The following is a 97,466-nucleotide window of genomic DNA, read 5'->3' on the forward strand; positions in this document are numbered from 1 at the left end:
GACCGGGACATCCGGCCAAAAACCCCGTGGGGACGGGGGTGCGGCGGACGGCAGCGATTGTCCGGTCAGCTGGGGAGCTGACCGGACATCGCGCTGTCCGGGCCCGTTCGCGACGAGCCGGCGACCGCACCGGCCACGGCATGTGCACTGCCGCGACCCTCTCCCCGCCCCTGCCCCCGGGCGACGCGCGTACGCTCATCGGCGGGCCCGGTGCGGACCGGCCGCCCGCACCTGTTCGCCACCGGGGGAGACCGTGACCACCGCAGTCGTACGCGCGCTGGGCGCCCTCGCCCACCGGGCCGCCCACGCCCACCCCGATGACCCTTGCGCCTGCCCGCCCCCGACGGTGCTCGCGGACCGTGCGGACGGCACGGTGGTCCGCAGCGGGGCCGTCGTCGCCAAGGCCCACGCCTCCGGCACGGACACCCCCGGCCTGCTCACCCGGCTCACCCTGGCGGACGACCCGCGCCTCACCGGCATCCTGCTCGCCCCCCTGGTGCCCCACCCCGCCGCACCGTCCGCCGCTCTCGACGGCCGCCCCGTCACCCTCTGGCCGCACGGCCGCCCCGTCGACCCCGGCGACCCCGACGCCGCCCCCTGGGAAGAGGCCGCCGCACTGTTGGCCGGGCTCCACCGGACACCGGCGCCGCCCTCCCTCGTGCTCCCGCCCATGCGGGGCCCCGCGAAGGCCGCGCTCGCCGTCGCCCGGATGCGCGCGGCCCGACCGGCCGACCCGGCCACCGCCCCCGTGCTCGAAGCCTGGCGCCGCCTGCCGGCCTGGGCCCGCGACGAGGCCGCAGCTCCCGCGCGCCGTTCGCGCTTCCTCTGTCACGGCGATCTGCACCTCGGCCAGCTCGTCCGCCACCCCGCCCCGCACGGGCCCTGGCTGCTCATCGACGTCGACGACGCCGGTCTTGGCGACCCCGCCTGGGACCTGGCCCGCCCCGCCGCCTGGTACGCGGCCGGGATCCTGCCCCCCGAGGTCTGGCTCCGCTTCCTGGAGGCCTACCGGGCGGCGGGCGGCCCCGCCGTACGCGCCGAGGGCGATCCCTGGCCGGAGCTGGATGTGCCGGCCCGCGCACTGACCGTCCAGACCGCGGCGCTGGCGTTCGCCAAGTCCGCGACGGAGGAACGGACTCCGGACGAGGTGGAGCTGGCGATGATCGACGCCTGTGCGCGAATCGCATCCCTCCCGCCCGAGTTGGGTGCCCGAAACCCGTCGTAGGCTGAACCGACCGTCGGCGGGCATGAATTCCGGCGACGGCGACCCGACGGCGAGGAGTGAGCCGAACCATGCAGTGTCCCAAGTGCCACGCACAGATGCACACGTACAACCGCAACGGCATACAGATCGAGCAGTGCAGCGGCTGCCGGGGAATCTTCCTCGACTACGGCGAGCTGGAGTCCCTCACCCGTATCGAGGCGCAGTGGACACAGCAGGCCCCGCCCGCACCGCCGGCCCCGCAGGCCTACCCGGCCGCCCCGGCACCCGCCTGGGGTGCCCCGCAGCACCACGGCGGTCACTACCGGCACAAGAGCTTCGGCCGCATGCTCTTCTCGTCCTGAACGGACCGACCGGCCCTGAGCGGGCCGACTCCGGCGAGCCACTGACCGCGGGCCCGGACGCCTTCCGTCCGGGCCCGCGGTGTGTCCGTACCGGGGCCCGTGCTCAGGAGCACGACAGAGCCCCGGTCGTCGGAACGACCGGGGCTCTGGCTGGTGCGCGATACTGGGATTGAACCAGTGACCTCTTCCGTGTCAGGGAAGCGCTCTCCCGCTGAGCTAATCGCGCAGGGTGAACCTGCGTGTACTGCGTGCGCGATACTGGGATTGAACCAGTGACCTCTTCCGTGTCAGGGAAGCGCTCTCCCGCTGAGCTAATCGCGCGGGGATCCTTGCGGATCAGTGGACGATACTGGGATTGAACCAGTGACCTCTTCCGTGTCAGGGAAGCGCTCTCCCGCTGAGCTAATCGTCCTTGGAGGTGGAGACGGGATTTGAACCCGTGTAGACGGCTTTGCAGGCCGTTGCCTCGCCTCTCGGCCACTCCACCACGAGCGAGGGTTCGGGAAGATCCCCCACCTTGTGCGAGCGGACGACCAGGTTCGAACTGGCGACCTCAACCTTGGCAAGGTTGCGCTCTACCAACTGAGCTACGTCCGCTTGTCTTTCCCGGTCCGCTTGCGCGTCCCGGCGACGTGTTGAACTCTAGCGGATTCCCGGGCCAGTACAAAAACGCGTTTGTGCAGCGTGCTGAGGTGCGCTCGCACCGGCGCGGGCCATCGCGCGCCGTCACTAGACTCAACGACGTGCACGACCTAGCTCCAATGGCCCGCTTCGGCGGCCTCGTCGCGTCCGATCTGCAGGACGTGACCAGTGATCCTGCCGCCCTCGAGTCGACCGGCTTCTGGGCCGTGTCCGCCGATTTCGAGGGCCGCCTCGTCTGCGCGCGCTTCGGCTCCGTACGTACGGGGGCGGTGCCCGCCCCCGTACCGGGCGCCTGGCGCGGGCCCGCGGCCGGTGACTGGACCTCGTCGCTGGACCGCGCCGCGTACGTCGCGGGCGTACGGCGGATCCGCGCGTACATCGCGGCGGGCGAGGTCTACCAGGCCAACCTCTGCCGGGTGCTGACCGCGCCACTGCCCGACCCGGGCGCCGCGGACGTGGACGCGCTGACCGCGCTGCTCGCCCGCGGTAACCCCGCCCCGTACGCAGGAACGATTCGGCTGCCCGGGCACGGCGTGGAGATCGCCACCGCCTCCCCCGAGCTCTTCCTGAAGCGGGACGGCCGGACCGTCGAGTCGGGACCGATCAAGGGCACCGGCCGCACCGAGGCCGACCTGCTGGAGAAGGACCACGCCGAGAACGTGATGATCGTCGACCTGGTCCGCAACGACCTGGGCCGGGTCTGCGCCACCGGATCGGTCACCGTCCCCGGCCTCTGCGTGGTCGAGAAGCACCCCGGCCTGGTCCATCTCGTCTCCACCGTGCGCGGGGAGCTCGCCGGGGACGCCGGCTGGCCCGAACTCCTCGACGCGACGTTTCCGCCCGGCTCCGTCACCGGGGCACCCAAGTCCAGCGCTCTGCGGATCATCGAGGAGCTGGAGACCGCACCGCGCGGTCCCTACTGCGGAGGCATCGGCTGGGTCGATGCCGACCGCCGCACCGCATCGCTCGCCGTCGGCATACGTACCTTCTGGATCGACCGCACCGGCACCGCCCCGGTTCTCCGCTTCGGTACCGGGGCCGGCATCACCTGGGGCTCGGACCCGGAACGCGAGTGGGACGAGACCGAACTCAAGGCGTCCCGGCTGCTCGCTGTAGCGTCGGGCGTTCACGAAGCAATGGGAAGGACCGCGTGATGAGGATCTGGGTCAACGGCGAACTGCGCGATGCCGAAGACGCCATGGTGTCCGTGCTGGACCACGGACTCACTGTCGGGGACGGCATCTTCGAGACGGTCAGGACCGTCGACGGCAGGCCCTTCGCCCTCACCCGCCACCTCGGCCGGCTGACCCGCTCGGCCCGCGGCCTCGGACTCCCCGACCCCGACCTCGACGAGGTCCGCCGCGCCTGCGCCGATGTCATCGACGCCAACCCGATGGCGCTCGGCAGGCTGCGCATCACCTACACCGGAGGGCTCTCCCCCCTCGGCTCCGACCGCGGCAAAGCCGGCCCCGGCCTCGTCGTCGCCCTCGGCGAGGCGGCCCGCCGTCCCGACACCACCGCCGTGATCACCGTTCCCTGGACGCGCAACGAACGCAGTGCGCTGGCCGGGCTCAAGACCACTTCGTACGCCGAGAACGTCGTCGCCCTGGCCCGCGCCCATGAGCACGGCGCCTCGGAGGCGCTCTTCGCCAACACGGCCGGGCAGCTCTGCGAGGGCACCGGCTCCAATGTCTTCGTCGTCCTCGACGGGCAGCTGCACACCCCGCCGGTCGCCTCCGGGTGCCTCGCCGGGATCACCCGCGCGCTGGCCGTGGAGTGGACGGGCGCGCAGGAGACCGAGCTGCCGTTCGACGTCCTGGAGCGGGCCGAGGAGATCTTCCTCACCTCCACCCTGCGCGACGTGCAGGCCGTGCACCGGGTGGACGGCCGGGAGCTGCCCGGCGGGCCCGGACCTGTGACCGCCAAGGCCATGCGGATCTTCGACGAGCGGGCGGGCGACGACCTCGACCCGTAAACCCGGGTGACGGACCGGGCCGCAGCGGATAGAACATCTGCGATGACCACTACCCTCCGGCCGACCGGGCCGATCCAGGAAGGCGCCGACGGCGCGAAGAGCCGCACGTACGACGTGTGCGACAACGGGCGGCCCATCGGCACCGTCGAGATCGGCACCGACGCCGCGTTCGGCAGTGCCACCGGCGCACTGCGCTCCCTGAGCATCGAGGAACCGAGCCGGCGCCGGGGCCGCGGCACCGTGGCCGGGCTCGCAGCCGAGGAGGTGCTGCGCGGGTGGGGCTGCGGTCTGGTGCGCCTGTCGGTCCCGGAGGGCAACGAGGGGGCCGGACGCCTGGCGGCCGCCCTCGGCTACACCGAACGCAGCCGCAACATGCTCAAGCACCTCGACCCGGCGGCACCCGCGCTCCCGGACGGAGTCGCGACCCGGGAGATGAGTGCCGAGGAGTTCACGGCCTGGCAGCGCACCAGCGTCGACACGTATGCCCGGTCCTGGATCGACCAGGGTGTTCCGGCCGAACAGGCCATGCGCAAGTCCCGCTCCGACCACGCCCGCAACCTGCCGGACGGACTGGCCACCCGGGGAATGTACTTCCACGTCCTCGTCGCCGGGGGCACGGTCGTCGGCCATGTGTGGGTCTCGGTGCGCGAGGGCGACGACGGCGAGACGACCGGGTTCGTCTTCGACGTCGAGGTGGACGAGGAGTACCGGGGCCGCGGCCACGGGCGTGCCCTGATGGCGCAGGCCGAGCACATCACGCTGGCCGCGGGCCCCCGGCGCCTCGGACTGCACGTGTTCGCCGCCAACACGCCCGCCCTGCGGCTGTACGAGTCGCTCGGGTACCGGACGACCCGGTACAACCTGGCCAAGGACCTCTGAGGACCGGGCCGCTCAGCCTCGCCCGGCGAGCAGCCGGTCGGCGATCTCCTCGATCCGTTCGCGCAGCCCGTCCTGGCTCCTGCCGCCGTCCAGCCGCTCGCCGCCGATCACATACGTCGGGGTGCCGGTGACCCCGATCGCCTTGCCCTCGGCCTGGTCGGCGTCGACGATCAGCATGTGGCGTCCGTCGATCAGCGCGGTGTCCATCTCCTCGGTGTCCAGGCCGAGTTCCCGCGCCACCTCGACGAGCAGCGGCTCGCCGGTGCGGGCGAGATCGGCGGTACGGGCGAGCACCGCCTCGATGTACGGCCAGTCCTTGCCCTGGGCGGCGGCCTCCTCGGCGGCCTGCGCGGCTGCGTAGGCGTGCTTGTGCTTCTCCAGCGGGAAGTGGCGCAGCCGCACATCCAGCCGGTCGCCGTACTTGGCCCGCAGGGCGTGCACATCGGTGAGGGCCTGGTGACAGTCGGGGCACTGGAGCTCGCACCAGACGTCGAGGACGAGGGGGGCCGCAGGGGTGGAATCGCTCATGCGGCCAGTCTCCCAGGGCCCGCGCGAGCCTCCCAATCGGCACCCGTCGCGACACCGCCCCGTACGGCCGGCGCACCGCCGATCGGCACCTGGGGAGGATCCCGGCCCTGAAATGTCCCTGATGCGGTCCCGGATCGTGGCCACCGGGCCGGTCACCGGTGCAGGATGGAAGGGACGTTTCCCCTGCGCCTGGAGGCACCGATGCTTGCCGAGACCATCTGCTCCGCGGTGTCCGCGGCGGGCCTGGGCATCGCCGCCGTCACCGCCTGGCGAAAGCGCTTCCTGGCCGCGACCCGGATCGCCGCCTACTCCCTGGTCCCGGTCGCGCTGGTGCTGACCGGAATCGTGGACTGGGTCGCCGGCATCGCTTTCAAGCCCAGTGTCTGGCTCGGATTCGGGCTGCTCGCGGTGGCCTGGGTGCTGTTCATGACCACCCGGGCGGTCGAGCGCCGCGGTGGTGGCACCCGCAAGGAGCGCAGGGCCGCCGCACGGGCGGCGCGGGGCGACGCGGTCGCCCCCGCGGCCTCGGCGCCCTCGCTGGGGGCAGGAGTCCCGCAGGCCCAGGCGCGTCCGAAGGGGAAGTCCCGGGAGCAGTCCGCCGTACCGGGCGAGGACTTCAGTGACATCGAGGCCATCCTGAAGAAGCACGGCATCTGATCCCCGTTCCCGCCCCGGCCCGCAGGGCCGTCCCCGGGCGCCCTCCGTACGATGGGGACACGTCGCGGACCGGTGCGGCCGAAGCCATCAGTGGGGCAGGGCAAGTGGGGCGTGTGGCAGGGATCAAGGATGTGGCCCGGCAGGCCGGAGTCTCCGTGGGCACCGTGTCCAACGTGATCAACCGGCCGGAGGCGGTGCTGCCGGAGACCCGCGCCCGGGTGCTCGCCGCCATCGAGGAACTCGGCTACGTGCGCAGTGAGTCGGCACGCCAGCTGAGGGCGGGACGCAGCCGGATCATGGCCCTGCTCGTCCTCGACATGGGCAACCCCTTCTTCGTGGACGTGGCCCGTGGCGCCGAACGCGCCGCCCGGGAGGCCGGCCTCGGCGTCATGGTCTGCAACAGCGACCAGAGCCCGGCGGAGGAGGCCGAGTACCTCGGGCTCTTCGCGGAGCAGCGGGTCTGCGGCGTCCTGGTCACTCCGGCCGACGCGACCGGCCGGAACCTGGAGGTGTTCAGCCGTCACCGGATCCCCTTCGTGCTGGTGGACCGGGTGGCGCCCTCGGCGGGGACCTGCGCGGTGTCCGTCGACGACGTCCGCGGCGGCGCTCTCGCCGTGGGGCATCTGGTCTCGGCGGGGCACCGCTCGGTGGCGTACGTCAGCGGCCCGGGAGACCTCCATCAGATCCGGGACCGGCGCGAGGGCGCCCTGTCGGCCCTCGCCGACGCCGGGCTCCCGCCCGAGGCGCTCGTCGAACTCCCCTCCGACCGTCTGGACGTGGCGGCGGGCCGCGATGCCGGGGCCCGGCTGCTCGGCCTCGTGCCCTGGCCGACCGCGGTGTTCTGCGCCAACGACCTGCTGGCCCTGGGGGTGCTCCAGGCGCTGTACGCAGCGGGTGTCCGGGTGCCGCACGACATCGCCATCGTCGGCTACGACGACATCGAGTTCGCCGCCGCCGCTGCCGTACCGCTCACCTCGGTCCGCCAGCCCGCGGTCGTGATGGGCAGGATGGCCGCGGAGCTCCTGCTGGAGGAGTCGGACGACGACGGCACCCATGAGCACCGCAGTGTGGTGCTCCAGCCGGAGCTCGTGGTGCGGGCCTCCAGCTCGACACCGCGCTGACGCCGCGGGGGCCGTACCGAATGTATGGCGGCCGATCGGACGCCGGAGCGAATTCCGGCGGTCCGGGGTGGGTGAACTCCCGGCACAAAAAGGCATGTTGATCGCCAACAGGGCCTGGAGTGCGTCATGATCGTCCCGAGATGGTGGACACCTCCCGGGGCGATGCCCCCGCACCCCCTGCCGAAGAGCCGCGCGGCTGCCTCTTCGCGCTTTCCCAGCCCCCTTTGATGATCTTCCTCGCAGTGGTCGGCAGTCTGCTGCTGATGGCCGCGTTGCATGATCTCTTCATGCTGTGAACGGTCAGCCGGCCGCTTCCTTGCGGCGTGCCCGGTACGCGGCCACGTGCAGACGATTGCCGCAGGTGCGGCTGGAGCAGTAGCGGCGGGAGCGGTTCCGGGACAGGTCGACGAAGGCGCGCCGGCAGTCCGGCGCCTCGCACCGCCGCAGCCGTTCCAGCTCGCCCGCCACCACGATGAAGGCCAGCGCCATGCCGCAGTCGGCCGCGAGGTGGTCGGCGATCGATGCGTCGGGTGCGAAGTAGTGCACATGCCAGTCGTAGCCGTCGTGATCGCTGAGCTGCGGCGTCGTGCCGGCGGCGGCGACGAGCGCGTTGACGAGCGGGGCGGCGGTGCGGGTGTCGTCCGTCGCGAAGATCTCGGCGAAGCGCGTCCGTACGTCCTGCACGGCCCGCAGGTCCTTGTCGTGGAGTTCGCCCACGCCGCTGATGCGATGGCGCCGCGCGAAGTCGTACAGCGCTCCGATGCCGGCGAGGCCGTCGCTCCGTTCGCCTTCCGGCTGCCCGCTCGCCGGCGGCTCGCTCTCCGGTGCGGTGTTCAACAGGTCGACCACCGTGTCGAGGGCGATCCGGGTGTCGTGGGGGATCAGCACGCTTTCGCTCCCTGCCTCCGGCGGGCGGGTCTCCGCCGATGCGGGCTGACTCTACTGGCTCGGCCGCGGCGCACAGCGGGCCGAGAGGGCCCCTGGGGGGTGCGGAGAGCGGATACCGGCCACGGGCGGCTATCTGTTGTCCGGCAGGCATCTGTCCGGGGCGTGAGGGCGGCGTCACGGGCACCGGGGGGCGCGCCGACGCCGTCACCACGGTGGATTCCGTGATGACGGCGTCGGCGTCACCGTATGAGGTTGTCCGCGCGGCGCCGTCTCCCCGAGTCGGACGGCGCCGTGCAGCTCTCGGCCTGGCTCAGCTCTCGGCCAGGATGTGTGAGAGCTCCGTATCGAGGTCGAAGTGGCGATGCTCGGTGCCCGGAGGCACCGCGGCGTCGGTCCGCTTCAGGAACGACTCCAGGGCCCTCGCCGGGGCTTCGAGCAGGGCCTCGCCCTCTGGGGAGCTCAGCGCGATGCAGACGACGCCCTGGCCATGACTACGTGATGGCCAGACGCGGACGTCTCCGGTGCCGGTGGGCCGGTGCAGCCCTTCGGCAAGGAGGTCGCGGGCGAATACCCATTCGACCGTCTCCTCCGCTCCGGTGTGGAAGGTGGCGTGCACGGCATACGGATCGGCCGTGTCATACCGCAGGCCCGCGGGTACAGGCAGTGATGACTCGCTCGACACAACGAGGCGCAGGTGCAGCTCGCAGCTGACCGTGGTGTTCATAAGCGCCAGGGCCTTTCGCTCAGTGTGCGCTCGGGGATTCGCACGTCGGCGAAATCGACATGCCACCTACGGTGGCGTTGTAAACCCCTCTGACCTTTTTGTGTTCCTTCGGGTCGCTCGTACGGTGGTGTGTAACTTTCGGTTATGCGGCCATTCCGGTGATGAAGGCCGTTCCGGTAGGTTGGCTCCATGAAAGCGGAGCGTGACCTGCGGGACGGGGACGCCGCACAGGCGAAACCGGCGCCCGACGCGGGGGACAGGACGGACGGCGTGACGGGCGAAGTCACCGAGGGCGTGACCAAGGAGCGGGATCTGGGCTCCAGGGCGCCCGGATTCATCAAGGCGTCCAGGGCGCTGCACCTGAGCTGGCAGGTCGGCGTCTTCGTGGTCGGCTTCGCCGTGGTCGTCGCGGGCATCATCATGCTGCCGCTTCCCGGGCCCGGCTGGCTGGTGATCTTCGGTGGCATGGCGATCTGGGCGACCGAGTTCGTCTGGGCGCAGCTGGTGCTCCGCTGGACCAGGCGGAAGGTCACCGAGGCCGCCCAGCGGGCGCTCGACCCCAAGGTCCGGCGGCGCAACATCATCCTCACGTCGACCGGCCTGGTGATCGTCGCGGTGCTGGTGGGGATCTACGTCTGGAAGTTCGGCATCACCATGCCGTGGAAGATCCACGAGTGACCCGGGAGTGGTCATGGGGTGCCGCTGACATGGGGTAATGTTTGGCCTGCGCCCGGGCGATTAGCTCAGTGGGAGAGCGCTTCGTTCACACCGAAGAGGTCACTGGTTCGAACCCAGTATCGCCCACCCGGGACAGAGGGCCCGTGAGACCGCAGAGTCTCACGGGCCCTCTGCGTTTTCGGCATCGGGTCGGCTCTCCGGGGCCCGGTCGGACACTTCGCGGATTCACAAGCGCTTTCGTGAACGATTCGGTCCGGGTCGCCGCCGGCGGATGGGATCCGCCAATCGAGCAGAGGTATCCGGATATCGTGGCCCGGCGGACTTCGACGACCACGGGAATTCCCGCAACGGGCACGGTCTCCGGTATCCGTGAGCAATTGCTGCGAGGATTCGCGAACTCCCGCCGGGAAATGCCGTGGGAGCGGCCGTCGGTGCGAACTGCTCGATTTCTCGGGCGAGTTCACCGAGGCCGCTCCCGGGCCGGCCGTACGACGCGCCGTCAGCGCATCCGGCCCACCGTCTCCCTCAGCCGCCGTGCGTCGCGCAGCCGTTGCTCGTACGTCGCACCGACCACCAGCAGCAGCACCCCGGCCAGCGCCGGCGGCAGCCAGCGGGGGAGGGCGCCGACGACCTGGACCACGTACGGCGCCAGTTCGTGCACGGCGTCCATGGCCAGCACCGCGCCACCGAGCAGCAGCAGTGCCTGGAGCCGGAGCCGGGCGCCCGCCAGTGTGATCACCAGGGCCGCCAAGCCGAGCAGCAGCGGGCGGGGCCAGTGCGGATCGAACCAGGCCGCGCAGAGGCTCGGGACCAGCGTCGCCGCGAGACCCGCCCCGTACGCCGTCCACGACGACGCCGCCGGGTCGCGGCGCCGGCGCAGTGCGCCGACCGCCAGGGCGGGCACCGTCACCGGCAGGGTGTACGCCTCCGGGGCCGACACGTCCGAGGCCGAGAGCCGCACCCACGTCGCCAGGACGAAGAGTGCCATCGCCAGATACCCGGCGGCCGGACGGCGCTCGGCACGTACCGCCGTGCCCGCCGCCAGCACCCCGCCGAGCGCCAGGACCAGCGCCAGGAACGGCAGGTCAGGCACCGCCATGACCACCGCCACCGCAGCTGCCGCGGCCCCCGTCAGCTCGACCGGAAGAGCCGCCGGGCGGCTCCGCAGCCGGGCCCCGAGCAGCACCGTCAGCCCGGGGACGAGCAGCATGACCGGCGCCGCGCGGTACCCGTCGAGCCCCAGCGACGCCCCGGCCGCACGGGCCAGCACCGCCCCGCACACCACGGCCCCGCACGCCGGCACCGCCTGCGCGACCCGCAGCGCCCGGACCGCACGCCCGGCCCCGGGGTCCGGCAGCGCCCGCGCGGCCTGTGCCGCGGCGCCGTCGAGCAGCACCGCGACCGTCCCGAGCACCACCAGCAGCACCGCGAACACTGCATACGTCGCGGCCTGCGCCGCGAGCGAGAGCAGGCCCGCACTCACCGCGCCGACCAGCCCGCACACCAGCGTGGTCGTCCCCACGGCGCGCGCCCCGTGCCGCAGCGCCCGTACCGCCACCGCGAACGCCGCGGCCACCAGCACCGACTGCATCGACACGGCCGCCGGGTACGACAGCCCCAGCACTGCGGGCAAGGCGGTGAACCCCGCCCAGCCGAGGGCCGAAGCGGCGGCTCCCGCCGCACTCCGCCAGGACGTACCCGCCGGCAGCACCGGCCCCGCCGCCCGCACCAGTCGGTCCCACGAGCGGTGCGCGAGACCCAGCAGGACGGCCACCATCAGCAGCACCACCGGGGCCGCGGCCGGCCGGGACCATGCGAACTCCTCCGCATCCAGAGCACCCCGGACACCGTCGGGAGCACCGGACCACACGTGGGCCAGCTGCGACACCGTACCCATCAGCGACATGCCGACCGTCGGCACCGCCGACAGCACCGCGGCCGCGCTCACCGCCGACGAGGCCCACACCACGCCCTGCCCGACCGGGCGGGGCAGCGGTGCGCGCAGCGCGGTCAACAGCGCCACACCGCACGGCAGATACACCGGCACCGACCAGCCCCGGTCCATCCCGGCACGCAGCACACCACCCACCGCGGCCACCGTGCACAACCCGGCCAGCACGCCGCCCGCCACCGCGAGACCCGTGGGCGCACGCCACGCCCCGGACAGCGCGAGCGCCGCACCCGCGAGCAGCAGCGCGGCCGGTGCCAGCGCGCCCGGTGCCGAACCGGCGGACACCGACTGCGTCAGGGCCACCAGCAGGCCCAGCAGTCCCGTCGTCCAGCAGCCGACACAGGCCGTCACCCGTACCGCGAGGCCAGGGCCCCACAACGCGATCGCGCAGTCCAGCGCCGCAGTCAGCAGCAGCGCCCAGCCGAACACCGTGGCGCCCGCCTCCGCCGACCAGGCCCACAGCAGCAGCGGCAGCTGAGCGCTCACCACCGCAAGGGGCAGCGGCAGCCGCAGCCGGCCGAGCAGCAGCCCGTACCCGCCCCACAGCACCGCCAGCACCGCCGAGGCGGCCGCGGCGAAACCGGCGCCGCCGGCCTCCGGCACCGCCACCCGGTGCAGCGCGTAGGCGTCGAGGGTCATCAGCACGGATGCCAGGGCGCCGAGCGACTCGGCTGTCGCGCAGAGCCCGCGCCGCAGCAGCAGGGCGGGAGCGGCGAGCGCCGCGAGCGTCACCACGGCGAGCACCGCCGAGCGTCCGGAGATCCCCATGTGACCCCAGCTGACCAGGGTGAACGCGATCGCCGCGATCGTCAGCAGCAGACCGCCCAGAGTGAGCAGCACATTCTGCGCACTGCGTGGTCCGGCCTGCGCCGCGGGAGGCCCGAAGGGAGCCGCGAACGGAGCCGGCGGCGCGAACGGGGCGGCCGGCTGCGGTACTGGCGGCGCTGCCGGAGGCCCGGCGGGCGGCGTCAGCACACTCAGCAGCCAGGCACGGCGGACCAGCAACTGGGAGCGGCGGGCGTCCAGCCGGGCCAGTTCTCGATCGAGGAGCGCCAATTCCTCGGCGGGTGGCGGCACATGTTCCATGGACGTGAGTGTGGTGCGAGCCACAGTCTCGGACATGCGCTCGGATACTCAGTTCCCCGGCTGAGTACGCGCAGACTGAGGCCATGGACTGGAGCCACTACCGATTCGTGAGTATCTGGGACCTTCCTGCCCCGCCCGGCACCGTGTACGAGATCCTCGAACGCGCCGATGACTATCCGCAGTGGTGGCCGCAGGTCCGCGAGGTCACCTCGGCGGACGGGACCAGCGGCACCACCCGCATCCGCTCCTTCCTCCCGTTCGACCTCGTCCTGACCGTCCGCGAACGCCGTCGCGACCCCCGGGCCGGGGTGATCGAGGCGACGCTCAGCGGCGACCTCGACGGCTGGGTCCGCTGGACGGTCACCCCGCACGGAGGCGGCAGCCGGGCCGTCTACGAGCAGGAGGTCGACGTGCGCAGGCGGCTGATGCGGCTCCTGGCGGTGCCCGGACGCCCGGTGTTCCGGGCCAACCACGCCCTGATGATGCGCGCCGGACGGCGGGGTCTGGTGGCCAGGCTGGAAGCAGTTTGAACCGGACCCGCCGAGCCCTGTATGGTTCAACCCGTTCCCGGGCGATTAGCTCAGTGGGAGAGCGCTTCGTTCACACCGAAGAGGTCACTGGTTCGAACCCAGTATCGCCCACCCGGAAGAGGTCGGTCCGTCAGCAGAATCGACGGACCGGCCTCTGCATGTCCGGACCTGGTGAGGTCCGGCACACACAAGCGGCAACGGGCTCCTGGCGTCCGGTCACGCCGCGGCGGGAAGGTCCGGGCGCAGCGGCCAGGCCGGATCCACCATCTCCGCCGTGCCGTTCTTCGTGAACCACGCCTGGAGTCCACGCGCCTGCGCCGCATGCCACACGGCCTGCAGGGTGTGCAGTTCCGGCGGGGTCAGCCGTTCCAGGCGGGACGAGAACCGCCGCCCCACGGCCCGTACCAATTCCAGCGAGGCCGTCGCATCCGCCGCCGCGTCATGGGCGCCGTCGAGCACCACGCCGTACAGCTCGCACAGATCGGTGAGGGTGCGCCGCCCCTTGCGATAGCGGTCCAGATGCTTGTCGAGCACGCGCGGATCCAGCACGCACAGCGGGGAGTTCTGCAGATACGCCCCGAGCGACGAAGCGCGATGGCGCTTCAGCTCCCGGTCCAGCAGCGTCAGGTCGAACGGCGCGTTCATCACCACCAGCGGCCGTCCGGCCGCGCACTGCTCGGCCAGCGCACGGCCTATCTCCTCCACCACCGGCGCGGGCCAGCGTCCGTTGCGCTGGAGGTGATCGTCGGTCAGGCCGTGGATCTCGGTCGCCCCCACGGGCACCGGCACCCCCGGATTCACCAGCCAGCGGGTGACGTGCGTCCGCCCGCCCGCCGCGTCCTGGACGACCAGGGCGGCCGACACGATCCGGTCCCCCTCGACGTCGACTCCTGTTGTCTCGGTGTCAAAAGCGGCCAGTGGCCCCTCGTACCAGTGCGTCATCCCCGAACTCCTCGTGCCCGAACGGCAGATGGTGTGTTTCCCCTGCCCGGTTCGGTGATACCCCCGCGCTTTGCCCGGTACGCCGTTTGCGGGGCGTCGGGTGCGGTGACAACACAGGTGGGGAAAGCGGGAGTTGTCCGTCACCCCGCACCGGAGAAACGATCGGCACAGCCCGGAAGGCACACGCAGCCATGGCGCTCGCGCAGCCCGAACCGAGCGGGCTGCTGTTCCAGCGGACCGAACCGCTGCGCGGCACACTCGCAACCACCGCCTGCATGGAGACGCTCCAGGTGGGCTACCTGCACGCGGTCGCGGCCGCGGCGGGGTGCTCCCTGTCGCAGCCCTTCCCCGACAACGGAATCGACTGGCACGTCAGCCACGGCGCCCCCGGCCACGCCGTGGACGACGAAGTGACCATAAAGGTGCAGCTCAAATGCACCTACCAGATCCCGCCGCACCCGCCGGGGCCGACGTTCGCCTTCACCCTCGACAACGCCCACCTCGTGAAGCTCGCCCGGACTCCCGTTTCGGTGCACAAGATCCTCGTCGTGATGATCGTGCCGCGCAGCCAGGACGACTGGCTGCGCGCCGGACACGACCGGCTCGACCTGCGGCACTGCTGTTACTGGACCAATCTGGCCGGCCACGCGGTGACAGGCCGGCACCGGACCACCGTGCGGATCCCGACGTCGCGCATCTTCGACGATCGGGCGCTCTGCGAGATCATGACCCGCGTAGGGGCGGGAGGGAGGCCCTGATGCACCGGCCGATGGACCAGTACGCCGACGGAGCGATCCCGTCGGCCACCGGCCCGCACCCCGCGGAATCCGCGGGACCGCGGCCCGACGCCTTCCGGGCGCCCGGAGGCCTCGCCGACCCGGCCCGCGTCGACCCCGCCGTCCTCGCCGCCCTGCTGGGCCGGCACGGCTGGCAGCGCCGCGGCGGGTCGGCCGGGCGCTACAGCCGCTGGACCCCACCGGGACCACCGGCTGCGCCCGGGGGCGGGACGAGCCTCCTGGTTCCCGACACCACCGCCTTCCCCGACAGCGGGGACCTCCTCGGCGAGGCGCTGACCGCGCTCGCCCGCAGCGCCGCCCCCTCGGCCCGCGAGATCCTGGTCTCCCTCGCCGTGCCCAGCGACGAGATCCGCTGGTGGCGGGAGGTACCCGAACCGTTCGCGGGAGCGGCGGGCGCGGCCGGCTGGACAGGGGCCGAGCGGCTGCACACCGCCGCCCGGCAGACGCTGCTCGCCGGCGCCCTCGCCGTACGGGCGAACACCGGCTACCACGGCTCGCGCCACCGCCGCAGGGCCCGGGCCGCGCTCGACGGCATCCTCGTCGGACCGGCTCCCGGCGGCCGTGAGCTCGCCGCGTTCGTGCCGGTCGAACCGGGTCGCGCCGTCGCCGTACGCCTCTGCCAGGCCCTGCACGCCACCCGCGAGGCGGTGGACCACCAGCGGGCCACCGGCCGCTTCGAAGCCTTCGACACGGCCGTCGAGGCGGGCGTCAGCCGGGAACTGACCGAGGCGGTCGTCGCGCTGGTCCGGGGCTCGGAGGGGGCGGGGATCGCCCTGGAGTGGGCGCCCGCCGCCGGAATCCCCGAGGGCTGCCCGGCCCGCCCCGGGCCGGTGGAGTTCTCCCCGGGCGATCTGCCCGCCCTGCGCCTGGCGGGCGCCCGCTACCTGCGGGACGAGCCCGCCGTGACGGTACGGATCACCGGCGCCGTCGTCCGTATGCGCCGCTCGGCACCACGCGGTGCCGGGATCGTGCGGCTGCGCGTGCTGGCGGGCGCCGAGGTGCCGCACGTACGGCTGGAGCTGGACGAGGAGGCGTACCGGATCGCCGGCCACGCCCACCTGGTGGGGCTGCCGATCCGGGTGGAGGGCAGGCTGGAGAGCCGCGGCGGCTTCCGGCGGCTGACCCGGATCTCGCACGTCGTGCCCGTGCAGGTCGACGAGTCGGAGCGCGACCGGCTGATGAAGTCCCTCCAGGAGAACGTGGACCTGTTCGAGGAGGCGTGCACCGGCGAATAGGGCCGTGGGGGAGGGTCCCGCGGGGGAGCGGGCCGACTTCGTGTTCGGCCGTTTCGCAGAGGGGGCCCGCGGCTCGGTACGATTCGTATCGCACGCGCACCACGAACGCGTGCGTACCCCCTGAGTCAGGAGAGACCGGTGTCAGACGTCCGTGTGATCATCCAACGCGATTCCGAGCGGGAAGAGCGCGTGGTGACGACGGGCACTACGGCAGCCGAGCTCTTCCCCGGCGAGCGCACCGTTGTCGCCGCCCGGGTCGCCGGCGAGCTGAAGGACCTCGCGTACGTCGTCGCCGACGGCGAGGTCGTCGAGCCCGTCGAGATCTCCTCCGAGGACGGCCTGAACATCCTGCGGCACTCCACCGCGCACGTGATGGCGCAGGCCGTGCAGCAGCTCTTCCCCGAGGCCAAGCTGGGCATCGGCCCGCCGGTCAAGGACGGCTTCTACTACGACTTCGACGTCGAGAAGCCGTTCACGCCCGAGGACCTCAAGGCCATCGAGAAGAAGATGCAGGAGATCCAGAAGCGGGGTCAGAAGTTCTCCCGCCGGGTCGTGACGGACGAGGCCGCCCGTGAGGAGCTGTCCGACGAGCCGTACAAGCTGGAGCTCATCGGTATCAAGGGCTCCGCATCCTCCGACGACGGCGCGGACGTCGAGGTGGGCGGCGGCGAGCTGACCATCTACGACAACCTCGACCCGAAGACCGGCGATCTGTGCTGGAAGGACCTCTGCCGGGGTCCGCACCTGCCGACCACCCGGTTCATCCCGGCGTTCAAGCTGATGCGCAACGCCGCGGCGTACTGGCGGGGCAGCGAGAAGAACCCGATGCTCCAGCGCATCTACGGCACCGCGTGGCCCACCAAGGACGAGCTGAAGGCGCACCTGGAGTTCCTGGAGGAGGCTGCCAAGCGCGACCACCGCAAGCTCGGCAACGAGCTGGACCTCTTCTCCTTCCCGGACGAGATCGGCCCCGGTCTCGCGGTCTTCCACCCCAAGGGCGGCATCATCCGCCGCGCCATGGAGGACTACTCGCGCCGGCGCCACGAGGAGGAGGGCTACGAGTTCGTCTACTCCCCGCACGCCACCAAGGGCAAGCTTTTCGAGAAGTCCGGCCACCTGGACTGGTACGCCGACGGCATGTACCCGCCCATGCAGCTCGACGACGGGGTGGACTACTACCTCAAGCCGATGAACTGCCCGATGCACAACCTGATCTTCGACGCGCGCGGCCGCTCCTACCGTGAACTGCCGCTGCGCCTCTTCGAGTTCGGCACGGTGTACCGGTACGAGAAGTCCGGCGTGGTGCACGGCCTGACCCGCTCGCGCGGCTTCACGCAGGACGACGCACACATCTACTGCACCAAGGAGCAGATGGCGGAGGAGCTCGACCGTACGCTCACCTTCGTCCTGAACCTGCTGCGCGACTACGGTCTGACCGACTTCTACCTGGAGCTCTCCACCAAGGACCCGGAGAAGTTCGTCGGCTCCGACGAGATCTGGGAAGAGGCCACCGAGACGCTGCGCCAGGTCGCCGAGAAGCAGGGCCTGCCGCTGGTCCCGGACCCGGGCGGCGCCGCGTTCTACGGCCCGAAGATCTCGGTGCAGTGCAAGGACGCCATCGGCCGTACCTGGCAGATGTCGACCGTGCAGCTCGACTTCAACCTCCCGGAGCGCTTCGACCTGGAGTACACCGGCCCGGACGGCACCAAGCAGCGCCCGGTCATGATCCACCGTGCGCTGTTCGGCTCCATCGAGCGTTTCTTCGCGGTGCTTCTGGAGCACTACGCGGGTGCGTTCCCGGTGTGGCTGGCCCCGGTCCAGGCGGTCGGCATCCCGATCGGAGACGCGCACGTCCCGTACCTCCAGGAGTTCGCGGCCAAGGCCCGGAAGGCGGGGCTGCGGGTCGAGGTGGACGCCTCCTCCGACCGGATGCAGAAGAAGATCCGCAACCAGCAGAAGGCCAAGGTGCCCTTCATGGTCATCGCGGGTGATGAGGACATGGCCAACGGCGCCGTCTCCTTCCGCTACCGCGACGGATCGCAGGAGAACGGCATCCCGGTCGACGACGCCATCGCCAAGATCCAGAAGGCCGTCGAGGACCGCGCCCAGGTCTGACCGGCACGTCGCAGGAGGCCCCCCGGAGCGCTACTCGCGCTCCGGGGGCCTCTTCTCGTCCTCCCGGGTGAAGACCTGCACAAGCCACGACGAGAACGAGCCCGTCACCGCTCCCAGCAGCGCCAGCCCGCAGGCCATCAGGCCGGACGCCACGACCCGGCCGCCCGCCGTGACCGGCACCGTGTCCCCGTACCCCACGGTCGTCAGCGTCTCGCACGCCCACCACGCCGCGTCGCCGAAGGTACGGATCGAAGCGCCGGGCGCCTGGTGCTCCTGGTCGTAGACGGCGAGCGCGGCGGAGAAGCCGAGCAGCAGGGCGGTCGCCCCGGCGTAGGCGATCACGCGGGCGTACAGGCTCAGCCGCGGCTGCTCCCGTCGGCGCTGGACCGCGGTGTAGACGCGGATCAGGCGCAGTGGCCGCAGCAACGGAAGCAGCAGCACCACCGTGTCCAGCCAGTGCACCCGCACGAAGCGGAGACCGAGACCGCTGAGCCGGAGCCGTACGGCGTAGTCCGCCGCGAAGACCAGCCAGGTGGCGCCGACCAGTCCGAGGGCGATGTCCCGCCAGGGTTCGGTGTCCTCGGGTACGAGCACGCGGACCGCGTAGCCGAGCAGGAAGAGCAGCGAGGCGCCGAAGAGCGGCACTTCCGTGCGTTGCTCCCAGCGCCGGAAGCGAAGAGGAGTGGAGTCGGCGGACCGGTCGCTCATCACCTCAGCATCGCCGCACGCCCAGGGGCGCGGCCCCGGCGACACGCACCCGGGGAGCGAAGCAATATGCTGATCGCCATGACGAGTGAGCCGGAGCAGCAGATCGGAGTGGGAACGCCCGATGCGTTCCAGCGCCTGTGGACGCCCCACCGGATGGCGTACATCCAGGGTGAGAACAAGCCGACCGGTCCGGAGGCCGGCGACGGCTGCCCGTTCTGCGGCATCCCGTCGAATTCGGACGAGGACGGGCTCGTCGTCGCGCGCGGCAAGCATGTCTACGCCGTGCTGAATCTGTACCCGTACAACGGCGGGCATCTGATGGTGGTGCCGTACCGGCACGTCGCCGACTACACGGAGCTCGACGGTCCGGAGACGATGGAGCTGGCCGATTTCACCAAGCGGGCGATGACGGCTCTGCGGACGGCCTCGGGGGCGCACGGATTCAACATCGGTATGAACCAGGGCTCGGTGGCCGGGGCCGGCATCGCGGCCCATCTGCACCAGCATCTGGTACCGCGCTGGGGCGGTGACACCAACTTCATGCCGGTGGTCGGGCACACGAAGGTGCTGCCGCAGCTGCTCGCCGACACCCGCAAGATGCTGGCCGACGCCTGGCCCGTCGACTGAGCCCGGCTGCCGCTTTCCGACGCGGCCGCCCCGGCTGCTGCTTCCTGCCGGGGCGGTCTTCGCCGTCCGGGCGGCCGGCTACGCGTCGTAGACGTCGGCCTTGCGCGGGGACGGGTCCTGGACCAGGCCGCTGAGCACCATCGAGCGGTTGTCGAAGCGCTCGGTGTCCACGCCGTTCTCCGCCAGGACACGCAGGGCGGCGCTGTGGACGGCGCGCAGGACGGGCGTGGCGGCGCGCATCGCGTCGTCCGCCATGAAGCGGTGGCGCCACGGCTTCTCGGCCCAGGCATGGCGCAGACCGAACGGCTCGGGCAGGGCGATCTTTCCGCCCAGGTAGTCCAGCAGCGGCGGGTACCAGGTGAACGGGGCGCGCAGGGCGAGGCGGACGACCTCGCTGGATTCGACCAGCGGGAGCGTGATGTCGCGGGTCTCCCAGAACCGGACGGTCTTGTTGACCGTCTTGGTCTTGGCAGCGGGCTTGCTGGTGAAGAGCGAGTGGACCGGGCCGAGCGCATGTCCGGTGACCTCGATGCGCAGGGTTTCGTGGAGCACCGTGACCGTGATCATCATCGTGATGATCAACTGGCCTTCCCAGAGGGTGAACTGGACGCCCAGATAGTGCCGGTCACCGCTGCCGAACTGCTGGTGGTTGCAGATCCGCTGTATCTCGTGCGGCTTGACCTGGAAGGTGGCGACGTCCTCGCCGTCGGGGCGGGAGACCGAATCGGCGTTCTCCCCGACGGGGGACACGATCCAGTGGGTGACCGACGGGGTGGGGAAGCCGCCGGTGTTCAGCGGGCCGCGCTCCAGCACCTTGAGCTGGTCGTGGATGGCCCGCACCAGGTCCCAGCTGCGGAACTGGTGGAACTCCTTGCCGGGCTCCTTGGGGACCAGCTCCTCGGCGAGCTGCCAGCTGCCCCAGCGGGTTCCCATGCCGAGGATCCCCTTGGGGCCCGCGTAGAAGACGGAGTTGGACTGCTGCTCGGCGGAGAGCTTCTCCAGGCCCTGGCGGAGCGCCTCGCGGGAGGTCTCGTTGGGGTTCTTCGGTACGGCCTCGGGGATCTTGGCGACGACCCCGCCGCCGGAGAGCAGCCCTTCCCAGCGCGCGCGCATGTCCTTGGCGGAGGATTCGGCGATTCGTCTGGCGATGAACCAGCCGATGACGGGGGCGATGATCATCGCGCGGACGTAGAGCGCCAGGAATCCGTTGAGTGGCAGGCCGACCAGGAAGATCAGCGCCACAATGCCGATGACCGGAAGCAGGACGGCGCCCAGCCCGGAGAGTGCCTTGTCCTTGGTCTTGCCGAGTATGTCGCGCAGGCGGAACGCGAGGACCCACAGGATCATGCCCGGCAGGAAGAGGAAGCCGAACAGGGCGGTGACGGCGGTGAGTTTGGTGTCACGGCTCTTGCGGAGGCGGGTCGCCGACAGGCAGTGCTCGACGACGGTCTGCGGGTCCGTCCCGAAGGACTGGATGAGGGCCTTGCGGGCGCCGCCCAGCATGCGTTCCTGGACGGCGCGGGAGAACGCCTCACCGAGATTGGGCTTGAAGTAGTCGGACTTGAAGAGCTTGGAACGGCCCACCTTGACTTCGGACTTGTGCCATTCGCTGTTGGCCTCAAGGATCTTCTCCACCGGGCTGTCGCGGTACGCGGCGGAGGCGAGGGCGTTCGTCGCCACCGCCTGTCCGCCCGAGCCCTGGAGCGGGATCTGCGCTCCGGGAGAGAAATCGAATCCGTCGCTGGCCACTGTCGCCCCCACTCGCTGCCGAGGAACTGCTCCTGCGGCTGTTTCCCAACTGCCGTGCCCGGCACACCTTCTGAGCTGGGACCAAAGCGTATCGTCCGGATCGCTGCGCCGCCCGCCCCTGTGGACAAAGACGGGCGGCATGGCTGGTCACGAGTCGTTCGGGTTGTTCTCCTGCTGCTCCCGGATGCGCTCGGCGAGCTGCGGGGGCATGGCTTCGTGCCGGGCGTACGCCCGGTCGAAGCGGCCGGCGCCATGGGAGAGGGAGCGCAGGTCGACCGCATACCTGCCGATCTCCAGTTCGGGCACCTCGGCCCGTACGAGAGTGCGGCCGGGGCCGGACTGCTCGGTCCCGATCACTCTGCCGCGCCGCCCGGACAGATCGCTCATCACCGGTCCGACATAGTCGTCCGGGATCAGGACCTGGAGCTCGGCGACGGGTTCGAGGAGCTGGATGCGGGTGTCCGCGGCGGCTTCGCGCAGGGCCAGCGCGCCCGCGGTCTGGAAGGCCGCGTCCGAGGAGTCCACCGAGTGGGACTTGCCGTCCCGCAGCGTGATGCGCACGTCGACGAGCGGGTGTCCGGCCGCGACCCCGCGGGCGGCCTGCGCACGCACGCCCTTCTCGACGGACGGGATGAACTGGCGGGGCACCGCTCCGCCGACCACCTTGTCGACGAATTCGATGCCCGAGCCCGGGGGCAGCGGCTCCACGTCGATCTCGCAGATGGCGTACTGCCCGTGGCCGCCGGACTGCTTCACGTGTCGGCCACGCCCGGTGGACGGGGCGGCGAAGGTTTCGCGGAGCGACACCTTGTGCGGTACGGCGTCGACCTGGACGCCGTAGCGGCTGCGCAGCCGGTCCAGTGCCACGTCCTGGTGGGCCTCGCCCAGGCACCACAGGACCACCTGGTGGGTGTCCTGATTCTGTTCGAGGCGCATGGTCGGGTCCTCGGCCACCAGCCGGGCGAGCCCTTGGGAGAGCTTGTCCTCGTCCGCCTTGCTGTGCGCCTCGATGGCGAGCGGCAGCAGCGGGTCCGGAGAGATCCAGGGGTCCATCAGCAGTGGCAGGTCCTTGTCGGACAGGGTGTCCCCGGTCTCGGCGCTGCCGAGTTTGGCGACGCATGCCAGATCCCCGGCGACGCACTCGGTGAGGGGACGCTGCTGCTTGCCGAAGGGCGAGGAGAGCGCGCCGACGCGTACCTCGGCCTCGTGGAAGGGGCGGGTCTCGTGGCCGGGCTCGGTGAGGCCGTGGCCGAACACATGGACGCTCTCGTCGGGACGCAGGGTGCCGGAGAAGACACGTACCAGCGAAACCCGGCCCACGTACGGGTCGGAAGCCGTCTTGACCACCTCGGCGACGAGCGGGCCGTCCGGGTCGCAGGTCAGGACCGGCCGCGACGCACCGTGGAGGGGGGTGACGTCGGGGAGCGGGCGCTCCAGCGGGGTCGGGAAGCCGCCGGTGATCAGGTCCAGGAGTTCGACGGTGCCGATGCCCTGGCGGGCGTCCGCGGCGGCGGGGGCCGCGGTGAGGACGGGGTGGAAGGTGCCCCGGGCGACGGCGCGTTCCAGATCGTCGACGAGTGTCCTGATATCGACCTCGGCACCGCCGAGATAGCGGTCCATCAAGGTCTCGTCCTCGCTCTCGGCGATGATCCCCTCGATGAGCCGGTCGCGGGCCTGCTGGAGCGTCGTCCGCTCGGCCGGGGCGGGCGGCTTCTCCTGCCGCTCGCCGGAGGAGTAGTCGAAGATCCGCCGGGTGAGGAGCCCGGTGAGCCCGGTGAGCGGGGCGTGCCCGTCGGCGCCCTCGGGGCCGAGGACGGGCAGGTGGAGCGGGAGCACGGCGTCGGGGTCCTCACCGCCGAAGATCTCCCCGCAGATCCGGGTCATCTCCTCGAACGGGGTGCGTGCCGTGTCGAGGTGGGTGACGACGATGGCGCGCGGCATGCCGACGGCCGCGCACTCCTCCCACACGGCACGGGTGGCGCCCGCCACCGCCTCGGGTTCCTGGGCCGCGGAGACGACGAACAGGGCCGCGTCCGCCGCCCGCAGACCGGCCCTGAGCTCCCCGACGAAGTCGGCGTAACCGGGGGTGTCCAGCAGATTGATCCGGTACCCGCCCCACTCGACGGGGACCACGGAGAGCTGTACGGAGCGCTGCTGGCGATGCTCGATCCCGTCGTAGTCGGAGACGGTGGTGCCGTCCTCGACCCGGCCGGCCCGGTTGACCGCGCCCGCGGTCTGTGCCAGGGCCTCGACGAGGGTGGTCTTTCCGGAGCCGCTGTGGCCGACCAGCACCACATTCCGTACGGATGAGGGCCGGCCGGCCGTCGCTGCCCTGCCGGCGGCCCCGGTGTGCGCGTTTGTCCTGTCGCCCATGATGCGTGCCTCCCTGGTGGTGGTGCGAAGCGGAGGGGAATACCGACGCGATGTGGGGAGATGTGCACGGGCACGGGGAGCCGCCTCGGCGGCTGCGGCGACGCCCGCGGTAATTCGAGCTTTCCACTCGGGCCAGGTCGCGTCCATACAAGGCACGGCGCCGCGCGAGGCCGGGTGCCCGGACGGTGGAGTCCGGCGGGCGTGACTACGATGGGCCAGCCGGTGGCCGTAGGGGCCGCTCGGCCCACCGACCCTCGGGAAGGCCATGCTGAACAAGTACGCGCGTGCATTTTTTACGCGTGTCCTCACACCGTTCGCCGCTCTGTTGCTCCGTCTCGGTGTGAGCCCTGACGCGGTCACCCTGATCGGTACGGCCGGGGTGGTGGCAGGTGCGCTGGTCTTCTTCCCGATGGGGGAGTTTTTCTGGGGCACGATCGTCATCACGATCTTCGTCTTCTCCGACCTCGTCGACGGCAACATGGCCCGGCAGGCCGGTATCTCCAGCCGCTGGGGCGCGTTCCTGGACTCGACCCTGGACCGGGTCGCCGACGGGGCGATCTTCGGCGGATTCGCGCTCTGGTACGCGGGCAGCGGCGACGACAACGTGCTCTGCGCCGTCGCGATCTTCTGCCTGGCCAGCGGCCAGGTGGTCTCGTACACCAAGGCGCGCGGCGAGTCGATCGGGCTGCCGGTCGCGGTGAACGGTCTCGTGGAGCGTGCCGAGCGGCTGGTGATCTCACTGGTCGCGGCCGGTTTCGCGGGCCTGCACAAGTTCGGTGTCCCCGGCATCCAGGTTGTGCTGCCGATCGCGCTGTGGATCGTCGCCGTTGGCAGCCTGATCACGCTGGTGCAGCGGGTCGTGACCGTGCGCCGCGAGTCCGCGGAGGCCGACGCGGCGGAGGCTGCCGCCGCCGGCCCGGGGAGCGGGACCGCACAGTGAGCGACGCCCCCGGACAGACGCCCACCGGCCTGCGGGACCGGCTGACCGACGGGCTGTACGGGCTCGGCTGGAGCGCAGTCAAGAAGCTCCCCGAACCGGTCGCCCGGACGCTCTTCCGTACCATCGCCGACCAGGTCTGGAAGCGGCGCGGCAAGAGCGTGCTGCGGCTGGAGTCCAATCTGGCACGGGTCGTACCCGAAGCGTCACCGGCCCAGCTGGCCGAGCTCTCCAGGGCCGGGATGCGCTCGTACATGCGCTACTGGATGGAGTCGTTCCGGCTGCCCACCTGGAACCCGGACCGGATCAAGGCATCCATAGAGGTGACCGACGCGCACCGACTGACCGAGGGCCTCGACACCGGCCGCGGCGTCATCCTCGCCCTGCCGCACCTGGCCAACTGGGACCTGGCGGGAGCCTGGGTCACCACCGATCTCGAGGTGCCCTTCACCACGGTCGCCGAGCGGCTCAGGCCCGAGACGCTGTACGACCGGTTCGTGGCCTACCGCGAGGGGCTCGGGATGGAGGTCCTGCCGCACAGCGGCGGCGCCGCCTTCGGCACCCTGGCACGGCGGCTGCGGGCAGGCGGGCTGGTCTGCCTGGTCGCCGACCGTGATCTGTCCGCCTCCGGCGTCGAGGTGAAGTTCTTCGGCGACACCGCGCGGATGCCGGCCGGGCCCGCGCTGCTGGCCCAGCAGACCGGTGCGCTGCTGCTGCCCGTGACGCTCGGCTACGACGACACGCCCGTGATGAAGGCGCGCATCCATCCGCCGGTCGAGACGCCCGAGTCGGGCAGCCGCACGGAGAAGACGTCCTCGATGACACAGGCGCTGGCCGATGCCTTCGCCGTCGGAATCGCCGACCATCCGGAGGACTGGCACATGCTGCAACGGCTCTGGCTCGCCGATCTGGAGCCCCGGGAGGAGACGACGTGAAGATCGGCATCGTCTGCCCGTACTCCTGGGACGTACCGGGCGGTGTGCAGTTCCACATCCGCGACCTGGCCGAGCATCTGATCCGCCTGGGGCACCAGGTGTCGGTGCTGGCGCCCGCCGACGACGAGACGCCGCTGCCGCCGTACGTGGTGTCGGCGGGCCGGGCCGTGCCCGTCCCGTACAACGGCTCCGTCGCCCGGCTGAACTTCGGCTTCCTCTCGGCCGCCCGGGTGCGCCGCTGGCTGCACGACGGCACCTTCGACGTGATCCACATCCACGAGCCGACCTCGCCCTCGCTGGGGCTGCTCGCCTGCTGGGCGGCTCAGGGGCCGATCGTCGCCACGTTCCACACGTCCAACCCGCGCTCCCGGGCCATGCTCGCGGCGTACCCGATCCTCCAGCCGGCGCTGGAGAAGATCAGCGCGCGGATCGCGGTGAGCGAGTACGCGCGCCGCACCCTGGTCGAGCACCTGGGCGGCGACGCGGTCGTCATCCCGAACGGGGTCGACGTCGGTTTCTTCGCCGCCGCCGAGCCCAGAGCCGAGTGGCAATCAGGAGACGCGCGAAGCGAGGGCGGGACGATCGGCTTCATCGGACGCATCGACGAGCCCCGCAAGGGCCTGCCCGTCCTGATGAGAGCGCTGCCCGCGATCCTCGCCGCACGCCCGGAGACCAGACTGCTGGTCGCCGGCCGGGGCGACGAGGAGGAGGCCGTCGCCTCGCTGCCCGAGGCGATGCGCGAACGGGTCGAATTCCTGGGCATGGTGAGTGACGCGGACAAGGCGCGGCTGCTGCGCAGCGTCGATCTGTACGTCGCTCCCAACACGGGCGGCGAGAGCTTCGGCATCATCCTGGTCGAGGCCATGTCGGCCGGCGCTCCGGTCCTCGCCAGCGATCTGGACGCCTTCGCCCAGGTGCTCGACCTCGGCGCGGCGGGCGAACTCTTCGCCAACGAGGACGCGGACGCGCTGGCCGGGGCGGCGATCCGGCTGCTCGGCGACCCGCAGCGGCGCAGGGAGCTGAGCGAGCGGGGCACCGCGCATGTGCGGCGGTTCGACTGGTCGACGGTCGGAGCGGACATCCTCGCGGTGTACGAGACGGTGACGGACGGCGCGGCCTCGGTGGCCGCCGACGAACGCACGGGCCTGCGGGCGCGGCTCGGCCTGGCGCGGGAGTAGCGGACCGGGGCCGCGGTCCGGGCCCGCACCCGGACCGCCACGCCGTCCGCGCCCCGACGGTAGCCTTGCCGCCCGTGATCGAAACCCTCATCTGGATCGCTGTCGCGGTCGTCGCGATCGGCATGTACCTCAGCTGGACCGCCGGGCGGCTCGACCGGCTGCACACCCGCATCGACGCCGCACGGGCCGCCCTCGACGCACAACTGCTGCGCCGTGCGTCCGTCACCCAGGAACTGGCCACCTCCGGCGTCCTCGACCCGGCCGCGTCCATCGTCCTGTACGAGGCCGCGCACGCCGCCCGTCAGGCGGAGGAGGAGCAGCGCGAGGTCGCCGAGAGCGAGCTGAGCGCCGCGCTGCGGGCGGTCTTCGGCGAGCCGGAACAGGTGGAGGCCGTGAAGGAGATCCCCGGTGGTGAGGACGCGGCGTCCGAACTCGCCGCCGCCGTGCGCCGCGTCCCGATGGCCCGGCGGTTCCACAACGACGCGGTGCGCGCGGCGCGTGCGCTGCGCCGGCACCGGAAGGTGCGGTGGTTCCGGCTGGCCGGGCACGCCCCGTTCCCGCTGGCCTTCGAGATGGACGACGAACCCCCGGTGGCCCTCGCGGACCGCCCCGTCAGCTGACCGGACGGCCGTATTCGCGAGTGACAGGGGCCACATCCCGCCCCGTACGCGTCCAAAACGATCCACCGGCCTTCCATTGGCCCTTGCAGTGGACTGTTCCCGGAGAGTTTGCTCAGCACTGCACCAGCCAGCGCTTTTCAGCAACTTTTTCTCCGAGTGAGGTCGATCCATGTCCACGCTGCCCACCACCCCGCAGTCCGCAGACTCCCCGGCCACGGGCACCGCGCGCGTCAAGCGCGGCATGGCCGAGCAGCTCAAGGGCGGCGTGATCATGGACGTCGTCAACGCCGAGCAGGCGAAGATCGCCGAGGACGCGGGCGCCGTGGCCGTCATGGCCCTGGAGCGGGTGCCGGCCGACATCCGCAAGGACGGCGGCGTGGCCCGGATGTCGGACCCGAACATGATCGAGGAGATCATCGAGGCCGTCTCCATCCCCGTGATGGCGAAGTCCCGTATCGGCCACTTCGTCGAGGCCCAGGTCCTCCAGTCCCTCGGAGTGGACTACATCGACGAGTCCGAGGTCCTCACCCCGGCCGACGAGGTCAACCACAGCGACAAGTTCGCCTTCACCACCCCGTTCGTCTGCGGTGCCACCAACCTGGGCGAGGCCCTGCGCCGGATCGCCGAGGGCGCCGCCATGATCCGCTCGAAGGGCGAGGCCGGCACCGGCAACGTCGTCGAGGCCGTCCGCCACCTGCGCCAGATCAAGAACGAGATCGCCCGCCTGCGCGGCTACGACAACAACGAGCTGTACGCCGCCGCCAAGGAGCTCCGCGCCCCGTACGAGCTGGTCAAGGAGGTCGCGGAGCTCGGCAAGCTGCCCGTCGTGCTGTTCTCCGCGGGCGGTGTCGCCACCCCCGCCGACGCCGCACTGATGCGCCAGCTCGGTGCCGAGGGCGTCTTCGTCGGCTCCGGAATCTTCAAGTCCGGCGACCCGGCCAAGCGCGCCGCCGCGATCGTGAAGGCCACCACCTTCTACGACGACCCGAAGATCATCGCGGACGCTTCCCGGAACCTCGGCGAGGCCATGGTCGGCATCAACTGCGACACCCTGCCCGAGGCCGAGCGCTACGCCAACCGTGGCTGGTAATGACTGATGAGCGACACCCCTGTGATCGGAGTCCTGGCCCTCCAGGGCGACGTACGGGAACACCTGATCGCCCTGGCCTCGGCTGACGCCCTGGCCAGGCCGGTCCGGCGTTCCGAGGAACTCGCCGAGGTCGACGGCCTGGTCATTCCCGGTGGCGAGTCCACCACGATGTCCAAGCTGGCTTCCCTCTTCGGCATGCTGGAACCGCTGCGCGAGCGGGTGCGCAACGGGATGCCGGTCTACGGCACCTGCGCGGGAATGATTCTGCTCGCGGACAAGATCCTCGACCCGCGCTCGGGTCAGGAGACGGTCGGCGGAATCGACATGATCGTGCGCCGCAATGCCTTCGGGCGGCAGAACGAGTCCTTCGAGGCGGCCGTCGAGGTCGCCGGCATCGAGGGCGGACCCGTGGAGGGAGTCTTCATCCGCGCACCCTGGGTGGAGTCGGTCGGCGCGCAGGCCGAGGTGGTGGCGGAGCACGGTGGCCACATCGTCGCCGTACGTCAGGGAAACGCCCTGGCGACGTCATTCCACCCGGAATTGACCGGAGACCACCGTGTTCACGCACTGTTCGTCGACATGGTGCGCGCAGTCGGGTGACTCGATCCCGGTAGGATCTCTCGGGTTCGAATCGTTTTTGGTGACGCGAAGGAGAAGGCAGATGTCCGGCCACTCTAAATGGGCTACGACGAAGCACAAGAAGGCCGTGATTGACGCCAAGCGCGGCAAGCTCTTCGCGAAGCTGATCAAGAACATCGAGGTCGCGGCCCGTACCGGCGGTGTGGACCCCGATGGAAATCCGACCCTCGTGGACGCGATCCAGAAGGCGAAGAAGAGCTCCGTACCGAACAAGAACATCGACTCCGCGGTCAAGCGCGGGGGCGGTCTCGAAGCGGGCGGCGTCGACTATCAGACGATCATGTACGAGGGTTACGGCCCGAACGGCGTCGCGGTGCTCATCGAGTGCCTCACCGACAACCGCAACCGTGCCGCGTCCGACGTGCGTGTCGCGATGACCCGCAACGGCGGCTCGATGGCCGACCCGGGTTCGGTCTCGTACCTCTTCAACCGCAAGGGCGTCGTGATCGTACCCAAGGGCGAGCTGACCGAGGACGACGTCCTGGGCGCCGTGCTCGACGCGGGTGCCGAGGAGGTCAACGACCTCGGTGACACCTACGAGGTCGTCAGCGAGGCCACCGACATGGTCGCGGTCCGTACCGCGCTCCAGCAGGCCGGCATCGACTACGACTCCGCCGAGGCCAACTTCCTGCCGACCATGCAGGTCGAGCTGGACGAGGAGGGCGCGCGCAAGATCTTCAAGCTGATCGACGCGCTGGAGGACAGCGACGACGTGCAGAACGTCTTCGCCAACTTCGACGTCTCGGACGAGGTCATGGAGAAGGTGGACGCCTGAGCCGGGCTCAGCGCAGCCTTCACGGACGGGCCGACGGGGACACACCCCGTCGGCCCGTCGCATTGTCAGTGCGAGCCGATAGCCTGCGGGAACAGTTGACCGATCGGTACGGAGGGGGCGTCCCATGCGGGTGCTGGGCGTGGACCCGGGGCTGACCCGGTGCGGTGTCGGCGTCGTCGAAGGCGTCGCAGGCCGCCCCCTGACGATGCTCGGCGTGGGCGTCGTCCGCACCCCGACCGATGCGGAGCTCGGCCACCGGCTGGTCGCCGTCGAGCGCGGCATCGAGGAATGGCTCGACGAACACCGGCCCGAATTCGTCGCAGTGGAACGGGTGTTCAGCCAGCACAACGTCCGTACGGTCATGGGCACCGCCCAGGCCAGCGCCGTCGCCATGCTCTGCGCCTCGCGCCGCGGCATACCCGTCGCCCTGCACACCCCGAGCGAGGTCAAGGCAGCCGTCACGGGCAGCGGCCGCGCCGACAAGGCGCAGGTCGGCGCCATGGTCACCCGGCTGCTGCGGCTCGACGCGCCGCCGAAGCCGGCCGACGCGGCCGACGCCCTCGCCCTCGCCATCTGCCACATCTGGCGTGCCCCCGCCGTCAACCGCCTCCAGCAGGCACACGCGGCAGCCGCCGCGGCCGGCACCCGGCGCGTTCCCCGTACACCCGCAGTTCCCGTCCGGAAGGTCCCCCGATGATCGCCTTCGTCAGCGGCCCCGTGGCCGCACTCGCCCCGACCACGGCCGTGATCGAGGTCGGCGGCATCGGCATGGCCGTCCAGTGCACGCCGAACACCCTCGCCGACCTCCGGATCGGCAAGGAGGCCAGGCTCGCCACCTCTCTTGTCGTACGGGAGGACTCCCTCACGCTCTACGGCTTCGCCGACGACGACGAGCGGCAGGTCTTCGAGCTGCTCCAGACCGCCAGCGGGGTCGGGCCCCGGCTCGCCCAGGCCATGCTCGCCACCCACAGCCCCGACGCCCTGCGCACCGCGGTCGCCACCGGCGACGAGAAGGCGCTCACCGCCGTCTCCGGCATCGGCAAGAAGGGCGCGCAGAAACTCCTCCTCGAACTGAAGGACAGACTCGGCGAGCCCGTCGGCGCCCACATCGGCCGTCAGGGCATCGGCACCTCCGTCTCCTCCTCCTGGCGCGATCAGCTCCAGGCCGCCCTGATCGGCCTCGGCTACGCCACCCGCGAGGCCGACGAAGCGGTCACCGCCGTCGCCCCCCAGGCCGAGGCGGCCATCGCCGACGGCGGGCAGGCGCCCGTGCCGCAGCTGCTGCGCGCCGCACTGCAGACCCTCAACCGCGCGCGCTGACCGGAGCGCGACACCCCGGGGAACACCCCGACGCCGGGCCGCGCACCGCACGGCACCCAAACACCCGAGGCGGGACAGACTGAATGAACTGGGACGAGACCGGACCCGACACCGACGAGCGGCTCGACGAGCGCCTCGTCCAGGCCGACGCGGACGGCGAGGACACCGCGGTCGAGGCTGCGCTGCGCCCGAAGGACCTCGACGAATTCGTCGGCCAGGAGAAGGTGCGCGAACAGCTCGATCTGGTCCTCAAGGCGGCCCGGGCCCGCGGCGCCACCGCCGACCACGTCCTGCTCTCCGGTGCCCCCGGCCTCGGCAAGACCACCCTTTCCATGATCATCGCGGCCGAGATGGGCGCGCCGATCCGGATCACCTCCGGCCCCGCCATCCAGCACGCGGGTGATCTCGCCGCAATCCTCTCCTCCCTCCAGGAGGGCGAGGTCCTCTTCCTCGACGAGATCCACCGCATGTCGCGGCCGGCCGAGGAGATGCTCTACATGGCGATGGAGGACTTCCGGGTCGACGTCATCGTCGGCAAGGGCCCCGGGGCCACCGCCATCCCGCTGGAACTGCCGCCCTTCACCCTGGTCGGCGCGACCACCAGGGCCGGACTGCTGCCGCCGCCGCTGCGCGACCGCTTCGGCTTCACCGGCCACATGGAGTTCTACGCACCCACCGAGCTGGAGCGCGTCGTCCACCGCTCCGCCCGCCTCCTCGACGTGGAGATAGACGCGGACGGAGCCGCCGAGATCGCCGGCCGTTCCCGCGGCACCCCCCGCATCGCCAACCGGCTGCTGCGCCGCGTCCGGGACTACGCCCAGGTCAAGGCCGACGGGCGGATCGACCGCCCGGTCGCCGCCGCGGCCCTGGGGGTCTACGAGGTCGACGCCCGCGGCCTCGACCGGCTCGACCGCGCGGTGCTCGGCGCCCTGCTGAAGCTCTTCGGCGGCGGACCGGTCGGGTTGTCCACCCTCGCGGTCGCCGTGGGGGAGGAGCGCGAAACCGTCGAGGAGGTCGCGGAGCCCTTCCTGGTCCGGGAAGGACTGCTGGCCAGGACGCCGCGGGGCCGGGTCGCGACGCCCGCGGCCTGGGCCCACCTCGGTCTCGTACCTCCGCAGCAAGGTGGAAAGGGACAACAGGGCCTGTTCGGGGCGTGATGTGTCACAGGTTGACCGGAGCAGGAACCACGACGCGTCTTCGGGCGTTGTTCCATCGATGCGGACTCGCTTAGACTCCGCCGATGCCGCCCTTACAGGTCGGTGTACCCACCCCCGTAGATACAGGCCGCCCTCCAGCGCGGTCGTGCGAAGGAAACTCGTCCCGTGAATCCCGTGACTCTCCTCCCCTTCATCGTGCTCATCGGGGCCATGTTCCTGATGACGCGGTCCGCCAAGAAGAAGCAGGCGGCCGCCGTCCAGATGCGCAACGAGATGCAGCCCGGTACCGGCGTCCGGACGATCGGGGGCATGTACGCCACCGTCAAGGAACTGCACGACGACACGGTTCTCCTCGAGATCGCGCCTGGCGTCCACGCCATCTACGCGAAGAACGCCGTTGGCGCCGTCCTCGACGACGCGGAGTACAACCGCATCGTCCACGGCGACGGCGAGGACGACCTCGACCTCGACGGCGCCGTCGTGCCGGACGACGCCTCCTCGCTGACCGAGGCGAGCGACGACGAGGACACCTCGGACGACGCCAAGATCGACCTGGGCAAGAAGGCCGAGGCCGACGATGCCGAGCCGACGGACGCCGGGTCCGACAAGTCCGACAAGAAGTCCGAGGGCAAGACCGACGGCGAGGCCGACGCGAAGTAACCCACGCCCCGGGGAGTGTCGTGAGCCCATTGGCGCCCGGCGCTCCCCGGTCCGTGCGATCTTCTGCGGGGGCGGGTCCCCACTACACTTCGTGGCCGCTTGGGCGCGTACCCGGCGCGGGGCGGTTGGACAGGGAGAAACGAGAAGGTGGCAGCACCGAAGAAGAGCCGAGGGCCGGCCGGCGGTCAGGGCAGGCCGGGGCGTTCCCTGGCTCTGATCCTGATCGCCATGGTCGCGCTCACCGGCGGGATGTTCCTGGCCGATCAGCCGACCCCACGGCTCGGCATCGACCTGGCGGGCGGCACGTCCATCACGCTTGAGGCGAAGAGCGAGCCGGGCCAGGAATCGGCAATCAACAAGACCAACATGGACACGGCGGTCCAGATCATGGAGCGCCGTGTCAATGGTCTTGGTGTCTCCGAGGCCGAGGTCCAGACGCAGGGCGATCGCAACATCATCGTCAACATCCCCAAGGGCACGAACTCCGCCCAGGCCCGGGAGCAGGTCGGCACCACGGCCAAGCTGTACTTCCGGCCGGTGCTGACCGTCGCCCAGGGCACGCCCACCCCGGAGCCCAGCGCCTCGTCGTCCGGCAAGCCCACTCCGTCCGGCAGCCCCAGCGCTCCCACCGCGGACAAGGGGAAGGCCTCGGCGACACCCAGCGGGAGCGCCACCACCCAGGGCCGCGCGGTCACCGGCGCACTCAAGGCCGACTCCACGCCCACCCCCAAGGCGAGCACCACGCCCAAGGCCGACACCACGCCGTCGGCATCCGCCGCCGACGAGGCTGCTGCCGCCAAGCTGCAGAAGCAGTTCGCGGCGCTCGACTGCTCCAGCAAGGCGTCCCGCGCCGCGGCCGCACGGGGGGCCAAGCCCACCGACACGGTCGTCGCATGCAGCTCGGAGGGCGACGCGAAGTACGTCCTCGGTCCGTCCGAGGTGTCCGGCACCGAGGTCGACAACGCCAAGGCCGGCTTCGACCAGCAGCGTGGCATGTGGGTCGTCAACATGGAGTTCACCAAGCAGGGCTCCAAGCAGTTCCAGACGATCACCAAGAAGCTCTCCGCGCAGCAGTCCCCGCAGAACCAGTTCGCCATCTCCCTGGACGGCGAGGTCGTCTCCGCGCCCCAGGTGAACACCACGCTCAGCGGCAGCGCCGAGATCTCCGGCAGCTTCACCCAGCAGTCCGCCGAGGACCTGGCCAACGTGCTCTCCTACGGTGCGCTCCCGCTCTCGTTCAAGGAGCAGAGCGTCACCACGGTCACCGCCGCGCTCGGTGGCGAGCAGCTCCAGGCCGGTCTGATCGCCGGTGCCATCGGTCTGGCCCTGGTGGTCGTCTACCTGGTGGCCTACTACCGGGGACTCGCGCTCATCGCGCTCCTGAGCCTCCTGGTCTCCGGCATCCTGACCTACACGATCATGTCGCTGCTCGGCCCGGCCATCGGCTTCGCGCTGAACCTCCCGGCTGTCTGCGGCGCCATCGTGGCCATCGGTATCACCGCGGACTCCTTCATCGTGTACTTCGAACGGGTCCGCGACGAGATCCGTGAGGGCCGCACGCTCCGCCCGGCCGTCGAACGGGCCTGGCCGCGCGCCCGGCGCACCATCCTGGTCTCCGACTTCGTGTCGTTCCTCGCCGCCGCGGTGCTCTTCGTCGTCACCGTCGGCAAGGTCCAGGGCTTCGCGTTCACGCTGGGTCTCACCACTCTGCTCGACGTGGTCGTGGTGTTCTTCTTCACCAAGCCCGTCATGACGCTGATGGCCCGTACGAAGTTCTTCGCAAGCGGTCACCCGTGGTCCGGTCTGGACCCGAAGCGGCTCGGCGCCAAACCTCCGCTGCGCCGCTCGCGCCGTGTCAACGCCCCCACTGAACCGAAGGAGGCGTGAGATGTCGCGACTCGGCACCCTCGGCGCCCGTCTCTACCGAGGCGAGGTCGGCTACGACTTCATCGGCAAGCGCAAGATCTGGTACGGGATCTCGATCCTGATCACCATCACGGCCATCGTCGGCCTGGCGGTCAGCGGCCTGAACATGGGCATCGAGTTCAAGGGCGGCGCGGTCTTCACCACCCCGAAGACCAGCGTCACCGTCGCCGAGGCGGAGGACCTGGCCACGGAGGCCTCCGGCCACCAGGCGATCGTCCAGAAGCTCGGCAACGGCGGTCTGCGCATCCAGATCACCGAGGTCGACACTGCGAAGTCCGACGAGATCAAGGGCAAGCTCTCCAAGGATCTCGACGTCCCGGCGGAGAAGATCGCCGCCGACCTGGTCGGCCCCAGCTGGGGTGAGCAGATCGCCAACAAGGCCTGGACCGGCCTCGGCATCTTCATGGTCCTCGTGGTGATCTACCTGGCCATCGCCTTCGAGTGGCGCATGGCGATCGCGGCCCTGGTCGCACTGATCCACGACATCACCATCACGGTCGGCATCTACGCCCTGGTCGGTTTCGAGGTCACCCCGGGCACCGTGATCGGTCTGCTGACGATCCTCGGATACTCCCTCTACGACACGGTCGTCGTCTTCGACAGCCTCAGGGAGAGCACGAACGACATCACCAAGCAGACCCGCTGGACATACAGCGAGATCGCCAACCGCTCGATCAACGGCACACTGGTCCGCTCCATCAACACCACCGTCGTGGCCCTGCTCCCCGTCGCCGGTCTGCTCTTCATCGGCGGCGGTGTCCTCGGCGCCGGCATGCTGAACGACATCTCGCTGTCGCTGTTCGTCGGCCTCGCGGCCGGTGCGTATTCCTCGATCTTCATCGCCACCCCGCTCGTCGCCGACCTCAAGGAACGCGACCCGCAGATGAAGGCCCTGAAGAAGCGGGTCCTCGCCAAGCGCGCCGCAGCCGCCGCCAAGGGCGAGTCCGGCGAGGACGACCCGTCGGACGACGGCTACCCCCAGGACGCCGCACCCGCCGCCGCTGTCGTCGGCCAGCGCCAGCAGCCCCCCAGGGGCCAAGGCCGGACCCAGGGGAAGCGTCGATGACCAGTACCACCGACAGCACCCGCGCGCTCCTGCTCAGCCGGATCCGCGACGTGCCGGACTACCCGAAGCAGGGCGTGCTGTTCAAGGACATCACGCCGCTGCTCGCGGACCCCACGGCGTTCGCGGCCCTCACCGACACCCTCGCGGAGCTGTGCGTACGGCACGGCGCCACGAAGGTCGTCGGCCTGGAAGCACGCGGCTTCATCCTGGCCGCCCCGGTCGCGGTCCGGGCCGGGCTCGGCTTCGTGCCCGTCCGCAAGGCGGGCAAGCTGCCCGGAGCCACGCTCGGCCAGGCGTACGACCTGGAGTACGGCACCGCCGAGATCGAGATCCACGCGGAGGACCTGTCTGGCGACGACCGGATCATGGTCATCGACGACGTCCTCGCCACCGGTGGCACCGCCGAGGCCTCGCTGGAGCTGATCCGGCGGGCCGGTGCCGAGGTCGCGGGCGTCGCGGTCCTCATGGAGCTCGGCTTCCTGCCCGGACGGGCCCGTCTGGAGCAGGGCCTGCGCGGCGCGCCGCTGGAGGTGCTGCTCACGGTCTGAGCAGCACCGGCCGTACGCGGCAGCCGATCATGTGCATACGGACGGGCACCCGGGAACAATCGGGTGCCCGTCCGGCGTTGTCAGGAGTCTCACGGTCCCCGAGGGAGGACCGGCCGCAGGGTCGATACGATGGCCTCTCCGGGTACCCGGATCCGCACGAGGAGCGCTCTTGCCAGACGAGGCCCAGCCAGTCGCCGCCCCGCAGCCCGACAAGCCCGCGGCGGCCCCAGCCACGCCCGGGAAGAAGCAGCCTGCGGACAAGCAGAAGCCCCCGGCCCCCGAGCCCGGCAGGGGCCCGCACCGGACGGGCACCGCGGCCCCCGGAGGAGCGCCCGCCTCCCCCGTACAGCCGGCCGCACCCGCCTCCCCGGCCGCGTCCGCCCCGAAGCCTCCCGCGAAGCCCGCGGCCAGGCCGGTGCCGCCGAGCGCCCCCACTACCCGCTCCGGCGGTTCTTCCAACCGGGTGAGGGCCAGGCTGGCCCGCCTCGGCGTCCAGCGCTCCAGCCCGTACAACCCGGTGCTCGAACCGCTGCTGCGCATCGTCCGCAGCAACGACCCCAAGATCGAGACGGCCACGCTGCGCCAGGTCGAGCGCGCGTACCAGGTCGCCGAGCGCTGGCACCGGGGACAGAAGCGCAAAAGCGGCGATCCGTACATCACGCATCCGCTCGCCGTCACGACCATCCTCGCCGAGCTGGGCATGGACCCGGCCACGCTGATGGCCGGGCTGCTGCACGACACGGTGGAGGACACCGAGTACGGCCTGGACACCCTGCGCCGTGACTTCGGCGACCAGGTCGCCCTGCTCGTCGACGGCGTCACCAAACTGGACAAGGTCAAGTTCGGCGAGGCCGCCCAGGCCGAGACGGTACGCAAGATGGTCGTCGCCATGGCCAAGGACCCCCGGGTCCTGGTCATCAAGCTCGCCGACCGGCTGCACAACATGCGCACCATGCGCTACCTCAAGCGGGAGAAGCAGGAGAAGAAGGCCCGCGAGACGCTGGAGATCTATGCCCCGCTGGCGCACCGCCTGGGCATGAACACCATCAAGTGGGAGCTGGAGGACCTCGCCTTCGCGATCCTCTACCCCAAGATGTACGACGAGATCGTGCGCCTGGTCGCCGAGCGGGCGCCCAAGCGCGACGAATACCTCGCCATAGTGACCGACGAGGTCCAGGCCGACCTGCGCGCCGCCCGGATCAAGGCCACCGTCACGGGACGGCCGAAGCACTACTACAGCGTCTACCAGAAGATGATCGTGCGGGGCCGGGACTTCGCCGAGATCTACGACCTGGTGGGCATCAGGGTCCTCGTCGACACCGTCCGCGACTGCTACGCGGCGCTCGGCACCGTCCACGCGCGATGGAATCCGGTCCCCGGCCGGTTCAAGGACTACATCGCGATGCCCAAGTTCAACATGTACCAGTCGCTGCACACGACGGTGATCGGTCCCAGCGGCAAGCCCGTCGAGCTGCAGATCCGCACTTTTGACATGCACCGCCGTGCCGAGTACGGCATCGCCGCGCACTGGAAGTACAAGCAGGAGGCCGTCGCGGGCGCCTCCAAGGTGCGCACCGACGTGCCCAAGAGCCCCGGCAAGGGCGCGCGCCAGGACACCGTCAACGACATGGCGTGGCTGCGCCAGCTCCTGGACTGGCAGAAGGAGACCGAGGACCCCAGCGAGTTCCTGGAGTCGCTGCGCTTCGACCTCTCCCGCAACGAGGTCTTCGTCTTCACGCCCAAGGGCGACGTCATAGCGCTGCCCGCGGGCGCGACCCCGGTCGACTTCGCGTACGCGGTGCACACGGAGGTCGGCCACCGGACGATAGGAGCACGGGTCAACGGGCGGCTCGTACCGCTCGAATCCACGCTCGACAACGGCGATCTGGTGGAGGTCTTCACCTCCAAGGCGGCCGGCGCCGGACCCTCCCGGGACTGGCTGGGCTTCGTCAAGTCCCCCCGCGCCCGCAACAAGATCCGTGCCTGGTTCTCCAAGGAGCGCCGCGACGAGGCGATCGAGCAGGGCAAGGACGCCATCGCGCGCGCCATGCGCAAGCAGAACCTGCCGATCCAGCGCATCCTCACCGGTGACTCCCTGGTCACCCTCGCCCACGAGATGCGCTACCCCGACATCTCGTCCCTGTACGCGGCGATCGGCGAGGGCCATGTCGCGGCCGCCGGAGTCGTGCAGAAGCTGGTCCAGGCGCTCGGCGGCGAGGACGAGGCCAACGAGGACATCGCCGAGAGCTCGCCGCCCTCGCGCAGCCGCAACAAGCGCCGCTCCAGCGCCGATCCGGGCGTGGTCGTCAAGGGCGTCGAGGACGTCTGGGTCAAACTGGCCCGCTGCTGCACGCCCGTCCCCGGCGACCCGATCATCGGCTTCGTCACCCGGGGCAGCGGTGTCTCCGTGCACCGCGCCGACTGTGTCAACGTCGACTCGTTGTCGCAGCAGCCGGAGCGGATCCTGGATGTGGAGTGGGCGCCGACCCAGTCCTCGGTCTTCCTGGTCGCCATCCAGGTCGAGGCCCTCGACCGGTCCAGGCTGCTCTCGGACGTCACCCGCGTCCTGTCCGACCAGCACGTCAACATCCTGTCGGCGGCCGTCCAGACCTCCCGGGACCGGGTGGCCACCTCGCGCTTCACCTTCGAGATGGGCGACCCGAAGCACCTCGGCCACGTACTGAAGGCGGTACGGGGCGTGGAGGGCGTCTACGACGTCTATCGGGTGACCTCGGCCCGCAGGCCGTGACACACATGCGAAAGGGGCCCCCGTACGCCATGTACGGGAGCCCCTTCCTCGTGGTGCCCGGTCTCAGCCGCCGAACTCCTCAAGGCCCTTGAGCGCCTGGTCCAGGAGTGCCTGCCGGCCCTCCAGCTCCTTGGCCAGCTTGTCGGCGCGGGCGTTGTTGCCCGAGGCACGGGCCGTGTCGATCTGCGTACGCAGCTTGTCCACGGCGGCCTGGAGCTGACCGGTCAGACCCGCGGCGCGCGCACGCGCCTCGGGGTTCGTCCGCCGCCACTCCGACTCCTCGGCCTCCTGGAGCGCCCGCTCCACCGCGTGCATCCGCCCCTCGACCTTCGGGCGGGCGTCACGCGGTACGTGGCCGATGGCCTCCCAGCGCTCGTTGATGGCCCGGAACGCGGCCCTGGCCGCCTTCAGGTCCTTCACCGGCACCAGCCGCTCGGCCTCGACCGCGAGCTCCTCCTTGAGCTTGAGGTTCTCGCCCTGCTCCGCGTCCCGCTCGGCGAAGACCTCGCTGCGGGCGGCGAAGAAGATGTCCTGGGCACCGCGGAAGCGGTTCCAGAGGTCGTCCTCGGCCTCGCGCTGGGCGCGGCCCGCCGCCTTCCACTCCGTCATCAGGTCGCGGTAGCGGGCGGCCGTGGCCCCCCAGTCCGTGGAACCGGAGAGCGACTCCGCCTCGACGACCAGCTTTTCCTTGGCCTTGCGGGCCTCCTCGCGCTGGGCGTCCAGCGATGCGAAGTGGGCCTTGCGGCGCTTGGAGAACGCCGAGCGGGCGTGCGAGAAGCGGTGCCACAGCTCGTCGTCGGACTTGCGGTCGAGCCGCGGCAGGCTCTTCCACGTGTCGACGAGCGCACGGAGTCGCTCGCCCGCGGAGCGCCACTGCTCGCTCTGCGCCAGCTCCTCGGCCTCGGTGACCAGGGCCTCCTTGGCGTGCTTCGCCTCGTCGGTCTGCTTCGCCTTCTGGGCCTTGCGCTCCTCGCGCCGCGAGTCGACCGTCGCGACGAGCGCGTCGAGCCGCTTGCGCAGCGCGTCGAGGTCACCGACGGCGTGATGCTCGTCCACCTGCAGACGCAGATGCTCGATGGCGGTCGTCGCGTCCTTCGCCGACAGGTCTGTGGTCTTCACCCGCCGTTCGAGGAGGCCGATCTCGACCACAATGCCCTCGTACTTGCGCTCGAAGTAGGCCAGAGCCTCCTCGGGGGAACCCGCCTGCCACGATCCGACGACCTGCTCGCCGTCGGCTGTCCGCACGTACACGGTGCCGGTCTCATCGACACGGCCCCACGGGTCGCTGCTCACAGCGCCTCCTCCACCTGATGCCCGCGAGGGGGTTCGCCCCCCTGGCATCGTCCACAGTTTCCTGGGGCGGGCAGCGCCCGCCCTGCACAACGCCAATCTAGGCGACCGGCCGCCCGGCTGTCCGCACTCAGCGCGGCCGAAATAAATCCGGCCCGCGCTCGCCCTCTCCGGCCGGCCGGCCCGGGCCGGTCACGACTTGTCGACAGCCGCCTTCGTGATCTTCACTTCCTTCTTCGGCGCACCGTCTGGGGCACCACCCGCCGCGCCCGCCGCACCGATGTCCTTGACGGCTTTCAGCGAGGCGTCGTCCATCGTGCCGAACGGGGTGTAGGTGGGCGGCAGTTTGCTGTCCTTGTACACCAGGAAGAACTGGCTGCCACCGGTGTGCGGCTGGCCGGTGTTCGCCATCGCCACCGTGCCGGCCGGGTAGGTGACCGTGCCGTCCTTGCCCGCCTTGCCCAGTGCGGTCAGGTTCTCGTCCGGGATCGTGTAGCCGGGGCCGCCCGTGCCGTCGCCCTTGGGGTCGCCGCACTGCAGCACGAAGATGCCCTGCGTGGTCAGCCGGTGGCACTTCGTGCCGTTGAAGAAACCCTTGTCGGCGAGCGACTTGAAGGAGTTCGTGGTGTGCGGGGTCTTCGCCGCGTCCATGGTGAACGCGATGTCGCCCTGGCTCGTCTTGAGCGACATCTTGTACCCGGCCTTCTTGTCGATCTTCATCGCGGGCTCGGGCGCCTTGCTCTCCTTCTCCTTCGGCGACGCGTCGGCCGACGGGCTCGAACTCGCGGCGGCGTCCGCCTTGTCCTTCTTGCCGTCGTCGCCGAGGGCGAGGTAGGAGCCGACACCTATGACCGCCACCACGGCGACCGTGGACGCGATGACGACCGTCAGCCGCCTCGTCCTGCGGCGGGCCTCCTCCCGGCGCTGCTGCTGCCGCTCGAACTTCTCCCTGGCGAGCTGCCGCCGCCGCTGATCGCTGCTGACCACCGGGTGATCTCCTTGTAGGTCGTGTGATGGGGCCTTGGCTGCCCCGTACCGTATATGGGTTAGCTGTGGAATGAGGAGCGCCGGTAGGCTCTGAACTGCCGCGACCTTCTCAGTCGCGATCCGCGTCGGACGACCATTAAGGACGATCGTGCTCATTGCCGGGTTCCCCGCAGGGGCCTGGGGGACCAACTGCTATCTGGTCGCCCCGGCCGCAGGCGAGGAGTGCGTGATCATCGACCCGGGCCACCAGGCCGCGGCCGGAGTCGAGGAAGCGCTGAAGAAGCATCGGCTGAAGCCCGTCGCCGTCGTACTGACCCACGGCCACATCGACCATGTCGCCTCGGTCGTCCCGGTGTGCGGCGCGCACGACGTCCCCGCCTGGATCCACCCGGAGGACCGGTTCATGATGAGCGACCCGGAGAAGGCCCTCGGCCGCTCCATCGGGATGCCGCTCATGGGCGAGCTGACGATCGGGGAGCCGGACGACGTCAAGGAACTGAGCGACGGCGCCCGGCTGAAGCTGGCCGGTCTGGAGTTCGGTGTCGCGCATGCGCCCGGCCATACCAAGGGGTCGGTGACGTTCAGGATGCCCGAGGCCGCGGATGTTCCGCAGATCCTCTTCTCGGGCGACCTGCTCTTCGCCGGCTCCGTCGGACGCACCGACCTGCCCGGCGGCGACCACGCCGAGCTGCTCGAGTCGCTGGCGCGTGTGTGCCTGCCGCTCGACGACTCGACCGTGGTGCTGTCCGGCCACGGCCCCCAGACGACCATCGGCCGCGAGCGCGCCTCGAATCCGTTCCTGAACGGCATGGACGCGCCCCGACGAGGAATGTGACGAGAACATCCCGTGAGCACTTTCAAGGCCCCCAAGGGCACGTACGACCTGACCCCGCCGGATTCCGCCAAGTACCTCGCGGTGCGCGAGGCCATCGCCGCGCCCTTGAAGAACTCCGGCTTCGGCTACATCGAGACCCCCGGCTTCGAGGACGTCGCCCTCTTCTCGCGCGGTGTCGGTGAGTCCACCGACATCGTGACCAAGGAGATGTACACCCTCACCACCAAGGGCGGCTCCCAGCTGGCACTGCGCCCCGAGGGCACCGCCTCCGTGCTCCGCGCCGCACTGGAGGCCAACCTCCACAAGCTCGGCAATCTGCCCGTGAAGCTCTGGTACTCCGGCTCGTACTACCGCTACGAGCGCCCGCAGAAGGGCCGCTACCGGCACTTCTCGCAGGTCGGCGCCGAGGCGATCGGCGCCGAGGACCCGGCGCTGGACGCCGAGCTGATCATTCTGGCCGACCAGGCGTACCGCGCGCTGGGCCTGCGGAACTTCCGCATCCTGCTCAATTCGCTGGGCGACAAGGAGTGCCGCCCCGTCTACCGCGACGCTCTCCAGGGCTTCCTGCGCGAGCTCGACCTGGACGAGGAGACCCGCCGCCGCATCGAGATCAACCCGCTCCGGGTTCTCGACGACAAGCGGCCCGAGGTGCAGAAGCAGCTGGCCGGCGCCCCGGTGCTGCGCGACTACCTCTGCGACGCCTGCAAGGCGTACCACGAGGAGGTGCGCGACCTGCTCTCCGCGGCCGGTGTGGTGTACGAGGACGACGAGAAGCTCGTCCGCGGCCTCGACTACTACACCCGCACCACCTTCGAGTTCGTCCACGACGGGCTCGGCTCGCAGTCCGCGGTGGGCGGCGGCGGCCGCTACGACGGTCTGTCCGAGATGATCGGCGGACCGGCGCTCCCGTCGGTCGGCTGGGCGCTCGGCGTGGACCGTACGGTGCTCGCACTGGAGGCGGAGGGCATCGAGCTCGAACTGCCCGACGCCACCAGCGTCTTCGCGGTGCCGCTCGGCGAGGAGGCCCGCCGGGTGCTCTTCGGCATCGTCACGCAGCTGCGCCGGGAGGGCGTGGCGGCGGACTTCGCTTATGGGAACCGGGGCCTCAAGGGCGCGATGAAGAGCGCGAACCGGTCGGGAGCCCGCTTCACGATCGTCGCGGGCGAGCGGGACCTCGCCGAGGGCCTCGTCCAGCTCAAGGACATGGAGTCCGGCGAGCAGACGCCCGTGCCCCTGACCGAAGTGGCCGGGACGATCCGCGAGCGTCTGGCCTAGGTCGTGTGGGAGGCGCCGGCGGACTTCGTTCCGCCGGCCGCCCCCGTCAGCCATCGCGTCAACTCGGCGAGTACGGATTCATACCTCCGAGTGATGTCAACTTGGGAATGCCCAGGGTGGTGGGGCCCTGCCGAGCACCGGCCCGGTGCCCTCGTCACGGCTTCCGCGGTCCTGCTCCTCCCTGCCCTGGCCGATGCCGGGATCCCGACCCCTTCGCCTGCGGATGCGCAGGTCCGGGCGTCGGCGCCGGTCGGCCGGCCACCCGGCTTCCCCGGGCCGCGCACCTCCGCCGCGAGTCCGGTCATCGCACGGAGCCTCTTCCCGACCCCTGAGCTCCGCACCGGCCGTGCGCAGAACTTGAGTCATCTTTATGTCCATCGAACAGAGGGCCGGTGCCATGGTGCGGCACAATGACCGTGCCCAGCAGCCCACTCACTGATGGAACGGCGATATGACGACTGCAGCGGTTGACCATCCCTCCTCCGAACAGGACGAGGACGGCGGGAACAGGACCATCGGCGGCAGCCGGGGGCTCGCACTGCTGTTGGTGATCACCGGCGCCGCCGGACTCCTCGCCGCCTGGATCATCACGATCGACAAGTTCAAGCTGCTGGAAGACCCCAACTTCACACCGGGTTGCAGCCTCAACCCTGTTGTCGCGTGCGGCAACATCATGAAGAGCGAGCAGGCGGCCGCCTTCGGCTTCCCGAACCCGATGCTCGGCATGGCCACCTACCCCGTGATCATCGGGATCGGGCTGGCGCTGCTCGCGGGCGCCCGCTTCCGCAGCTGGTACTGGCTCGGGATGAACGCCGGCACACTGTTCGGCGTCGGCTTCTGCACCTGGCTCCAGTACCAGTCGCTCTACAACATCAACTCGCTCTGCCTCTGGTGCTGCCTGGCCTGGGTCGCCACGATCTTCATGTTCTGCTACGTCACCACGCACAACATCGAGCACCGGATCATTCCCGCGCCGAACTGGCTGCGCAACGGCCTGACGGAGTTCCACTGGGTGCCGCCGGTCCTGTGGACCGGCATCATCGGCATGCTGATCCTGACCCGCTGGTGGGACTTCTGGACCAGCTGACAGGCGCCGGCCTCTCCCGGGCGACCGGGCCCGGCAGGGATGTCGGTGCCGTGGCATAGGCTTCAAATCGTGGAGCCCGACCTCTTTACCGCAGCCGCCGAAGACCGCCAGGAGAAGGACCCGTCCAGCAGCCCACTGGCGGTCCGGATGCGCCCCCGTACCCTCGACGAGGTCGTCGGCCAGCAGCATCTGCTCAAGCCGGGCTCGCCGCTGCGCCGCCTCGTCGGCGAGGGGAACGGCGGGCCGGCCGGCCCGTCGTCGGTGATCCTCTGGGGCCCGCCCGGCATCGGGAAGACGACCCTGGCCTACGTGGTCAGCAAGGCCACCAACAAGCGCTTCGTCGAGCTCTCCGCGATCACCGCGGGCGTCAAGGAGGTGCGGGCCGTCATCGAGGGCGCCCGCCGCGCCACCGGTGGCTACGGCAAGGAGACCGTCCTCTTCCTCGACGAGATCCACCGCTTCTCCAAGGCGCAGCAGGACTCCCTGCTGCCGGCCGTGGAGAACCGCTGGGTGACGCTGATCGCGGCGACCACCGAGAATCCGTACTTCTCGATCATCTCGCCCCTGCTCTCCCGCTCGCTGCTGCTCACCCTGGAATCGCTCACCGACGACGATCTGCGCGGCCTGCTCAGGCGGGCTCTGTCCGACGAGCGCGGGCTCGGCGGCGCGGTGACGCTGCCGGAGGAGGCCGAGGCGCATCTGCTGCGGATCGCGGGAGGCGACGCCCGCCGGGCCCTGACGGCCCTGGAGGCCGCGGCCGGTGCCGCGCTGTCCAAGCAGGAGAAGGAGATCACTCTCCTGACCCTGGAGGAGACCGTCGACCGCGCGGCCGTCAAGTACGACCGGGACGGCGACCAGCACTACGACGTGGCGAGCGCGCTCATCAAGTCCATCCGCGGTTCCGACGTGGATGCCGCGCTGCACTATCTGGCCCGGATGATCGAGGCGGGGGAGGACCCCCGGTTCATCGCCCGGCGGCTGATGATCTCGGCCAGCGAGGACATCGGGCTCGCCGACCCCACGGCGCTGCCCACCGCCGTCGCGGCCGCCCAGGCGGTCGCCATGATCGGTTTTCCCGAGGCGGCGCTCACCCTGAGCCATGCCACGATCGCGCTGGCCCTCGCCCCCAAGTCCAACGCGGCGACGCTGGCGATCTTCGCTGCCCAGGAGGACGTACGGAAGGGGCTCGCGGGCCCGGTCCCGGCGCATCTGCGCGACGGCCACTACAAGGGCGCCGCCAAGCTGGGCCATGCCCAGGGCTATGTGTATCCGCACGATGTCCCCGGCGGGATCGCCGCCCAGCAGTACGCCCCGGAGGCGGTGCGCGACAAGCACTACTACCAGCCCACGCGCTACGGCGCGGAGGCGCGCTACGCCGATGTGGTGGAGCGGGTCCGCGAGCGGCTCGGCCGCGCGGCCGGCGACGGCGGCTCCGGGCCGTCCGAGGGCTGAGGGCGGGCGGCAGCCGCGCCCCCGTTCAATGCCCCGCCGCCTCGAAGAGGGCGTACATGGCCTGGCGCAGTTCGACGACGTCCCGTACCGGGGCGGGGAACTCGAAGCGCGCGTCGTAGCACCGTCCCCCGGCCTCGCACAGCCGCACCCGCAGCCCGTACCGATCCAGCGCCAGCGGCACGACGGACGGCAGACGGGCCGGGCAGCGACCGCCCGCCCGTTCGCCCAGCAGCCCGCACAGTGACGCCAGCTGCTCGCCGTGCCCCGCGTGCAGATGCTGGAGCAGCTCGGTCTCGTACCCGGTCAGCGGATCGGGTTCCGCGTCCCGGAATTCCTCCGGCCCGACCTCCTGCGCGCCCCACAGATCGTCGACGTACGCCTCCTCCGTCTCCAGCCGGAGCATCATCCGGCCGGGCCCGGACATGCCGGGTACGGCGGTGAGCCGGCCCGAGACCCACGCGCGGCCCCGGACGCGGTGCGGGACGGAGACCGGGGCGACGTCCGTGATCTCCAGCACGGCGGTCGGCCCGTCGTCCTCGGCCTGCACCGCGGCCCGTACGACCGGGGAATCCGCGGGGAGTTCCAGGAACAGATCCCCGTCCGGCCCCACGCTCCTGGCCACCGGCATCAGCCGGACCGAGTCGGCCTCGTCCAGCCCGGGGGCGAGCAGTACCGACGAGCAGGTACTCTGTACGAGAGTTCGTGTGCGCTCGGCTGCTGACGGCATCCGAGTGATTTCAAGCCCGCCGGGACGCGGCTGACCACGATCTGATCGGTCCTCCGTCGTATCGGCACTCCAAGGGGTGTCGACGCTGTCAGTGCTGTCCGTGATGTGACTGGTGTTCCCCGGGCGAGACATGCGATCTCCTTAAGTAAGGTGAGCCTAACCTAACCTACAATGGAGGTCTGGAGAACGTGCCTAACCAGTCGCGTCCCAAGGTCAAGAAGAGCCGCGCGCTCGGCATCGCGCTGACGCCGAAGGCCGTCAAGTACTTCGAGGCCCGCCCCTACCCGCCGGGCGAGCACGGCCGTGGCCGCAAGCAGAACTCGGACTACAAGGTCCGTCTGCTGGAGAAGCAGCGTCTGCGTGCCCAGTACGACATCAGCGAGCGCCAGATGGCGCGCGCGTACGACCGCGCCAAGAAGGCCGAGGGCAAGACGGGCGAGGCGCTGGTCGTCGAGCTCGAGCGCCGTCTCGACGCGCTGGTCCTGCGTTCGGGCATCGCCCGCACCATCTACCAGGCCCGTCAGATGGTCGTGCACGGCCACATCGAGGTCAACGGTGGCAAGGTCGACAAGCCGTCGTTCCGCGTCCGTCCCGACGACATCGTGATGGTTCGGGAGCGCAGCCGCGACAAGCACCCCTTCCAGGTGGCCCGCGAGGGTGGCTACGCCCCCGACGGCGAGACCCCGCGCTACCTGCAGGTGAACCTGAAGGCCCTGGCCTTCCGCCTTGACCGGGACCCGAACCGCAAGGAAATCCCCGTCATCTGCGACGAGCAGCTCGTCGTCGAGTACTACGCCCGCTGATCCGGGCGCAGCCGCTCTCACCAGCGCTCAGGCCCGCCCCTCCCGGATGTACGGGAGGCGGCGGGCCTCCGCGTTCTTCCCGGGGCCCGACGGCGTCCCCGGCCGTCGCTCCGGGGTCTCCGGGCGGTCCGCCGGGACGCTCGCCAGAGCCCTGGCCACCGCCGCGTCCGTATCCAGCTGTCCGCCCGTACGCAGCCCCGACTCGTAGCGGTCGTCACCGAGCTCCCGGCGGGCCAGCTCCTCGCAGCGGACCCGGGGCTGCCCGTACTGCGCCGATCCGAACAGCGGCAGTCCCACCGAAGGCCAGATCCGGTCCGCGGCCCCCTGGAGCACCGCCGCCTCCGCCGCATCGCCCTCGACGGCCGTGACCAGCGCCAGCAGCTCCAGGGCGAGCACCGATCCGAGCAGATCGTGGAAGGTGTGGCTGATCACCAGCGACTGCCCGAGCAGTTCCCGGGCCCGGTCCGGCCGACCGTGCTGGAGGGCCGTGAAGGCCAGCACGTACAGCGCGTACGACAGGGCCCAGCGCTCCCCGTGGTCCTCGCAGATCTCCTTGACCTCTTCGCAGATGGCGGCCGCCCCGTCCGGATCCCCGTTGAATCCGACCGCCATCGCGAGCTCGATCTGGGCCATCAGGACGTTGCTGTTCAGCTCGCCGAGCTCCCGGTAGCGGCGCAGCGCGTCGCCCAGCAGCTCCTCTGCCCGTGCCATGTCGTCGGTGACCAGCGCCAGACATCCCATCCGGTGCACCGCGTACGCGAGCGCCGTGGGGTCGCCGGCCCGGTCCGCCTCGTCCCGGCACTCCTGCAGCGCGGACACCGCACCGATCGGATCGCCCTGGAGCACGGCCACGTGCCCGAGCACCCACAGCGCCTTCAGCCGCGAGGAGTCGTACGGGGTGTCCTCCTCCAGTACATGGTCCAGCCAGTGCCGGCCTTCCGAGAGCCGTCCGCAGCCCACCCAGAGGAACCACAGGGTGCCCGCCAGATACTGCGCGAGATGGGCCTCGCCCGGACTCTCCAGCGAACATTCCATCGCCCGCCGCAGGTTCGGCAGCTCGCTCTCGGCCCGGGCCGCCACCTCGGCCTGCCGTGGGCTGAACCAGTCGAGTTCGCACCAGGTCGCGAGCCCCAGGTACCAGTCCCGGTGGCGGCGCCGCAGCCGGTCCGTGTCATCGGTGGCCGCCAGCCACTCGGCGCCGTACTCCCGGACCGTGTCCAGCATCCGGTAGCGGGTGCCCTGCGCCGAGTCCTCGCGCAGCACGACGGACTGCGCCAGCAGCCCGGAGAGCACATCGAGCACCGACTCGGCCGGCAGACCGGCACCGCTGCAGATGTATTCGACGGCCTCCAGGTCGAACTGCCCGGCGAACACCGAGAGCCGCGCCCAGAGCAGCCGCTGCTCGGGGGCGCAGAGTTCATGGCTCCAGCCGATGGCGGTACGCAGCGTCTGATGACGTGCCAGCGCGCTGCGGCTCGAACCGGTCAGCAGCCGGAAGCGGTCGTCCAGACGTTGCAGCACCTGGACGGTGGACAGGGCGCGCAGCCTCCCGGCGGCGAGTTCCAGGGCAAGGGGGATTCCGTCCAGGCGGCGGCACAGCTCACGGGTGGTCTCGCGGTTGTCGTCGGTCAGCCGGAAATCCGGCTGTACGGCGACGGCCCGCTCCGTGAAGAGCAGCATCGCGTCCTCGTCCGTCATCGGTGCGAGCGGGAAGACGCGTTCTCCGTCCAGTTCCAGCGGCAGCCGCCCGACGGCCAGCACCCGCAGCCCCGGGGCCCGGCGCAGCAGTTCTCGTACCAGTCCGGCGCAGGCGTCCACGAGGTGTTCGAAGCCGTCGATCACCAGCAGGAGCCGGCGCCCGGCCAGATGTTCGACGAGGGTCGTGCGGGGCGGTCTGCTGGTGTGATCGGTGAGCGCCAGGGCGTCGACCAGGGCGTGTTCCAGCAGTTCGGGGTCATGGGTGTCGGAGAGCTCGGCCATCCGGACACCGTCGCAGTACCGTTTCTCCAGAAGCGCGGCGATCCGGGCGGCGCAGCGGGTCTTGCCCACGCCGCCGACACCGACCATGGTGACGAGCCTGGACTCGTCCAGTAGTTGAGCGAGACGGACGAGTTCGTTCTCGCGTCCCACGAAACTGCTCAGTTCCGCCGGGAGGTTTCCGAGGGTGGTGGGGGCGCTCGGACCGTGGGGGGACGGAATGGGGCGCTGGGGGCGTCGCATGAAACACGCAGAGTACTGGCAGGAATGCTCTCCGTACAATCGCCTTATGGCAACGCCGCCCTTCCCGCCGGGAATGCGGTACGGGGTGCGACCACCGGCGCGATAGGCTCAAGGGACGACGATCGGCTGTTGCGGCGGCCGTCGCCGGACCGAGCAGAGACAGACAGAGACAGCGACAAGCTAGAGAGCGGTGCACTGTGTCCGGTGGAGAGGTGGCCGGGATTCTGGTGGCCGTCTTCTGGGCGATCCTGGTTTCGTTCCTCGCCGTCGTGCTGGTGAGGCTGGCCCAGACGCTCAGGGCGACCACCAAGCTCGTGGCGGACGTGACCGAGCAGGCCGTCCCCCTGCTCGCCGACGCCTCCGCCACCGTGCGTTCCGCGCAGACCCAGCTCGACAAGGTCGACGCGATCGCGTCGGACGTCCAGGAAGTCACCTCGAACGCCTCCGCGCTCTCCACCACCGTCGCCTCGACCTTCGGCGGCCCGCTCGTCAAGGTCGCCGCGTTCGGCTACGGGGTGCGGCGGGCCATCGGCCGCAAGGCCACCCCCGAACCGGAACCCGCCCGCCGTTCGGTGATCGTCGGCCGCACCGTGCCTTCCGCGCGCGGCAGGAAGCGCGACGGCAGAAGTTCCCGCGGATCGAAGGACTGACGCAGCCATGTTCCGCCGTACGTTCTGGTTCACCGCCGGCGCCGCCGCCGGTGTCTGGGCCACCGCCAAGGTCAACCGGAAGCTCAAGCAGCTGACCCCCGAGAGCCTTGCGGCGCAGGCCGCCGACCGGGCGATCGAGACGGGGCACAAGCTCAAGGACTTCGCCCTGGACGTCCGTGAGTCCATGGCCCGCCGCGAAGCCGAACTGGGCGAGGTGCTGGGCCTGGCGGCACCGGTCGATCAGGACCTCCCGGTCCGGCCGCACTTCGTCGTCGAGGCGTCCGAGCCCGTCGGACCCGACAGGTCTCTCGAGGCCACCAAGTACCGCAAGCTCCCCTACACGTCGTACAACCGGAATGAGGACCACTGATGGAGTCGGCTGAAATTCGTCGCCGCTGGCTGAGCTTCTTCGAGGAGCGCGGTCACACCGTCGTCCCTTCGGCGTCGCTCATCGCGGACGACCCGACTCTGCTGCTCGTCAACGCGGGCATGGTCCCCTTCAAGCCGTACTTCCTCGGTGAGACCAAGCCGCCGGCCCCGCGCGCCACCAGCGTGCAGAAGTGCGTGCGTACGCCCGACATCGAAGAGGTCGGCAAGACCACCCGGCACGGCACGTTCTTCCAGATGTGCGGCAACTTCTCCTTCGGTGAGTACTTCAAGGAAGGGGCCATCAGCTACGCCTGGGAGCTGCTGACCAACTCCGTGGCGGAGGGCGGCTACGGCCTCGACCCCGAGCGGCTGTGGATCACGGTCTACCTCGACGACGACGAGGCCGAGCAGATCTGGCGCGAGAAGATCGGCGTTCCCGCCGAGCGCATCCAGCGCCTGGGCAAGAAGGACAACTTCTGGTCCATGGGCGTCCCCGGCCCCTGCGGTCCCTGCTCCGAGATCAACTACGACCGCGGCCCCGAGTTCGGCGTCGAGGGCGGCCCGGCCGTCAACGACGAGCGGTACGTGGAGATCTGGAACCTGGTCTTCATGCAGTTCGAGCGCGGCGCCGGTGACGGCAAGGAGGACTTCCCGATCCTCGGCGATCTGCCGTCGAAGAACATCGACACGGGTCTGGGCCTGGAACGCCTCGCCATGATCCTGCAGGGCGTACAGAACATGTACGAGACCGACACCCTGCGCGTCGTCATGGACAAGGCCACCGAGCTGACCGGTGTCCGCTACGGCGACAAGCACGACTCCGACGTCTCGATGCGTGTGGTCGCCGACCACATCCGTACCTCCGTGATGCTCATCGGCGACGGCGTGACGCCGGGCAACGAGGGCCGCGGGTACGTCCTGCGCCGCATCATGCGCCGTGCCGTCCGCAACATGCGCCTGATGGGTGCCGACGGACCGGTGGTCAAGGACCTGGTCGACGTCGTGATCGAGACGATGGGGCAGCAGTACCCGGAGCTGATCACCGACCGCAAGCGCATCGAGACCGTCGCCCTCGCCGAGGAGGCCGCCTTCCTCAAGGCGCTCAAGGGCGGCACCAACATCCTCGACACCGCCGTCACCGAGACCAAGGCCGCCGGTGGCAAGGTCCTCGCCGGTGACAAGGCGTTCCTGCTCCACGACACCTGGGGCTTCCCGATCGACCTCACCCTGGAGATGGCCGCCGAACAGGGCCTCTCGGTGGACGAGGAGGGCTTCCGCCGCCTGATGAGGGAGCAGCGGGAGCGCGCCAAGGCGGACGCCCGCGCCAAGAAGACCGGTCACGCCGACCTGTCCGCCTACCGCGAGGTCGCCGACAACTCCGGCACCACCGACTTCACCGGCTACACCGCCACCGAGGGGGAGTCGACCATCGTCGGCCTCCTCGTCGACGGAGTGTCCTCCCCGGCCGCGTCCGAGGGCGACGAGGTCGAGGTCGTCCTCGACCGCACCCCGTTCTACGCCGAGGGCGGCGGCCAGATCGCCGACCAGGGCCGGATCAGGCTCGACACCGGCGCCGTCATCGAGGTCCGCGACGTCCAGAAGCCGGTGCCCGGCGTCCACGTCCACAAGGGCGTCGTCCAGGTCGGTGAGGTCACCGTCGGCGCTCCGGTCTTCGCCTCGATCGACGTCAAGCGCCGCCGCGCCATCGCCCGCGCCCACTCCGCCACGCACCTCACGCACCAGGCCCTGCGCGACGCACTCGGCCCGACGGCCGCCCAGGCCGGTTCCGAGAACCAGCCCGGCCGCTTCCGCTTCGACTTCGGCTCGCCGAACGCCGTTCCCGGCTCGGTCATGACCGACGTCGAGCAGAAGATCAACGACGTGCTCTCGCGCGAACTCGACGTCCAGGCCGAGGTCATGTCGATCGACGAGGCCAAGAAGCAGGGCGCCATCGCCGAGTTCGGCGAGAAGTACGGGGAGCGGGTCCGGGTCGTCACCATCGGCGACTTCTCCAAGGAGCTCTGCGGCGGTACGCACGTCCACAACACCGCCCAGCTGGGCCTGGTGAAGCTGCTCGGAGAGTCGTCCATCGGCTCCGGTGTGCGGCGTATCGAGGCCCTCGTCGGCGTCGACGCGTACAACTTCCTCGCCAAGGAGCACACGGTCGTCGCCCAGCTCCAGGAGCTGGTCAAGGGGCGTCCCGAGGAGCTCCCGGAGAAGATCGCCGGAATGCTCGGCAAGCTGAAGGACGCCGAGAAGGAGATCGAGAAGTTCCGCGCGGAGAAGGTCCTCCAGGCCGCCGCCGGACTGGCCGAGTCCGCCAAGGACGTACGCGGCGTCGCCCTGGTCACCGGCCAGGTGCCCGACGGCACGTCCGCCGACGACCTGCGCAAGCTCGTTCTCGACGTCCGTGGCCGCATCCAGGGAGGCCGCCCGGCCGTCGTGGCCCTGTTCACCACGGCCAACGGCCGCCCGCTGACCGTCATCGCCACCAACGAGGCCGCCCGCGAGCGCGGTCTCAAGGCCGGTGACCTGGTCCGCACCGCGGCCAAGACCCTCGGTGGCGGTGGCGGCGGCAAGCCGGACGTCGCCCAGGGCGGCGGCCAGGACCCCGAGGCCATCGGCGCCGCCGTGTCCGCCGTCGAACGCCTCGTCACCGAGACGGCGTGACGACGGGAATGACGCAGATGCGCCGCGGTCGTCGTCTCGCGATCGATGTCGGGGACGCCCGGATCGGGGTCGCCTCGTGCGACCCCGACGGGATCCTCGCCACGCCGGTGGAGACCGTTCCGGGACGTGATGTCCCGGCGGCCCACCGGCGGCTCGGGCAGATCGTCGAGGAGTACGAGCCGATCGAGATCATCATCGGCCTGCCGCGGTCCCTCGGTGGCGGTGAAGGACCCGCCGCCGCCAAGATCCGGCTCTTCGCACAGGAGGTCGCCCGCTCGGTCGCGCCCGTTCCGGTGCGGTTGGTGGACGAGAGGATGACCACAGTGACGGCCAGTCAGGGGCTGCGCGCTTCGGGCGTGAAGTCCAAGAAAGGCCGATCCGTCATCGACCAAGCTGCCGCTGTGGTGATCCTTCAGAACGCTCTGGAGTCCGAACGGGCCTCGGGCCGGGCCCCCGGCGAAGGCGTCGAAGTGGTTGTCTGATCGCGATACGGTAACGTTCCGCGCGATGCGGCGGTGCTTCGAACAAACACCGCACAGCAAGAGACGGAATGTCGTCTCGCGGCTCTAGGGGATCGATGACTGAGTATGGCCGGGGCCCCGGCTCCGAACCGTGGCATCCCGAGGACCCGTTGTACGGGGACCAGGGATGGGGAGGGCAGCAGTCCTCCCACGGCCAGAGCCAGTACGGCGGCCGGCAGCAGCCCTACGATCCTTACGCGCAGCAGCCGCAGCAGCCGCAGCAGCCGCAGCAGCCGCAGCAGCAGGACCCGTACGCCCAGCAGCAGTATCAGCAGCAGCCCGGCTACGGGGTCCCGCAGGACCCGTATGCGCAGCAGCCCCAGCAATCCCAGCAGCCGCAGTACGACAACGGCGGCTGGGACACCGGGCAGCAGACGGCCGCGACGCCGTACGACCCCCAGCCGGCCGCCGACCCGTACGGCGGCGGGCAGGGGGGCTACAGCGAGACGCACGACTACTACGGCACGCCGGAGGCCTATCCGCCGCCGCAGCCCCCGGGCCGTCGTGAGGCCGCTCCCCAGCAGGCACCGACGGACGACCGTCCGGACTGGGACCCGGAGGTCCAGCCGGAGGAGACCCACCCCTTCTTCACGGGCGCCGACGACGGTGACGACAAGGGGGGCGACAACGACGACGAGTACGACGACGACCCGCGCGAGTCGCGCCGCGGCAGCCGGGGCGCCAACGAGCGCCGCGGCAAGGGCAAGAAGAAGAGCCGCAGCGGCTGCGCCTGCCTGGTCGTCTCGCTGGTCCTGGTCGGCGGTCTCGGCGGGGTGAGCTACTTCGGCTACTCGTACTGGAAGGACAGGTTCGGCGCGGCACCCGACTACGCCGGCAGCGGCTCGGGGTCGGTCGAGGTGGAGATCCCCAAGGGAGCCTTCGGCTCCGACATCGGCAACATCCTGAAGCAGAAGGGTGTCGTCAAGAGCGTCGACGCGTTCGTCTCCGCGCAGAGCGAGAACCCCAAGGGGAAGTCGATCCAGGCCGGCGTCTATCTCCTCCACGAGAAGATGTCCGCGGCCGAGGCCGTGAAGATGATGGTCGACCCGAAGAGCCAGAATCTTCTGGTGATTCCCGAGGGTTTCCGCAATGTCGCCGTGTACGACTTGGTCGACAAGAAGCTGGGCCTCAAGAAGGGCACCACCAAGGGCATCGCCAAGTCCGATGCCTCCGAACTCGGTCTGCCCGACTGGGTGAGCAAGAACAAGGACATCAAGGACCCGCTGGAGGGATTCCTTTACCCGGCCGCCTACCCGGTCACCAAGGAAACCAAGCCGGAGACCCTTCTGAAGAAGATGGTCTCCCGCGCCAACGAGGAGTACGACAAGCTCGACCTCGAGGGAACGGCCAAGAAGTACAAGCTGGACGGTCCTTGGCAGGTACTCACGGTCGCGAGCCTGGTCCAGGCGGAGGGGCTCACGCACGACGACTTCCGCAAGATGGCCGAAGTCGCCTACAACCGCTTGAAGCCCGACAACGTCGCCACGAACCGCAAGCTCGAATTCGACTCCGCGTTCAATTACCTCAAGAACCAGAGCAAGATCAAGATCGGGTCGGACGAGATCCGGACCAACCCGGACCCGTACAACACGTATTACCACGAGGGCCTGCCGCCGGGGCCGATCAGCAATCCGGGCGACGAGGCCCTGCGGGCCACGCTCAGGCCCACCAGCGACGGCTGGATGTTCTTCATCTCGCTCGACGGCAAGAAGACCCAGTTCACCAAGACGGTCGCCGAGCACGAGAAGCTCAACGACAAGTTCAAGGAACAGCATGGCCTCGGATGACGGACCCCGCCGGGCGGCCGTCCTCGGTTCGCCCATCGCGCACTCGCTCTCCCCGGTGCTGCACCGGGCCGCGTACGCCGAACTCGGCCTCACCGGCTGGACGTACGACCGGTTCGAGGTCGACGAGGCCGCGCTGCCCGGATTCGTCCGGGGACTCGGCGCCGAGTGGGCCGGGCTCTCGCTGACCATGCCGCTCAAGCGGGCGGTCATTCCGCTGCTGGACTCCGTCAGCGAGACCGCGTCATCGGTGGAGGCCGTCAACACCGTCGTCCGCACCGAGGACGGCCGGCTGGCCGGCGACAACACCGACATCCCGGGGATGATCGCCGCGCTGCGCGAACGCGGGGTGGAGAAGACCGGGTCCGCCGCCGTCCTCGGCGCCGGCGCGACCGCCTCCTCGGCGCTCGCCGCGCTGTCCGGGATCTGCACGGGACCGGTCACGGCATACGTCCGCAGCCGGGAGCGGGGCCAGGAGATGCGCGGCTGGGGCGAACGCCTCGGCGTGGACGTCCGGATCGCCGACTGGGCGGAGGCCGAGCAGGCGCTGCGCGCCCCGCTGGTCGTCGCCACCACCCCGGCCGGTGCCACGGACGCCCTGGCCGCCGCCGTCCCGGAGCGGCCCGGCACGCTCTTCGATGTGCTCTACGAGCCCTGGCCCACCCGCCTCGCCGCCTCCTGGACGGCCCGGAGCGGCGCAGTGGTCGGAGGTCTCGATCTCCTGGTGCACCAGGCCGTCCTCCAGGTCGAGCAGATGACCGGCCGTGCCCCCGCACCGCTCGCGGCCATGCGGCGGGCCGGTGAAGCGGCGCTCGCCGCCCGCTGAACCCTCGCGCCCGCCCGTTCGATCCGTCCGTCTGCTGGACCGGCGGCCTGTCCGGGCCCCCGGTCGTGGGAGGATCGAAGGCGGCGGGCCAGGGCCGCGCACCCGGTCGCGCCGTCGCAGTTCCAGGCGCGAGCATGAGGAGCACCGTTGAGCAGGTTGCGCTGGCTGACCGCGGGGGAGTCCCACGGCCCCGCACTCGTGGCGACGCTGGAGGGTCTTCCCGCCGGCGTCCCGATCACCACGGAGATGGTGGCGGACGCACTCGCCCGGCGGCGGCTCGGTTATGGCCGCGGTGCGCGGATGAAGTTCGAGAAGGACGAGGTCACCTTCCTCGGCGGGGTGCGCCACGGCCTCACCATGGGCTCCCCGGTCGCCGTGATGGTCGGCAACACCGAGTGGCCCAAGTGGGAGCAGGTCATGGCGGCCGACCCGGTCGACCCCGCCGAGCTGGCCGAGCTGGCCCGCAACGCCCCGCTGACCCGCCCGAGGCCCGGCCACGCCGACCTCGCGGGCATGCAGAAGTACGGCTTCGACGAGGCTCGGCCGATCCTGGAGCGCGCCAGCGCCCGGGAGACGGCGGCCCGCGTCGCACTCGGTGCCGTCGCGCGCTCCTACCTCAAGGAGACCGCGGGCATCGACATCGTCAGCCATGTCGTCGAGCTGGCCGCGGCCAAGGCGCCCTACGGCGTCTACCCGACGCCCGCCGACGTCGAGCGGCTCGATGCCGACCCGGTGCGCTGCATGGACGCAGACGCGAGCAAGGAGATGGTCGCCGAGATCGACCAGGCCCACAAGGACGGCGACACCCTCGGCGGCGTCGTCGAGGTGCTGGCGTACGGTGTGCCCGTCGGCCTCGGCTCGCACGTCCACTGGGACCGCCGGCTCGACGCCCGGCTCGCCGCCGCCCTCATGGGCATCCAGGCCATCAAGGGGGTCGAGGTCGGCGACGGCTTCGACCTGGCCCGGGTCCCCGGCTCCAAGGCGCACGACGAGATCCTGGCCACCGAGGACGGCATCAAGCGCGCCTCCGGCCGCTCCGGCGGAACCGAGGGCGGCCTTACCACCGGCGAGCTGCTGCGGGTCCGTGCCGCGATGAAGCCCATCGCCACCGTGCCGCGCGCACTCGCCACCGTCGACGTCGTCACCGGCGAACCCGCCAAGGCCCACCACCAGCGCTCCGATGTCTGTGCGGTTCCGGCCGCGGGCATCGTCGCCGAGGCGATGGTCGCGCTGGTCCTGGCCGACGCCGTCGCGGAGAAGTTCGGCGGCGACAGCGTCGCCGAGACCCGCCGCAACGTGCAGTCGTACCTCGACCACCTCCGGATCCGATGAGCGGCCCGCTGATCGTCCTCGTCGGCCCGATGGGCGTAGGCAAGTCCACGGTCGGTGAGCTGCTCGCCGACCGGCTCGGCACCGGCTACCGGGACACCGACGCGGACGTCGTGGCCACGGCCGGCAAGCCGATCCCGGAGATCTTCTACGACGAGGGCGAGGAGCACTTCCGCGAGCTGGAGCGGCAGGCGGTGCACACCGCCGTCGCCGAGCACACGGGTGTCCTCTCCCTCGGCGGCGGCGCCGTGCTCGACGACACGACGCGCGCCCTGCTCGCCGGCCGCCCCGTCGTCTATCTCTCGATGGAGGTCGAGGAGGCGGTCAGGCGGGTCGGCCTGAACACCGCCCGCCCGCTCCTCGCGGTCAACCCGCGCCGGCAGTGGCGCGAGCTGATGAACGCCCGCCGGCACCTGTACACCGAGGTGGCCCGGGTGACCGTCGCCACCGACGAGCGCACCCCCGAAGAGGTCGCCCAGGCGGTCCTCGACGCACTGGAACTGCCGGAGAGCGCGGACGACCCCGTCGCCCCCGGCCGGGAGAACACAGCCATGACCGAGCAGGCCCCCACCCGCATCCCGATCGCAGGCAGTGCGGGCACCGACCCGTACGAGGTGCTGGTCGGCCGACAGCTGCTGGGCGAGCTGCCCTCGCTCATCGGCGACCGTGCCAAGCGCGTCGCGGTGCTGCACCCCGAGGCGCTCGCCGAGACCGGTGAGGCGGTCCGCCAGGACCTCGCCGAGCAGGGCTACGAGGCCATCGCGATCCAGCTGCCGAACGCCGAGGAGGCCAAGACCGTCGAGGTCGCGGCGTACTGCTGGAAGGCGCTCGGCCAGACCGGCTTCACCCGTACCGACGTGATCGTCGGCGTCGGCGGCGGAGCCACCACCGACGTGGCCGGATTCGTCGCGGCGAGCTGGCTGCGTGGGGTGCGCTGGATCGCCGTACCGACGACCGTGCTAGGCATGGTCGACGCGGCGGTCGGCGGCAAGACCGGCATCAACACCGCCGAGGGCAAGAACCTCGTCGGCGCCTTCCACCCGCCGGCCGGGGTCCTCTGCGACCTCGCGGCGCTGGACTCGCTGCCCGTCCACGACTACGTCAGCGGCATGGCCGAGGTCATCAAGGCCGGTTTCATCGCCGACCCGGCCATCCTCGACCTCGTCGAGGCGGACCCGGAAGGCGCCCGTACGCCCACCGGACCGCACACCGCCGAGCTGATCGAGCGCGCCATCAGAGTCAAGGCCGAGGTCGTCTCCAGCGACCTGAAGGAGTCGGGACTGCGCGAGATCCTCAACTACGGCCACACCCTGGCCCACGCCATCGAGAAGAACGAGCGCTACAAGTGGCGGCACGGCGCGGCCGTCTCGGTCGGCATGGTGTTCGCCGCCGAGCTGGGCCGGCTGGCCGGACGCCTCGACGACGCCACGGCCGAGCGGCACCGCACCGTCCTGGAGTCCGTCGGGCTGCCGCTCACCTACCGCGGCGACCAGTGGCCCAGGCTGCTGGAGAACATGAAGGTCGACAAGAAGTCCCGCGGCGACCTGCTGCGCTTCATCGTCCTCGACGGCCTCGGCAAGCCCACCGTCCTGGAGGGCCCCGATCCGGCCGTGCTGCTCGCCGCCTACGGGGAGGTGTCGGCGTGACCCGCCGGGTGCTCGTCCTCAACGGGCCGAACCTCGGCCGGCTCGGCTCCCGCGAGCCGGATGTGTACGGTGCCACGTCCTACGCCGGACTCGTCGAGACCTGTCAGGCGCTCGGCAAGGAGCTCGGCTTCGACGTCGACGTCCGCGAGACCAACGACGAGGGCGAACTGATCCGCTGGCTCCACGAGGCGGCGGACGGCTCAATTCCGGTCGTGCTCAACCCAGGCGCCTTCACCCACTACTCGTACGGGATGCGGGACGCGGCGGCCCAGCGCACCGCCCCGCTGATCGAGGTGCACATCTCGAACCCGTACGCACGGGAGGAATTCCGCCACAATTCCGTGGTCGCGCCGGTCGCCACGGGGACCGTGGCCGGATTCGGCATCGGCTCCTACCGTCTCGCGCTGCGCGCCCTCGCGGACGAGCTGACCGACTGACCGACTGACCGACCGGAATTCCCGGCCGGCCGGGCACCGTGGCGCGTCCCCGACCGTTGTCCCAGCGGCGGCCGGGGACGGTACGGTTGCCGTTCCACCAGCGCCAGTTGCCTGTACGAGACGGAGTGGCACCGGATGCAGCACGCAGTGGGGGCCCCGCTGCCGCCGCCCCAAGGCCCCGGAAACGGACCTGTCGGCTGGTCGCACCAGGCCCAGCACCCCGGCCACCCCGGTCCGCCGGGGCCGCCGCCCACCAGCCCCCCCGCGCCCGGCGCCTGGAGGGAGGCGGCCCCGCACCATGCCCCGGGGCCGCCTCCCTCCAGGGAGACCACGGGACACGTCCAGCTGCCGCCCGGCGGCCCCGTCCCGCTGCCCGCACCGCCCGCCGATCCCGGCACCGGCAGCGCGACCCTGGCCGTCCTTCTGATCGGTCCCGCAGGCGCCGGCAAGACCACCGTGGCCAAGCTCTGGGCCAGCCGCCGCCGGGTCCCCACCGCCCATGTCAGCCTCGACGACGTCCGCGAATGGGTCTGCTCCGGTTTCGCCGACCCGCAGTCCGGGTGGAACGACCACTCCGAGGCCCAGTACCGCCTGGCCCGCCGCACCTGTGGCTTCGCGGCGCGCAACTTCCTCGCCAACGGCATCTCCTGCATCCTCGACGATGCCGTCTTCCCCGACCGGCCGGTCGTCGGCCTCGGCGGCTGGAAGCGCCATGTCGGCCCCGGGCTCCTGCCCGTCGTCCTGCTGCCCGGCCTGGAGATCGTGCTGGAGCGCAACGCCGCCCGCAGTGGGAACCGCCGCCTCTCGGACGAGGAGGTCGCCAGGATCCACGGCAGGATGGCCGGCTGGTACGGCTCCGGCCTGCCGATCATCGACAACTCGACGTACGACGTGGAGACCACCGCTCGCGTCCTGGACGACATACTCGCCCGTTCCATAGCCAGCCCTCCGGCCTGGTGAACCACCCGCCGGCGATGCGCCCGGCCCGGTGCCGGGACCGGCGGCCGCCCCCCGGTCGGAGGCGCTGACCGAGCAGGCCCGCGCCACCGCTCGTAGGCTCGTGACATGTCAGAGGTGTACGCCGTCCGCCGCCAGCTGCTCCGCGACCGGTGCGCCGCCGTCGGATCCGCGGCCGCTCTGGTCTCCCGCCCCGCCAACGTCCGCTATCTCGCGGGTGGGGCGCCCCCGGGTGCCGTGCTGTTGCTCGGACCCGGCGGGGACGTCCTGCTCGCCCCCCGTGACCCGAGCGGTGATCCCGCCGACGGCCGCACCGACGAACATCTGCGGCTCTCCCTGCTGCCGGGCCCCGACGGCGATCCGGTGGTCGCGGCCGCCGATCTGGCGGCCTCCTCGGGCGCGGAGTCCCTCGCTGTCGAGGAACACCATCTGACGGTCTCCCGACACCGGGCCATGAGTTCGGTCGCCCCGGGGCTGGGGCTGGCCGATCTCGGTGCCACCGTCGAGCAGCTGCGCGTGGTCAAGGACGAGGAGGAGATCGCCTGTCTGCGGATCGCCGCCGAGATCACCGACCAGGCCCTGGGCGAGCTCCTGGAGTCCATTCTGGTCGGCCGCACCGAACGGCATCTCGCCCTGGAGCTGGAGCGCCGTCTGGTGGACCACGGCGCCGACGGACCCGCCTTCGCCACCTCCGTCGCCACCGGACCGAACTCCGGGCAGGGCCGCCACCGCCCCTCGGACCGCCGGGTCGAGGAAGGAGATTTCCTCTCCGTCTGCCTGGGCGCGAACTACCGCGGCTACCGCTGCGAGATCGGCCGCACGTTCGTCATCGGGACGACGCCCGCCGACTGGCAGATCGACCTCTACGACCTGGTTTTCGCCGCTCAGCGGGCCGGGCGCGAGGCTCTCGTACCGGGCGCCGCCTACCGCGATGTGGACCGTGCGGCTCGGTATCTCCTGGACTCCGCGGGGCACGGCGGGGGGCTGGCACCCTGGACCGGGCACGGGGTGGGGCTCGAAATCGACGAGGACCCGCAGCTGGCACCTGCGGCCATGGGTAAACTGGACGCTTGCGTGCCGGTCACCGTCGAACCGGGGGTCCACCTCCCCGGCCGGGGAGGTGTCCGGATCGATGACACGCTCGTCGTGCGCCCCGAGGCGGACGGCGGACCCGAGCTACTCACCATTACGACCAAGGAGCTGCTCGCGCTCTAGCGCGCATCCTCGGCCGTTCCACCAGCTTCAGTCCAGGAGATTCCGCAACCGTGGCTTCCACGAACGACCTCAAGAACGGCATGGTACTCAAGCTCGACGCAGGCCAGCTCTGGTCCGTCGTCGAGTTCCAGCACGTCAAGCCCGGCAAGGGCCCGGCCTTCGTGCGCACCAAGCTCAAGAACGTGCTCTCCGGCAAGGTCGTCGACAAGACGTTCAACGCCGGCGTCAAGGTCGAGACGGCCACTGTCGACAAGCGCGACATGCAGTTCTCGTACATGGACGGCGACTACTTCGTCTTCATGGACATGGAGACGTACGACCAGCTGCACATCGACCGCAAGGTCGTCGGCAACGCCGCGAACTTCCTGATCGAGGGCTTCGAGGCCACGGTCGCGCAGCACGAGGGCGAGGTGCTCTTCGTGGAGCTGCCGGCCGCCGTCGAGCTGACCGTCAAGCACACCGACCCCGGTGTCCAGGGCGACCGCTCCACCGGTGGCACCAAGCCCGCCACGCTGGAGACCGACTACGAGATCGGCGTCCCGCTCTTCATCACCACGGGTGAGAAGATCAAGGTCGACACCCGCACGGGCGACTACCTCGGCCGGGTGAACAGCTAACCGTGGCTGCCCGGAACAAGGCCCGCAAGCGTGCCTTCCAGATCCTCTTCGAGGCCGACCAGCGCGGCGAGTCCGTGCAGACGGTCCTCGCGGACTGGGTGCGGCACTCGCGGGCCGACAACCGTCAGCCGCCGGTCACCGAGTACACGATGGAGCTCGTCGAGGGGTACGCGCAGTACGCGGACCGGATCGACGACCTCATCGTGACCTACGCGGTGGACTGGGAGATCGACCGCATGCCGGTCGTCGACCGGAACATCCTGCGGCTCGGTGCGTACGAGCTGATCTGGGTGGACGGCACCCCGGACGCGGTGGTGATCGACGAGGCGGTCCAGCTCGCCAAGGAGTTCTCCACCGACGACTCCCCGTCCTTCGTGAACGGGCTGCTGGCCCGCTTCAAGGACCTCAAGCCGAACCTCCGCCGCGAGCAGTAGCCGACGGCGGCGTTCAGCCGACGAAGGGTCCATGGTCTGCGCGGACCGTGGGCCCTTCGGCATGCGGCGGACCGGTACCCACCGCCACCGCGCAGGAACCGGCGCATACGAAAAAGGAACCGCCGCATACGAAAAAGCCGTGCCGGTGCGGTCACCCGAAGGAGTGAACCCGCACCGAACACGGCGGCACGTTTCTTCAGCGGGGCCTCAGCCCTCTTCGTGGGCCACGGCGCGACGCGCGTCGGCGTCCAGCACGCCCCAGCTGATCAGCTGCTCCGTGAGCACCGACGGCGACTGGTCGTAGATCACGGCCAGTGTGCGCAGGTCGTCCTGGCGGATCGAGAGCACCTTGCCGTTGTAGTCACCGCGCTGGCTCTGGATCGTCGCCGCGTAGCGCTGCAGCGGACCGGCCTTCTCCGGCGGGACGTGGGCGAGCCGCTCCAGGTCCAGGACCAGCTTCGGCGGCGGCTCGGCGGCCCCTCCGGGCGTCGTACCGGGCAGGAGCTCCTGCACCGGGACCCCGTAGAAGTCCGCGAGCTCGGCCAGGCGCTGCACGGTCACGGCACGGTCGCCGCGCTCGTACGAACCGACGACAACGGCCTTCCAGCGGCCCTGGGACTTCTCCTCCACGCCATGGAGGGAGAGGCCCTGCTGGGTGCGGATGGCACGGAGTTTGGCCCCGAGCTGTTTTGCGTATTCGCTGGACATAAGGCTCCCCGGACGCTGGGACATTTCGCGGCTCCGCCGCGTTGCTGGTAACTCACTGTGAGGTTACGCAGCGTTACTTGGATGCGTCAAGCCGAATGGTCCGGACCGGCACCTCCCGGGGGTGGATCGGAGGCCGGTGCAAGCCCTGGTAATCTGATTGACGCAATTTCGACGTCCTTTAAGGTCCGTCCCGTGAGGCGGAGAAGGAGGTCCGTTTCTTATGGACGCACAGCATGAAGCCACCGGCAATGCGGCACGCCCCGTGCTGGAGGCTCCCGACATCGCCCGGGTACTGACCCGGATCGCCCACGAGATCGTCGAACGCGCCAAGGGCGCCGACGACGTGGTGCTCCTCGGCATTCCGACGCGAGGCGTCTTTCTCGCCCGCCGGCTCGCCGAAAAACTCGAAGAGATCACCGGCGGGAAGATGCCGGTCGGCTCCCTCGACATCACCATGTACCGCGACGACCTGCGGCTGCGCCCGGCGCGCGCCCTGGCCCGCACCGACATCCCCGGCGAGGGCATCGAGGGCCGCCTGGTCGTCCTGGTCGACGACGTCCTCTTCTCGGGACGCACGATCCGCGCCGCGCTCGACGCCCTGGGCGACATCGGCCGGCCCCGCGCGGTGCAGCTCGCGGTCCTCGTCGACCGCGGGCACCGCGAACTCCCGATCCGTGCCGACTACGTCGGCAAGAACCTCCCCACGTCGCTGCGGGAGACGGTCAAGGTCCAGCTCGCCGAGGAGGACGGCCGGGACGCCGTGCTGCTCGGTGTCGAGCGGACCGCCCCGACGGGCGAGCAGTAGCCCCACCACGCCCGTACGGCCCCACCACGAGTCCGTACGGCCGCTTCCGCACGCCCGCATGCCTGAACCCTCCAGCCCCCGGAGAACACCCAGATGAAGCGCCACCTCATCTCGGCCGCCGATCTCACCCGCGACGACGCCGTCCTGATCCTCGACACCGCCGAGGAGATGGCCAGGGTCGCGGACCGGCCGATCAAGAAGCTCCCGACCCTGCGCGGCCGTACCGTCGTCAACCTCTTCTTCGAGGACTCGACCCGTACCCGCATCTCCTTCGAGGCAGCCGCCAAGCGCCTGTCCGCCGACGTCATCAACTTCTCCGCGAAGGGCTCGTCCGTCTCCAAGGGCGAGTCCCTCAAGGACACCGCGCTGACCCTGGAGGCGATGGGCGCGGACGCCGTCGTCATCCGGCACGGCGCCTCCGGAGCCCCGTACCGCCTCGCCACCTCCGGCTGGATCGACGGCGCCGTCGTCAACGCCGGTGACGGCACTCACGAGCACCCCACCCAGGCCCTGCTGGACGCCTTCACGATGCGCCGCCGCCTGGTCGGCGCCGACAGCGGGCTCGGCCGGGACCTCGAAGGCCGCCGGATCACCATCGTCGGCGACATCCTGCACAGCCGGGTGGCCCGCTCCAACGTCCACCTGCTGAACACGCTCGGCGCCCACGTCACCCTGGTGGCCCCGCCGACCCTCGTTCCGGTCGGTGTCGAGCAGTGGCCCTGCGAGGTCAGCTACGGCCTCGACGAGGTGCTGCCGAAGTCCGACGCGGTGATGATGCTGCGTGTGCAGCGCGAACGGATGAACGCCGCGTACTTCCCGACCGAGCGCGAGTACTCCCGCCGCTACGGCCTGGACGGCGACCGGATGGCGAAGATGCCCGCACACGCCGTCGTCATGCACCCCGGTCCGATGGTGCGTGGCATGGAGATCACCGCCGAGGTCGCCGACTCCGACCGGTGCACGGCCGTCGAGCAGGTCGCCAACGGCGTCTCGATCCGCATGGCCGTCCTGTACCTGCTGCTGGGCGGGTACGAATCCGCCGCCCCCGCCGCCCCGTCCCGTACCGAGGAGAACAAGTAACCATGAGCAAGATCCTTATCCGCGGCGCGAAGATCCTCGGCGGCGAGCCCCAGGACGTCCTCATCGACGGCGAGACCATCGCCGCGGTCCGCACGGGCATCGAGGCCGGTGACGCGAGCGTGGTCGAGGCCGGGGGCCAGATCCTGCTGCCCGGCCTGGTCGACCTCCACACCCACCTGCGCGAGCCCGGCCGCGAGGACTCCGAGACCGTCCTCACCGGTACCAAAGCGGCGGCCGTCGGCGGCTTCACCGCCGTGCACGCCATGGCCAACACCTTCCCGGTCGCCGACACCGCCGGTGTCGTGGAGCAGGTGTGGCGGCTCGGCAAGGAGTCCGGCTACTGCGACGTGCAGCCGATCGGCGCCGTCACGGTCGGCCTGGAGGGCAGGAAGCTCGCCGAGCTCGGCGCCATGCACGATTCGGCCGCCGGAGTGAAGGTCTTCTCCGACGACGGCAAGTGCGTCGATGACGCGGTGATCATGCGCCGCGCGCTGGAGTACGTGAAGGCCTTCGACGGCGTCGTCGCCCAGCACGCCCAGGAGCCCCGCCTCACCGAGGGCGCCCAGATGAACGAGGGCGTCGTCTCCGCCGAACTCGGCCTCGGCGGCTGGCCCGCCGTCGCCGAGGAGTCGATCATCGCCCGCGACGTCCTGCTCGCCGCCCACGTCGGCTCCAGGGTGCACATCTGCCACCTGTCGACCGCAGGTTCCGTCGAGATCGTCCGCTGGGCCAAGTCCAAGGGCTGGAGCGTCACCGCCGAGGTCACCCCGCACCACCTGCTCCTCACCGATGAGCTCGTACGCTCCTACAACCCGGTCTACAAGGTGAACCCGCCGCTGCGCACCGAGGCCGACGTCATGGCCCTGCGCGAGGCGCTCGCCGACGGCACCATCGACTGCGTCGCCACCGACCACGCCCCGCACCCGCACGAGGACAAGGACTGCGAGTGGGCCGCCGCCGCCATGGGCATGGTGGGCCTGGAGACCGCACTGTCCGTGGTCCAGCAGACGATGGTCGACACCGGACTGATCGACTGGGCGGGTGTCGCCGACCGAATGTCGTTCCGTCCGGCCGCCATCGGCCGGCTCGACGGACACGGCCGGCCCGTCGCGGCGGGCGAACCCGCCAACCTCACCCTGGTCGATCCGGCTTACCGTGGTGTCGTGGACCCCGCGGGCTTCGCCTCCCGCAGCCGCAACACTCCGTACGAGGGGCGCGAGCTGCCGGGCCGAGTCACCCACACCTTCCTGCGGGGCCGTGCCACGGTCGTCGACGGGAAGCTCGCGTGACATCACTCACCCCTCTGTACCAACTCGCTGCCGAGCAGAAGTCGGCCGAGGTGACCGACTGGTCCGCCCGGATCAGCTGGGTCGTCGGACTGCTGGTCCTGATCGCCTTCGTCTACTGGCTGATGCGCCAGGGATGGAAGTGGCGGGGCAGCCTCCAGTCCGGCCTGCCGGAGCTCGCCGCCACCCCCGAGGGGTTCGCGGACGGCGAGAAGCTGCTCACGCTGACCGGCCGGTACCACGCCTCGACCACCGCCGGGCAGTGGCTCGACCGCATCGTGGCCCACGGCCTCGGCACCCGCAGCCGCGTCGAGCTGACCCTGACCGAGCAGGGCCTCGACGTCGTACGCCCCGGGGCGGCCGACTTCTTCGTGCCGGCCGCCGCACTGCGCGAGGCCCGGCTCGACAAGGGCATCGCAGGCAAGGTCCTCCCCGAGGGCGGCCTGCTGATCATCACCTGGGCCCACGGCGACAAGCTGATCGACTCCGGCTTCCGCTCCGACCACTCGGCCGAGCACCCGGCCTGGGTCGAGGCCATCGACCAACTCACCAGAACTACGGAAGGCACCGCACGATGACGATCTCCACCCGGGGAGCCGGCAAAGCTCCCGCCGTACTCGTCCTGGAGGACGGCCGCGCCTTCCGCGGCCGCGCCTACGGGGCCGTGGGGGAGACCTTCGGCGAGGCGGTGTTCTCCACCGGCATGACCGGCTACCAGGAGACGCTGACCGACCCCTCGTACCACCGCCAGGTCGTCGTGATGACCGCCCCGCACGTCGGGAACACCGGGGTGAACGACGAGGACCCCGAGTCCGGACGGATCTGGGTCTCCGGCTACGTCGTCCGCGATCCCGCCCGGGTGCCCTCCAACTGGCGCTCACGGCGCTCGCTGGACGAGGAGCTGGAGCGCCAGGGCGTCGTCGGCATCAGCGGCATCGACACCCGTGCGCTCACCCGCCACCTGCGCGAGCGCGGCGCCATGCGCGTCGGCATCTTCTCCGGTGACGCGGTTGCCGACGAGGCCACGCTGCTGGCCCGGGTCCGGCAGGCCCCCGAAATGGTGGGTGCCGACCTCTCCGCCGAGGTCGCCACCAAGGAGACGTACGTCGTCCCCGCGATCGGCACCAAGAAGTTCACCGTCGCCGCGATCGACCTGGGCATCAAGGGCATGACCCCGCACCGGATGGCCGAGCGCGGCATCGAGGTGCACGTGCTGCCCGCCACTGCCACCCTGGAGGAGGTGTACGCGGTCGAGCCCGACGGCGTGTTCTTCTCCAACGGCCCCGGTGACCCGGCCACCGCCGACCACCCGGTCTCCGTCATGCAGGGTGTCCTGGAGCGCAGGACCCCGCTCTTCGGCATCTGCTTCGGCAACCAGATCCTGGGCCGCGCCCTCGGCTTCGGCACCTACAAGCTGAAGTACGGCCACCGCGGCATCAACCAGCCCGTGCAGGACCGCACGACCGGCAAGGTCGAGGTCACCGCGCACAACCACGGCTTCGCCGTCGACGCCCCGCTCGACAAGGTGTCCGAGACGAAGTTCGGCCGCGCCGAGGTCTCCCACGTCTGCCTGAACGACCAGGTCGTCGAGGGGCTCCAGCTCCTCGACCAGCCGGCCTTCAGCGTCCAGTACCACCCCGAAGCAGCCGCGGGCCCGCACGACGCCGCGTACCTCTTCGACCGTTTCGTATCCCTGATGGAGGGCCAGCGTGCCTAAGCGCTCCGATATCCAGTCCGTCCTGGTCATCGGCTCCGGCCCGATCGTCATCGGGCAGGCCGCCGAGTTCGACTACTCCGGAACCCAGGCCTGCCGCGTCCTCAAGGCCGAGGGCCTGCGCGTCATCCTGGTGAACTCCAACCCTGCGACGATCATGACCGACCCGGAGATCGCCGACGCCACATACGTCGAGCCGATCACCCCCGAGTTCGTCGAGAAGATCATCGCCAAGGAGCGCCCCGACGCGCTGCTCCCGACCCTGGGCGGCCAGACCGCGCTCAACACCGCGATCTCCATGCACGAGAACGGTGTCCTGGAGAAGTACGGCGTCGAGCTCATCGGCGCCAACGTCGAGGCCATCAACAAGGGCGAGGACCGCGACCTCTTCAAGGGCGTCGTCGAGGCCGTGAACGCCAAGATCGGCCACGGCGAGTCCGCCCGCTCGGTCATCTGCCACTCCATGGACGACGTCCTCGCAGGCGTCGAGGCGCTCGGCGGCTACCCCGTCGTCGTCCGCCCGTCCTTCACCATGGGCGGCGCCGGCTCCGGCTTCGCGCACGACGAGGACGAGCTGCGCCGCATCGCCGGACAGGGCCTCACGCTCTCGCCGACCACCGAGGTGCTCCTGGAGGAGTCCATCCTCGGCTGGAAGGAGTACGAGCTGGAGCTGATGCGCGACAAGCACGACAACGTCGTGGTTGTCTGTTCCATCGAGAACTTCGACCCGATGGGCGTCCACACCGGCGACTCGATCACCGTCGCCCCGGCGATGACGCTCACCGACCGCGAGTACCAGCGGCTGCGCGACATCGGCATCGCCATCATCCGCGAGGTCGGCGTCGACACCGGCGGCTGCAACATCCAGTTCGCCGTCGACCCGGCCGACGGCCGGATCATCGTGATCGAGATGAACCCGCGCGTCTCCCGCTCCTCGGCGCTCGCCTCGAAGGCCACCGGCTTCCCGATCGCCAAGATCGCCGCCAAGCTGGCCGTCGGCTACACGCTCGACGAGATCCCCAACGACATCACCGAGAAGACCCCGGCCTCCTTCGAGCCGACCCTCGACTACGTCGTCGTCAAGGCCCCCCGGTTCGCCTTCGAGAAGTTCCCCTCCGCCGACTCCACCCTCACCACCACCATGAAGTCGGTGGGCGAGGCCATGGCGATCGGCCGGAACTTCACCGAGGCGCTCCAGAAGGCGCTGCGCTCGCTGGAGAAGAAGGGCTCGCAGTTCGCCTTCACCGGTGAGCCCGGCGACAAGGCCGAGCTGCTGGCCGAGGCGGTCCGCCCGACCGACGGCCGGATCAACACCGTCATGCAGGCGATCCGGGCCGGCGCCACCCAGGAAGAGGTCTTCGATGCCACGAGGATCGACCCCTGGTTCGTCGACCAGCTCTTCCTGATCAAGGAGATCGCCGACGAGCTCGCCGCCGCCGACAAGCTCGGCCCCGAGCTGCTCGCCGAGGCCAAGCGGCACGGCTTCTCCGACGCCCAGATCGCCGACATCCGCAGCCTGCGCGAGGACGTCGTGCGCGAGGTGCGGCACGCGCTGGGCATCCGCCCGGTCTACAAGACGGTCGACACCTGCGCCGCCGAGTTCGCCGCGAAGACGCCGTACTTCTACTCCAGTTACGACGAGGAGAGCGAGGTCGCGTCCCGCACCAAGCCCGCGGTGATCATCCTCGGCTCCGGCCCCAACCGCATCGGCCAGGGCATCGAGTTCGACTACTCCTGCGTCCACGCCTCCTTCGCGCTGAGCGACGCGGGCTACGAGACCGTGATGGTCAACTGCAACCCGGAGACCGTCTCCACCGACTACGACACCTCCGACCGCCTGTACTTCGAGCCGCTGACGCTGGAAGACGTGCTGGAGATCGTGCACGCGGAGACGCTCGCCGGCCCGGTCGCCGGTGTCGTCGTCCAGCTCGGCGGCCAGACCCCGCTGGGCCTGTCGCAGGCGCTCAAGGACAACGGCGTGCCGGTCGTCGGCACCTCCCCGGAGGCCATCCACGCGGCCGAGGACCGCGGCGCCTTCGGCCGCGTCCTCGCCGAGGCCGGGCTCCCGGCCCCGAAGCACGGCACGGCCACCACCTTCGACGAGGCCAAGGGCATCGCCGACGAGATCGGCTACCCCGTCCTCGTACGCCCCAGCTACGTGCTCGGCGGCCGCGGCATGGAGATCGTGTACGACGAGGCGAGGCTCTCCTCGTACATCGCCGAGTCCACCGAGATCAGCCCCACCCGGCCGGTCCTGGTCGACCGCTTCCTCGACGACGCGATCGAGATCGACGTCGACGCGCTCTACGACGGCACCGAGCTCTACCTCGGCGGCGTCATGGAGCACATCGAGGAAGCCGGAATCCACTCCGGCGACTCCGCCTGCGCACTGCCCCCGATCACGCTCGGCGGTCACGACATCAAGCGGCTGCGGGCCTCCACCGAGGGCATCGCCAAGGGCGTCGGCGTACGCGGGCTGATCAACATCCAGTTCGCGCTCTCCGGCGACATCCTCTACGTCCTGGAGGCCAACCCGCGCGCCTCGCGCACGGTGCCCTTCACCTCGAAGGCGACCGCGGTCCCGCTCGCCAAGGCCGCCGCCCGCATCTCGCTGGGTGCGACCATCGCCGAGCTGCGCGCGGAGGGCCTGCTCCCCGCGAACGGTGACGGCGGCACCCTCCCGATGGACGCGCCGATCTCCGTCAAGGAGGCCGTCATGCCGTGGTCGCGCTTCCGCGACATCCACGGCCGCGGCGTCGACACCGTCCTCGGCCCGGAGATGCGCTCCACCGGTGAGGTCATGGGTATCGACTCGGTCTTCGGCACGGCGTACGCCAAGTCGCAGGCCGGCGCCTACGGCCCGCTGCCCACCAAGGGCCGCGCCTTCATCTCGGTCGCCAACCGCGACAAGCGCTCGATGATCTTCCCGGCGCGCGAACTCGTCGCCCACGGCTTCGAGCTGCTCGCCACCTCCGGCACCGCCGAGGTCCTCAAGCGCAACGGCATCAACGCCACGATCGTGCGCAAGCAGTCCGAGGGCGTGGGCCCGCAGGGCGAGAAGACCATCGTCCAGCTGATCCACGACGGCGAGGTCGACCTCATCGTCAACACGCCGTACGGAACGGGCGGCCGCCTCGACGGCTACGAGATCCGTACCGCGGCCGTGGCCCGGTCCGTGCCGTGCCTGACGACGGTCCAGGCGCTCGCCGCCGCCGTCCAGGGCATCGACGCGCTCACCCACGGGGGCGTCGGCGTCAGTTCCCTCCAGGAACACGCGGAACATCTGACCGCGGCCCGCGACTAGCAGACCGGCAGGGGGACACCGGAAACGGTGTCCCCCTCTCTGTGAGGACACTCCCGATGTACAAGTTCTTCTTCCGGCTGGTCTTCCAGCGGATGGACCCGGAGCAGGCCCACTACCTGGCCTTCCGGTGGATCCGCCTCGCCGCCCGCATTCCCGTGCTGCGCACCTTCGTCGCCGCCGTGCTCGCGCCCCGGTACAAGGAGCTGCGGACCGAGGCCCTCGGTCTGCGGATGCACGGCCCCTTCGGCCTCGCCGCCGGTTTCGACAAGAACGCCGTCGCGATCGACGGCATGTCGATGCTCGGCTTCGACCACGTCGAGATCGGCACGGTCACCGGTGAGCCGCAGCCCGGCAACCCCAAGAAGCGCCTCTTCCGCCTCGTCGCGGACCGCGCGCTGATCAACCGCATGGGCTTCAACAACGAGGGCTCGGCCGCCGTCGCAGCGCGGCTGGCCGCCCGCAGGCCGGTCTTCCGGACCACGGTCGGCGTCAACATCGGCAAGACGAAGGTCGTGCCGGAGGCCGAAGCGGCCGGCGACTACGTCAAGTCCACCGAGCACCTGGCCGCCCACGCCGACTACCTGGTCGTGAACGTCTCCTCGCCCAACACCCCGGGGCTGCGCAACCTCCAGGCCACCGAGGCGCTGCGGCCCCTCCTCGGCGCGGTGCGCGAGGCGGCCGACCGGACCGTCACCGGGCGGCGGGTCCCGCTGCTCGTCAAGATCGCCCCGGACCTCGCGGACGAGGACGTCGACGCGGTCGCCGACCTCGCGGTCGAGCTGGGTCTGGACGGCATCATCGCGACCAACACCACCATCGCCCGCGACGGCCTCGGCCTGAAGTCCTCGCCGACCCTGACCGGGGAGACCGGCGGACTCTCCGGAGCACCTCTCAAGGCACGCTCCCTGGAGGTGCTGGGCCGCCTCTACGCGCGCGTGGGCGACCGGATCACCCTGGTGGGTGTCGGGGGCATCGATAACGCCGAGGACGCCTGGCAGCGCATCCTCGCCGGCGCCACGCTGGTCCAGGGCTACAGCGCCTTCATCTACGAGGGGCCGTTCTACGCCCGTGCCATCCACAAGGGCCTGGCCGCGCGCCTGGCCGCCTCCCCGTACGCCACCCTCGCCGAAGCCGTCGGCGCAGAAACCAGGAAGGCCACCGCATGAGCACCGAACCGTTCGGCGCGCGTCTGCGCCGCGCCATGGACACCCGCGGTCCGCTGTGCGTCGGCATCGACCCGCACGCCTCGCTGCTCACCGCCTGGGGCCTGAACGACGACGTCGCCGGGCTCGAACGCTTCACACGTACGGTCGTGGAGGCGCTGGCCGACCGGGTCGCGGTACTCAAGCCGCAGTCCGCGTTCTTCGAGCGCTTCGGCTCGCGCGGCATCGCCGTCCTGGAGAAGGCGGTCGCGGAGGCGCGGGCGGCCGGCGCGCTCGTGCTGATGGACGCCAAGCGCGGCGACATCGGCTCCACCATGGGCGCCTACGCGGCGACCTACCTGGACAAGGACTCACCGCTGTTCTCGGACGCGGTCACCGTTTCGCCGTACCTCGGCTTCGGTTCGCTGCGCCCGGCGCTCGACGCCGCGGTCCTGTCCGGCGCGGGCGTCTTCGTGCTCGCCCTCACCTCCAACCCGGAGGGCGCCGAGGTGCAGCGGGCCACCGCCGCCGACGGCCGCTCGCTGGCCCAGGTCATGCTCGACCACATGGCGGCCGAGAACGAGGGGATGACCCCGCTCGGCTCCGTCGGCGCGGTGGTCGGGGCCACGCTCGGGGACGCGGGAGCGGACCTGGCGATCAACGGCCCGCTGCTCGCTCCCGGGATCGGGGCGCAGGGCGCGACGCCCGCGGACCTGCCCGGTGTGTTCGGTGCCTCGGTGGGCCATGTGGTGCCCAGCGTGAGCCGCGGTGTGCTGAGCCAGGGGCCGGACGTGGCGGGGCTGCGCGAGGCCGCCGAGCGGCTCACGGACGAGATCCGGGCGGCCGTGGCAGGTAGGTGACTATGCCACGTAACAGGGTGTTGACTCTTTCCTGACCAAAAAACTCGGTTGTTATGCCTGAAATGTCCTGGTCGGCCGAGGCTGACCAGGACTTTTCGTTGGTTCTCGCTGACTCCGGCGGCCTTGGCCGCTAGTCTCCGACGAGAGCCGACGTACACAAGTGGTCCGTCGCTCACCTGGTGTGGAGCGTTCAGCTTCCTCACCGGTCCGTATCCGACAGATCGACATCCGAGGTGACGTAGGCGTGGCTCTTCCGCCCCTTACCCCTGAACAGCGCGCAGCCGCGCTCGAAAAGGCCGCCGCGGCTCGCCGGGAGCGGGCCGAGGTCAAGAATCGACTCAAGCACTCCGGCGCCTCCCTCCACGAGGTCATCAAGCAGGGCCAGGAGAACGACGTCATCGGCAAGATGAAGGTCTCCGCCCTCCTGGAGTCCCTGCCGGGCGTGGGCAAGGTCCGCGCCAAGCAGATCATGGAGCGGCTCGGCATCTCCGAGAGCCGCCGGGTCCGGGGTCTCGGCTCCAACCAGATCGCATCCCTGGAGCGCGAGTTCGGCGGCAGTGCCGCCTGACGTTCTCAGGCACTCCTGAGAACCTGGATAATCGCTCCATGGCTGCAACATCCCGGGGGACGTCCCCCGTACCCCCGGACGTACGTCCGCGGCTGACCGTGCTCTCCGGCCCCTCCGGGGTCGGCAAGAGCACGGTCGTCGCTCATATGCGCAAGGTCCACCCCGAGGTCTGGCTCTCGGTGTCGGCGACGACCCGCAGGCCGCGCCCCGGTGAGCGCAACGGTGTCCACTACTTCTTCGTGGACGACGAGGAGTTCGACAAGCTGATCGCCAACGGCGAACTGCTGGAGTGGGCCGAATTCGCGGGCAACCGCTACGGCACGCCCCGCCGTGCCGTGCTCGACCGCCTGGAGGCGGGCGAACCGGTGCTGCTGGAGATCGACCTTCAGGGCGCCCGGCTGGTCCGGCAGTCGATGCCGGACGCGCAGCTGGTCTTCCTGGCCCCGCCGAGCTGGGAGGAGCTGGTCCGCCGGCTCACCGGCCGCGGGACCGAGGCGCCCGATGTGATCGAGCGCCGGCTCGGCGCCGCCAGGGTCGAACTGGCCGCCGAGGCCGAGTTCGATACGACGCTGGTCAACACCTCGGTCGAGGACGTGGCCCGTGAGCTGCTAGCCTTGATGCTGGAGGTTTCCGGCCAACGTGCCGACGGCGACTGACGAAGTCGGCGCACAGCCACCGCGGATCTCCGCACCATGATCTCCGCACCGTCAAAGATTTCTTTGATCCCCCTTCGGAAGGCAGAGAGTGTCCTCTTCCATCACCACGCCCGAGGGCATCATCAACCCGCCGATTGATGAGCTCCTCGAGGCCACCGACTCGAAGTACAGCCTCGTGATCTACGCCGCCAAGCGCGCGCGCCAGATCAACGCGTACTACTCGCAGCTCGGCGAGGGTCTCCTGGAGTACGTCGGTCCGCTCGTCGACACGCACGTGCACGAGAAGCCGCTCTCGATCGCGCTCCGCGAGATCAACGCGGGCCTGCTCACCTCCGAGGCCATCGAGGGCCCCGCGCAGTAAGCAGGAATTGCACCTTCACCTCAGGCCCGGCGGCCACGGCTGCCGGGCCTGAGGTGTGTCCGGGGCGGCAGCCTCGGACCGGCCCCGGTGAGGCAGCATGGGGGTGTTCGTATCCGAGTGCGGGGAGACGCAGTGGACAAGCCGAAGGTCGTTCTGGGGGTCAGCGGGGGCATCGCCGCGTACAAGGCGTGCGAACTGCTGCGCCGGCTGACCGAGTCCGGTCACGACGTGCGTGTCGTGCCGACCGAGTCGTCGCTGCACTTCGTGGGAGCGGCCACCTGGTCGGCGCTCTCCGGTCACCCGGTCTCCACCGAGGTCTGGAAGGACGTCCACGAGGTGCCGCACGTCAGGATCGGACAGGGCGCCGACCTGGTGGTCGTGGCCCCCGCCACCGCCGACATGCTCGCCAAGGCGGCCCACGGCCTCGCGGACGACCTGCTCACCAACACGCTCCTCACCGCCCGCTGTCCGGTCGTCCTCGCGCCCGCCATGCACACCGAGATGTGGGAGCACCCCGCCACCCAGGAGAACGTCGCCACCCTGCGTCGCCGGGGCACCGTCGTCATCGAGCCCGCCGTCGGCCGGCTCACCGGCGTCGACACCGGCAAGGGCCGACTGCCCGATCCGGGGGAGATCTTCGAGGTCTGCCGCCGGGTGCTGGCCCGCGGACCCGTCGAACCCGACTTGGCCGGCCGCCATGTGGTCATCAGCGCGGGTGGTACGCGCGAACCGCTCGACCCGGTGCGCTACCTCGGCAACCGCTCCTCCGGCAAGCAGGGCTACGCCCTGGCCCGTACCGCGGTCGCCCGCGGCGCCCGGGTCACCCTCGTCGAGGCCAACACCGGACTGCCCGACCCGGCCGGCGCCGACGTCCTGCACGCGGGGACCGCCGTGCAGCTGCGCGAGGCCGTGCTGAAGGCCGCCGCCGACGCCGACGTGGTCGTGATGGCCGCGGCGGTCGCCGACTTCCGCCCCGCCGAGTACGCCACGGGGAAGATCAAGAAGAAGGACGGCCAGGAGCCCGCGCCCATCACGCTCGTCCGCAACCCCGACATCCTCGCCGAGGTGGCCGGCGAACGTGCCCGGCCGGAGCAGATCGTCGTCGGATTCGCCGCCGAGACCGACAACGTCCTCGCCAACGGCCGGGAGAAGCTCCGTCGCAAGGGCTGCGATCTCCTCGTCGTCAACGAGGTGGGGGAGCGCCGGACCTTCGGCTCCGAGGAGAACGAGGCGGTCGTGCTCGCGGCCGACGGCGGTGAGACCCAGGTGCCGTACGGGCCCAAGGAAGCGCTCGCCGACACGGTCTGGGATCTCGTGTCGTCGCGTCTCGGATGAAATTCGCGTGCCACGCCCGCACCCGGTCCGAAACCCTTGAAATATGGGCGTAAATGGCATTCTCCATGGCGGTGCGACCCGCGTCGGAGGGCCGTGCCGCAGGTCACAGAACTCCCAAAGGGCGAGACATGTTGTCCGCCGAACGAAAGCGACCGATAAACTGGGCCCGGATCGTGCCGGGCGCAGCTCCCGGCCGTCCGCCAAATGATCAGCCAGCAGCCGCTGCAACCCCAGGGAGCGATGTGTCCCGCCGTCTCTTCACCTCGGAATCCGTGACCGAGGGTCACCCCGACAAGATCGCTGACCAGATCAGCGACACCATTCTCGACGCACTGCTCCGCGAGGACCCCCGGTCCCGCGTCGCCGTCGAGACCCTGATCACCACCGGTCTGGTGCATGTTGCGGGTGAGGTCACGACCAAGGCCTACGCCGACATTCCGACCCTCGTACGCAACAAGGTCCTGGAGATCGGTTACGACTCCTCGAAGAAGGGCTTCGACGGCGCCTCCTGCGGTGTCTCGGTGTCCATCGGGGCGCAGTCTCCCGACATCGCGCAGGGTGTCGACACCGCGTACGAGAAGCGGGTCGAGGGCGACGAGGACGAGCTCGACAAGCAGGGCGCCGGCGACCAGGGACTGATGTTCGGCTACGCCTGCGACGAGACGCCCGAGCTCATGCCGCTCCCGATCTACCTCGCGCACCGTCTCTCCCGCCGGCTCTCCGAGGTCCGCAAGAACGGGACCATCCCGTACCTGCGCCCCGACGGCAAGACCCAGGTCACCATCGAGTACGACGGCGACAAGGCCGTCCGTCTCGACACGGTCGTCGTCTCCTCGCAGCACGCCAGCGACATCGACCTCGACTCGCTGCTCGCGCCCGACATCCGCGAGTTCGTCGTCGAGCACGTGCTCGGCCAGCTGATCGAGGACGGCATCAAGCTCGACACCGACGGCTACCGGCTGCTGGTCAACCCGACCGGGCGCTTCGAGATCGGCGGCCCGATGGGTGACGCCGGTCTGACCGGCCGCAAGATCATCATCGACACCTACGGCGGCATGGCCCGCCACGGCGGCGGCGCCTTCTCGGGCAAGGACCCGTCGAAGGTGGACCGCTCGGCCGCGTACGCCATGCGCTGGGTCGCCAAGAACGTCGTCGCCGCGGGCCTCGCCGCCCGTTGCGAGGTGCAGGTCGCGTACGCGATCGGCAAGGCGGAGCCGGTCGGTCTGTTCGTCGAGACGTTCGGCACCGCCGCCGTCGACACCGAGAAGATCGAGCACGCCATCGGCGAGGTCTTCGACCTCCGCCCGGCCGCGATCATCCGCGACCTCGACCTGCTCCGCCCGATCTACGCCCAGACCGCGGCCTACGGCCACTTCGGCCGGGAGCTGCCCGACTTCACCTGGGAGCGCACCGACCGCGTGGACGCGCTGCGCGCGGCCGCCGGGCTGTAGGTCCGCCGCCACTTCCGTCCGTTTGCCGGGGCCCGGACACCGCACATGGTGTCCGGGCCCCGGTATGTGCGGCCGCCGGTGCTGCCTCGACGGGGCCGCTGTCAGTGGTTTCTGGTAGGAATTTGGCTGTGAGCAGCGACAACGAGCGATCCGCGGATCCCGGCGACGGGGCCCCGGAGCAGCTTGCGCTGATCCGGGAGACGGTGCGCAAGGCGAAGGTGCCGCGGGCCAAGCCGCGGACCTGGCGCGGCGCCGCGCTCGCCAAGGAGCTGCCCGTCGCCCGGGTGCTGGTCAACAAGGGAGCGCTCCATCTCGACCAGTACTTCGACTACGCGGTGCCCGAGGAGCTGGACGCCGAGGCACAGCCCGGAGTGCGGGTACGCGTGCGCTTCGGGGCCGGAGGGCGCAATGTGCGCGGCGGCCGGCGCGAGGGCGGCGGGCTGATCGACGGCTTCCTCGTCGAGCGGCGCGCCGAATCGGACTACACGGGCGCCCTCGCGGCGCTCGCCTATGTGGTCTCACCCGAACCGGTGCTGGGGCCGGAGCTGCTCGCGCTCTCCCGAGCCGTCGCCGACCGGTACGCGGGCAGCCTCGCCGACGTGCTCCAGCTCGCCGTGCCGCCCCGGAACGGCAAGGCCGAGTCCAGGCCCTCGCCCGAGCCCCTGCCACCACCGCCCGCGCCGTCGGCGGGGAGCTGGGAGCGGTACGCGCAGGGGCCGGCATTCCTGCGGGCGCTGGCCGAGGGCGGGGCGCCCCGGGCCGTCTGGACCGCGCTGCCAGGACCCCACTGGCCCCAGGAGATCGCCAGAGCCATGGCCGCGACCCTCGCGTCCGGGCGCGGCGCCCTCGTCGTCGTCCCCGACGGCCGGGCCGCGGCGCGGGTGGACGCCGCGCTCACCGGCCTGCTCGGCCCGGGGCGCCACGCGCTGCTGACCGCCGACTCCGGGCCGGAGAAGCGGTACCGGGAGTGGCTCGCGGTGCGGCGCGGCTCGGTACGGGCGGTCGTGGGGACCAGAGCGGCGATGTTCGCCCCGGTCGCCGATCTCGGCCTGGTCGCCGTCTGGGACGACGGGGACACCAGCCACAGCGACGACAACGCCCCCTTCCCGCACGTGCGGGAGGTGCTCGAACTGCGGGCCGCGCACGGCCGGTGCGCCTTCCTGCTCGGCGGTACGAACTGCACGGTGGAGGCCGCCCAGCTGGTGGAGAGCGGCTGGGCGCTGCCGCTGCGCGCGGACCGGGAGCAGCTGCGGATCGCGGCGCCCCTGGTGCGTACGGTCGGCGACGGCGAGCTGGCGCGGGACGGTGCCGCAAGGGCCGCGCGGCTGCCCAGCCTGGCCTGGCAGACGGTACGGGACGGGCTGCGCAGCGGCCCCGTCCTGATCCAGGTGCCACGCCGCGGCTACGCGCCCCGGCTGGCCTGCGTGCGCTGCCGCGAGCCTGCCCGGTGCCGGCACTGCGCCGGACCGCTCCAGGCGCCCGACCAGCAGGGGCTCGACTGCGCCTGGTGCGGGCGGGCCGAGACCGCCTGGCACTGCGTCGCCTGCGGTTCCAGCCGATTGCGGGCCCAGATAGTCGGCGCCCGGCGTACGGCCGAGGAGCTCGGCCGGGCATTCCCCGCCGTCCCGGTGCGGACCTCCGGCCGCGATCACATCCTCGACTCGGTGCCGGACGCGCCCGCACTGGTCGTCAGCACTCCCGGCGCCGAGCCGGTGGCCGAGGGCGGCTACGCGGCCGCGCTGCTGCTGGACGGCTGGGCCATGGTCGGCCGGCCCGATCTGCGGGCGGGCGAGGAGGCGCTGCGCCGGTGGACGGCCGCGGCCTCGCTGGTGCGGGGGCAGCCGGAGGGCGGCACGGTGGTGGTCGTCGCCGAGCCGACACTGCGGCCGGTCCAGGCCCTGGTGCGCTGGGACCCGGTCGGTCACGCCCGCCGTGAGCTCGCGGAGCGGGCCGAGCTGGGCTTCCCCCCGGTGTCCCGGATGGCCTCGGTGACGGGCGCCCCCCCGGCGCTGGCCGCCTTTCTCGCGGCGGCCGAGCTGCCGCCGGAGGCCGAGGTGCTGGGCCCGGTCCCGGTGCCGGCCGGCGGATCGGGCAGGCCCCGCAGGCCCGGGGACGCACCGCCGGGGGAGCCCTGGGAGCGGGCGCTGCTCCGGGTGCCGCCGGGCAGCGGGGCGGCACTGGCGGCCGCGCTGAAGGCCGCGCAGGCGGCGCGGATGTCCCGGGGGAGCGGTGAGCAGGTCCGGATCAGGGTGGATCCGCTGGACATCGGGTGACGGCGCGGACATGAGGCTGCCCCGCCGCGCGTCGGGTGCGGCGGGGCAGTGGTGGACGGGTGGGTCAGCCGTTGCGCGGGCCGGGGAAGGCGCCGGGGCGCAGATCCTCGCGCCGTGCCGGGCGGTCCAGCGACGGCTGCGGCGGCATGGAGCGTGCGGCGGGTACGGCGGGCGTGCTGCCGGGGCCGGGCACGCCGGGCAGGGCGCGAGGCACCGCGTTCTCCCCGGCGGCTTCGGCCGCCCCCGGCTGCCGGGCGTTGCGCCGTGCGCCGTAGCGGCGGTGCACGGCCTGCTTGGTGACCCCGAGCGCGGAGCCCACCGCGTCCCAGGAGAAGCCCAGCGAGCGGTCGAAGTCGACCGCGGCGGTGACCAGGGTCTCGACGCTGTCGCGCAGTTCCTGGGCCAGCCTGACGGTGGGGGCCGGGGCCCTGCCGTAGACGACGAAGCCCGTGGACGGGCCGGAGCGGCGCGGACGGTAGACGTTGCCCAGTTGGGCGGTGAGCGTGCGCAGCGCGTCCACCTGCCGCCGGACCCGCTCGATGTCCCGCACCAACAGATGCAGACTGGCCCTCGCTTGGGCGTCGTGGGTTGCGTGGTCGGCCATGAAGAAGCCTCTCGAACCGGCGTTGAAAGGGATCGGGCCGCACCGTGGCGGCCCGCTTCGGTCAATCTCTCTTGACCAACGCCTCAGCTGCGGATCTGGTCACGCTGCAGGGGCGCGTGCACCCTTCCAAGGGGCGCACACTCATGCGTACGCCCCCCGGCCGCCCGCCCCATAGACTTATGCGTTGCTCGTCACCGCACGTTCCGGCCCGAGAGGCAGTCAGCCACCCATGAAGCTCGTCTTCGCCGGCACCCCCGAGGTAGCCGTACCCGCCCTGGACGCCCTGATCGCCTCCGACCGGCACGAGGTGGCCGCCGTCGTGACCCGGCCCGACGCCCCAGCCGGGCGGGGCCGCCGACTGGTCGCCAGCCCGGTCGCCGAGCGGGCCGAGGAGGCCGGCATCGAGGTGCTCAAGCCCGCCCGGCCGCGCGACGAGGACTTCCTCGCCCGGCTGCGGGAGATCGCCCCGGACTGCTGTCCGGTCGTCGCCTACGGGGCGCTGCTTCCCGAGGAGGCGCTCGCCGTACCCGCCCGCGGCTGGGTCAATCTCCACTTCTCGCTGCTGCCCGCCTGGCGCGGTGCGGCCCCCGTGCAGCACGCGGTCATGGCCGGGGACGAGGTGACCGGCGCATCGACCTTCCTGATCGAGAAGGGGCTCGACTCCGGCCCGGTGTACGGCGTGCTCACCGAGGAGGTGCGCCCCACCGACACCAGTGGCGACCTGCTCACCCGGCTGGCGTTCGCCGGCGCGGGGCTGCTCGCCGCGACCATGGACGGCATCGAGGACGGCACGCTGCACGCCGTGCCGCAGCCGGCCGAGGGCATCACCCTCGCCCCGAAGATCACCGTCGAGGACGCCCAGGTGCAGTGGTCGGCGCCCGCACTGCGGGTCGACCGCGTGGTGCGCGGCTGCACCCCCGCTCCCGGGGCCTGGACGCTCTTCCGGGGAGAACGGCTGAAGCTGATCCAGGCGGTGCCCGTCCTGGACCGCGCAGATCTGGCGCCCGGCGAGCTGTCCGCCGCCAAGAACAACGTCTACGTGGGCACCGGATCGCACGCCGTCGAGCTGCTCTGGGTCCAGCCGCAGGGCAAGAAGCCGATGCGGGCCGCGGACTGGGCCCGCGGGGTGCGGATCGCCCACGGCGAGCTGCTGGGGGTCTGAGGCCCTGCCCCACCGGGGCGGCGACGTAGGCTGGGAGGGTTCGCCCCCTCACCGTCAGCGGAGCACCTTTCACGTGAACGACCAGCAGCGTCGCCGTCCCGCCAAGCCGCATCGCCGCCCCAGGAAGGACCCGGTCCGGTTCCTCGCCTTCGAAACCCTCAGGGCCGTCGACGAACGGGACGCGTACGCCAACCTCGTCCTGCCCCCGCTGCTGAAGAAGGCACGCGCCAAGGGCGACTTCGACAACCGGGACGCGGCGCTGGCGACCGAGCTGGTCTACGGCACGCTGCGCCGCCAGGGGACGTACGACGCGATCGTCGCGGCCTGCATCGACCGGCCGCTGCGTGAGGTCGACCCGCCGGTCCTGGACGTGCTCAATATGGGCGTGCACCAGCTGCTCGGCACCCGTATCCCCACCCACGCCGCGGTCTCCGCCAGCGTGGAGCTGGCCCGGGTGGTGCTCGGCGAAGGGCGGGCCAAGTTCGTCAACGCCGTGCTGCGCAAGGTCTCCGCGGACGACCTCGACGGCTGGGTGGCCCGGGTGGCCCCGCCCTACGAGGAGGACCCCGAGGACCACCTCGCGGTCGTGCACTCGCATCCGCGCTGGGTGGTCTCGGCCCTGTGGGACGCGCTGGGCGGCGGCCGGGCCGGGATCGAGGACCTCCTCGAAGCGGACAACGAACGGCCGGAGGTCACCCTGGTCGCCCGCCCCGGCCGCTCCACCACCGACGAGCTGCTCACTGCCCTCGGCGACGGGAACGGCCTGCCGGGGCGCTGGTCGCCCTATGCCGTACGGATGGCGGAGGGCGGCGAGCCCGGGGCGCTGGCCGCCGTCCAGGAGGGCCGGGCGGGGGTCCAGGACGAGGGCAGCCAGCTGGTCGCCGCCGCCCTCGCCAACGCGCCGGTGGAGGGCAGCGACAACCGCTGGCTCGACGGCTGCGCGGGCCCCGGCGGCAAGGCCGCCCTGCTCGCCGCGCTCGCCGCCGAACGGGGCGCCGCCCTGCTCGCCGCCGAGAAGCAGCCGCACCGTGCCCGTCTCGTCGAGCGCGCGCTGGCCGGCAACCCCGGGCCGTACCAGGTGATCACCGCCGACGGCACCCGCCCGCCGTGGCGGCCCGGCGGTTTCGACCGGGTCCTGATGGACGTGCCCTGCTCGGGCCTCGGAGCCCTGCGCCGCCGCCCGGAGGCTCGCTGGCGGCGCCGCAAGGAGGACCTGGAGAACTTCGCGTCGCTTCAACGTGCCCTGCTGCGCGAGGCGTTGAAGGCCGTACGGGTCGGCGGCGTCGTCGGCTACGCGACCTGTTCGCCGCATCTCGCGGAGACCCGGGTCGTCGTCGACGACGTGCTCAGGGGCCGGGGCGGTCAGCCCGTCGAGGCCGAGTGGGTGGACGCCCGCCCGCTGATGCCGGGCGTGCCCGCGCTGGGAGACGGCCCCGACGTCCAGCTCTGGCCGCATCTGCACGGCACGGACGCGATGTATCTGGCCCTGCTCCGGCGTACCGCCTGAACCGGCCGATGCGGCCCGCGGCCGCCCGAAGCACCCGCCGCGGGCCGAAACGCCCGTATCGCGCGGAGAGGGCGCCTCGATCGCGCGAACTGTAATGATCCCGTGAGGCTTTGGCCCGCGCTGGGGCGGGGAAGCGGTGCGGAACATGGCAGGCTTGGGACATGGCCCAGATCAACCCCAGCATCCTGTCCGCCGACTTCGCCCGCCTCGCCGAGGAGGCGAAGGCGGTCGAAGGTGCCGACTGGCTCCACGTCGATGTGATGGACAACCACTTCGTGCCCAATCTGACCCTCGGCGTGCCGATCGTCGAATCGCTCAGCCGGGCCACAAAGACCCCGCTGGACTGCCATCTGATGATCGAGGACCCCGACCGCTGGGCGCCCCGGTACGTCGAGGCGGGCGCCGGTTCCGTCACCTTCCACGCGGAGGCCGCGGCGGCCCCCGTACGGCTGGCGCGGGAGATCCGGGCCAAGGGCGCCCGTGCCTCCATGGCGCTCAAGCCCGCGACGCCCATCGAGCCGTACGAGGACCTGCTCCCCGAGCTCGACATGCTGCTGATCATGACGGTGGAGCCGGGCTTCGGCGGCCAGGCATTCCTGGACATCATGCTGCCGAAGATCCGCCGCACCCGTGAGCTGATCTCCAAGCACGGTCTCGAACTGTGGCTCCAGGTCGACGGCGGCGTCTCGGAGTCCACCATCGAGCGGTGCGCCGAGGCCGGTGCGGACGTCTTCGTCGCGGGTTCGGCGGTGTACGGGGCGGCGGACCCGGCCGAAGCGGTGCGGGCCCTGCGCGCCAAGGCCGACGGGGCCACCGCCTCGGCGGCCTGGGCGTGCGGTCACTGACACCGGGACCGACGCCTGCTGCCGATTGCGGGTCGGCCGGGCCAAGGGCAGATGAATGCGGTCCGACGGGACCGGTCAGGAAACGCCGGATCTGACAGGATGAACGGCGTATCGAGAGTGTGAACAGCAGTGAGGAGATCGCGGTGTCTGCAATGTCGGCGGGCCGGTCCGCCCTGCGGATGGGGCCCGCGGAGCTGGTGCAGGCGGCGGCCATGGCCCGCCGCTTCTACCTCGAGGGAAAGTCGAAGATCCAGATCGCCGAGGAGTTCGGCGTCAGCCGCTTCAAGGTGGCCCGGGTCCTGGAGACGGCTCTTGAGCGCGATCTCGTACGGATCGAGATCCGCGTCCCCGCCGAGCTGGACGCCGAGCGTTCCGACGCGCTCCGCGCGCGCTACGGGCTGCGTCACGCGGTCGTCGTCGAATCCCCGGCCGAGGAGCAGGACGACGCACCGGACCCGGAGAACCTGGGCGAGGTCGCGGCCGATCTCCTCGGCGAACTGGTGAACGAGGGCGATGTGCTCGGGCTGGCCTGGGGCCGGTCCACCATCCACATGGCCGCGGCGCTCGACCGGCTGCCGCCGTGCACGGTCGTCCAGCTCACCGGGGTGTACGACGCGGGGACGGCCGAACGCGGCTCCGTCGAGGCGGTCCGGCGGGCCGCCCAGGTGTCCGGCGGCGAGGCCCACCCCATCTACGCCCCGATGCTGCTCCCCGACCCGGCCACGGCCGCCGCGCTGCGCCACCAGACCGGCATCGCCCGCGCCTTCGAGTACTTCGACAAGGTGACGGTCGCGGCGGTCTCCATCGGCTCCTGGGAGCCGGGCATCTCGACCGTCCACGACATGCTCAGCGACGAGGAGCGGGCGCACTACGCCTCGCTCGGCGTCGCGGCGGAGATGTCGGCGCACCTCTTCGACACCGAGGGCCGGCGGGTCGGGCGGGACCTGGGGGAGCGGTGCATCACGGTCGAGGCCGACCGGCTGCGCCGGATCCCCGAGGTGGTGGCGATCGCGGGCGGCCAGCGCAAGGCCGCGGCGATCGGGGCGGTGCTGCGGTCCGGGCTCGTCACCAGCCTGGTGACGGACACGGCGGCGGCGGACTATCTGCTGACGGAATCCGCGGCGCCGCAGCGGCCTGCGCTGGAGCGGGCCGACCCGGACGGCGCCTGAGCGGTCCCGGGGCTGCGGGCAAGCGAGAGGCCCGGACGGCGCGCGGCGCTGTCCGGGCCTCCCGGCCCGGCGGGGCTCAGTCCCGGGCCGGGCCCAGGACCGTCGCCTCCAGATACTCCTCCGGCTCCTCGTACTGGCTCACATCGGCCGGGTTGTAGCGCGGGGTCTGCCGCGACCAGTCGAGATTGCCGCGCATCCAGCTCCGCATGCCGTCCAGATACGGCGCGAGCATCCAGGACAGCTGCGGGTACGCGGTCAGCAGCTCGGACTCGGCGGTGAGGAAGCGTTCCGTCTCCGCCGCGATCCGGGCGCAGACGTGTTCGAGCGCCTGCCGCTCGCCGTAGCCGCGATGGTGCCGGACCAGGTGGACGAGATTGTGGATCTCGCCGAGCACCTGCTCCTTCTCGTACGAATACACGTCGTTGGCCCAGCACACGACGTTGCACGAGGCTTCCAGCGCGGTGATGAACCGGGAGTCGTTGTGGATCGACTCGGGAGCCTCGATCCCGGCCACGATCTCTATCAGGTCCATGCAGACGTGTATCGCGCCGGTGTGGCGCCGCTGGGCGATGTACGTCTCCTCGGACGGCACCACGCCGCCGGCCCGGTTCCCCGCCTCCCAGGTGGTGGTGGTCGTGAGGTACGTGGTGAGGTGCCAGCCGAACCGGGTGCGCCAGTGCGGGGCGGCGGCCGGTGTCGTGCGCTTCCACAGATCGGCCAGCGCGACCACGGCGGCGGGGAGCGGTCCGTCCGGCAGGGTGCCCGGGGTGTCGCTCTCGATCACGGCGCGCATCAGCTCGACCACGTCGCGCACGGGCTCGGGGCTGCGGCCGAGATGGCCGTCGTCGAGCTGGTCGTCGACGAGAAAGAGCCAGACGAACCAGTCGGCGACGAGGTCGAGATTCTCGGCGTCCGCGGTCGGGTACACCATGCCGACGAACGATCCGAAGTCCGCCTGCTCGAAGCGGTTCCTGGCCGAATCGCGATGGACCAGACCTGTGTTGCGCGTCCATTCGTCGAGGTGGACCCGGGTTTGCCCGACGTGCGGGTTGGTTCGCTGGGGGAACGGGCAGTAGATGTCCGGCAGTTCGCTCTCCACGGGTGGGTCGTGATCCTCTCCGGTCGTACGTGTGACGGAAGTTGTTGCCCTTCCGGCTGTTCCTCCGGGGCGTAGACAAGACCCACGGGACCTGCGGGTTTGAAGCTACCTGACCGCTTGTCACCAGGTCCAGGGCAGATGATCGCGAATGATTCCCATGTCCTTCGGGTAGGGTCCGCCGACAAGGCGGTTTCCACCTGCCCGGGGCTCCCGCCCGGCCCTGTTGGAGGAACATACGAACACGGGTGCCTTTTGTTGTGTCTTCGAGGACGCGACCCGCTCCGTTTCGTATGAAAAAATGAGCGTTATGCGTTTTCTTGAGCCCGGAACTGGTCGTTACACAGACTCCCCCTCGGTCCCGTACGACCTCACATACGACGACGTCTTCATGGTCCCGGGCCGTTCGGCAGTCGGTTCCCGCCAGGGTGTCGATCTCTCCTCGCCCGATGGCACCGGCACCACCATCCCGCTCGTCGTGGCGAACATGACGGCCATCGCGGGCCGCCGGATGGCCGAAACAGTCGCCCGCCGCGGCGGTCTCGTCGTCATCCCGCAGGACATCCCGATCGAGGTCGTCACCGATGTCATCTCCTGGGTGAAGACGCGGCACCTGGTGCTCGACACACCGATCGTGCTGACCCCGGGCCAGACGGTCGCCGACGCCCTGTCGCTGCTGCCGAAGCGTGCGCACGGCGCGGGAGTCGTCGTCGACGAGGAGCAGCGGCCTCTCGGTGTCGTCACCGAGCACGACCTGGCCGGCGTCGACCGCTTCACCCAGCTCTCCGAGGTCATGTCCAAGGATCTGGTGCTGCTCGACTCGGGCATCGACCCGCGCGACGCGTTCAACAAGCTGGACGGCGCCAACCGCAAGCTCGCTCCCGCCGTCGACGCGGACGGTCGGCTGGTCGGCCTCCTCACCCGCAAGGCCGCGCTGCGGGCCACCCTGTACACCCCCGCCACCGACGCCGGGGGCAGGCTGCGGATCGCCGCCGCCGTCGGGATCAACGGCAACGTCGCGGGCAAGGCCAAGCAACTCCTCGACGCGGGTGTCGACACACTCGTCGTGGACACCGCCCACGGCCACCAGGAGTCCATGATCAACGCGGTCCGGGCCGTCCGTGCGCTCGACCCGCAGGTCCCGATCGTCGCGGGCAACATCGTCGCCGCCGAGGGGGTGCGTGACCTCGTCGAGGCCGGCGCGGACATCATCAAGGTGGGTGTCGGGCCCGGCGCCATGTGCACCACCCGGATGATGACCGGTGTGGGCCGGCCGCAGTTCTCCGCCGTTCTGGAGTGCGCCGCCGAGGCGAGGAAGTACGGCAAGCACGTCTGGGCGGACGGCGGTGTCCGGCACCCGCGCGATGTCGCCATGGCGCTCGCCGCCGGCGCGTCCAACGTGATGATCGGCTCCTGGTTCGCCGGTACGTACGAGTCGCCCGGCGACCTCCAGCAGTCCGCCGACGGCCGCTTCTACAAGGAGTCCTTCGGCATGGCGTCCGCGCGCGCCGTGAAGAACCGTACATCGGACGAGTCCGCGTACGACCGGGCCCGCAAGGCGCTCTTCGAGGAGGGCATCTCCACCTCGCGGATGTTCCTCGACCCGGCCAGGCCCGGCGTCGAGGACCTGATCGACTCGATCATCGCGGGCGTCCGCTCCTCCTGCACCTATGCCGGTGCGGCCTCCCTGGCGGAGTTCACGGAGAAGGCGGTCGTCGGGGTGCAGAGCGCCGCCGGATACGCCGAGGGCAAGCCGCTGCACGCCAGCTGGAACTGATCCCGGAGTACCGCGACGCCGGTGCCCCTCCAGGCCGTTCGGCCGGGAGGGGCACCGGTGTTTCCGGATACTTCCGCCGGGGGAACGGATGACCGGTTCCGGACCTCGTCGAACCCCCAATTGCCGCTCGGCCTAAGTAACATGAATCCCAATCAGCTGCCCGTTCCTGCGTGGTAAGGGATCTCATGTCCTTCTTCACCGACCTGGCCCATCAGTACATCGACGGAGAGTGGAGGCCGGGCAAGGGTTCCTGGGACATCATCGACTTCAATCCGTACAACGGCGAGAAGCTCGCCTCGATCACGGTCGCCACGGCCGACGAGGTGGACCAGGCCTACCGGTCCGCGCAGGACGCCCAGCGGGCCTGGGGCGACACCAACCCGTACACCAGGCGGACGGTGCTGGAGCGGGCGCTGCGCATCGTCGAGGAGCGCGAGTCCGAGATCGGTGACGCGATCGTCGCGGAGCTGGGCGGCACCCGGCTGAAGGCGGCCTTCGAGCTGCATCTCGCCAAGGAGTTCCTGCGGGAGTCGGTCCAGCTCGCGCTGCGGCCCACCGGGCAGATACTGCCCTCGCCGACCGAGGGCAAGGAGAACCGCGTCTACCGGGTGCCCGTCGGCGTCGTGGGCGTCATCAGCCCCTTCAACTTCCCCTTCCTGCTGTCCCTGAAGTCGGTCGCCCCCGCCCTGGCGCTCGGCAACGCGGTGGTGCTCAAGCCGCACCAGAACACCCCGGTCTGCGGCGGCACCCTGGTGGCGAAGGTGTTCGAGGAGGCCGGGCTGCCGGCCGGCCTGCTGAACGTCGTGGTCACCGACATCGCCGAGATCGGCGACGCCCTGCTGGAGCACCCCGTTCCCCAGGTCATCTCCTTCACCGGCTCGGACAAGGTGGGACGGCACGTCGCCACGGTCTGCGCGGCGAACCTGAAGCGCGCCGTGCTCGAACTCGGCGGCAACAGCGCGCTGATCGTTCTCGACGACGCCGATCTGGACTACGCCGTGGACGCGGCCGTGTTCAGCCGGTACGTGCACCAGGGCCAGGTCTGCATGGCCGCCAACCGGATCCTGGTCGACCGGGCGGTGGAGCAGGAGTTCACCGAGAAGTTCGTCGCCAAGGTCGCCTCGCTACCCGTCGGTGACCCGGCCGCCCCGGGGACCGTGATCGGTCCGCTGATCAACTCCTCGCAGGCCGAGGCCATTTCCTCGCTCGTCGAGCAGGCCGTGGCGGCCGGTGCGACGGCCCTGCTGCACGGCCGGACCGAGGGCAATCTGGTGAGCCCGTCCGTGCTGACCGCCCTGGCCGCCGATTCCCCCGTCCTGTCCCAGGAGATCTTCGGGCCGGTCGCGCTCATCGTGCCGTTCGACGGCGAGGACGAGGCGGTGCGGATCGCCAACGACACCCCGTACGGACTGAGCGGCGCGGTGCACACCGGCGACATCGAGCGCGGCGTGCGGATCGGGCAGCGCATTCACACCGGCATGATCCACATCAACGACGGCACGGTCCACGACGAGCCGATCGTCCCCTTCGGCGGCGAGAAGAGCTCCGGCCTCGGCCGGCTGAACGGCGACGCGATGGCCGAGGCCTTCACCACCCAGAAGTGGATCTCGGTGCAGCACGGCCGCTCGCAGTTCCCGTTCTGACCGGTCACGCTCTGCGGTGAGCGCGCCGGGTCGCGCGCTCCATGGTCTACTTCGGGGGCGGCCCGTGCCGCCCCCGAAACCGGACATCGCAGAGATGGTGAACCGCCCGAAGTGCGCCTGAACGACCTCGACGAACGCATCGTCCACGCCCTCGCCGAAGACGCCCGGCGCTCCTATGCCGACATCGGCGCGATGATCGGCCTGTCCGCGCCCGCCGTGAAACGCCGGGTGGACCGGCTGCGCGCCGAGGGCGCCATCACCGGCTTCACGGTCCGGGTGGACCCGGCGGCACTGGGCTGGGAGACCGAGGGGTTCATCGAGATCTACTGCAGCCGCAACACCTCGCCAGAGGCGATCAAGCAGGGGCTCGCGCGCTATCCGGAGATCGCGTCGGCCTCCACGGTGACGGGGGAGGCCGACGCGATCGTGCAGGTCTTCGCCGCGGACATGCGCCACTTCGAGCAGGTTCTGGAGCGGATCGCGGGCGAGCCGTACGTGGAACGGACGAAGTCCGTGCTGGTGCTGTCCCCACTGCTGCGACGGTACTCCTCGGGCGCGCCGGAGTAGGTACCGCGCGCCGGGCCGCGTGAGACCTGAGTCACCCCTATTGACCTGCGAAGACGTCCCACGCAATGAATCGCCGCGCACGGCCGTCGGCGCGCAACGGATCGACGGTGCACGCGCAACGCTCGCGCCTTGTCCGGTGCGAGCGGCGGACCGTACCTTCGATACGTCCCCGCCCAGCCCGCACCGCCCGAGGTCAGCCATGCCGCCGTTGCGCACCGCCCTGCTCCAGAACTCCGGACGCCCCGGGCACGTGGCCGAGAACATCGAGGTGCTCGACGGAGCCGCGCGGCGGGCGGCGGACGCCGGGGCGCGGCTGCTGGTCTGTCCTGAGCTCTTCCTGACCGGATACGCGATCGGGGCCGAGGTGCCGCGGCTGGCCGAGCCGGCCGACGGGCCGTCCGCCCTGGCCGTCGGCGAGATCGCCGCCCGGCACGGGCTCGCCGTCCTCTACGGCTACCCGGAGCGCGCGGGCGAGCAGATCTTCAACGCAGCGCAGCTCATCGGGCCGGACGGCACGGCGCTCGCGAACTACCGCAAGACCCACCTCTTCGGCGGCTTCGAGCAGGAGTGGTTCACCCCGGGCGAGCAGGCCGTGGTCCAGGCCGAGCTGGACGGCGTACGCATCGGGATCGTGATCTGTTACGACGTGGAGTTCCCGGAGAACGTCCGCGCCCACGCCCTCGCGGGCACCGATCTGCTCCTGGTGCCCACCGCGGTGATGCACCCCTTCCAGTTCGTCGCCGAGTCCGTCGTGCCCGTCCGCGCCTTCGAGAACCAGATGTACGTGGCGTACGTCAACAGGACCGGCCAGGAGGGCGAGTTCGAGTTCGTCGGGCTGAGCTGTCTGGCCGGTCCCGACGGCGCCGTCCGCAGCCGCGCCGGACGCGGCAAGGAACTGGTCGTCGGCGAGGTGGACCCCGCGCTGCTGAGCGCCTCGCGCGCCGCCAACCCGTATCTGCACGACCGCCGCCCCGGTCTGTACGGCTCACTCGTCTGAGCCCGCCCTCCCCGTACCAACTGTTCAACCGCGCAAGGAGTCCGTACCCCATGACGTCCACGGTGCCCAACGCCGTCCAGCACACCGACGCCACCGAGCCGATCACGATGTTCGGGCCGGACTTCCCCTACGCGTACGACGACTTCCTGGCGCACCCCGCCGGCATCGGGCAGATCCCGGCGACCGAGCACGGCACCGAGGTGGCCGTCATCGGCGGCGGGCTCTCCGGCATCGTCGCCGCGTACGAGCTGATGAAGATGGGGCTCAAGCCCGTCGTCTACGAGGCGGACCGGATCGGCGGCCGGCTGCGCACCGTCGGCTTCGAGGGCTGCGATCCACAGCTCACCGCCGAGATGGGTGCCATGCGCTTCCCGCCCTCCTCCACCGCGCTCCAGCACTACATCGACCTGGTCGGCCTGGAGACGAAGCCGTTCCCCAACCCGCTCTCCGCGGCCACCCCGTCGACCGTCGTCGACCTCAAGGGCGAGTCGCACTACGCGCGGACCATCGAGGACCTGCCGCAGGTCTACCGCGACGTGATGGACGCCTGGAACCGCTGCCTGGAGGAGGGCGCGGACTTCTCCGACATGAACCGCGCGATGCGCGAGCGCGACGTGCCGCGCATCCGGGAGATCTGGGCGGAGCTCGTCCGCAAGCTCGACAACCAGACCTTCTACGGATTCCTCTGCGACTCCGACGCCTTCCAGTCGTTCCGGCACCGGGAGATCTTCGGCCAGGTCGGTTTCGGCACCGGCGGCTGGGACACCGACTTCCCCAACTCCATCCTGGAGATCCTGCGCGTCGTCTACACCGAGGCGGACGACCACCACCGGGGCATCGTCGGCGGCAGCCAGCAGCTCCCGCTGCGGCTCTGGGACCGCGAGCCGCAGAAGATCGTCCACTGGCCGCTCGGTACGTCGCTCTCCTCGCTGCACGACGGCGAGCCCCGGCCCGCCGTGACCCGGCTGAACCGCACCGCCGGCAACCGGATCACCGTCACCGACGCCACCGGTGACATCCGTACCTACCCGGCCGCGATCTTCACCGGCCAGTCCTGGCTGCTGCTCTCGAAGATCGACTGCGACGACGCGCTCTTCCCGATCGACCACTGGACGGCGATGGAGCGCACCCACTACATGGAGTCGTCCAAGCTCTTCGTGCCCGTCGACCGGCCGTTCTGGCTCGACAAGGACGAGGCCACGGGGCGGGACACCATGTCGATGACGCTCACCGACCGGATGACCCGGGGGACGTACCTCCTGGACGACGGTCCCGACCGGCCCGCCGTCATCTGCCTCTCGTACACCTGGTGCGACGACAGCCTGAAGTGGCTGCCGCTCTCCCCGAACGAGCGCATGGACGTCATGCTGAAGTCGCTCGGCGAGATCTATCCGGACGTCGACATCCGGAAGCACGTCATCGGCAACCCGGTGACGGTGTCCTGGGAGAACGAGCCGTGGTTCATGGGCGCGTTCAAGGCCAACCTGCCGGGCCACTACCGCTACCAGCGGCGGCTGTTCACCCACTTCATGCAGGACCGGCTGCCCGCCGACCGACGGGGGCTGTTCCTGGCGGGCGACGACATCTCCTGGACGGCCGGCTGGGCCGAGGGCGCCGTACAGACCGCGCTCAACGCCGTCTGGGGTGTGATGACCCAGTTCGGCGGCGCGACCGATGCGACGAACCCCGGCCCCGGCGACGTCTTCGACGACATCGCCCCGGTCGAACTCCCGGAGGACTGAGACCCGTTCGGTGCTACGCGGGCCGGCAGACGCTGCGCTGCCGGCCGAGGCCCGAAATCTCGACCTCCATCACATCGTCCGGGCCCAGGTAGGGGAAGCGGCCGGACAGCGCCACACCCTGCGGGGTACCGGTGTTGATGATGTCGCCGGGCTCCAGCACCAGGTACTGCGACAGATGGTGCACCAGATGCGCCACGCTGAAGATCATGTCCGCGGTGCCGGAGTCCTGCCGCGGCTCGCCGTTGACAAAGCTGCGCAGCCGCAGCTGCTGCGGGTCGGCGACCTCGTCGGCCGTCACCAGCACCGGGCCGAGCGGGTTGAACGTGGCGCAGCTCTTGCCCTTGGACCACTGCCCGCCCGACTCCTCCAGCTGGAAGGCGCGTTCGGAGACGTCGTTGCTGACGGCGTAGCCCGCGATGTGCGCGGCGGCGTCGGCGGGGGAGTCCAGGTAGGAGGCGCGGCGGCCGATGACGACGGCCAACTCCACCTCCCAGTCCGTCTTCTTCGAGCCGCGCGGGATCAGCACGTCGTCGTAGGGCCCGACGACGGTGTTGGGCGACTTGTAGAAGAGGATCGGCTGCTCGGGCGGTTCGGCACCCGACTCCGCCGCGTGGGCCGCGTAGTTCTGGCCGATGCAGAGCAGCGCGGAGGGGCGGGCCACCGGGGCGCCGATCCGCAGCCCCGTGATGTCGGTCTCCGGGAGCACCGGCTCGGCGGGCACCAGGTGCGGATCGTCGGCGAGCGCGGCGAGGAACGCGCCGTCGATGTCGTCGGTGATGCCGGACAGGTCGTAGTGACGGCCCTCGGGGCAGACGAGGACCGGACGCTCGTGGCCCGGCTCGCCGATGCGCATCAGTCGCATGAAGTGAAATCTCCTGAAAAGTAAGGGGGTTGGGGCACTCGGCCCCAGGTCCGTCCGGCGGGTCATGGCCGGGGTCGCGGCCCTGACCCGCCGGACAGGCTCTAGTGCAGGCGGGTGAGGGCGTCGGCGGTGACGGCGTGGGCCGGGGGGCGCCCGGCGAGCAGCCGCAGCACCTCGTCGACCGCGCTCGCACCGAGCCGCTGCCGGCACTCGACGCTGCCGGCCGCCTGGTGCGGGGTGAGCAGCACGTTCGGCAGCGAGCGGAAGGGGTGGCCGGTGGGCAGCGGCTCGGCGTCGAAGACATCGATCGCCGCGTCCAGCCGGCCCGTGGACAACTCGGCGAGGAGTGCGTCCTCGTCGACCAGCCACGACCTGGCGGTGTTGACCAGACCCGCTCCGTCCGGCATCAGCGCCAGCTGCTCGGCGCCGATCATCCGACGGGTCTCCTCGGTGACCGGTGCGTGCACGGCCACGATCCTGCTGCGCGACAGCAGCGTCTCCAGCGGGACGGACTCCACCCCGAGGGCCTCTGCGTCCGCGTCGGACAGATACGGGTCGGTGACGCACACCCGCGCGCCCATCGCCCGCACCAGGGCGATGTAGGCGCGCCCGGTACGGGAGGCGCCGATCACGCCGATGTCGCTGCCGTGGATCTCGTGGCGCGGCGGGGCCTCGCTCGCCGCACCCCACTCCAGCCCGCCGCGCAGGGCGTGGTCGAAGCGGTGGACGCGGTGGAGCAGCGAGAGCGTGAACGCGAGGGCCACCTCGGCGACCGGACGAGCCATCTCGTCACCGGCCTGCGTGACCAGGATGCCCCGCCGGAACACCTCCTCGGTGACATAGGGCGCGACCGCCGAACCGGTGTGCGCCACCAGCTCCAGCCGGTCGGCCGACGCGAGGAGCCCGGCATCCACCTTCGGCGCCCGCCACGAGGTGATCAGCGCACGGGCACCGGGCAGCGCGGCCACGACCGCCGCCCGGTCCCAGTGGTCGTCGACGACGGTGAGTTCGGCCGCCCGCTCCAGCTGCCGCCACACCTCGGCGGTGAAGAACTGGGCTCGCAGGCCCGGCGGTACGGCGACGACCACCCGGGAGCGGCCGGCAGGGTCAGGAGAGCCAGTCATCGAGGTGCTCCGCAACGAAGGCGTCATCGGTCAGCCAAGGGTAGGCCGTGGCCACCCGGCTGATCTCCTCGGCCTGTCCGGGGGAGAGCGTCTCGGCCGGGTCCAGGCACCTGATGTTCGCCAGCAGGCCCTGGCGGCGCAGCACTTCGTGGACCCCGGCGATGCAGCCGCGGAACGCGCCGCGCACATCGAAGACCGCGCTGTTGGCGTCGGTCAGTTCGGGGCGCCGGGTCAGGCAGCGCACCATCGCCTCGTGGTCACCGGCGCGTGCCCTGCGGACGTCGTCGAGGAGGGTCACCGCGGAGCCGGTCCACACGGCCCACTGGCCGAGGAGCCCGCCCGCGAACCAGCGCGGCCCGCCGCCCGCCGTCTCGTACGGGGTGAGCAGATCACCGATGATGTCGTCGTCGTTGCCGGTGTACAGCGCCACCTCGTCGGCCCGGTCCGCGGCGGCCACGGCACGTACGACATCGGCGGTGCGGTAGCGGTCGAACGGGGCGATCTTCACCGCGGCGGTGTTCGGCAGATCGGTGAACGAGGACCAGAAGTGCGGCGACAGGTAGCGTCCGCCGACCGCCTCCTGGAGGTAGAAGCCGATCACCGGCAGCACCTCGCCGACCGCCCGCGCCCGGTCCAGCAGGCCCTTCTCGTCCGCGCCGGGCACGGCCGGGCTGAGCAGCACCGCGTCGTAACCGAGCTCGGCCGCGGTCTCGGCCTCGGCGACGGCCTGCGCCGTGTAGCCGCAGGTACCGGCGACCTTGATGAACGGACGGCCGGCCTCGGCGTCGATCGTCTCGGCGGCGAGTTCCAGGACCGGCCGGAACAGACCGACCTCCGGTTCGCGGATCTCGAACTGGGTGGTGTGCACGGCGACGGCGACGCCGCCCGCGCCCGAGGCGAGGTAGTAGCGGGTCAGGGCACGCTGCCGGCGCTCGTCGAAGGAGCCGTCGTCGTGCAGGGCGAGCGGGTGCGCGGGGATCACCGCACCGTGGGCGAGCGCGTCCAGGGCGGGGGTCTGCGCGAGGGAGGGAGTGGACATGGAGTGGATCAGAACCTTCCGTCACGGACCTGGAACTTGGTGGGCTTGCCGGACAGCGGCAGCCCGCGGCGCAGCCAGTCGGCCTGCCATTCGACGAGGGTGCGCAGGGTGACGTCCGGGTAGCCGAAGAGGGCGTGGCAGCGGCTTGCGTCGGAGAGCAGCGCGGTGGGCGCCTCCTCGCCGGCGAAGACCGGCTCCTTGCCGAACTCCTCGCCGAACCATTGGGCGATGCGCCGTATGGATGCGGTTTCGGGGCCGGTGAGGTTGAGGGTGAACGCCTCGCCGTC

Annotated in this window: 88 protein-coding genes, 7 tRNA genes and 1 pseudogene; 72 read left to right on the top strand and 24 right to left on the bottom strand. The window is 70.9% G+C overall.

What is annotated here, in order from left to right; translation table 11 throughout:
- Positions 1-253: 253 nt before the first annotated feature.
- Both IE107_RS11860 and IE107_RS11865 read left to right on the top strand, forming a co-directional pair.
- Positions 254-1,225 (top strand): phosphotransferase family protein, encoded by a 972-nt coding sequence (locus IE107_RS11860; protein WP_189543691.1) that lies wholly within the window; start codon positions 254-256, stop codon positions 1,223-1,225.
- A gap of 68 nt (positions 1,226-1,293) precedes the next feature.
- Complete coding sequence (locus IE107_RS11865) at positions 1,294-1,566, top strand: TFIIB-type zinc ribbon-containing protein (RefSeq protein ID WP_189543692.1); 273 nt, start codon at positions 1,294-1,296, stop codon at positions 1,564-1,566.
- Positions 1,567-1,717: 151 nt separating this feature from the next.
- Here IE107_RS11865 and IE107_RS11870 read toward each other — a convergent pair.
- The 5 genes from IE107_RS11870 to IE107_RS11890 all read right to left on the bottom strand — a co-directional run bounded on the left by IE107_RS11870 (position 1,718) and on the right by IE107_RS11890 (position 2,163).
- Positions 1,718-1,792 (bottom strand) — tRNA-Val (locus tag IE107_RS11870).
- A gap of 23 nt (positions 1,793-1,815) precedes the next feature.
- Positions 1,816-1,887 (bottom strand) — tRNA-Val (locus tag IE107_RS11875).
- A gap of 19 nt (positions 1,888-1,906) precedes the next feature.
- A tRNA-Val gene (locus tag IE107_RS11880) sits at positions 1,907-1,978 on the bottom strand.
- A 1-nt stretch (position 1,979) separates the two neighbouring features.
- Positions 1,980-2,053, bottom strand: a tRNA-Cys gene (locus tag IE107_RS11885).
- Positions 2,054-2,090: 37 nt separating this feature from the next.
- A tRNA-Gly gene (locus IE107_RS11890) sits at positions 2,091-2,163 on the bottom strand.
- Positions 2,164-2,327: 164 nt separating this feature from the next.
- Here IE107_RS11890 and IE107_RS11895 point away from each other — a divergent pair.
- Genes IE107_RS11895 through IE107_RS11905 form a run of 3 tightly spaced genes read left to right on the top strand, consistent with a single transcriptional unit; the run spans position 2,328 to position 5,062 of the window.
- Positions 2,328-3,362 carry a chorismate-binding protein gene (locus tag IE107_RS11895; RefSeq protein ID WP_189543784.1) on the top strand — a complete coding sequence of 345 codons (1,035 nt, stop codon included), beginning with the start codon at positions 2,328-2,330 and terminating at the stop codon, positions 3,360-3,362.
- Positions 3,362-4,183, top strand: coding sequence for an aminotransferase class IV (locus IE107_RS11900; protein WP_189543693.1), 822 nt, complete (start codon positions 3,362-3,364; stop codon positions 4,181-4,183). Before IE107_RS11895 ends, IE107_RS11900 begins: the two co-directional genes overlap by 1 nt.
- A gap of 42 nt (positions 4,184-4,225) precedes the next feature.
- Positions 4,226-5,062, top strand: coding sequence for a GNAT family N-acetyltransferase (locus IE107_RS11905; RefSeq protein ID WP_189543694.1), 837 nt, complete (start codon positions 4,226-4,228; stop codon positions 5,060-5,062).
- A 12-nt stretch (positions 5,063-5,074) separates the two neighbouring features.
- Here the strand turns inward: IE107_RS11905 and IE107_RS11910 are convergent, their stop codons facing one another.
- Complete coding sequence (locus IE107_RS11910; protein WP_189543695.1) at positions 5,075-5,590, bottom strand: DsbA family protein; 516 nt, start codon at positions 5,588-5,590, stop codon at positions 5,075-5,077.
- A 201-nt stretch (positions 5,591-5,791) separates the two neighbouring features.
- On the opposite strand from IE107_RS11910, the gene IE107_RS11915 reads away from it, so the two are divergent.
- From IE107_RS11915 to IE107_RS11925, 3 genes are all read left to right on the top strand, one after another.
- Positions 5,792-6,247: a hypothetical protein gene (locus tag IE107_RS11915; protein ID WP_189543696.1), complete on the top strand. Its 456-nt coding sequence runs from the start codon at positions 5,792-5,794 to the stop codon at positions 6,245-6,247.
- Positions 6,248-6,360: 113 nt separating this feature from the next.
- Positions 6,361-7,368, top strand: a complete 1,008-nt coding sequence (locus IE107_RS11920; RefSeq protein WP_373302427.1) for a LacI family DNA-binding transcriptional regulator — start codon at positions 6,361-6,363, stop codon at positions 7,366-7,368.
- Between the two features lie 140 nt (positions 7,369-7,508).
- Positions 7,509-7,664 (top strand): hypothetical protein, encoded by a 156-nt coding sequence (locus IE107_RS11925; protein WP_189543698.1) that lies wholly within the window; start codon positions 7,509-7,511, stop codon positions 7,662-7,664.
- A 4-nt stretch (positions 7,665-7,668) separates the two neighbouring features.
- On the opposite strand, the gene IE107_RS11930 is transcribed toward IE107_RS11925, so the two are convergent.
- Positions 7,669-8,256, bottom strand: coding sequence for a CGNR zinc finger domain-containing protein (locus tag IE107_RS11930; protein ID WP_189543699.1), 588 nt, complete (start codon positions 8,254-8,256; stop codon positions 7,669-7,671).
- A 310-nt stretch (positions 8,257-8,566) separates the two neighbouring features.
- The gene (locus IE107_RS11935) at positions 8,567-8,980 is read right to left on the bottom strand and encodes an SsgA family sporulation/cell division regulator (RefSeq protein WP_003959770.1); all 414 of its coding nucleotides are present in this window, start codon (positions 8,978-8,980) and stop codon (positions 8,567-8,569) included.
- Between the two features lie 189 nt (positions 8,981-9,169).
- Here IE107_RS11935 and IE107_RS11940 point away from each other — a divergent pair, with 189 nt between their 5' ends.
- Positions 9,170-9,658 (top strand): TIGR02611 family protein, encoded by a 489-nt coding sequence (locus IE107_RS11940; protein ID WP_189543700.1) that lies wholly within the window; start codon positions 9,170-9,172, stop codon positions 9,656-9,658.
- Between the two features lie 54 nt (positions 9,659-9,712).
- Positions 9,713-9,784, top strand: a tRNA-Val gene (locus IE107_RS11945).
- Between the two features lie 373 nt (positions 9,785-10,157).
- Here the strand turns inward: IE107_RS11945 and IE107_RS11950 are convergent.
- Positions 10,158-12,695, bottom strand: coding sequence for an SCO7613 C-terminal domain-containing membrane protein (locus IE107_RS11950; RefSeq protein ID WP_189543701.1), 2,538 nt, complete (start codon positions 12,693-12,695; stop codon positions 10,158-10,160).
- 83 nt (positions 12,696-12,778) lie between these two features.
- On the opposite strand from IE107_RS11950, the gene IE107_RS11955 reads away from it, so the two are divergent.
- Together IE107_RS11955 and IE107_RS11960 are read left to right on the top strand one after the other, a co-directional pair.
- Positions 12,779-13,225 (top strand): SRPBCC family protein, encoded by a 447-nt coding sequence (locus tag IE107_RS11955; protein WP_189543702.1) that lies wholly within the window; start codon positions 12,779-12,781, stop codon positions 13,223-13,225.
- 39 nt (positions 13,226-13,264) lie between these two features.
- Positions 13,265-13,336, top strand: a tRNA-Val gene (locus IE107_RS11960).
- Positions 13,337-13,441: 105 nt separating this feature from the next.
- On the opposite strand, the gene IE107_RS11965 is transcribed toward IE107_RS11960, so the two are convergent.
- Entirely contained in the window at positions 13,442-14,167 is a 726-nt protein-coding gene (locus tag IE107_RS11965; RefSeq protein WP_189543703.1) for a 3'-5' exonuclease, read from the bottom strand.
- A gap of 191 nt (positions 14,168-14,358) precedes the next feature.
- Here IE107_RS11965 and IE107_RS11970 point away from each other — a divergent pair, with 191 nt between their 5' ends.
- From IE107_RS11970 to thrS, 3 genes are all read left to right on the top strand, one after another.
- Positions 14,359-14,925, top strand: a complete 567-nt coding sequence (locus tag IE107_RS11970; RefSeq protein WP_189543704.1) for a DUF4365 domain-containing protein — start codon at positions 14,359-14,361, stop codon at positions 14,923-14,925.
- Positions 14,925-16,199 carry a hypothetical protein gene (locus IE107_RS11975; protein WP_189543705.1) on the top strand — a complete coding sequence of 425 codons (1,275 nt, stop codon included), beginning with the start codon at positions 14,925-14,927 and terminating at the stop codon, positions 16,197-16,199. Before IE107_RS11970 ends, IE107_RS11975 begins: the two co-directional genes overlap by 1 nt.
- Positions 16,200-16,337: 138 nt before the next feature.
- Entirely contained in the window at positions 16,338-18,314 is a 1,977-nt protein-coding gene (gene thrS, locus IE107_RS11980; protein WP_189543706.1) for a threonine--tRNA ligase, read from the top strand.
- 30 nt (positions 18,315-18,344) lie between these two features.
- On the opposite strand, the gene IE107_RS11985 is transcribed toward thrS, so the two are convergent.
- Complete coding sequence (locus IE107_RS11985) at positions 18,345-19,022, bottom strand: potassium channel family protein (RefSeq protein WP_189543707.1); 678 nt, start codon at positions 19,020-19,022, stop codon at positions 18,345-18,347.
- A gap of 66 nt (positions 19,023-19,088) precedes the next feature.
- Between IE107_RS11985 and IE107_RS11990 the strand changes: the two genes are divergently transcribed.
- Positions 19,089-19,649, top strand: coding sequence for an HIT family protein (locus IE107_RS11990; protein WP_189543708.1), 561 nt, complete (start codon positions 19,089-19,091; stop codon positions 19,647-19,649).
- A gap of 78 nt (positions 19,650-19,727) precedes the next feature.
- Here the strand turns inward: IE107_RS11990 and IE107_RS11995 are convergent, their stop codons facing one another.
- Both IE107_RS11995 and IE107_RS12000 read right to left on the bottom strand, forming a co-directional pair.
- On the bottom strand, positions 19,728-21,398 hold the full coding sequence (locus IE107_RS11995) for an AbeC-like domain-containing protein (protein WP_189543709.1): 1,671 nt from the start codon (positions 21,396-21,398) through the stop codon (positions 19,728-19,730).
- A gap of 147 nt (positions 21,399-21,545) precedes the next feature.
- Positions 21,546-23,771, bottom strand: coding sequence for an elongation factor G-like protein EF-G2 (locus IE107_RS12000; RefSeq protein WP_189543710.1), 2,226 nt, complete (start codon positions 23,769-23,771; stop codon positions 21,546-21,548).
- Positions 23,772-24,036: 265 nt separating this feature from the next.
- On the opposite strand from IE107_RS12000, the gene pgsA reads away from it, so the two are divergent.
- The 15 genes from pgsA to IE107_RS12075 all read left to right on the top strand — a co-directional run bounded on the left by pgsA (position 24,037) and on the right by IE107_RS12075 (position 39,371).
- Positions 24,037-24,711 carry a phosphatidylinositol phosphate synthase gene (gene pgsA, locus IE107_RS12005; protein ID WP_189543711.1) on the top strand — a complete coding sequence of 225 codons (675 nt, stop codon included), beginning with the start codon at positions 24,037-24,039 and terminating at the stop codon, positions 24,709-24,711.
- On the top strand, positions 24,708-25,643 hold the full coding sequence (locus IE107_RS12010; protein WP_189543712.1) for a phosphatidylinositol mannoside acyltransferase: 936 nt from the start codon (positions 24,708-24,710) through the stop codon (positions 25,641-25,643). Before pgsA ends, IE107_RS12010 begins: the two co-directional genes overlap by 4 nt.
- Positions 25,640-26,821, top strand: coding sequence for a glycosyltransferase family 4 protein (locus IE107_RS12015; RefSeq protein WP_189543713.1), 1,182 nt, complete (start codon positions 25,640-25,642; stop codon positions 26,819-26,821). The genes IE107_RS12010 and IE107_RS12015 overlap by 4 nt, the downstream gene beginning before the upstream one ends.
- 74 nt (positions 26,822-26,895) lie before the next feature.
- A complete protein-coding gene (locus tag IE107_RS12020; RefSeq protein WP_189543714.1) occupies positions 26,896-27,441 on the top strand; it encodes a LemA family protein in 546 nt (181 codons plus the stop codon).
- Between the two features lie 169 nt (positions 27,442-27,610).
- The gene (pdxS, locus tag IE107_RS12025; protein ID WP_093898403.1) at positions 27,611-28,531 is read left to right on the top strand and encodes a pyridoxal 5'-phosphate synthase lyase subunit PdxS; all 921 of its coding nucleotides are present in this window, start codon (positions 27,611-27,613) and stop codon (positions 28,529-28,531) included.
- A gap of 6 nt (positions 28,532-28,537) precedes the next feature.
- Positions 28,538-29,131, top strand: coding sequence for a pyridoxal 5'-phosphate synthase glutaminase subunit PdxT (pdxT, locus tag IE107_RS12030; protein ID WP_189543715.1), 594 nt, complete (start codon positions 28,538-28,540; stop codon positions 29,129-29,131).
- Positions 29,132-29,192: 61 nt separating this feature from the next.
- A complete protein-coding gene (locus IE107_RS12035) occupies positions 29,193-29,945 on the top strand; it encodes a YebC/PmpR family DNA-binding transcriptional regulator (RefSeq protein ID WP_189543716.1) in 753 nt (250 codons plus the stop codon).
- 124 nt (positions 29,946-30,069) lie between these two features.
- Positions 30,070-30,642 carry a crossover junction endodeoxyribonuclease RuvC gene (gene ruvC, locus IE107_RS12040; protein WP_189543717.1) on the top strand — a complete coding sequence of 191 codons (573 nt, stop codon included), beginning with the start codon at positions 30,070-30,072 and terminating at the stop codon, positions 30,640-30,642.
- Entirely contained in the window at positions 30,639-31,265 is a 627-nt protein-coding gene (gene ruvA, locus IE107_RS12045) for a Holliday junction branch migration protein RuvA (RefSeq protein ID WP_189543718.1), read from the top strand. The genes ruvC and ruvA overlap by 4 nt, the downstream gene beginning before the upstream one ends.
- Before the next feature lie 83 nt (positions 31,266-31,348).
- The gene (gene ruvB / locus IE107_RS12050; RefSeq protein ID WP_189543719.1) at positions 31,349-32,422 is read left to right on the top strand and encodes a Holliday junction branch migration DNA helicase RuvB; all 1,074 of its coding nucleotides are present in this window, start codon (positions 31,349-31,351) and stop codon (positions 32,420-32,422) included.
- A gap of 165 nt (positions 32,423-32,587) precedes the next feature.
- Positions 32,588-33,082 (top strand): preprotein translocase subunit YajC, encoded by a 495-nt coding sequence (gene yajC, locus IE107_RS12055; RefSeq protein WP_189543720.1) that lies wholly within the window; start codon positions 32,588-32,590, stop codon positions 33,080-33,082.
- A 147-nt stretch (positions 33,083-33,229) separates the two neighbouring features.
- Entirely contained in the window at positions 33,230-34,969 is a 1,740-nt protein-coding gene (secD, locus tag IE107_RS12060) for a protein translocase subunit SecD (protein WP_189543721.1), read from the top strand.
- A gap of 1 nt (position 34,970) precedes the next feature.
- Positions 34,971-36,074: a protein translocase subunit SecF gene (gene secF, locus IE107_RS12065; protein ID WP_189543722.1), complete on the top strand. Its 1,104-nt coding sequence runs from the start codon at positions 34,971-34,973 to the stop codon at positions 36,072-36,074.
- Complete coding sequence (locus IE107_RS12070; protein WP_189543723.1) at positions 36,071-36,622, top strand: adenine phosphoribosyltransferase; 552 nt, start codon at positions 36,071-36,073, stop codon at positions 36,620-36,622. Before secF ends, IE107_RS12070 begins: the two co-directional genes overlap by 4 nt.
- Positions 36,623-36,791: 169 nt before the next feature.
- Positions 36,792-39,371, top strand: coding sequence for a RelA/SpoT family protein (locus tag IE107_RS12075; RefSeq protein WP_189543724.1), 2,580 nt, complete (start codon positions 36,792-36,794; stop codon positions 39,369-39,371).
- Between the two features lie 63 nt (positions 39,372-39,434).
- Here IE107_RS12075 and IE107_RS12080 read toward each other — a convergent pair whose 3' ends face one another.
- Positions 39,435-40,664 carry a DUF349 domain-containing protein gene (locus IE107_RS12080; protein WP_189543725.1) on the bottom strand — a complete coding sequence of 410 codons (1,230 nt, stop codon included), beginning with the start codon at positions 40,662-40,664 and terminating at the stop codon, positions 39,435-39,437.
- A gap of 189 nt (positions 40,665-40,853) precedes the next feature.
- Entirely contained in the window at positions 40,854-41,648 is a 795-nt protein-coding gene (locus IE107_RS12085; RefSeq protein WP_189543726.1) for a peptidylprolyl isomerase, read from the bottom strand.
- 148 nt (positions 41,649-41,796) lie between these two features.
- On the opposite strand from IE107_RS12085, the gene IE107_RS12090 reads away from it, so the two are divergent.
- The 4 genes from IE107_RS12090 (at position 41,797) to IE107_RS12105 (ending at position 46,297) form a co-directional block, all read left to right on the top strand.
- The gene (locus IE107_RS12090) at positions 41,797-42,483 is read left to right on the top strand and encodes an MBL fold metallo-hydrolase (protein WP_189543727.1); all 687 of its coding nucleotides are present in this window, start codon (positions 41,797-41,799) and stop codon (positions 42,481-42,483) included.
- Between the two features lie 12 nt (positions 42,484-42,495).
- Positions 42,496-43,758, top strand: a complete 1,263-nt coding sequence (gene hisS / locus IE107_RS12095; protein ID WP_189543728.1) for a histidine--tRNA ligase — start codon at positions 42,496-42,498, stop codon at positions 43,756-43,758.
- A gap of 451 nt (positions 43,759-44,209) precedes the next feature.
- Positions 44,210-44,845, top strand: coding sequence for a vitamin K epoxide reductase family protein (locus IE107_RS12100; RefSeq protein WP_189543729.1), 636 nt, complete (start codon positions 44,210-44,212; stop codon positions 44,843-44,845).
- A 69-nt stretch (positions 44,846-44,914) separates the two neighbouring features.
- Positions 44,915-46,297: a replication-associated recombination protein A gene (locus IE107_RS12105; RefSeq protein WP_189543730.1), complete on the top strand. Its 1,383-nt coding sequence runs from the start codon at positions 44,915-44,917 to the stop codon at positions 46,295-46,297.
- A 25-nt stretch (positions 46,298-46,322) separates the two neighbouring features.
- Here the strand turns inward: IE107_RS12105 and IE107_RS12110 are convergent, their stop codons facing one another.
- Positions 46,323-47,024: a DUF2470 domain-containing protein gene (locus tag IE107_RS12110; protein WP_189543731.1), complete on the bottom strand. Its 702-nt coding sequence runs from the start codon at positions 47,022-47,024 to the stop codon at positions 46,323-46,325.
- A gap of 188 nt (positions 47,025-47,212) precedes the next feature.
- Between IE107_RS12110 and rpsD the strand changes: the two genes are divergently transcribed.
- Entirely contained in the window at positions 47,213-47,827 is a 615-nt protein-coding gene (rpsD, locus tag IE107_RS12115) for a 30S ribosomal protein S4 (protein WP_072484525.1), read from the top strand.
- Positions 47,828-47,854: 27 nt separating this feature from the next.
- Here rpsD and IE107_RS12120 read toward each other — a convergent pair whose 3' ends face one another.
- On the bottom strand, positions 47,855-50,047 hold the full coding sequence (locus IE107_RS12120; RefSeq protein ID WP_373302428.1) for an ATP-binding protein: 2,193 nt from the start codon (positions 50,045-50,047) through the stop codon (positions 47,855-47,857).
- A gap of 212 nt (positions 50,048-50,259) precedes the next feature.
- Between IE107_RS12120 and IE107_RS12125 the strand changes: the two genes are divergently transcribed.
- The 13 genes from IE107_RS12125 to nusB all read left to right on the top strand — a co-directional run bounded on the left by IE107_RS12125 (position 50,260) and on the right by nusB (position 63,502).
- On the top strand, positions 50,260-50,697 hold the full coding sequence (locus IE107_RS12125; RefSeq protein ID WP_189543732.1) for a DUF948 domain-containing protein: 438 nt from the start codon (positions 50,260-50,262) through the stop codon (positions 50,695-50,697).
- Positions 50,698-50,704: 7 nt separating this feature from the next.
- The gene (locus IE107_RS12130) at positions 50,705-51,067 is read left to right on the top strand and encodes a DUF6167 family protein (RefSeq protein WP_189543733.1); all 363 of its coding nucleotides are present in this window, start codon (positions 50,705-50,707) and stop codon (positions 51,065-51,067) included.
- Positions 51,067-53,736: an alanine--tRNA ligase gene (gene alaS / locus IE107_RS12135; RefSeq protein WP_189543734.1), complete on the top strand. Its 2,670-nt coding sequence runs from the start codon at positions 51,067-51,069 to the stop codon at positions 53,734-53,736. The genes IE107_RS12130 and alaS overlap by 1 nt, the downstream gene beginning before the upstream one ends.
- 8 nt (positions 53,737-53,744) lie before the next feature.
- Complete coding sequence (gene ruvX, locus IE107_RS12140; protein WP_189543785.1) at positions 53,745-54,218, top strand: Holliday junction resolvase RuvX; 474 nt, start codon at positions 53,745-53,747, stop codon at positions 54,216-54,218.
- A 95-nt stretch (positions 54,219-54,313) separates the two neighbouring features.
- The gene (gene mltG / locus IE107_RS12145; protein ID WP_189543735.1) at positions 54,314-56,044 is read left to right on the top strand and encodes an endolytic transglycosylase MltG; all 1,731 of its coding nucleotides are present in this window, start codon (positions 54,314-54,316) and stop codon (positions 56,042-56,044) included.
- Positions 56,031-56,867 (top strand): shikimate dehydrogenase, encoded by an 837-nt coding sequence (locus IE107_RS12150; protein WP_189543736.1) that lies wholly within the window; start codon positions 56,031-56,033, stop codon positions 56,865-56,867. Before mltG ends, IE107_RS12150 begins: the two co-directional genes overlap by 14 nt.
- A gap of 147 nt (positions 56,868-57,014) precedes the next feature.
- Positions 57,015-58,199: a chorismate synthase gene (gene aroC, locus IE107_RS12155; RefSeq protein ID WP_189543737.1), complete on the top strand. Its 1,185-nt coding sequence runs from the start codon at positions 57,015-57,017 to the stop codon at positions 58,197-58,199.
- Complete coding sequence (aroB, locus tag IE107_RS12160; protein WP_189543738.1) at positions 58,196-59,842, top strand: 3-dehydroquinate synthase; 1,647 nt, start codon at positions 58,196-58,198, stop codon at positions 59,840-59,842. The genes aroC and aroB overlap by 4 nt, the downstream gene beginning before the upstream one ends.
- Positions 59,839-60,279, top strand: coding sequence for a type II 3-dehydroquinate dehydratase (gene aroQ, locus IE107_RS12165; protein WP_114243499.1), 441 nt, complete (start codon positions 59,839-59,841; stop codon positions 60,277-60,279). Before aroB ends, aroQ begins: the two co-directional genes overlap by 4 nt.
- A gap of 135 nt (positions 60,280-60,414) precedes the next feature.
- Positions 60,415-61,239 carry a Pro-rich N-terminal domain-containing protein gene (locus IE107_RS12170; RefSeq protein WP_189543739.1) on the top strand — a complete coding sequence of 275 codons (825 nt, stop codon included), beginning with the start codon at positions 60,415-60,417 and terminating at the stop codon, positions 61,237-61,239.
- Between the two features lie 105 nt (positions 61,240-61,344).
- On the top strand, positions 61,345-62,451 hold the full coding sequence (locus IE107_RS12175; protein WP_189543740.1) for an aminopeptidase P family protein: 1,107 nt from the start codon (positions 61,345-61,347) through the stop codon (positions 62,449-62,451).
- A gap of 50 nt (positions 62,452-62,501) precedes the next feature.
- A complete protein-coding gene (gene efp, locus IE107_RS12180; RefSeq protein ID WP_189543741.1) occupies positions 62,502-63,068 on the top strand; it encodes an elongation factor P in 567 nt (188 codons plus the stop codon).
- 2 nt (positions 63,069-63,070) lie between these two features.
- Positions 63,071-63,502 carry a transcription antitermination factor NusB gene (nusB, locus tag IE107_RS12185; protein ID WP_072484538.1) on the top strand — a complete coding sequence of 144 codons (432 nt, stop codon included), beginning with the start codon at positions 63,071-63,073 and terminating at the stop codon, positions 63,500-63,502.
- 207 nt (positions 63,503-63,709) lie between these two features.
- Here nusB and bldD read toward each other — a convergent pair whose 3' ends face one another.
- Complete coding sequence (gene bldD, locus IE107_RS12190; protein ID WP_014044812.1) at positions 63,710-64,210, bottom strand: transcriptional regulator BldD; 501 nt, start codon at positions 64,208-64,210, stop codon at positions 63,710-63,712.
- A gap of 220 nt (positions 64,211-64,430) precedes the next feature.
- On the opposite strand from bldD, the gene pyrR reads away from it, so the two are divergent.
- From pyrR to IE107_RS12260, 14 genes are all read left to right on the top strand, one after another.
- Positions 64,431-65,015, top strand: a complete 585-nt coding sequence (pyrR, locus tag IE107_RS12195; RefSeq protein WP_072484539.1) for a bifunctional pyr operon transcriptional regulator/uracil phosphoribosyltransferase PyrR — start codon at positions 64,431-64,433, stop codon at positions 65,013-65,015.
- Positions 65,016-65,108: 93 nt separating this feature from the next.
- A complete protein-coding gene (locus IE107_RS12200; RefSeq protein WP_189543742.1) occupies positions 65,109-66,095 on the top strand; it encodes an aspartate carbamoyltransferase catalytic subunit in 987 nt (328 codons plus the stop codon).
- A 2-nt stretch (positions 66,096-66,097) separates the two neighbouring features.
- On the top strand, positions 66,098-67,384 hold the full coding sequence (locus IE107_RS12205; RefSeq protein ID WP_189543743.1) for a dihydroorotase: 1,287 nt from the start codon (positions 66,098-66,100) through the stop codon (positions 67,382-67,384).
- Positions 67,381-67,959 carry a PH-like domain-containing protein gene (locus IE107_RS12210; protein WP_189543744.1) on the top strand — a complete coding sequence of 193 codons (579 nt, stop codon included), beginning with the start codon at positions 67,381-67,383 and terminating at the stop codon, positions 67,957-67,959. The genes IE107_RS12205 and IE107_RS12210 overlap by 4 nt, the downstream gene beginning before the upstream one ends.
- Positions 67,956-69,098, top strand: coding sequence for a glutamine-hydrolyzing carbamoyl-phosphate synthase small subunit (carA, locus tag IE107_RS12215; RefSeq protein ID WP_189543745.1), 1,143 nt, complete (start codon positions 67,956-67,958; stop codon positions 69,096-69,098). Before IE107_RS12210 ends, carA begins: the two co-directional genes overlap by 4 nt.
- Positions 69,091-72,399 carry a carbamoyl-phosphate synthase large subunit gene (gene carB / locus IE107_RS12220; protein ID WP_189543746.1) on the top strand — a complete coding sequence of 1,103 codons (3,309 nt, stop codon included), beginning with the start codon at positions 69,091-69,093 and terminating at the stop codon, positions 72,397-72,399. Before carA ends, carB begins: the two co-directional genes overlap by 8 nt.
- 56 nt (positions 72,400-72,455) lie before the next feature.
- Entirely contained in the window at positions 72,456-73,565 is a 1,110-nt protein-coding gene (locus IE107_RS12225; RefSeq protein WP_189543747.1) for a quinone-dependent dihydroorotate dehydrogenase, read from the top strand.
- Positions 73,562-74,401 carry an orotidine-5'-phosphate decarboxylase gene (gene pyrF / locus IE107_RS12230; RefSeq protein WP_189543748.1) on the top strand — a complete coding sequence of 280 codons (840 nt, stop codon included), beginning with the start codon at positions 73,562-73,564 and terminating at the stop codon, positions 74,399-74,401. The genes IE107_RS12225 and pyrF overlap by 4 nt, the downstream gene beginning before the upstream one ends.
- A 244-nt stretch (positions 74,402-74,645) precedes the next feature.
- Positions 74,646-74,969 carry an integration host factor gene (locus IE107_RS12235; RefSeq protein WP_014157387.1) on the top strand — a complete coding sequence of 108 codons (324 nt, stop codon included), beginning with the start codon at positions 74,646-74,648 and terminating at the stop codon, positions 74,967-74,969.
- Between the two features lie 38 nt (positions 74,970-75,007).
- Positions 75,008-75,625: a guanylate kinase gene (gmk, locus tag IE107_RS12240; RefSeq protein WP_189543749.1), complete on the top strand. Its 618-nt coding sequence runs from the start codon at positions 75,008-75,010 to the stop codon at positions 75,623-75,625.
- Between the two features lie 88 nt (positions 75,626-75,713).
- Positions 75,714-75,986 (top strand): DNA-directed RNA polymerase subunit omega, encoded by a 273-nt coding sequence (gene rpoZ, locus IE107_RS12245; protein WP_003970369.1) that lies wholly within the window; start codon positions 75,714-75,716, stop codon positions 75,984-75,986.
- 132 nt (positions 75,987-76,118) lie between these two features.
- Positions 76,119-77,321, top strand: a complete 1,203-nt coding sequence (gene coaBC, locus IE107_RS12250) for a bifunctional phosphopantothenoylcysteine decarboxylase/phosphopantothenate--cysteine ligase CoaBC (RefSeq protein WP_189543750.1) — start codon at positions 76,119-76,121, stop codon at positions 77,319-77,321.
- 242 nt (positions 77,322-77,563) lie between these two features.
- On the top strand, positions 77,564-78,772 hold the full coding sequence (gene metK, locus IE107_RS12255; protein WP_189543751.1) for a methionine adenosyltransferase: 1,209 nt from the start codon (positions 77,564-77,566) through the stop codon (positions 78,770-78,772).
- A gap of 128 nt (positions 78,773-78,900) precedes the next feature.
- Positions 78,901-81,045 (top strand): primosomal protein N', encoded by a 2,145-nt coding sequence (locus tag IE107_RS12260; RefSeq protein WP_189543752.1) that lies wholly within the window; start codon positions 78,901-78,903, stop codon positions 81,043-81,045.
- A 64-nt stretch (positions 81,046-81,109) separates the two neighbouring features.
- Here IE107_RS12260 and IE107_RS12265 read toward each other — a convergent pair whose 3' ends face one another.
- Positions 81,110-81,649 (bottom strand): hypothetical protein, encoded by a 540-nt coding sequence (locus IE107_RS12265; RefSeq protein WP_189543753.1) that lies wholly within the window; start codon positions 81,647-81,649, stop codon positions 81,110-81,112.
- Between the two features lie 229 nt (positions 81,650-81,878).
- Here IE107_RS12265 and fmt point away from each other — a divergent pair, with 229 nt between their 5' ends.
- The 4 genes from fmt (at position 81,879) to IE107_RS12285 (ending at position 86,332) form a co-directional block, all read left to right on the top strand.
- On the top strand, positions 81,879-82,811 hold the full coding sequence (fmt, locus tag IE107_RS12270; protein ID WP_189543754.1) for a methionyl-tRNA formyltransferase: 933 nt from the start codon (positions 81,879-81,881) through the stop codon (positions 82,809-82,811).
- A gap of 73 nt (positions 82,812-82,884) precedes the next feature.
- Positions 82,885-84,318, top strand: coding sequence for an RsmB/NOP family class I SAM-dependent RNA methyltransferase (locus IE107_RS12275; RefSeq protein WP_189543755.1), 1,434 nt, complete (start codon positions 82,885-82,887; stop codon positions 84,316-84,318).
- Positions 84,319-84,479: 161 nt separating this feature from the next.
- A complete protein-coding gene (gene rpe, locus IE107_RS12280; protein ID WP_189543756.1) occupies positions 84,480-85,163 on the top strand; it encodes a ribulose-phosphate 3-epimerase in 684 nt (227 codons plus the stop codon).
- A gap of 152 nt (positions 85,164-85,315) precedes the next feature.
- Positions 85,316-86,332, top strand: coding sequence for a sugar-binding transcriptional regulator (locus IE107_RS12285; protein ID WP_189543786.1), 1,017 nt, complete (start codon positions 85,316-85,318; stop codon positions 86,330-86,332).
- A 76-nt stretch (positions 86,333-86,408) separates the two neighbouring features.
- Here IE107_RS12285 and IE107_RS12290 read toward each other — a convergent pair whose 3' ends face one another.
- Entirely contained in the window at positions 86,409-87,431 is a 1,023-nt protein-coding gene (locus tag IE107_RS12290; protein ID WP_189543757.1) for a terpene synthase family protein, read from the bottom strand.
- 307 nt (positions 87,432-87,738) lie between these two features.
- On the opposite strand from IE107_RS12290, the gene IE107_RS12295 reads away from it, so the two are divergent.
- The 5 genes from IE107_RS12295 to IE107_RS12315 all read left to right on the top strand — a co-directional run bounded on the left by IE107_RS12295 (position 87,739) and on the right by IE107_RS12315 (position 94,154).
- Positions 87,739-89,205 carry a GuaB1 family IMP dehydrogenase-related protein gene (locus IE107_RS12295; protein ID WP_189543758.1) on the top strand — a complete coding sequence of 489 codons (1,467 nt, stop codon included), beginning with the start codon at positions 87,739-87,741 and terminating at the stop codon, positions 89,203-89,205.
- A 185-nt stretch (positions 89,206-89,390) separates the two neighbouring features.
- Positions 89,391-90,848, top strand: a complete 1,458-nt coding sequence (locus IE107_RS12300) for an aldehyde dehydrogenase family protein (protein ID WP_189543759.1) — start codon at positions 89,391-89,393, stop codon at positions 90,846-90,848.
- A gap of 111 nt (positions 90,849-90,959) precedes the next feature.
- Positions 90,960-91,415: an Lrp/AsnC family transcriptional regulator gene (locus tag IE107_RS12305; protein WP_189543760.1), complete on the top strand. Its 456-nt coding sequence runs from the start codon at positions 90,960-90,962 to the stop codon at positions 91,413-91,415.
- 199 nt (positions 91,416-91,614) lie between these two features.
- A complete protein-coding gene (locus tag IE107_RS12310) occupies positions 91,615-92,412 on the top strand; it encodes a carbon-nitrogen hydrolase family protein (RefSeq protein ID WP_189543761.1) in 798 nt (265 codons plus the stop codon).
- Positions 92,413-92,462: 50 nt separating this feature from the next.
- On the top strand, positions 92,463-94,154 hold the full coding sequence (locus IE107_RS12315; RefSeq protein WP_189543762.1) for a flavin monoamine oxidase family protein: 1,692 nt from the start codon (positions 92,463-92,465) through the stop codon (positions 94,152-94,154).
- 13 nt (positions 94,155-94,167) lie between these two features.
- Here IE107_RS12315 and IE107_RS12320 read toward each other — a convergent pair whose 3' ends face one another.
- The 4 genes and pseudogenes from IE107_RS12320 to IE107_RS12335 all read right to left on the bottom strand — a co-directional run.
- Positions 94,168-95,016, bottom strand: coding sequence for a fumarylacetoacetate hydrolase family protein (locus IE107_RS12320; RefSeq protein ID WP_189543763.1), 849 nt, complete (start codon positions 95,014-95,016; stop codon positions 94,168-94,170).
- 101 nt (positions 95,017-95,117) lie between these two features.
- Complete coding sequence (locus tag IE107_RS12325; RefSeq protein WP_189543764.1) at positions 95,118-96,140, bottom strand: hydroxyacid dehydrogenase; 1,023 nt, start codon at positions 96,138-96,140, stop codon at positions 95,118-95,120.
- On the bottom strand, positions 96,124-97,179 hold the full coding sequence (locus IE107_RS12330; protein ID WP_189543765.1) for a dihydrodipicolinate synthase family protein: 1,056 nt from the start codon (positions 97,177-97,179) through the stop codon (positions 96,124-96,126). The genes IE107_RS12325 and IE107_RS12330 overlap by 17 nt, the downstream gene beginning before the upstream one ends.
- Positions 97,180-97,187: 8 nt before the next feature.
- Positions 97,188-97,466, bottom strand: a pseudogene (locus IE107_RS12335) (epimerase); the annotation flags it as partial.

Origin of the sequence: Streptomyces gelaticus, assembly GCF_014649535.1 — a bacterium.
Classification (GTDB): Bacteria; Actinomycetota; Actinomycetes; order Streptomycetales; family Streptomycetaceae; genus Streptomyces; species Streptomyces gelaticus.

Bases quoted from the DNA above. Each gene is read 5' to 3' on its own strand.
- IE107_RS11950 (WP_189543701.1), bottom strand. From the start codon at position 12,695: ATGGAACATGTGCCGCCACCCGCCGAGGAATTGGCGCTCCTCGATCGA.
- IE107_RS11990 (WP_189543708.1), top strand. From the start codon at position 19,089: ATGCTGATCGCCATGACGAGTGAGCCGGAGCAGCAGATCGGAGTGGGA.
- mltG (WP_189543735.1), top strand. From the start codon at position 54,314: ATGACTGAGTATGGCCGGGGCCCCGGCTCCGAACCGTGGCATCCCGAG.
- IE107_RS12315 (WP_189543762.1), top strand. From the start codon at position 92,463: ATGACGTCCACGGTGCCCAACGCCGTCCAGCACACCGACGCCACCGAG.
- alaS (WP_189543734.1), top strand. From the start codon at position 51,067: ATGGAGTCGGCTGAAATTCGTCGCCGCTGGCTGAGCTTCTTCGAGGAG.
- rpe (WP_189543756.1), top strand. From the start codon at position 84,480: ATGGCCCAGATCAACCCCAGCATCCTGTCCGCCGACTTCGCCCGCCTC.
- ruvX (WP_189543785.1), top strand. From the start codon at position 53,745: ATGACGCAGATGCGCCGCGGTCGTCGTCTCGCGATCGATGTCGGGGAC.
- IE107_RS11910 (WP_189543695.1), bottom strand. From the start codon at position 5,590: ATGAGCGATTCCACCCCTGCGGCCCCCCTCGTCCTCGACGTCTGGTGC.
- IE107_RS12320 (WP_189543763.1), bottom strand. From the start codon at position 95,016: ATGCGACTGATGCGCATCGGCGAGCCGGGCCACGAGCGTCCGGTCCTC.
- IE107_RS11915 (WP_189543696.1), top strand. From the start codon at position 5,792: ATGCTTGCCGAGACCATCTGCTCCGCGGTGTCCGCGGCGGGCCTGGGC.
- IE107_RS12310 (WP_189543761.1), top strand. From the start codon at position 91,615: ATGCCGCCGTTGCGCACCGCCCTGCTCCAGAACTCCGGACGCCCCGGG.
- IE107_RS12170 (WP_189543739.1), top strand. From the start codon at position 60,415: ATGCAGCACGCAGTGGGGGCCCCGCTGCCGCCGCCCCAAGGCCCCGGA.
- IE107_RS11865 (WP_189543692.1), top strand. From the start codon at position 1,294: ATGCAGTGTCCCAAGTGCCACGCACAGATGCACACGTACAACCGCAAC.
- IE107_RS12300 (WP_189543759.1), top strand. From the start codon at position 89,391: ATGTCCTTCTTCACCGACCTGGCCCATCAGTACATCGACGGAGAGTGG.
- IE107_RS12120 (WP_373302428.1), bottom strand. From the start codon at position 50,047: ATGCGACGCCCCCAGCGCCCCATTCCGTCCCCCCACGGTCCGAGCGCC.
- ruvB (WP_189543719.1), top strand. From the start codon at position 31,349: ATGAACTGGGACGAGACCGGACCCGACACCGACGAGCGGCTCGACGAG.
- IE107_RS12175 (WP_189543740.1), top strand. From the start codon at position 61,345: ATGTCAGAGGTGTACGCCGTCCGCCGCCAGCTGCTCCGCGACCGGTGC.
- IE107_RS11955 (WP_189543702.1), top strand. From the start codon at position 12,779: ATGGACTGGAGCCACTACCGATTCGTGAGTATCTGGGACCTTCCTGCC.
- IE107_RS12200 (WP_189543742.1), top strand. From the start codon at position 65,109: ATGAAGCGCCACCTCATCTCGGCCGCCGATCTCACCCGCGACGACGCC.
- pdxT (WP_189543715.1), top strand. From the start codon at position 28,538: ATGAGCGACACCCCTGTGATCGGAGTCCTGGCCCTCCAGGGCGACGTA.
- IE107_RS12110 (WP_189543731.1), bottom strand. From the start codon at position 47,024: ATGCCGTCAGCAGCCGAGCGCACACGAACTCTCGTACAGAGTACCTGC.
- IE107_RS11975 (WP_189543705.1), top strand. From the start codon at position 14,925: ATGCACCGGCCGATGGACCAGTACGCCGACGGAGCGATCCCGTCGGCC.
- fmt (WP_189543754.1), top strand. From the start codon at position 81,879: ATGAAGCTCGTCTTCGCCGGCACCCCCGAGGTAGCCGTACCCGCCCTG.
- aroB (WP_189543738.1), top strand. From the start codon at position 58,196: ATGAGCGGCCCGCTGATCGTCCTCGTCGGCCCGATGGGCGTAGGCAAG.
- IE107_RS11940 (WP_189543700.1), top strand. From the start codon at position 9,170: ATGAAAGCGGAGCGTGACCTGCGGGACGGGGACGCCGCACAGGCGAAA.
- ruvC (WP_189543717.1), top strand. From the start codon at position 30,070: ATGCGGGTGCTGGGCGTGGACCCGGGGCTGACCCGGTGCGGTGTCGGC.
- IE107_RS11925 (WP_189543698.1), top strand. From the start codon at position 7,509: ATGGTGGACACCTCCCGGGGCGATGCCCCCGCACCCCCTGCCGAAGAG.
- IE107_RS11970 (WP_189543704.1), top strand. From the start codon at position 14,359: ATGGCGCTCGCGCAGCCCGAACCGAGCGGGCTGCTGTTCCAGCGGACC.
- gmk (WP_189543749.1), top strand. From the start codon at position 75,008: ATGGCTGCAACATCCCGGGGGACGTCCCCCGTACCCCCGGACGTACGT.
- IE107_RS12000 (WP_189543710.1), bottom strand. From the start codon at position 23,771: ATGGGCGACAGGACAAACGCGCACACCGGGGCCGCCGGCAGGGCAGCG.
- IE107_RS11900 (WP_189543693.1), top strand. From the start codon at position 3,362: ATGAGGATCTGGGTCAACGGCGAACTGCGCGATGCCGAAGACGCCATG.
- IE107_RS12070 (WP_189543723.1), top strand. From the start codon at position 36,071: ATGACCAGTACCACCGACAGCACCCGCGCGCTCCTGCTCAGCCGGATC.
- IE107_RS12325 (WP_189543764.1), bottom strand. From the start codon at position 96,140: ATGACTGGCTCTCCTGACCCTGCCGGCCGCTCCCGGGTGGTCGTCGCC.
- IE107_RS12225 (WP_189543747.1), top strand. From the start codon at position 72,456: ATGTACAAGTTCTTCTTCCGGCTGGTCTTCCAGCGGATGGACCCGGAG.
- pdxS (WP_093898403.1), top strand. From the start codon at position 27,611: ATGTCCACGCTGCCCACCACCCCGCAGTCCGCAGACTCCCCGGCCACG.
- ruvA (WP_189543718.1), top strand. From the start codon at position 30,639: ATGATCGCCTTCGTCAGCGGCCCCGTGGCCGCACTCGCCCCGACCACG.
- IE107_RS12035 (WP_189543716.1), top strand. From the start codon at position 29,193: ATGTCCGGCCACTCTAAATGGGCTACGACGAAGCACAAGAAGGCCGTG.
- carA (WP_189543745.1), top strand. From the start codon at position 67,956: ATGACGATCTCCACCCGGGGAGCCGGCAAAGCTCCCGCCGTACTCGTC.
- IE107_RS12295 (WP_189543758.1), top strand. From the start codon at position 87,739: ATGCGTTTTCTTGAGCCCGGAACTGGTCGTTACACAGACTCCCCCTCG.
- pgsA (WP_189543711.1), top strand. From the start codon at position 24,037: ATGCTGAACAAGTACGCGCGTGCATTTTTTACGCGTGTCCTCACACCG.
- IE107_RS11905 (WP_189543694.1), top strand. From the start codon at position 4,226: ATGACCACTACCCTCCGGCCGACCGGGCCGATCCAGGAAGGCGCCGAC.
- pyrF (WP_189543748.1), top strand. From the start codon at position 73,562: ATGAGCACCGAACCGTTCGGCGCGCGTCTGCGCCGCGCCATGGACACC.
- IE107_RS11895 (WP_189543784.1), top strand. From the start codon at position 2,328: ATGGCCCGCTTCGGCGGCCTCGTCGCGTCCGATCTGCAGGACGTGACC.
- IE107_RS12100 (WP_189543729.1), top strand. From the start codon at position 44,210: ATGACGACTGCAGCGGTTGACCATCCCTCCTCCGAACAGGACGAGGAC.
- IE107_RS12130 (WP_189543733.1), top strand. From the start codon at position 50,705: ATGTTCCGCCGTACGTTCTGGTTCACCGCCGGCGCCGCCGCCGGTGTC.
- IE107_RS11985 (WP_189543707.1), bottom strand. From the start codon at position 19,022: ATGAGCGACCGGTCCGCCGACTCCACTCCTCTTCGCTTCCGGCGCTGG.
- pyrR (WP_072484539.1), top strand. From the start codon at position 64,431: ATGGACGCACAGCATGAAGCCACCGGCAATGCGGCACGCCCCGTGCTG.
- IE107_RS12205 (WP_189543743.1), top strand. From the start codon at position 66,098: ATGAGCAAGATCCTTATCCGCGGCGCGAAGATCCTCGGCGGCGAGCCC.
- IE107_RS12150 (WP_189543736.1), top strand. From the start codon at position 56,031: ATGGCCTCGGATGACGGACCCCGCCGGGCGGCCGTCCTCGGTTCGCCC.
- IE107_RS11965 (WP_189543703.1), bottom strand. From the start codon at position 14,167: ATGACGCACTGGTACGAGGGGCCACTGGCCGCTTTTGACACCGAGACA.
- IE107_RS11935 (WP_003959770.1), bottom strand. From the start codon at position 8,980: ATGAACACCACGGTCAGCTGCGAGCTGCACCTGCGCCTCGTTGTGTCG.
- IE107_RS12265 (WP_189543753.1), bottom strand. From the start codon at position 81,649: ATGGCCGACCACGCAACCCACGACGCCCAAGCGAGGGCCAGTCTGCAT.
- bldD (WP_014044812.1), bottom strand. From the start codon at position 64,210: ATGTCCAGCGAATACGCAAAACAGCTCGGGGCCAAACTCCGTGCCATC.
- secF (WP_189543722.1), top strand. From the start codon at position 34,971: ATGTCGCGACTCGGCACCCTCGGCGCCCGTCTCTACCGAGGCGAGGTC.
- IE107_RS12285 (WP_189543786.1), top strand. From the start codon at position 85,316: ATGTCGGCGGGCCGGTCCGCCCTGCGGATGGGGCCCGCGGAGCTGGTG.
- IE107_RS12330 (WP_189543765.1), bottom strand. From the start codon at position 97,179: ATGTCCACTCCCTCCCTCGCGCAGACCCCCGCCCTGGACGCGCTCGCC.